This is a genomic window from Kluyvera genomosp. 2 (assembly GCF_036759865.1).
GTDB classification, from domain to species: domain Bacteria; phylum Pseudomonadota; class Gammaproteobacteria; order Enterobacterales; family Enterobacteriaceae; genus Kluyvera; species Kluyvera ascorbata_B.
Genome location: NZ_JAPKIA010000015.1, coordinates 2850 through 118192, shown reverse-complemented (window position 1 = coordinate 118192; position 115343 = coordinate 2850). Strand labels below are relative to the sequence as shown.

Below are 115343 nucleotides of genomic sequence, written 5' to 3'. Positions count from 1 at the left end.
ATCTTCAATCAGCGTGAACCCCAGTTTGTCCGTGTAGTACTCAATCGCGCGGTCGTAGTCGTCAACCACAATGGCGATGTGCCCCAGGCACCTTTTTTGCGTTCTCATTCGCTGCTCCGTTCAGATTCATACGCCGTATACCCTACACGCTTTCAGGCATAAAAAAACCGCCGATAAATCGGCGGTTCTTCACATCATCAGCAGGAACATTACATCAGCGGCATCGCCATCTGCACAATGCTAATCAGCGGCTGCGGATAAATACCCAGCACCAGCACCAGCAGTGCGGAGATCAGCACCACGATACCGCCCGCGCTGTACTGCCAGTTAGACGGCGCATCGCGGCCCGGCTGCTGCGGCGCGCTGAGATACAGGCTGACGGCCACGCGCAGGTAGTAGTAAAGGCCAATCGCGGAACCAACGACTACCGCGCCGACCAGCCACCACAGGTGTGCCTGCACGCCGACGGCCAGTACGTAGAACTTACCGATAAAGCCAAGGGTCATCGGAATACCGGCCAGCGACAGCATCATCACCGTCATCACCGCCGCCAGAATCGGGCGATTCCAGAACAGGCCACGGTAGGAGTACAGCGAGTCAGCATCCGGGCCACGGTACGGGCTGGACATCAGGCTCACCACGCCGAAAGCGCCGAGGCTGCTGAACAGATAACCGGCCAGATACACGCCTACAGTTTCCATCGACATCTCGCCGCTGTGCAGCGCAATCAGCGCCACCAGCAGGTAGCCGAGGTGAGAGATAGACGAGTAGCCGAGCAGACGCTTGATGTTGGTCTGGCTGAGCGCCATCAGGTTACCGAAGATGATGGAAGCGAAGGCAATCAGGCCCAGCACCACGCGTACCGCTTCGCTGTCGCCGACCGGGGCGTACAGGAACAGACGCATCACCACGCCAAAAATGGCAATCTTGCTGGCGGTTGCCAGGAAGGTTGACACCGGCGCAGGGGCACCCTGATAGACGTCCGGCGTCCACAGGTGGAACGGCACCAGCGAGAGCTTGAAGCCCAGGCCCACGATCATCATGCCCAGCCCCGCCAGCAGCAGCGGTTCGTGCAGCATGTTATCACTGAGGCTCTTGCCGAGCGCCAGGAAGGAGAGATCGCCAGACTGCGCGTACAGCAGCGCCATACCGAACAGCAGGAAGGACGAAGCCGCCGCTGACAGAATGGTGTACTTGATGCTCGCTTCCAGAGAACGCTTCTGTCGGAAGGCATAGCCAATCAGGCCGAACAGCGGCAGTGAAATCAGCTCAATACCGAGGAACAGCGCCGCCAGGTGGTTGGCGTTCGCCAGCAGAATGCCGCCGAGCGCGGCAATCAGCACCAGCAGGTAGAACTCTTCCTTGTTATCGGTATAGCCCTCAAGCCACGGATAAGCGAACGTACAGGTGGCAAGGCTCGCCAGCAGCACCAGCCCGGTGTAGAGCATTGCGTAACCGTCAACGCGCATCAGCGGCGTGACGTCCATGGCGCCCGCCTGGCCAACAAACCAGAGCGAAACCAGCGCGGCGTTAAGCCCAATGACCGACAGCGTGGCATTGAGGAAGTGATTGCGTCGCCACGCAATGGAGAGCATCACAACCACCACCGTCAAGCCGACGATCAGCAGCGGTAACAGCGCGATCAGTTGTTGTGGAGTTATTGTCATGGCGAATTACGGCCTTGTAGTTGAAACAGAATTAACAAACCACTGCTGGATGTTGCTCATCGCAGAATGTGACGTGTCCAGAATAGGCTGCGGGTAGAAGCCCAGCAGAACCAGAAGCACGACCAGTAACAGAACGATAAACAGCTCGCGCAGCGACATCCCTGGCAGCTCTTTTGCCGCGATTTCGCTCTTCGCTTTGCCGAAGTATGCCCGGTGCAGCATCGCCAGCGAGTACACGGAGGCAAACACCAGACCGAAGGTAGAAATCACCGTAATCACCGGCACGACATGGTAGCTGCCGAACAGGATCATAAATTCACCGACGAAGTTACCGGTACCCGGCATCCCCAGCGTCGCCACCGCGAAGAACATCGACAGCGCCGGCAGCCACTTAATTTTGCCCCACAGGCCGCCCATCTGGCGCATGTCGCGGGTATGCAGACGTTCGTACAGCTGGCCGCACAGAATGAACAGACCGGCCGCAGACAGCCCGTGCGCGATCATCTGAATCACCGCCCCCTGGTACGCCAGCTGGCTACCGGTATAGATAGCAATCAGTACGAAGCCCATGTGGGAAACGGAGGTGTAGGCAATCAGGCGTTTAATGTCGTACTGGGTAAACGCCATCCACGCGCCGTAGAAGATACCGATCACACCCAGCCACATCGCGATAGGCGCGAACTCGGCGGAGGCGTTCGGGAACAGCGGCAGCGCAAAGCGCAGCAGACCGTAGGCCGCGGTTTTCAGCAGAATCCCCGCCAGGTCAACGGAACCCGCGGTCGGTGCCTGAGAATGCGCGTCCGGCAGCCAGCCGTGCAGCGGCACAACCGGCATTTTCACCGCGAAGGCGATGAAGAAGCCGAGCATCAGCAGGTATTCCACGCCGTGCGACATTGGGGTTTTCAGCAGGTCCTGATAGTTGAAGGTCCACACGCCGGTCGCGTTATGGTGCACGAACACCAGCGCCAGGATGGCAATCAGCATCACCAGACCGCTCGCCTGGGTATAGATGAAGAACTTGGTGGCCGCCGTGATACGCGTTTTACCGTCAGAGGCTTTATGCCCCCACAGCGCGATCAGGAAGTACATCGGCACCAGCATCATCTCCCAGAAGAAGAAGAACAGGAACATGTCGATGGCGAGGAACACGCCGATTACGCCGCCCAGGATCCACATCAGGTTGAGGTGGAAGAAGCCCTGGTATTTTTCGATTTCGCGCCAGGAACAGAGCACCGCCAGCACGCCGAGCAGGCCGGTCAGCACCACCATCAGCAGCGACAGACCGTCGATAGCCAGATGGATAGTAATGCCAAAGCGCGGGATCCACGGCAGAATAAACTCAGACTGCCACTGCGGCAGACCGGCGGATTGCGTGAGTGAGTAGCCGCCCTGCAGCCACAGCTGCAGGCCAAGCGCGAGCGTCAGTCCCATGGTGACCAGCGCAATCCAGCGCGGCATCTTCACGCCGAAGCGTTCGGTCTGCCAGCAGAGAAAACCGCCGATAAAGGGAATCAGTATTAGCCAGGGTAATAACATGGCAGTTCATTTCCTTATTCATCTATCCGGTAGCGCATCGCCCGCCGGAACAGGAAAACAGCACGACATTTTCATGGGGAGGAAAATCCTCCCCAACGAATTAACGCAACACCATCAACAGCGCCAGCACCACGACGGCACCAATGCTCATTGACGCGACATACCAGCGCAGATAGCCGTTCGCACTCAGCACCAGACCTTTACCCGCCAGGCGAGAAAGGATGGCCGGAATGTTCATCAGCGCATTCAGCGGGTCACTCTTCAGCAGCCAGGCGATGCCCAGGAACGGTTTCACAAACACTTTGTCGTACAACCAGTCAAAGCCCCAGGCGTTGTACCACCAGGTGCCCAACAGACGGCCCGGCGCGCTGTTGGCAATCGCGGTGACCAGGCTACGTTGGCCCAGCCACAGCCATGCGGCAATCAGGATACCGGCAATCGCCACCACGCCGGAGGTGATTTCCAGCGTCAGCACGCGGCCATGTTCCAGCTCGGTCGTGGCCGGCAATACGCCGTGCAGCGGCGGCACAATCAGTGCGCCAATAAAGGTCGACAGGATCATCAGCACAATCAGCGGCAGATGATGGGTAATCCCCTTCCCTGCGTGCGCGTGGATCTGCTCTTTACCGTGGAAGACGATGAAGATCATACGGAAGGTATAGAGCGAGGTCATGAATGCACCGACCAGGCCCGCAACCATCAGATTGATATGACCGTTGGCCATCGCACCGGCGAGGATTTCGTCTTTACTGAAGAAGCCCGCGGTAATCAGCGGCAGCGCGGAGAGCGCGGCACCACCGACCAGGAAGCAGGCATACACCAGCGGAATCGACTTACGCAGGCCACCCATCTTGAAGATGTTCTGTTCGTGATGGCAGGCCAGAATCACCGAGCCGGACGCCAGGAACAGTAGCGCTTTGAAGAACGCGTGAGTCATCAGATGGAAAATCGCCGCATCCCACGCCTGTACGCCAAGCGCCAGGAACATGTAGCCAATCTGGCTCATGGTGGAGTAGGCCAGCACGCGTTTGATATCGGTCTGCACCAGCGCGGCAAAGCCCGCCAGCACCAGGGTAATCGCCCCGACAATCCCGACCAGATGCAGCACTTCCGGCGTCAGCAGGAACAGACCGTGAGTACGGGCAATCAGGTACACGCCCGCGGTCACCATGGTCGCTGCGTGGATCAGCGCAGAAACCGGCGTTGGGCCCGCCATCGCATCCGCAAGCCAGGTCTGCAGCGGCAGCTGCGCGGATTTACCGACCGCACCGCCCAGCAGCATCAGGGTTGCCCACATCAGCATGTCGTTGCCTGCGGCAAAGTGCGCCGGCGCCAGTTCAACCATTTCGCGGAAGTTCAGCGTGCCCAGCTCGTTGTAGAGAATGAACAGCGCGAACGCCAGGAAGACGTCACCGACGCGGGTGACAACGAAGGCTTTCATCGCCGCAGCGCCGTTCTTCGGATCGGTGTAGTAGAAACCGATCAGCAGATAGGAGCACAGGCCCACGCCTTCCCAGCCTAAGTACATCAGCAGCAGGTTATCGGACAGCACCAGGACAACCATGCTGGCGATAAACAGGTTGGTGTAGGCGAAGAAGCGGGAGTAGCCCTCTTCACCGCGCATATACCAGGAGGCGAACATGTGGATCAGGAAGCCCACGCCGGTAACCACGGAAAGCATGGTCAGCGACAGGCCGTCCAGCACCAGGCTGAAGCCAATGTTAAAGTCGCCGACGGACATCCACGTCCACAGCGGCAGGCTGAACGCCTGCTTGCCGTTGGCAAAGAAGTCTACCCCGACAAAGGCGGTCACCAGCGCGGCCAGGCCAATCGACCCGACGCCAACGGTAGCGGAGAGGTTTTCCGACCAGCGCCCGTGGGAGAAAGCCAGCAGCACAAAGCCAATCAATGGCAAAATAATGGTTAAGGCAAGCATGTTCATCCGCGCAACTCACTTACTGAATCGATGTTCAGGTTCTGGCGGCGACGATGGAGCTGCAGCAGCAGCGCCAGGCCAATACTCGCTTCCGCAGCCGCGAGGGTAATGGCGAGGATATACATCACCTGACCGTCGGTCTGGCCCCAGTAGCTGCCGGCGACCACGAAGGCCAGCGCGGCGGCGTTAATCATGATTTCCAGCCCAATCAGCATAAACAGCAGGTTGCGACGGATAACCAGACCGGTTAAACCCAGCACGAATAAAATCGCCGCGAGGATCAGCCCATGTTGTAAAGGAATCATGCGTGTTCCTCCGTTTTCCTTTTCGCGCTATCGTTCGAACGATTGCTCAGCACTTCGCCTGCGCGATCTTCACGACCGATATGGAAGGCCACAACCAGGCCCGCCAGCAGCAGCATCGACGCCAGTTCCACCGCCAGTACGTACGGCCCGAACAGCGCAATACCGACGTCTTTCGCGCTGATGGCGTTGCCATCAATGCCCTGGTCATTCAGGCCGAGGATGGCGTACACCATCACAGCCAGCAGCACGGCGGAAAGAATCGCCGGGCCAATCCAGATTTGCGGCTTCAGCCACTGACGTTCCTGAGCGATTTCCGCACCGCCCAGGTTCAGCATCATCACCACGAAGACGAACAGCACCATGATGGCGCCCGCGTAAACGATGATCTCCAGCGCACCGGCGAAATACGCCCCCAGCGAGAAGAACACCCCGGCAATCGCCAGCAGCGAGATAATCAGATACAGCAGCGCGTGTACCGGGTTAGTGTGCGTAATCACTCGCAGCGTCGCGAGGACAGCAACAAGGCCACAGATATAAAAAGCGAATTCCATTGCCCCTCTCCTTACGGTAACAGGCTCTTGACGTCGATAGGCTTGGCTTCGTTCTCTGCTTCGCCTTTATCTTTGCCGTCGATTGCCATACCCGCCATCCGGTAGAAGTTATATTCCGGGTATTTGCCCGGACCGGAAATCAGCAGATCCTCTTTTTCGTACACCAGATCCTGACGCTTGTATTCGCCCAGTTCAAAATCCGGGGTCAACTGAATCGCCGTGGTCGGGCACGCTTCTTCGCACAGGCCGCAGAAAATGCAGCGTGAGAAGTTGATGCGGAAAAACTCCGGATACCAGCGACCGTCTTTGGTCTCCGCTTTTTGCAGAGAGATACAGCCTACCGGGCAGGCTACCGCACACAGGTTACAGGCAACGCAGCGCTCTTCGCCGTCCGGATCGCGCGTCAGCACGATACGGCCACGGTAGCGCGGCGGCAGGTAGACCGGCTCTTCCGGGTACATTTGCGTTTCGCGTTTGGCGAACGCATGCAGGCCGATCATCCAGATACTGCGTACCTGGGTGCCGAAGCCTACGATTAATTCTTTTAAGGTCATGGTCTATAGCCCCTTATGGCTGCTGCCAGAGAATGACAGCCGCCGTTACCAGCAAGTTGATGAGCGTCAGCGGCAGGCACACTTTCCAGCCGAAGGACATTACCTGGTCATAACGAGGACGCGGTAACGACGCACGAATCAAAATGAACATCATCATAAAGAACGCGGTTTTCAGCGCGAACCAGATGAATGGCGGTAAGAACGGGCCTTGCCAGCCACCGAAGAACAGCGTCACGATCAGCGCTGACACGGTGACGATACCGATGTATTCGCCTACGAAGAACAGACCGAATTTCATACCGGAATATTCAATGTGATAGCCATCGGCCAGCTCCTGCTCGGCTTCCGGTTGGTCAAACGGGTGACGGTGACACACCGCCACGCCCGCAATCGCAAAGGTAATGAAGCCGAAGAACTGAGGAATGACGTTCCACAGGTGCGCCTGGTTATTGACGATGTCGGTCATGTTGAATGAACCGGCCTGCGCCACTACGCCCATCAGAGACAGGCCCAGGAACACTTCGTAGCTCAGGGTCTGCGCAGACGCACGCATCGCACCCAGCAGGGAGTATTTGTTGTTGCTCGACCAACCGGCGAACAGCACCGCGTAGACCGCCAGACCCGCCATCATCAGGAAGAACAGAATCCCGATGTTCAGGTCGGCGACCACCCAGCTTGGGCTGACCGGCACAATGGCGAAGGCCAGCAGCAGCGAGGTGAAGGCGATAACCGGTGCCAGCGTAAAGATCATACGGTCCGTAAATTTCGGGACCCAGTCCTCTTTAAAGAACATTTTGATCATATCGGCAACGAGCTGGAGCGAACCGCCCCAGCCTACGCGGTTTGGCCCGTAGCGGTTCTGGAACAGGCCCAGAAGGCGACGTTCGCCAAAGCTCATGAACGCCCCGCAGGTGACAACCACCAGCAGAATCACCACGGCTTTAACGATGCTGAGGAGGATCTCAATCAGATCCGGCGTTAACCAACTCATGCTTTTGCCTCCTGCAGATTATCAAGGCGCCCGCCCGCCATCACCGGCGCAATGCCCGGCATACCCATCGGCAGACCGACCTGCCCCGCCGCCAGACCTTCAGAAATAATCAGCGGCAGGCTGATTGTCTGTCCGTCATAGCTAAAGGCAATGCGTGCGCCCGCGTTGACGCCAAGCTTCGCGGCGTCCGCCGGGTTAAGCTTGATGTACGGCTGCGGCATGCGGCTCTGGAAGACCGGAGAACGCTGGGACATTTCGTCACTACCGAACAGATGGTAGTAAGGTGCAATACGCCAGCTGCCTTCCTGCGCCTGGAAACTTTCCGGCACGGCGCTGAAGAACGCCAGACCGCTTTCGGAAGCTTCAATCAGACGTACGCCCGGGTCGCCGTGGCGCAGTTTACCGCCCACTTCAGCCTGGAACTTGTTCCATGCCTGCGGGGAGTTCCAGCCCGGTGCCCATGCGAATGGGATCTGCGAGCGCGGCGCGCCCGGCTGGTTGTTCCCTTCCATCGAGAAGGCGAACATGGTGTCTTTATCCTGCGGCTGACGCGGTTCGTGCACGCTGATGTTTGCGCGCATTGCCGTACGACCGCTGTAGCGGTGCGGTTCACGCGCCAGCTTCTGACCGCGAATACGGAAGCTTGCGTCCGGCGCGGCGTCTTTAATACCCGCCAGCTGAGGCAGCTTTTCCACCACCGCATCGATCACGTGGTCGAGCTGCGTCCAGTCCACTTCGCGGCTCTGCACGGTGCTGTGCAGCGAGTGCAGCCAGCGCCAGCTTTCCAGCATCACGGTTTTGCTGTCGTAGTACGCCGGGTCATACACCTCGAAGAAGCGCTGCGCGCGGCCTTCGTTGTTGATGACCGTACCGTCGCTTTCCGCGAAGCTTGCTGCGGAGAGCACCAGGTGCGCTTTATCCATAATCGCGGTGCGCTGATGGTCAATGACCATCACCAGCGGCGCTTTAGAAAGCGCAGCGTCAACGCGCGCAGCGGAAGCATGGCGGTGCAGATCGTTCTCCAGCACCACTACCGCATCGGCTGCGCCGGACTCCAGCTCGCTCAACGCCGCTTCCAGAGAACCGCCGCCAATCATGCCCAGACCGATGCTGTTCACCGCGCGGGCAATCATGGTAACCCCCACGTCGGCGCCGCGGCCTTTCAGCGCTTTAGCCACGTTGGCTGCGGCCTGAATAATTTCCGCGCTTCCGGCGTTGGTACCGGAAATAATCAGCGGTTTCTTCGCTCCCGCCAGCGCCTGCACGATCACGTCGATCTTGCCCTGCAGATCGCGATCCAGACCTTCAACGGCCGGGGCGCTGTTATCCAGCGCGTGCGCGATAGCAAAGCCCAGGCGCGCCTGGTCTTCCACCGGTGCGCGATAGGTCCACGCCGCAATGTCATCCAGACGAGTATCGTCAACGTTGGTCACAAACAGCGGATGTTTTGCGCGCTGGCCAATGTTGAGGATGGCCGCAATCTGCCAGTCAGCCACTTTTTGCGCTGCCGCCATTTCACGCGCTTTACCTTTGACCGCCTGGCGAACCGCCAGCGCTGCGCGCGCGCCGGTCTGGGTTAAATCTTCACCCAACACCAGCACCGCATCATACGTTTCAATTTCGCGCAGCGCCGGGGTATGAATACCGCCTTCGCGCAGCACTTTCAGTACCAGCTGCAGACGTTCCTGCTCGCTCTGGGCAATACCGGTATAGAAGTTTTCCGCTCCGACCAGCTCGCGCAGCGCGAAGTTGCTTTCGATGCTGGCGCGTGGGGAGCCGATACCGATAACCTTTTTCGACTGGCGCAGAATATCCGCCGCACCCTGCATCGCCTGTTCGGCGTTGAGCGTAATCAGGTCATCGCCACGGCGCTGAACCGGCTGACGCGGACGGTCTTTCAGGTTCACATAGCCATAGCCGAAACGACCGCGATCGCACAGGAAGTAGTGGTTCACGGTGCCGTTGTAGCGGTTTTCGATACGACGCAGTTCGCCGTAGCGTTCGCCCGGGCTGGTGTTACAGCCCAACGAGCACTGCTGGCAGATGCTTGGCGCAAACTGCATGTCCCACTTACGGTTGTAGCGCTCGGAGTGGGTTTTATCGGTAAATACGCCGGTCGGGCAAATTTCGACCAGGTTACCGGAGAATTCGCTCTCCAGGGTGCCGTCTTCCGGACGCCCGAAGTAGACGTTGTCGTGCGCGCCGTAGACGCCCAGATCGGTGCCGTCAGCGTAGTCTTTGTAGTAACGCACGCAGCGGTAACAGGCGATGCAGCGGTTCATTTCGTGAGAGATGAACGGCCCCAGGTCCTGGTTACGGTGGGTACGTTTCGTAAAGCGATAGCGACGGAAGCTATGGCCGGTCATCACGGTCATATCCTGGAGGTGGCAGTTGCCGCCCTCTTCACAGACCGGACAGTCGTGCGGGTGGTTGGTCATCAGCCACTCCACCACGCTCTCGCGGAACTGCTTCGCTTCTGCGTCGTCGATAGAAATAAAGGTGCCGTCAGATGCCGGCGTCATGCAGGACATCACCAGGCGACCACGCGTGTCTTCCGCGTTTTGATATTGCTTCACCGCACACTGGCGGCAAGCACCGACGCTGCCCAGCGCCGGGTGCCAGCAAAAGTATGGAATATCAAGGCCCAGAGAGAGACATGCCTGTAACAGGTTGTCCGCTCCGTTAACCTCGTATTCTTTGCCGTCTACATGAATCGTAGCCATTAGCGTGCTTCCAAAATAAATAAATCTTTAGATTACCAGCGCGTCTTAAGCAGGTTCGGCTGAATCCCGTTGATTGCATGGGTATTGCTGAACTGCTGCTTAATGCCTGCCTCGAATTCGTCGCGGAAATACTTAATGGCGCTCTGCAGCGGCTCAACCGCACCAGGCGCATGCGCACAGAAGGTTTTACCCGGCCCTAAGAATCGACACAGTTGCTCAAGCGTCTCGATATCGCCAGGCTGGCCTTCACCCTTTTCAAGGGCGCGCAGAATTTTCACGCTCCACGGCAGGCCGTCGCGGCACGGCGTACACCAACCGCAGGACTCACGGGCGAAGAACTCTTCCAGGTTACGCACCAGCGACACCATGCCAATCTCGTGGTCGACGGCCATCGCCAGCGCCGTCCCCAGACGGCTGCCCGCTTTACCGATGCTTTCGAATTCCATCGGCAGGTCAAGGTGCGCTTCGGTCAGGAAGTCGGTCCCCGCGCCACCTGGCTGCCAGGCTTTGAACTTCAGGCCATCGCGCATGCCGCCCGCGTAGTCTTCGAGAATTTCACGCGCCGTCGTGCCGAACGGCAGCTCCCACAGCCCCGGGTTTTTCACGCGGCCGGAGAAGCCCATCAGCTTGGTACCTGCATCTTTGCTTTTCGAGATGTTCTGGTACCACTCGACGCCGTTAGCCAGAATCGCCGGAACGTTGCACAGCGTTTCGACGTTGTTGACGCAGGTCGGTTTGCCCCATACGCCGGAGCTTGCCGGGAACGGCGGCTTGGAGCGCGGGTTGGCGCGGCGGCCTTCGAGGGAGTTAATCAGCGCGGTTTCTTCACCGCAGATATAACGCCCGGCGCCGGTGTGCACGAACAGCTCGAAGTCAAAGCCGGTGCCGAGAATGTTCTTCCCGAGCAGGCCCGCTTCGGTGGCTTCCGCAATGGCACGACGCAGATGCTGCGCCGCTTCAATATATTCCCCACGCAGGAAGATATAGCCGCGGTACGCCTTCAGGGCAAACGCGGAGATCAGCATGCCTTCCACCAGCAGGTGCGGCAGCTGTTCCATCAGCAGGCGGTCTTTGTAGGTACCCGGCTCCATTTCATCGGCGTTACACAGCAGGTAACGGATGTTCATGGATTCGTCTTTCGGCATCAGGCTCCACTTCAGACCGGTGGAAAAGCCCGCGCCGCCGCGCCCTTTCAGGCCAGCGTCTTTTACCTGGTTGACGATCTCGTCCGGCGCCATCCCGGTGAGCGCTTTTCGCGCCCCGGCATAGCCGTTTTTCGCCTGATACTCTTCCAGCCACACCGGCTGCTTGTCGTCACGAAGACGCCAGGTCAGCGGATGGGTTTCGGGAGTCAGAATAATATTCTTCATTATTTATACTGCTCCAGCAGGTCAGGAATGGCTTCCGGCGTCAGATGGCTGTGAGTGTCCTCATCAATCATCATGGTCGGCCCCTTGTCGCAGTTGCCCAGGCAGCAGGTCGGCAGCAGCGTGAAGCGACCATCAAAGGTGGTTTGACCCGGTTTGATGTTCAGCTTCTTCTCGATTGCCGCCTGAATACCCTGGTAACCGGTAATGTGGCACACCACGCTGTCGCAGTAGCGAATCACGTGACGACCGACCGGCTGGCGGAAAATCTGGCTGTAGAACGTCGCCACGCCTTCGACGTCGCTCGCCGGAATACCCAGCACGTCGGCAATAGCGTAAATGGCGCCGTCCGGTACCCAGCCGCGCTGTTTCTGAACGATTTTCAGCGCTTCAATGGACGCCGCACGCGGGTCTTCGTAGTGGTGCTTCTCGTGCTCAATGGCTTCACGCTCTGCCGCACTCAGCTCAAAAGCCTCGGTTTGTGGTTGTTGATTCTCGTGCATAATTAGCGGTCCACGTCTGACATAACAAAATCAATACTACCCAGGTAGACGATAAGGTCTGATACCAGGCTGCCACGGATCGCCGACGGAATCTGCTGCAAGTGCGCATAGCTCGGCGTACGGATACGGGTGCGGTAGCTCATGGTGCTGCCGTCGCTGGTCAGGTAGTAACTGTTAATACCCTTGGTCGCTTCCACCATCTGGAAGGACTCCTGCGCCGGCATAACCGGGCCCCAGGAAACCTGCAGGAAGTGGGTGATCAGGGTTTCAATGTGCTGCAGCGTGCGCTCTTTCGGCGGCGGCGTGGTCAGCGGGTGATCCGCTTTGAACGGGCCTTCCGGCATGTTGTCGAGGCACTGCTGAAGAATGCGCAGACTCTGGCGCAGCTCTTCCACTTTCAGCATCACGCGGGTGTAGCAGTCAGAAACGCCACCGCCGCTCGGGATTTCAAAGTCGAAGTTTTCATAGCCAGAATACGGACGCCATTTACGCACGTCGAAGCCGATACCGGTGGCGCGCAGGCCAGCACCGGTGGTGCCCCACTCCAGCGCTTCTTTTGCGGTATAAGCCGCAACGCCGACGGAGCGGCCTTTCAGAATGGTGTTACGCAGCGCGGCTTTCTCGTAGGAGTCCAGACGCTTCGGCATCCACTCGAGGAATTCACGCAGCAGACGATCCCAGCCGCGCGGCAGGTCGTGCGCCACGCCGCCGATACGGAACCAGGCCGGGTGCATACGGAAACCGGTAATCGCTTCGACCAGATCATAGATTTTCTGACGGTCGGTAAAGGCGAAGAAGACCGGCGTCATCGCGCCGACGTCCTGAATAAACGTCGAAATGTACAGCAGGTGGCTGTTGATGCGGAACAGTTCGGAGAGCATCACGCGAATAACGTTTACGCGGTCCGGCACGGTGATCCCGGCCAGTTTTTCTACCGCCAGCACGTACGGCATTTCGTTCACGCAGCCGCCGAGGTACTCGATACGGTCGGTGTACGGAATGTAGCTGTGCCAGGACTGACGCTCGCCCATCTTCTCGGCACCACGGTGGTGATAGCCGATGTCCGGTACGCAGTCGACAATCTCTTCGCCATCAAGCTGCAGAATAATACGGAATGCACCGTGCGCAGACGGGTGGTTCGGGCCGAGGTTGAGGAACATGAAGTCCTCGTTTTCGGTCCCGCGCTTCATGCCCCACTCTTCCGGTTTGAAGGTCAGCGCTTCCATTTCCAGATCCTGCTTGGCTTTGGTCAGCTCAAACGGGTCGAATTCGGTGGCGCGCGCCGGGTAGTCTTTACGCAGCGGGTGGCCTTCCCAGGTCGACGGCATCATGATGCGGCGCAGGTTAGGGTGGCCGTTGAAGGTAATGCCGAACATTTCCCAGGTTTCACGCTCGTACCAGTTGGCGTTCGGGAAAAGTTTGGTCAGCGTTGGCACGTTCAGGTCGTTTTCAGACAAAGCCACCTTGAGCATGATATCGCGATTGCGGTCTATTGAGATCAGGTGGTAGAAAACGGAAAAGTCCGCGGCCGGTAAACCGTCGCGGTGGGTACGTAAGCGTTCATCCATGCCGTGCAGGTCAAACAGCATCACATAAGGCTTCGGCAACTTCTTGAGGAAGTCGACGATCTCCAGCAGCTGCTCGCGCTTAACCCAAACGACAGGAACCCCGGTGCGGGTGGCCTGAACGGTAAATGCATCCGGCCCAAAACGGTTGCGCAGTTCGCCGATGACCGGATCATCAAGGTGATCGCGGGTTTGCCATGCGGCCGCTTCTTGCGCGGTTAAATCGGTCATATTGTTCACCATTGCAAAAGGTCCGTGGTGACTGCCGGAGGTGGCCTTCGCGCTGTTGTATGTTGATTTGCGAAGTCAAAAGATGCCACCGCCCGCAGGCGCAAATTAAATCTCGTCTGGCGTGCGCAGATTCGTCACTGCAATGCGTTCGCCGCGTTTACGCTCGCGTTCCGACTGCATATTGGCGCGGTACACGCCCTGATCGCCAACGACCCATGACAGCGGGCGACGTTCTTTACCGATGGACTCCTGCAACAGCATCAGCGCCTGCATATAGGCTTCTGGACGCGGCGGGCAGCCCGGAATATACACGTCAACCGGGATAAACTTATCGACGCCTTGCACCACGGAATAGATATCGTACATGCCGCCGGAGTTGGCGCAGGCACCCATCGAGATAACCCACTTCGGTTCCAGCATCTGGTCATACAGGCGCTGAATGACCGGGGCCATTTTGGTAAAGCAGGTACCGGCCACCACCATCAGGTCAGCCTGACGCGGGGAAGCGCGCAGTACTTCCGCACCAAAACGCGCAACGTCATGCACCGCAGTGAATGACGTCACCATTTCTACGTAGCAGCAAGAAAGGCCGAAGTTGTAGGGCCAGATTGAGTTCTTACGACCCCAGTTGACCATGTCGTGCAGCGCGTGTTCGAGTTTCCCCATGTACACGCTTTTGTTCACCTCTTGCTCCAGGGGGTCGGTCACGATCTCCTGCTTTTGCAGAGGGTAACGGTCGTTCTCACCGTTAGGATCTATGCGGGTGAGCGTATAATCCATCTTATTGCCTCGCTTTTACTGCGTATTACGGTTAGTGACGCTGTCGTTTTCCGGGTTTACCAGCGTGCGGCGAGAACGCGCAGGCGTCCAATCGAGCGCGCCAATGCGAACGAGGTAAACCAGACCGGCCAGCAGCACAAATATGAAAATGGCGGCTTCGATAAAGCCAACCCAACCGCTCTCGCGAATGGACGTTGACCAGGCGTACAGGTAAAGCGCTTCGACGTCGAAGATGACGAAGAACATGGCGACCAGATAGAACTTGGCCGACAGGCGCAGTCGTGCGGAGCCAACGGAGTCGATGCCCGATTCAAACGGGGTGTTTTTGCTACGCGCGCGCGCGCGACCGCCAAGGTACCAGCCGCCGATGAGCATCAGGCAGCAGAGGCCAATGGCAATGATCAGAAAGATAGCGAATGCCCAGTGATGAGCGATGATTTCAGTGGATGTTGACATACGCAAAGCTTACCAAATTAGTAGCTTACCCTGCTCTGCTCTTACCGGCAGATGGACGCTACATCGATTCATGGGGAGGATTAAAAAACCTACAAACAGCCCAATTGGAACGCCAGACCGCAAAATGTTGAGGTTTTTTACTCCTTTCTATAACCTTTTGTCAACTTTAACAAAAGTTTCCTCACATTAATTTACATCAAAGTCATTTCATTAACATTACGTGCCCTTTGATTCTATTCACCTCAGTAGACCTTAAGGTTTATCGGTTGGTGAATCGTGTCCGTTTTGTAGCAATGACAGGAATTACCCCTCTATTTTGACAGGAATTACTAACGATTCCTCCCCCCCATGAGGGGTATTTTCTTGATCTAAGACACGCTTTTGTTAATTCGCCCTGTAAAACGGCAACAATCTATCCGTTTTTTTAACATTAGCAGGAGATATGGCATTGCGTTTGCCATGGGTAGGTATGAATAGAAAAATAATTCTAATTACATGATTATTATCACATTAATAAATTTATTTTTTCGGTCCTGGCGAAAAAACGCAAAAAAAGAACCGCAAACTGGTTTTTTATCGTCTACGATTCTTTTTTGCACTTACATTTTGTTACTACTTTTCAACCGGAATGTTAATCAATGTCCCTTTCAAATATAAGGGGATTATCTCCCTCTTCCGGCGTATACACACCCGTCTGTGGCCAGGCGTCGTGCCGCGGTTCTTGCGACTCAAAAATCATCTGCGCTAGCTCGTTGCCGCTTTCCGCGTTATAGCTCAGCATGTATTCGGTTTCCGGCAGATCCGGCATCCCTTCCCCTTTCCCCAACGCGCGCAGATCGGGGCTCATCATTTCTACCGGGCGCGCCGTCACGCCAAGCCCAGCCTTCACCGCCGCGCGAACGGCCGAGAGCGACGACGCAACGTAGGCTAAACGCCACGGCATTCCGGCGGCATCAAGCGTCTTGAGGATGGTGTCGCGGAACGGGCTTGGATCGTCGAGCAGCACCAGAGGCATCGGCTCTTCGGGGCGCAGCGTAAACTCCGCAGCACAGTACCAAAGCGTAGGCGAGGTCCGCAGTACCGTCGAGGCAAAACCTTCCAGCGGGTGCGACGTTAACGCCAGGTCCACTTCTTGATTCTTGAGCATATCGGCCATCACGCAGTGACGTTTTACCCGCACGTCAAGCGCCAGCTTAGGATACGCCGAGCTAATGCGGTTTAATAAAAACGGCAGAATGGTGTCCGCAGATTCGTCGGATGACCCCAGCGTCAGTTGACCCTGTAGCGGGTTAAACATTAGCGACGTGCATGCTTCATCGTTAAATCGCAGAATTTTTCGCGCATAGCCCAGCAGTTGAATACCGTGCTCCGTTAACAGCTTATTTCGCCCATGACGGGCAAAAAGCTCCTTTCCTACCAGCTGCTCCAGGCGCTGCATCTGCTGGCTTACGGCGGATTGGGTACGGCACACCGCGGCAGCAGCGGCGGCAAAGGTGCTCAGATCGGCAACAGCAACAAAGGTTCTCAGCAGATCGAGGTCGAGATTCAGTATCGGACGATTAGCATTTATCATATTAATCCACTTACAGGTGCGGAAACCGACCTGCCTTATTGATGCTGCACTCAAAAAATTCAGGCTAATCCTTTAAACATCTTTCACCAATCTCTGACGAATGACTGCCCGACGAGTGTCAGTATTAAAATTGTCTGCGACGGCAATGCGCGCAGTTCCTTTTTACAATATGTCCGTAAACATGTCGCTATTTATCGGGTTCTCCCTGGGTGAGGCCTCGCGTAAGAAGTTGTAGGAAGCGACTTCGCGATTATGCTTCAGAGGGATTGCTGTACGTTTTAAAAGAAGCTAATAAATATGATGAATAACATTGAGTTATAAAACCTATAATGATAATCATCAGTGAAACTAACTCATAGGGCTCTTACTGACCTCAACATATTAACCGAAATCCATAAGATTTATAAGCCTTAATAAGCCGTATCTCAAACTGAAAAAGGTTTAGAATCAAAACAATTTAAGAAATCTAACAAATCACATTCATTACTTTTCAAAATATAAAAAAATATTAATCTTTGCGAAGAGTCACCATTAACATCAGCTTCACAAAAATGGGTATCATGCCTAATCCTTATTTGCTGAGATTTTATTTAAAATTAAAATCGTTGAAGGATGATTAAAGTATATCCAGGCAAATGAATCTTAAGCTAAATCATTTCTTTTTTATCAGACGTAAACACCACACCTAGACCCAATAGCGGTAGATTGAACTGCAAAGCAATAAATTAACAAAAGATCGCACAAAGAGACACGTCATTCCTTAGTAAAAAACATTGTCCCGGCATCAAGGAATGAACAAAATCTTCTACTGCTAACCCTTCAAAACGACGGGGATGGGGAGTACATTGTTCGGTGCTGACTTCCACGGCAGGGAGTGGCGATAACAGCTAAAAAGGTCAAAGATTCATGTCCCCCATCGAAAAATCCAGCAAGTTAGACAACGTTTGTTACGACATTCGTGGCCCGGTTCTTAAAGAGGCCAAACGCCTTGAAGAAGAAGGCAACAAGGTTCTTAAACTGAATATCGGCAACCCGGCTCCTTTCGGGTTTGACGCGCCGGATGAAATTCTGGTCGACGTGATCCGCAACCTGCCGACGGCGCAGGGCTACTGCGACTCCAAAGGCCTTTACTCCGCGCGTAAAGCGATCATGCAGCACTACCAGGCGCGCGGCATGCGCGACGTGACGGTAGAAGATATTTACATTGGCAACGGCGTTTCCGAGCTTATCGTGCAGGCCATGCAGGCGCTGCTCAACAGCGGTGATGAAATGCTGGTGCCGGCTCCCGACTACCCGCTGTGGACAGCGGCGGTGTCGTTATCCAGCGGTAAAGCGGTGCACTATCTGTGCGACGAGTCCGCCGACTGGTTCCCGGATCTCGACGATATCCGGGCCAAAATCACGCCGCGCACCCGCGGTATCGTGATCATCAACCCGAACAACCCGACTGGCGCGGTGTACTCGAAAGAGCTGCTGATGAAGATCGTGGAAATTGCCCGCGAGCACAACCTGATCATCTTTGCCGACGAGATCTACGACAAGATCCTGTATGACGCCGCGCAGCACCATTCGATCGCCGCGCTGGCGCCGGATCTGCTGACCGTGACCTTTAACGGCCTGTCCAAAACCTACCGCGTCGCTGGCTTCCGTCAGGGCTGGATGGTGCTGAACGGGCCAAAGAAACACGCCAAAGGCTATATTGAAGGGCTGGAAATGTTGGCTTCAATGCGCCTGTGCGCCAACGTTCCGGCGCAGCACGCCATCCAGACCGCGCTCGGTGGCTATCAAAGCATCAGCGAGTTTATTACGCCCGGCGGGCGTCTGTACGAACAGCGCAACCGCGCATGGGAGCTGATCAACGAGATCCCGGGCGTTTCCTGCGTCAAACCGCAGGGCGCGCTGTATATGTTCCCGAAAATAGACGCGAAACGTTTTAATATCCACGACGATCAGCGCATGGTGCTGGACTTCCTGCTCCAGGAGAAAGTGCTGCTGGTTCAGGGCACCGCCTTCAACTGGCCGTGGCCGGATCACGTGCGTATCGTTACCCTGCCGCGTGAAGACGATCTGGAAATGGCCATCACCCGCTTTGGCCGCTTCCTGTCGGGTTATCACCAGCTGTAATCGTGTCCAGGCCGTCGGCATTTGCATCCGACGGCCATCTCTGCGCACAATGCCTTTACCACAGTTACTGCGTAAGGGTCGCTATGAATCAGAGTCATTTTTTTGCCCACCTTTCCCGCCTGAAGTTAATTAATCGCTGGCCGCTGATGCGCAACGTGCGCACCGAAAACGTCTCTGAACACAGCCTCCAGGTCGCAATGGTCGCCCATGCGCTTGCCGCCATTAAAAATCGCAAATTTAACGGCCAGGTCAACGCAGAACGTATTGCCCTGCTGGCGATGTACCACGACGCTTCTGAAGTGTTGACCGGCGATCTTCCTACGCCGGTGAAGTACTTCAATTCGCAGATTGCCCAGGAGTACAAGGCGATAGAAAAAATTGCCCAGCAGAAGCTGATTGAAATGGTGCCGGAGGAGCTGCGCGATATTTTTGCGCCGCTGATCGATGAGCATCAAAGCAGCGACGAAGAGAAAGCAATCGTCAAGCAGGCCGATGCGCTGTGCGCTTATCTGAAGTGTCTGGAAGAGCTGTCGGCCGGCAACAATGAATTTCTGCTGGCCAAAGGTCGTCTGGAGAAAACGCTGGCTTCACGGCGCAGCGAAGAGATGGACTACTTTATGGCGGTGTTCGTGCCAAGCTTCCATCTTTCGCTGGATGAAATAAGTCAGGATTCACCGCTGTAACGCCTCCGGATGGCGCTGCGCTTATCCGGCCTACAGGAAGTGAACCGTAGGCCGGATAAGGCGTTTACGCCGCCATCCGGCATTGCGCGCCTGCCCCTGCGAAAATCGTCAGAACGGGAACAGAATCGGCACCAGCACGACGCAGATAATCATCACCAGCACGGTAAACGGCACGCCTATTTTGACGAAGTCGCTGAAGCTGTATTTCCCCGGTCCCAGAACCAGCGTATTCACCGGCGATGAAACCGGCGTCATAAAGGCCGCCGAAGCGGCCATGGCGACGATCATCGCAAACGGATACGGCGAGACGCCCATCGATTTCGCCGTTGCCAGCGCAATCGGCGCCATCAGGACCGCGGTCGCGGTGTTAGAGATAAACAGGCCAATCGCGGCGCACATCACAAACAGACAGCCCAGCATCAGGTAAGGCCCCTGCCCGCCGCCGATATCCATCAGCCCTTTCACCACCAGATCAACGCCGCCGGTTTTTTGCAGCGCCAGCGCAAACGGCATCATGCCGACGATCAAAATGATGCTCGGCCAGTGAATCGATTTATAGGCGCTTTGAGCATCAATGCAGCGGAATTTGCCCATCAGCAGGCAGGCAATAATCGCCGCAATCGGGTTAGGTATTTCGTCGGTCAGCATCAGCGCCACCATCAACACCAGGCAGAAAATCGCGTGCGGGGCCTGGCTGTGGGCGGGTGAAGCATCGCTGACTTCAACCGGCAGGTTAAGCACGACGAAGTCACGACCGTTTTGCGCCAGATGGCTTATCTGCTTCCAGTTTCCCACCACCAGAACGATATCGCCCAGCTGCAGGGATTCATCGACCACCGAGCCGTCCAGCGCCTCGCCGTCGCGCTTCATGCCTACCACGTTGAGGCCGTAGCGGGTACGGAAGCCCATCTCACGAATGGTTTTGCCAATCAGCTCAGACTCCGGGATAAGCGAGACTTCTGCCATCCCCACGTCCAGCGCCTGATCGGAGAAATACTCGCCGCGCAGCACCATCGGCTCCAGCATTTGCTCGGAACAGAACTGACGCAGGTCGATTTCGGCGGCGGACATGTCAATCAACAGCACGTCGCGTGCGCGGAATTCCGATACCCCGTTAACATTGACGATCACCCGGCGGAAACGCCGCCAGCGCTCGACCCCGATAATGTTAGCGCCGTAGCGCTCGCGTAGCTTCATATCGTCCAGACGCTGGCCGATCATCGGCGAGCCGGGGCGAATGGCCAGCCGACGGGCGCGACCGGTTAACCGGTATTCTTTGATTAAATCACGGAAGGTGCTGCGCTTGCGCCCATCGCGCGGCTGGCTGTTGTCGTCCCCCTTGAGCATAAAGCGCATCACCAGCATATAGAGGATACCGAACACCAGCACCACCAGGCCTATCGGCGTGACGCTGAAGAAGCCAAAGCCCTCCAGCCCTTCGCGAATAAGCTCACTGTTGATAACCAGGTTTGGCGGCGTGGCCACCAGCGTCATCATGCCGCTGATAAGACCGGCAAAACTCAGCGGCATCATCAGCCGCGAGGGCGAGATATTCATGCGCGCCGAAACGCTTAGCACCACCGGAATAAAGATAGCGACAACGCCGGTCGAACTCATAAATGCCCCGAGTCCGGCGACGGTCAGCATCAGAAATACCAGCATTTTGGTTTCGCTGTTGCCCGCCACCTGCACCAGCCAGGAGCCCATCTTGGTGGCAACCCCGGTGCGGACCAGGCCGTCGCCGATAATAAACAGCGCGGCAATCAAAATAACGTTAGGGTCGCTAAAACCAGAAAAGGCTTCGCTAAGGCTAAGCGTGCCGCTGAGCACGAAAGCCACGATAATGCCCAGCGCGATCGCATCCATGCGCACCTTGCCGGTAGCAAAAAGCACCACCGCAATCGCCAGCAGACAGAGCACCCAAATCAGTTCACCGTTCACAGCACATCCTTGTCATCAAATAAGCGGTAAGTTGTTCAAGTAAAAAGCCGTTAACCATAGTGACAGAAAAAAGCCCCAGCAATGTGGGGCTAAATCATAAGATCATGCATTCTGCGAGACGTTGACCAACCCGCTCGGCAGTTTTTCCACACGAAGCGACGCCAGCGTCGATAGCACAAAGTCAACCTGCCGCAGTTCCGGCGTTCCGGCGGGTACGTTCACCGCCGCCACGCGGCAGCCTGCTGCCAGGCCAGACTGTACCCCCGCAGGCGCATCTTCAACCACCAGACAGCTCTGCGGCGCCAGCCCCAGTCGCTCGGCACCCAGCAGGTAGGCATCGGGCTGCGGCTTACCCCGCTTCACCTGCTCGGCGGTGACAAACACCGCCGGCATCGGCAGACCGGCCGCACGATGGCGCGCATGTGCCACCGGAATCGATCCGGAAGTGACAATCGCCCATGCAATATGCTGCGCATCGAGCTGGTTCAGCAGCGTCAGCGCGCCGGGCAGCGCGCTGATACCGTCAAGATCGGTGGCTTCTATCTGCTCAAGACGCAGGAATTCCGCCTGAATTTCCGCTTCCGATTTACCCGGCATAAAGTGACGTAGCGTGGTGATGGCCTGCTTGCCATGGATAAAATCCAGCACCGCGTCAGGACTGACGCCGTAGCTTTCGGCCCAGAAACGCCAGGAACGTTCCACCACCGCCAGTGAATCTACCAGCGTACCGTCTAAATCAAACAGGAACCCCTTACACTGCACGGCGGCCTCCATCAGGCATTGATGATCTGATTAATTTCGTTGCTGCTCAGGTGATACTGGCGCGGGCAACCGTGCCAGACGTTCAGCATACGCTGGTATTTGTCCCACATCGGCGTCTGGGCGTTGAAACCGTGGGTGCCGGCATCAAAGTGGGTATAGCGGCCTTCCACGTTCACCATAAAGCGCACGTAGCCAAGGAAACGCGCTTCGGTCGCGGCGTCAAAGCCCAGGAAGGTCACGCGGCGTTCATCAATGGTGTCGGCATCTTTCAGGTTGGTCCAGGAAACGTGCAGCGCGTGGTACATTTCCATAATGTCGATAACGATGCGGCAGGTCTCTTCTTTGAGCTCCCCGAATTCCCTGTCCAGTTCACGCATCTGCAATCCATAACCACGTTCAATAATGGTTTGCAGGCGGCGGTAGCGCTCAGCGTTGTCGGGATCAAGCATAGTCATCATTTTGTACTGATTAGACAAAATCAGACGTTGAGCATGGGTCATTTCCATTTTTCGACTCCTGTTGCGCGTTGCGGCAAAAAAAAAGACACAAAGTTTGTGTCTTCTTTTATATGCGTTTTTCGCTATCAATTACAAATCATCGAGGAAAGTTTTATCCAGTTGTTTGAAGGCGCGCTTAAGCGTGTCAGCCAGCGCCTGGTAATCAGGCTTACCTTCGACCGGCGACAGCGCCTGCCCGGCTTCCTGTAATTTGCCGCGCACTTCGTAGAACCACTGCAGCGTTGACGGCGGCAGCGGCGTCACGGAACGCTTGCCTAACCACCACAAACCCTGCATCGGCAGGCTGAGGGCGAACAGCGCGGTCGCTACCGCCGGGCCGAGCTGACCGCCGAGCGCGATTTGCCAGCAGAGCGTAAATATGGCCAGCGGCGGCATGAAACGGATCGCATGGCGCGTCGCGCGAATCACACGGTTCTCAACAAACACCGGCGCAAGACGTTTTTCCAGCGGCCACGTCTTTGCATAGTGCTGCCCCCGGCTAAACAAACTGAAAAAACTGACCGGGCGTTGCTCGGGAGTCGACATGGCTTACCTCAACTTCACGTATAAAATTTAAAATATTTTTTAAAACAACAACTGCGTATGACATCGTTCAAAAAATTTTGGCATCCACCCGACGATCGGGTATCCTGTGCCAGCCTGAGATAGCCAGATTCTATCCCCTCCGGCATATCAAATTATCGCATATTCTGCCATTGGCTGAAAATTATGCAAAATGGCTTAGAATCAATATGTATTTCTTAGATCATGCCTGAAAACTGTTCCGGGCATGATGTTAATCATAAATGTCGGTGTCATCCTGCGCTACGCTTTATGACTCATTGACGTTTTTTTAGCCACGTATCATAAATAGGTACTTCCATGTCGAGTAAGTTAGTACTGGTTCTGAACTGCGGTAGCTCCTCACTGAAATTTGCCATCATCGATGCAGTCAACGGTGAAGAGTACCTCTCTGGTTTAGCCGAATGTTTCCATCTTCCAGAAGCACGTATCAAGTGGAAAATGGACGGCGGTAAACAAGAAGCGGCTTTAGGTGCAGGCGCCGCTCACAGTGAAGCGCTGAACTTCATCGTTAATACAATTCTGGCACAAAAACCAGAACTGTCTGCTCAGCTGACCGCGATCGGCCACCGTATCGTACACGGCGGCGAGAAGTACACCAGCTCCGTTGTGATCGACGAATCCGTTATCCAGGGCATCAAAGACTCTGCCTCTTTCGCGCCGCTGCACAACCCGGCTCACCTGATCGGTATCGCCGAAGCGCTGAAATCCTTCCCGCAGCTGAAAGACAAGAACGTTGCCGTATTCGATACCGCGTTCCACCAGACCATGCCGGAAGAATCCTACCTGTACGCTCTGCCGTACAGCCTGTACAAAGAACACGGCATCCGTCGCTATGGCGCGCACGGCACCAGCCACTTCTATGTTACTCAGGAAGCCGCTAAGGTTCTGAACAAGCCGGTTGAAGAACTGAACATCATCACCTGCCATCTGGGCAACGGTGGTTCTGTTTCTGCTATCCGCAATGGCGTATGCGTCGATACCTCTATGGGTCTGACCCCGCTGGAAGGTCTGGTGATGGGTACCCGCTCTGGTGACATCGACCCGGCTATCATCTTCCACCTGCACGACACGCTGGGTATGAGCATCGACCAGATCAACAAGATGCTGACCAAAGAGTCCGGTCTGCTGGGTCTGACCGAAGTCACCAGCGACTGCCGTTATGTAGAAGATAACTACAAAGAAAAAGCGGACGCTAAACGTGCAATGGACGTTTACTGCCACCGTCTGGCGAAATACATCGGCTCTTACACTGCGCTGATGGAAGGTCGTCTGGACGCCGTTATCTTCACCGGCGGCATCGGTGAAAACGCTGCAATGGTGCGCGAACTGTCCCTGGGTAAACTGGGCGTTCTGGGCTTCGAAGTTGATCACGAACGTAACCTGGCTGCGCGTTTCGGCAAGTCTGGCTTCATCAACAAAGAAGGCACCCGTCCTGCCATCGTTATCCCGACCAACGAAGAGCTGGTCATTGCACAAGACGCCAACCGTCTGACTGCCTGATATCACACCGCCAGCCTAGCTGGCGGTGCTGTTTTGTATCCCGCCCAAAACCGGCGGTAAACGAAAGAGGATAAACCGTGTCCCGTATTATTATGCTGATCCCTACCGGAACCAGCGTCGGCCTGACCAGCGTCAGCCTTGGCGTTATCCGTGCTATGGAACGCAAAGGCGTTCGTCTGAGCGTCTTTAAGCCAATCGCTCAGCCGCGCACCGGTGGCGATGCACCTGACCAGACGACCACTATCGTTCGCGCTAACTCATCTACCACCACGGCAGCTGAACCGCTGAAGATGAGCCACGTAGAAGCCCTGCTCTCCAGCAATCAGAAAGATGTGCTGATGGAAGAGATCATCGCTAACTACCACGCGAACACCAAAGATGCAGAAGTGGTTCTGGTTGAGGGCCTGGTCCCGACCCGTAAGCACCAGTTCGCGCAGTCTCTGAACTACGAAATTGCCAAAACGCTGAATGCAGAAATCGTCTTCGTGATGTCTCAGGGTACCGACACCCCAGAGCAACTGAACGAGCGCATTGAACTGACTCGCAACAGCTTCGGCGGCGCGAAAAACACCAACATCACCGGCGTCATCGTTAACAAACTGAACGCACCGGTTGATGAACAGGGCCGTACTCGTCCGGATCTGTCTGAAATTTTTGACGACTCTTCCAAAGCGCAGGTCGTTAAAATCGACGCTGAACAGCTGAAAAGCACCAGCGCAATGCCAATCCTGGGCGCGGTACCGTGGAGCTTCGATCTGATCGCCACCCGCGCTATCGACATGGCACGCCACCTGAACGCGACCGTGATTAACGAAGGCGACATCAACACCCGCCGCGTGAAATCCGTCACCTTCTGTGCACGTAGCATTCCGCACATGCTGGAACACTTCCGTGCAGGTTCCCTGCTGGTGACCTCCGCAGACCGTCCGGACGTGCTGGTTGCCGCCTGCCTGGCCGCCATGAACGGCGTAGAAATCGGTGCCCTGCTGCTGACCGGCGGCTACGACATGGATCCGCGCATCAGCAAGCTGTGCGAACGTGCATTCGCTACCGGCCTGCCGGTATTCATGGTGAACACCAACACCTGGCAGACCTCTCTGAGCCTGCAGAGCTTCAACCTGGAAGTGCCGGTTGATGACCGCGAGCGCATCGAGAAAGTTCAGGAATACGTGGCTAACTTTATCAACCCAGAATGGATTGATTCCCTGACCGCGACCTCTGAACACAGCCGTCGTCTGTCTCCGCCGGCATTCCGCTACCAGCTGACCGAGCTGGCGCGTAAAGCAGGCAAACGCGTTGTTCTGCCGGAAGGCGACGAACCGCGTACCGTTAAAGCCGCTGCCATCTGTGCCGAACGTGGTATCGCCACCTGCGTACTGCTGGGTAACCCGGATGAAATCAACCGCGTTGCGGCGTCTCAGGGCGTTGAACTGGGCGCTGGCGTTGAAATCGTTGACCCGGAAGTGGTTCGCGAAAGCTACGTGGCTCGCTTGGTCGAACTGCGTAAGAACAAAGGCATGACCGAAACCGTTGCCCGCGAACAGCTGGAAGACAACGTGGTTCTCGGTACCCTGATGCTGGAACAGGACGACGTTGACGGTCTGGTTTCCGGTGCCGTTCACACTACGGCGAACACCATTCGTCCGCCGCTGCAGCTGATCAAAACCGCGCCGGGCAGCTCTCTGGTGTCCTCCGTGTTCTTCATGCTGCTGCCGGAACAGGTTTACGTTTACGGTGACTGCGCGATCAACCCGGATCCAACTGCAGAGCAGCTGGCAGAAATCGCTATTCAGTCCGCTGAATCCGCGATTGCTTTCGGTATCGAACCGCGCGTGGCGATGCTGTCCTACTCCACCGGCACCTCTGGTGCAGGTAGCGACGTAGAGAAAGTACGTGAAGCGACTCGTCTGGCACAGGAAAAACGTCCTGACCTGATGATCGACGGCCCGCTGCAGTACGATGCTGCCGTTATGGCTGACGTTGCGAAATCCAAAGCGCCGAACTCTCCGGTTGCCGGTCGCGCTACCGTGTTCATCTTCCCGGATCTGAACACCGGTAACACCACCTACAAAGCGGTACAGCGTTCTGCCGACCTGATCTCCATCGGGCCGATGCTGCAGGGTATGCGCAAGCCGGTGAACGACCTGTCCCGTGGCGCGCTGGTAGACGATATCGTCTACACCATCGCTCTGACCGCGATTCAGTCTTCACAGCAGGGCTAATCCTTCTGCCGCCCGTTCGCGGGCGGTTTAGGGCAAAAAAAAATCCGGAAGCGGGAAACCGTTCCGGATTTTTTATATCTGTAGCAGAGCGACATTATTCGTCGTCTGCGTCTTCCTCTGCATGGGTTTCGTTGTTTGCGTTGCGGGTCATCCACAGCGCCAGCGCCTTCAGCGAGTCATCGGTAAACTCATCGCAACGCGCGGTGATCTCTTCCGGCGTCATCCAGCGTACGCCGCTGACTTCTTCTTCCTGCAGGGCAAACGGCCCGTGGGAGACGCAGCTAAACAGGCTTCCCCAGACGCGACAGTTTTTATCTTCAAAGTAGAACTGCCCGTGATCGGCGAACGGTACGCCAGCAATGCCTAATTCTTCTTCTGCCTCGCGGCGGGCTGAGTCCAGCAGCGTTTCATCAGCCTGAACAACACCCCCAGCGGTGGCGTCCAGCATACCCGGCTGGTAGTCTTTTGTTTCGGTGCGGCGTTGCACCAGAATTTTGCCCATACCATCATGCACGACGATATAGGTTGCCCGGTGACGCAGGCACTGCGCGCGCATCTGTTCACGGCTCGCCTGCGCGATGACCTCATTGTCCTCGTTGACAATATCGACCCATTCCGTGCTTGCCAAATGATTCTGCTCGACCATCCGAAAACCTTACCTTGAAAGCGCTCTTTATGGCGCGTTTTATGATTGATGGGTAACTTACGGGTTAATAGCAACCTCTGCAATAACCTGTTGATCATTGAGTGTCAAAACGTGCAATTTATGACCATCAAGCAGCCCATAGCTGGCAGCGAAACCGCCCTTGGGAATGCTAACCGAACCGGGGTTAAATAAGAATATCTGTTCATGCTTTTCTGCCACCGGCAGATGCGTATGTCCAAAAACAAACACATCACCGGCTGCCAGCGGCGGCAGGTTACCGGGGTGATAAAGATGCCCGTGGGTCAAAAACAGACGCTGATGTTCGGTAAGGACCTGCTGCCACGGCGCGCTAAGGGGAAACTGCAGCAGCATCTGATCAACTTCGCTATCGCAGTTACCGCGCACGGCAATAATCCGCTCCGCAACGCTATTGAGCCGCTCGGCAACCTGCGCGGGCGCATAGCCATCGGGTAAGGCGTTGCGCGGCCCGTGATTGAGTACATCGCCCAAAATAACCAACCAGCGTGCACCGCTCTCGTGAAAGCGGGCCAGCACTTTCTCAGCGGCCGGTAGCGAGCCGTGAATATCCGATGCAAACATCAGCTTCATTAATCAAATCTCCCACGATGATAACCCTGTTATCATAATGGATTCTCTCGTTTTTTTCAGCCTGCGCGTTTGGCCGAGAGCGCAACATAGCGCTGTACCGACGCCCTCTGCCACTGGAAGGCAGCGTAATCCGCCAGCGCCTCCGGCACATCGTCGCCGTTGAACACCAGACGGTTGAGCATCAGCGCCAGGTCAGTATCGGCCAGACACCACTCGCCAAACAGATTAGGACGCCCGTGGGCAAGCAGCGCACTGGCGGTGTCAAACAGTTTAGCTGCGCTTTTGCGTCCTGCGTCCGTCAGCGGCGCTTTTTTCTCACCGGCAAAGATAACCGACGTCGGACGTTCTTCGCGTATCGGCATCAGGTCGCTGCGTAACCACGCCTGGATCTGTCGTGCACGGGCGCGTTTTTGCAGATCGTGAGGGTACAAACGCTCCCACTGCGGCGGCGCGAAGCGTTCATCAAGGAATTCGGTAATGGCGGAGGACTCGCTGAGCTCAAACCCTTCAAGCTCAAGCAGCGGCACGCGGCGGGTCGCCGAATAGCCGCGCCAGCCCGGCTGGAGGTGCTCGCCGAGGTCAAGGTTAACGGTCTTTAGCGTAAACGCCAGCCCCTTCTCCTGCAGGGCAACGTAGACGGACATCACGTAGGGTGAGAAAAAATCGGAATCAGACCAAAGCGTTATCACAGGCTGGCTCATAGCGTCCTCAATCACGGGCAGGAGATGCACGAACGATGGACGCAGAACGCGTCCATCCAACATAGCTGTCAACATAGCCTGTCTGGCAGGTGATGTCACTTGTCCGCAACATGAGGATTTTGCAATCAGCCGACCACCAGCGTTTTCGGCTCAAGATAGGCCTGCATGCCCCATTTTCCCATCTCGCGGCCCAGCCCTGACTGCTTCATGCCGCCAAACGGCGCCAGCGGTTCATGCTCAAGGGTATTGACCATCACGCGGCCGGATTCAATCCGCAGCGCCAGCGCCTCGCCTCGTTCCCGTGAGCCGCTTAATACCATCGCGTTCAGGCCATACTCGGTATCGTTGGCAATCGTCAGCGCTTGTGCCTCGTCGCGATAAGGGATCAGTACCAGCACCGGCCCAAAGATCTCTTCGCGGGCAATACGCATCTGGTTGTTCACATCGGTGAAAATGGTCGGCTTCACGTACCAGCCTTTTTGCTGTCCCGCGACGCGCCCTTCGCCACCAACCAGAATCCGCGCTCCCTCCTGCTGACCTAACTGAATATAGCCCTGCACCCGCAGCCACTGTTTCTGGCTGACCATCGGGCCAATCACGGTCTTACTATCACGCGGGTCGCCGGTGGTGAACCCGGTCATCGCCTCGATAAATGCCTGCTCAAACTCAGCCTGACGGGAGGCGGGAACCAAAATACGCGTCCCGGCGATGCACGCCTGCCCGCTATTCATAAACCCAGCTTCCAGCGCCCGATGTACCGCCACCTTCACATCCACATCATCGAGGATCACGGTCGGCGATTTGCCGCCCAGTTCCAGCGTGACGCGCTTAAGCGTGCGGGCACCGCTTTCCACAATGTGTTTGCCCACCGCCGTCGAGCCGGTAAAGGAGATTTTGGCGATGTCCGGATGGTGATTGATCGTTTCCCCCACCACGTCTCCCCGCCCGGTGACAATGTTAAACACGCCCGCTGGAATATGCGCGGCGTGCAGAGCCTCAGTCACAATCTGCGTCTGCCAGGCGCTCATTTCGCTCGGTTTGATAACCGCGGTACAGCCGGAAGCCATCGCGGTCGCCAGCTTATTGCAGATAAAACCGGCATCGCTGTTCCACGGCGTAATCAGCCCAGCGACACCGACCGGCGTCATCACTACTTTGGCGCGGCCAACCTGTTCTTCGAAGCTAAATTGCTTAAGCGCATCGATGGCGCAGCGAATCGTCTGAGCCGGCCAGGACGCCATCCAGTGTGCGCGTACCGATGGCGCACCGTACTCGGTGACCAGCGCTTCCAGCAGATCGGCTTCTCGCGCCTGTACGGCCAGGTACATTCTCTCCAGCACCACAATACGCTCTTCACGGGTCGTCTGCGACCAGGCCGGGAACGCGGCTTTCGCAGCGGCAATAGCGCGCAGGGTGTCCTCTTCATCCGCCAGTCGCACCTCGCCAATCACGGTTTCGGTTGCAGGGTTAAACAGCTCAAAAAGCTCACTACCGTGTGGGGTAACAAACTCGCCGTTGATGTAAATCTGGTTGATGTGCAGCATGATTCGGTCCTCTCATCGTGGGATGCCGTGGAGTATAGGAGCCGCGCATCGTAACGATAAGAGGGTATAATATGGACAACCTGTCACGAAAATCGGAACAATCATGCACCGCAGCGGCCTTACCGAACTTGAAATCGTCCTTGCCGTCACCCGCCAGCAGAGCTTTCGCGCCGCGGCGCGCGAGTTAGGGATGTCGGCGACCGCCGTCAGCAATGCCGTTGCCGGGCTGGAATCGCGGCTTAACGTCCGGCTTTTTAACCGCACCACCCGCAGCGTGGCGCTCACGGAACAGGGCCAGCGCTACGTGGCGCGCGTCGCTCCGGCCCTGGCGGAAATACAACGCGCCGCCGAGGAGATTGCCGCCGAACCGGGAAACCCGACGGGGACGCTGCGCATCAACGCGCCGCGCGAATGCGTTTCACTGCTGTTCCAACTGTTTGATACTTATCTGCAACGCTACCCGCAGATGCGCCTGGATATCACCACCGAGTCACGGCTTATCGACATCGTGTCAGAGGGATTTGACGCGGGTATCCGCCTTGCCGAGTCCGTCCCGCAGGATATGATTGCCGTCGCACTGACGCCGGATGCGCGAATGCTGATTGTCGGCTCACCGGACTACTTCAAACGCCACGGTACGCCCGTCTCGCCAGACGATCTCCAGCAGCATCAGAGCATCGGTATGCGCATGTCCCACGGCGGCGTTTACCACTGGGAACTGAAGCGCCATCAGCAGAAATTTACCGTCAATATTCCAGCGCGAATTATCGTCAGCGAAATGCAGGCCATTCACCGTGCCGCGCTGGCTGGACTGGGGCTGGCGTTTATTTCAGAATGGTTTATTCAGGACGAACTCCGCAGCGGCAAACTTATCAGCGTTTTGGATGAGTGGTGCCCAACCTTTGGCGGCCTGCGCCTTTATTATCCGGGGCACCGACATGTGCTACCGGCGCTACGCGCGTTTGTTGAACTGGCGCACGAACTGAACGCGCGCCAGACCCTGCCGCGATAAAGATGCTTTAGTGTATGATGCACTGGAAAACAAAAATTAAGGAGAACACCTGCAATGTCTCAATCCGACGCTGTCATTCGCATCAAAAACCTGCGCCTGCGTACCTTCATCGGCATTAAGGAAGAAGAGATCGCCAACCGCCAGGACATCGTTATCAACGTGGAAATTCGCTACCCGGCGGACAAGTCGCGCAGCAGCGAAGATATCAACGATGCGCTGAACTACCGCACCATTACCAAAAACATCATTCGCCACGTTGAAAATAACCGTTTCTCTTTACTGGAAAAATTAACGCAGGATGTGCTCGATATCGCACGCGAACATCACTGGGTCACTTATGCTGAAGTGGAGATCGATAAACTTCACGCGCTGCGTTACGCCGATTCAGTATCCATCACCCTGAGCTGGCAACGCTAAGCGCTCCCTGTGGGAGGTGGCATGAAAATTCTGCTAACCGGCGGCACCGGGCTGATCGGCCGCCATTTAATTCCGCGTTTACTGGCGCTCGGCCACGCAGTTTGCGTGGTGACCCGCTCTGCGGATAAAGCCCGGCAAATGCTTGATGCCCGCGTTGAGATCTGGCCAGGGCTTGAGAAGCCGTCCAGCCTCGACGGCATTGACGCGGTGATTAACCTCGCCGGTGAGCCCATTGCCGACAAACGCTGGACCGCGGCACAAAAGCAGAAATTATGCGATAGCCGTTGGGCCATCACCCAGCGCATCAGCGATCTCATTCAGGCTAGCCAGACGCCACCCTCGGTGCTGATTTCCGGTTCAGCAACCGGCTACTACGGCGATCTTGGCGAAGTGGTGGTCACCGAAGAAGAGCCGCCGCACAACGAATTCACCCACAAGCTGTGCGCCCGCTGGGAACAAATTGCCAGCAGCGCGCAGAGCGAGCGTACCCGCGTATGCCTGCTGCGCACCGGCGTTGTTCTGGCCCCAAAAGGCGGTATTCTTGGCAAAATGGTGCCGCCATTTAAGCTCGGCCTCGGCGGCCCGATAGGTAGCGGCAGGCAATATCTGGCGTGGATCCATATCGACGATATGGTCAACGGTATTCTCTGGCTGCTGGATAACGATTTACGCGGACCTTTCAACATGGTTTCACCTTACCCGGTGCGCAACGAGCAATTTTCTCATGCCCTTGGTCAGGCACTGAATCGCCCGGCAATTCTTCGCGTTCCCGCTACCGTTATACGCCTGCTGATGGGCGAATCCTCGGTGCTGGTGCTGGGCGGTCAGCGCGCGCTCCCCAAACGGCTGGAGGCCGCCGGGTTCGCGTTTCGCTGGTACGATTTGGACGAAGCGCTGGGCGATATTCTCGCCCATTAAGTTTTCATACGACGGTGATGGCGCCCGGCTATCACCGCCCTTCCCCCACTTCTGGAATTCGCCACGCATTTCGGCCATCGAACGCATCTCCCTCTGATACAAACGTGAAGCCGATTCCAACGCGTTACCTCTGGCTTTGTCATAACAGGCCAATGCGCATTTTTGCATCAGCTTACCGTTGACATTCGTCAACAAAATATCAATACTCTGCGGGAACCACTGATGAAGGAACATCCAGATAAACATATCAGGGCGGCCATTGATTACGCGCTAAAGCACGGCTGGTTGTTTATCGCTGGCGGTAAAAGTGCCCACTGTTTTGGCCGTTTGCAGTGCGGTACGGCCGAGCACCGCGATCATATGATGAGCATATGGTCGACACCTGCCGTTCCGCTACATCACGCGCGGCAAATCATGCGCATGGTCGAGAGCTGTCAGCCCAGAAATTCGTAGAACAAGGGAGAAACAAAATGCCATTATTTAACTTCACGCTGACGCTTTCAGGCGTCAGCCGCAGCACGCCAAATCTTGAAGATGCGCTTTATCATGCGCATTGCGATGATGCCCTGATCTGCTTTTACGGGACGGCGGTCTATCTTGATTTCGACCGGGAAAGTGACACATTAGAGCAGGCTATTCTTTCTGCTATTCGAGATATTGAATCCGCCCCCTTGCTCAATGCGCGGGTCGAATCGGTTGATTCAACCCTGGTTGGGCTTAGCGACATTGCCGAACTCACCGGCGTTTCCCGGCAGGCAATTTCACTGCTTAAAGACGGGGCTCGCGGTGGTGGTCAGTTTCCTGCGCCCATTCAGCGCGTAAAGGGTAACTCCCCACTCTGGCGCTGGCAGACAGTCGTGCAATGGCTGGTAACAGAGGGCCGCATCGCTGAGACTTCGCCGATGGTTGCCCATGCCCGCACGCTGGATAGCCTCAACCTGGCACTACAGCTTCGCGCCTCTCAGGAGAGCAAAACGGTGCTGCACTATTTCCAGCATCTGGAACACAAGACCGCCTTCAGTGGCTAATTCCGTGCCAATCCCTCTCTTCCGGTGCTAGAGTACAGCCTCAGATTTGGCTTAATGGCATAGGAAAATGGCAATCCTCACCACCCGGCGACTACGACTTTCTCCGTTTAATAAAAGCGACTGGCCCTTCTTTCTTCAGCTGCGACAAAACCATGAGGTCATGCAGTTTATGGGGGAAGTACTGGACGAAGCGGCGATAGGTGCAATTTTTTCCCGACGCTGCAATTCCCCCGCGATCTTTGTTATCCGCGATGAAAACGGTACGCCGCTTGGCGATATAGGGCTGCAAATCAGCAGTAAAAACCCCCATGAGGCGGATGTTGGCTATGCGCTGCTGCCGGAAGCTCAGGGTCAGGGTTTTGCCAGCGAGGCGCTCTGTGCAATATGCGATTTTGGCTTCCAACGGCTTGGGCTGTGGGCGATTAACGCCTGGGTATTGGGCGATAATCACGCGTCGGCGCGGCTGCTGGAAAAGCACGGTTTTATCCGCACGCAGGTGCTGACAAAAGCCTATCGGCTGAACGGCAAAGATTACGATGATTGGGTATATCGGCTGGAGGAACAGACCTGGATGATACTGTCCAGGCCCGAAAACATGGGTTACTCAACGTAGCGTGTCCCAAAACGACTCCATCTTGCCAAAAACGCATACATCAGCGCCAGCGCAAAACAGCTCAAATTAAAAAATGTCCACGGAAGATAGTCCAGCGTCGCCACGCCCAACGTTTTTGCCATAAACATGCCGGAAATCGTCCACGGGAAAAGACCTTCCAGCAAGGTCGCCCCCGACTCCATAGCCCGTGACATGTTGACCCGATGCAGCTTGTGCCGATCATAGCAGGGGTCATACATACTTTTGACCAGAAAAAAGCTAATCACCGCGTTGCCCGTACAAGCCACTAGCAGTGTGCTTGAGAAGAGCGTTGCCAGGATGACGCGCGTAACGGAACTTAACTTCTTCACAAGTCGCTGTAGTACCACATTAAGCCCTCCTGATGCCTCCAGCGCGGAGGCGAACAAAAATGCGCATAACATGACCACAATGGGGCTGACCATGGAATAAATGCCGCCACGGTTGAGTAAAACAGTAAGATTTGTTGCAACGTCGGGATCGCGGGCAATCGTGGAAAATGGCGTAAGCATGCTGTTTTTAAATCCATTAATGGCCGCTTGCACCATATCAGGCCAACTCACTGGCTGGAAAATGCCCCCCAGGAGAAGTGCAAAAAATGAAGAAGCGACCAGAACCACCGTGGTGTCCCACTTCCGCAATGCCCCCACGAAGACCAACAAAGCCGGCAGCAAGCAGAGGGGATTAAGCCAGAACAGTTGCTGCAATGCCTCTCGCATCACGCTGATATTGTCGATCTGTTCGTTCAACGGCGCTAAATCCTGCCCCACCCACCAGAAGCCTGCGCAGGCAAAAATAAACGCCGGCAGCGACGTATACATCATATTGCGAATGCTTTGCCACAGTTCTACGCCTGCCGCCATTGCGGCCATATTGGTGGTATCCGATAACGGCGAGAGCTTATCGCCAAAATAGGAACCGGAGATAATGGCCCCCGCGGTTACCGCCAGGGAAACGTTCATCGCAGACGAAACCGCAATCAGCGCCACACCGATCGTCCCCGCCGTTCCCCAGGAGGTGCCGGTAAACAGGGAAATGCATACCGTTACCAGAAAAGCCGTCAAATAGAGATAATGGGGACTCACCATGTCCAGCCCGTACAGCACCATCAGCGGAATGGTGCCTGATACAATCCAGCAGCCAATCAGCATACCAATTGACAACAGAATCAGCATAGCTGGAACGGCATCTTTAATTTTCTCCATAAACAGTGAAACAATATCCTTCCAACGCGCACCATAAAAATACGCGTAGCCAGCGGTCGTAAGCGTCACCATTATTAATACAAACTCAACCGGATAACCCAAAATACCAACGCCGGCGAGAAAAAATATAAAAATGATGAATAAAATAATTAATGCCGAAGGAAACGAAGGCTGCCGAATAGTCATATTGGCATCCTTAATGCCTTAAAAGCATTATCGAGATCGTTAATTAATATCGACATCGGCTCCTGACCGATGGAAAGACGAATAAGCCCCCGAGAGATACCCGACTCATCCAGCGCAGCCTGGTTATATCCACGATTGGGCGAAATAATCAGACTTTCATAGCCACCCCAGCTACACCCCACTTTAAATACCCTGCAGGCATCAATAAAGCGCTTCACATCATGAAAATCCGCGTGTTTTAACTCGAAGCTAAAGAGCCCGGAAAATCCGCTCATCTGACGCCGAATAATCTCTTTTTCCTGCGGCGATGCCAGCCATGGATGGCGAATATTTTCCACATCATCACGACGGTTCAGCCACTCGAGCACGGCAATGGCATTTTGCTGATGCGCCTGCATGCGGATCGGTAAAGTTCGTAATCCCCGCAATAACAGCCACGCGCTGAATGGCGCCAACACGCCGCCTAATAGCTGATGGGAAAAATCACGGATCGGTTCCATCAACTCAGCGCAAGTAATCACCGCCCCGGCCAGAATATCGCTGTGCCCGGCAAGGTATTTGGTACAGGAATGAATCACAATATCAAAGCCAAGGCTCAACGGCTTCTGGTACAGCGGCGTCGGCCAGGTGTTATCAATAGCCGTGATAATGCCATGGTGAGACGCCAGGCTGGCTATCGCACGTAAATCTACCACCTTCATGGTCATGGTGCCCGGCGACTCCGTGTAAATCATGCGCGTGTTGGGCTTAATTTTTTGCGCAATAAGCGCCACGTCACCATCCGGTACAACATCAAACTGAATACCGTATTTATGCGCTAGCGCTTTCACCAGCTCCACGGCAGGCCCATAGACTTGATTGACCAGTAAAATGTGATCGCCATGATTTAAATGGCCGATAATCACCGCGCTAATGGCCCCCATTCCAGATGCAAAACAGCGTGCGCTTTCTCCACCTTCCAGCCGAGCCAGCTTTTCCTCTGCCATCTGCACGGTGGGATTCAGACCTCGGCTATAAATATAACGCCGGGTTTCTTGCTGCATATCATCGCAATACTGCTGATAGTTAGCCTGCACAAATAGGCTGGTCTGGATGATTGGCGGTGCTACCGCGCCAAAATAAGCTTCATGATTTTCATTAATACCGGAACAAGTTACATAATCTTCTGGCGAAACATTTCCATTATTCAGTAACAAACTTTCGTAACGTGTCATCGTTATTTCCCTTTACTGTGCGTATTTCGGGAAATACTAATCCTCGCAACCATTAAAACCTTTATCTTATTGCCATTAATAATTTAAGTACGGCATACACAAAAAGAATCGCCTCTTGGCGATCACACAAAATCCATATTAAATATGATTAAATTAAATAAGTACAATTAAAAATAAAGCCGGGGTTAACCGGCTTTATTTTTATTTCAGCGCGCCGCTGAGAAACTGCTGCAAACGCGGACTCTGCGGGTTACCGAATACGGCTTCCGGATTGCCCTCTTCCTCAATTTTGCCCTGATGCAGGAAAATCACGTGCGATGAAACGTGGCGGGCAAAGCCCATTTCGTGCGTCACCACCACCATCGTTTTCCCTTCTTCAGCCAGCTGCTGCATAATGCGCAGCACCTCACCCACCAGCTCCGGGTCAAGCGCTGAAGTCGGTTCATCAAACAGCAGCACTTCCGGCTCCATCGCCAGGGCGCGAGCAATGGACACGCGCTGCTGTTGGCCGCCGGACAGGTGTACCGGGTATTTCTCCTGCTGACGTTCGTCGATGCCCACCTTCGCCAGGTATTTCACCGCGCGATCGCGCGCTTCCTGCTTGCTGAGGCCCAGCACCTGGATCGGCGCTTCCATGACGTTCTCCAGCACCGTCATATGGCTCCACAGATTGAAATGCTGGAATACCATGGTCAGGCGAGTACGCAGGAGGCGCAGCTGGTTTTTATCCGCGACCTTGAGCTGACCGTCGCTATCGCGGACCAGGCCAATATTCTGCCCGTTAACGATAATCGTGCCTTCGCTCGGCTTTTCGAGAAAGTTAATGCAGCGCAGGAACGTACTTTTGCCCGAGCCCGACGAACCGATAATGCTAATGACGTCGCCAGCGTTAGCTTTCAGCGAAACGCCTTTCAGCACCTCATGCTCGCCGTAGCGTTTATGCAGATCGATTACGTTTAGTTTTTTATCAGCCATCATGTTCTCAGTGCGTAGAAGTCGGTTTCATATGTTTTAGCCAGCGCTTTTCCGCTTTACGGAACAGGCGAATCAGCACATACGAGATAATCAAATAGAGCACGGCGGCAATGCCAAAAGCGGTAAACGGCTGATAGGTTGCCGAGTTGATATCGCGGGCGATCTTCAGCAGGTCAGGAACGGTGGCGGTAAACGCCAGCGCCGTCGAGTGCAGCATCAGGATCACTTCGTTGCTGTAAGCCGGTAGCGCAATACGCAGCGCCGACGGCAGAATAATGCAGCGGTAAAGCTTAAACGACGAGAAACCATAGGCTCGCGCCGCCTCAACCTCCCCCGCGGGCACAGAACGAATCGCCCCGGCGAAAATCTCGGTAGTATAGGCACAGGTATTGAGCGTGAGCGCCAGCACCGTACAGTTCAGGCCGCTGCGGAAAAAGGCGTTTAGCAGCTCAGTACCTTTCACGATTTCCAGCGTATACATCCCGGAATAGAACACCAGCAGCTGCACATACAGCGGCGTCCCGCGGAAAATATAGGTAAACAACCACACCGGAAACTTAATATATTTATTGCTGGAAACCCGGGCAATCGCGAGGAACAGCGCCATAATGCCGCCCATCACGACCGACAGCACCAGCAGCCATAGAGTGATAGCCACGCCGGTGAAACGATAGCCGTCGCTCCACAGCAGCGCTTTCCAGTACTCCTGAATAATCTCAATCACAGATCGGCCCTCTTCACGCCTACGGAGTAGCGGCGTTCGAGCAGCAGCAGTACGCCATTGGAAACGGTGGTAAACAACAGATATATCACCCCGCAAACAATGGCGAAGTAGAACGGCTCCCAGGTGCTTTTACCGGCAAGCTGGGTCGCCTTGACCACATCTTCCAGCCCCAGCAGCGACACCAGCGCGGTCGCCTTGAGGATCACCTGCCAGTTATTGCCAATCCCCGGCAGCGCGTAACGCATCATGGCCGGAAATAAAATGCGCCGAAAAGTTTGCCCGCTGGTAAATCCAAAGGCGGTCGCAGCTTCGATGTGCCCTTTCGGCACCGCCATAAAGGCACCGCGAAAAGTTTCGGTGAAATAAGCGCCGTAGATAAAACCGAGCGTAATGATACCGGCGATCATCGGGTCGATATCAAACTGATCGACGCCGAGTGAATCGGTGATCACGTTCAGCACCATCTGCAGCCCGTAGAAAATCAGCAGCATCAGCACTAAATCGGGCACCCCACGAATCAGCGTGGTGTAACCCTCAAAAATTAACGCCAGCACGCGATTTCGGGAGAGCTTAGCTCCCGCGCCAACCAACCCAATAAGCACGGCCAGAACCACCGAGCTGACGGCCAGCTCAAGGGTGACAAGAGCGCCCTGAAAAATTACCTGTGAAAACCCGTACAGCATGCTGCCAGTCCTGTCTTGACGCCCGTCGCTCTGTGCGTGCAAAGCGACGGGTTACTCGTGATGATTACTCGCCGTAAACGTTAAAATCGAAGTATTTCTTCGCCAGCTTGTCGTAGGTGCCGTCGGCACGCATTTCAGCAAACGCCTTGTTCAGCGCGTTCAGCAGTTCAGTGTCGCCTTTACGCAGGCCCATACCGGTACCGACGCCGAACAGCTTCTCGTCTTTAATCGACGGGCCGCCGAACTGGTAGTCTTTACCGATAGGCTGCTTCAGGAAGCCTTCACTCGCCGCCACTTCGTCCTGGAACGCGGCATCGATACGGCCAGCGGTCAGGTCAGAGTAGATGTTGTCCTGGCCCTGGTAGGAGACAATTTCGATACCTTTTGGCGCCCAGTGCTCGTTACCGTAGGTTTCCTGGGTCGTTCCCTGCAATACGCCAACGCGCTTACCTTTCAGCGTGGCGATATCCGGCGTAATCGGAGAACCTTTTTTCACCACCAGGCGCGAATCGGCCGCATAAAGTTTGTCGGTAAAGGCGATTTCCTGCTGACGTTTTTCAGTGATCGACAGCGATGACATGATGGCATCGATTTTCTTCGCTTTCAGCGAGGGGATCAGGGCATCCAGCGGGTTCTCAACGAAGGTACATTGTGCCTGGATGCGCTTACACAGCTCTTTGGCCAGATCAATGTCAAAACCCACTAATTCGCCCTGGGCATTTTTTGACTCGAACGGTGCGTACGTTGGGTCAGTACCAATGCGCACTTTTTGCGGAATTGCTGCAAATGCGCTCGATGCAGAAGCAAGCGCCAGAACCAGAGAAAGAGACAACGCCAGTTTTTTCATAATCATCCTCAACAGACAGTAATTCTTGTGGGTTTTTTAGAAATTATCTGAGCGGTTATCGTGCCATCTTTCGGCCCATCAAGGCAAAGCATTCTGCCCTTTCGGCTGGCATTTTTCTCATTAAAAATGCTTAATTATGCAACTGCGCGCAACTTTCGAGCAAAAAATGCACCACCGTGGTGCATGGCGATTTATCTGCACCACGATGACACATCCGGCGGATTAATCGCCGTAGACGTTAAAGTTGAAGTACTTCTTCGCCATTTTGTCGTAGGTGCCGTCGGCGCGCAGTTCGGCCAACGCCTTATCCAGCGCGGCCTTCAGCTCTACGTCATCTTTACGCAGGCCAACGCCCGTCCCGTCGCCAAAGAATTTTTTGTCCTTCACCGATGGGCCCGCAAAGTCAAACGTTTTGCCCGCTGGCTGCTTGAGGAAGCCTTCGCTGGCGGCCACCTCATCCTGGAACGCGGCGTCAAGACGCCCGGCGGCCAGATCGGAGTAAATCAGATCCTGGTTCTGGTAGGCCACCACGTCGACGCCTTTACTGCGCCAGTTTTCATTGGCGTAGGCTTCCTGGGTAGAACCCTGAAGAACGCCGATGTGTTTACCCTTCAGCGCGTCCAGCGTGGGTTTAATTGCCGAACCTTTGGCGGCAATCAGGCGTGAGTCAGCGGCATACAGTTTGTTAGAGAAGGCTATCTCCTGCTGACGTTTTTCCGTGATGGACAATGAAGAAATGATGGCATCGATTTTCTTCGCTTTCAGCGAAGGGATCAGCGCATCGAAATCGCTTCCCACCCACGTACACTTGATGCTTGCACGTTTGCACATTTCGTTGCCCAGATCGATATCAAAGCCGATAAAATCGCCTTTGGCATCTTTCGATGAGAACGGTGCGTAGGTGGTGTCGGTACCGATGCGAATGCTCTGCGGCAGTGCGGCAAAGACGCTGGCAGCGCTGCTGAGACCCAGCAGCAGAGAGAGAGCAAGAACCGTCTTCTTCATACGTTCCCCTATTAAATCGTGATGTTGTTAACTGCGATATCGTTATGTTGTGTTGTGTCTGCAAACCTGACTCTGCATCTTTTGTGCCAAACCTTTCGCCGAAGAGCTAAATGGCGTTAAATTTGTTAACAAAAGGATAAGAAAAGGTAAACACAGACGAAGATATCAGCCGCTGCGTATAAATCGAGCACAAAAATGCAATCGGGATGATTTAATCGCGAGGATTTGATCGGCGTTGCAGAATTGCCCTGAAACAGGGCAAAAGAGACATCATGAGCGCATCAGGCGCCCGACCAGCGGGTAAACAGATCGTCCGGTAGGGTGATATCAAACTGATCGAGCACCCGGTTCACGGTCTGATTGATGACGTCATCCAGCGTTTGCGGGCGATGATAGAACGCGGGCACCGGCGGCATAATTATCGCCCCCATTTCCGCAGCCTGCGTCATCAGCCGCAGATGGCCGAGATGCAGCGGCGTTTCGCGCACGCACAGCACCAGCGGCCTACGCTCTTTGAGCACCACATCGGCAGCGCGCGTCAGCAGACCATCGGTATAGCTGTTCACAATCCCGGAAAGGCTTTTAATAGAGCACGGCAAAATCGCCATCCCTGCCGTTTTGAAGGAACCAGAAGAAATACTGGCGGCAATATCGCGGGAATCGTGTACGACATCGGCCAATGTTTGAACGTCGCGCAGGGAAAGCGATGTTTCCAGCGCCAGCGTCTGGCGGGCCGCCTGGCTCATCACCAGATGCGTTTCGACGTCAGGCAGGGCGCGTAGCACCTCAAGCAGGCGTACGCCGTAAATGGCGCCGCTGGCGCCGGAGATTCCAATGATGAGTCGCTTCACGTTGACCGCCCTTTTTCTCTACTGGCGCCAACTTTGCCGGATTATGGTGCCAGACGCAACTGTGACGCACTGGCGTGAGTTACCGAACTTTCGCGCTCTATCAGCCGAACCGGCAGCAACAGGTTTCGTTCGCTCTCATCGCTGAGCAGAAGCTGGAAAGCATCGCGCCCCAGTTCGCGTTTATCGACCGCCACCGTCGAGAGCGGCGGATGCGCCCAGGCGGCAGCGTCAATATCGTCAAAACCCACAATCGCCACGTCTTGCGGTACGCGGATACCCCGGCGCGCGCACTCACGCATCGCCACCAGCGCCGCCACGTCGTTATAGGCGAAAATGGCATCCGGCGGCTGCGCTAGCCCCAACAGCTGCGACATCCCTTCCACCAGCGCCTGTTCGATATCTTTTACCGGCGGCACCTCGATACGGTACGCCGATGGCAGCGCCAGACCGGCGTCAAATAACGCCTGCTGGTAGCCCTCAACGCGCTGGCGAATACTGTAATGGCGTTGCGAAGTCCCCAGAAAGGCGATACGCGTTCTCCCTTGCGCCAGAAGATGGCGCGTCGCGACAAAGCCCCCGTGGAAGTTATCCGGATTCACGCAGGGAAAATCGGCCGCCCACAGGTCGACCAGCGCCACCGGCAGCGCGGCCTGCCGCAGCTCGGCCAGCACTTCAGGTTCGAGATACCCGGCACAGATTAGCGCATCTGGCTGATGCAGATGAATAAGATCCGCCACCCTGTCCTGCGGGCCAATCGGCTGGAAGCTCATGGCGACCTCATTCTCACGGCAGGCGTCTGCCACGCCGAGCATAACCGTGGAATAAAACGGCAGCGCGCTGGCAATGTTGTGCTCGCGGTGCAGCAAAAAAAGCAGCCGCTTAATACGCCCGTTGCGTAGACGGCTGAAGTCATACCCTGCTTCCTGCGCCATCGTCAGGATACGCTGGCGTGTCTCATCGCTCAGCCCTGGCTGCCCTTTCAGCGCCCGAGAAACCGCCGCAATCGAGACGCCGCAGGCGCTGGCAATGTCTTTAATTCGGGTCTTCTTCGTCATGCTTTTGCTTACCTTCTTCACCGCCAGACCGAACAAAGAGTATCCCCTACCACCAACGAGCTGACAATCCTAAGTTTTATTTTTACTAAACATATTAAAAAGAACACTGATAACGAATGCTACACGCTCCAATACCTCCTGCATTACAGCCAGTAAACGAGATCAAAATCACCATTTATAATTAATTTATAGTAAAAATAAGATCAATTTCACTCTTTAAAAATCACATTGTATACAAAAAACGCGCTCAAGTCCTATCCTCATCGCCGTTAGTTATTTACTAAAAATTCGTCAGAGATACGCCGTAATGACTTTTTGAATCATCCCCCTGATCGAGGATTGGTTATGACCGTTGCTGATAACCTGAATACCGATGTACAGAACGTTGATGCGGGAGAGACGCTGTCTACCCGCGAAAAGATAGGCTATGGATTAGGCGATGCCGGCGGGCATTGCATCTCGGATTTAATCAGCGGATTTCTCCTTTTTTTCTACACCGATGTCTTTGGCCTCAGTCCGGCCATCGTTGGTGCGATGTTTTTTGTCCTGCGTATTTTCGACGCCGTTTCCGACCCGGTAATGGGCGTGATCGCCGACCGCACGCGCAGCCGCTGGGGGCGTTTTCGCCCCTGGCAGCTGTGGACGGCGGTTCCGCTCGCCGTCATTGGTATCCTGACATTTACCGTACCGGATATGGGGCCTAACGCGAAAATAGCCTGGGCTTTCGGTACCTACTTTCTGATATCGATTGGCTATACCGCGAACAACGTCCCTTACTGTGCGCTGATTAACGCGATCACCAATCGCCACGATCAGGTGATGTCCTGCCAGTCCTGGCGCTTTGTGCTCAGCGGCGTAGCCGGTTTTCTCGTCTCTGTTGGCCTGCCGTGGATGGTTGAGTTTTTCGGTAACGGTAACCTGGCCAAGGGCTACCAGTACGGCGTCACCGTGCTGTGCACGATAGGCATGATCATGTTCCTGCTGTGCTTCTTCTGGGTAAAAGAGCGGGTGCCGCTGTCGCTAGCAGGCAATTTCACCCTGCGCGAACACCTGAAAGGGCTGCGCAAAAACGATCAGTTACTGATGATGCTGGTGATGTCGTTCCTGCTGGTGAACATTCTGTGCATCCGCGGCGGCGGCTATATGTACTTTATTTCCTACGTGCTCCAGGGTGGCGCCGGCTACATGTCGCTCTTCTTCGGCATTCTGACGCTTTCCGGGATTGCCGGCGCGGTGATCGTCAACCCGCTCTCCCGTCGCATGGATATGGTGCGCCTCTACTACTGGACGAACCTTGTTCTGGTCGCTTTTGGCGTGGGCATGTACTTCCTCCCTACGGGGCCGCACTATCAGACGCTATGGCTGGTTTGCATAGCCGTAAATAGCGTCATTCAAGGCTTCACCCTGCCGCTGCACTTCTCGATTATGGCCTTCGCCGACGACTACGGCTAATGGAAAACCGGCGTGCGTTCATCAGGGATGAACTTCGCCTTTAACCTCTTTTTCATCAAGCTCTCCTGGGCCTCTTCCGGCGGCATCATCAGTCTGATCCTGATCATGGTAGCCTACCAGCCAGGGCTGGAAAGCCAGACCGCAGCGTCCATTCAGGGTATCACCCTGCTGCAAAGCATCGTACCGGCGCTGTTCCACCTCGCGCTGGCGCTGTGCCTGCTGAAGTGCCGACTTAACGGCCCAATGATGCAACGTATTTCTACCGACCTTCGCCAAAGACATTCACACATTTCCTGAGGTAAACATGATGCAGTCTGATGTGATTGAAGCCGATCTGAACCGTATTACCATCACCGACCCGTTTCTGGGCGAATACCAGCGGTTGATTCGCGACGTGGTGATCCCTTACCAGTGGGAAGCGCTGAACGATAACATTCCCGAAGCCGAACCCAGCCACGCGCTGGCTAACTATCGCATTGCCGCCGGGCTGGAGCCCGGCGAATTTTACGGGATGGTGTTCCAGGACAGCGACGTCACCAAATGGCTGGAGGCCGTCGCCTGGTCGTTGAGCCAGAAGCCGGATAGCGAACTTGAGCAAACCGCCGATGCCGTGATTGAACTGCTGGCACAGGCGCAGTGCGAAGACGGCTATCTCAACACCTGGTATACCGTGAAAGAACCGGGGCTACGCTGGACCAACGTGGCCGAATGCCACGAAATGTACTGTGCAGGGCACCTGTTCGAAGCGGCGGTGGCGTTCTTCAACGCCACCGGTAAGCGCCGCCTGCTGGAGATAGCCTGCCGTTTTGCCGATCATATTGATACCGTTTTTGGCCCGAACGATGGCCAGCTGCGCGGCTATCCCGGGCATCCTGAAATCGAGCTGGCGTTGATGCGTTTGTATGAAGTCACCCGGGAGCCTCGTTACCAGGCGCTGGCGCGCTTTTTCCTCGAAGAACGCGGCCAGCAGCCGTACTACTACGATATTGAGTTTGAAAAGCGTGGCGGCACCTGGCACTGGGACAACTGGGGCGAGGCATGGATGGTGAAGGATAAAGCCTACACCCACGCGCACAAACCGCTCGCAGAGCAGAACGAAGCGGTCGGCCACGCGGTACGCTCGGTATACCTGATGACCGGCCTGGCGCACCTCGCCCGCCTGACTCATGATGAAGAAAAGCGCCAGACCTGTCTGCGCATCTGGAACAATATGGTACAACGTCGGATGTACATCACCGGCGGTATCGGTTCACAGGGCATCGGCGAAGCCTTCACCAGCGACTACGATCTGCCAAACGACACCGCCTACGGCGAGAGCTGCGCCTCCATCGGTCTGATGATGTTCGCCCGACGCATGCTGGAGATGGAGGGAGACGCCCACTACGCCGAGGTCATGGAGCGCGCGTTTTACAATACGGTGCTTGGCGGCATGGCGCTGGACGGCAAACACTTTTTCTACGTGAACCCGTTAGAGACTCACCCGAAGAGCATTCCACACAACCATATTTACGACCACATTAAGCCGGTACGCCAGCGCTGGTTCGGCTGCGCCTGCTGCCCGCCGAATATCGCCCGCACGCTCGTCGCTATCGGCCACTACCTCTTTACCCCGCGCCAGGACGCGCTGTTTATCAACTTCTATGCCGGAAGCGAAGCACAGTTTACGGTTAATGGCCGGACGCTGGCGCTGAAAATAGAGGGCAACTACCCGTGGGATGAGCAGGTCACGATTCGCTTCAGCCAACCGCAGGCGGTCGAGCATACGCTCGCGCTACGCCTGCCGGAATGGTGTGAAGCGCCGCAGGTGCGGGTGAACGGAAACGCCGCGCAGGGTAACATCATCAAAGGCTATCTGCATCTGCATCGTCAATGGCAGGAAGGCGACGTGGTAACGCTGCATCTGCCGATGACCATCCGCCGCGTCTATGCTAACTCGCGGGTGCGTCACGCTGCCGGTAAAGTGGCGATTCAGCGCGGGCCGTTGGTTTACTGCCTGGAAGAAGCGGATAACGGCGCGGAGTTGCACAACCTGTCGCTGCCGAAAACGGCGACCTTTCGCGAGATTCAGGGCGTCGGCGTGCTGAAAGGCAAAGTGCTGCTACAGGCGGAAGGGCTACGCGTGTTGACGGCTCAGGAGAATAAGCCGCTGTACAACTTTGATAATCGTCAGACGGCGGTTGAGAAGCAGATGCTGACCTTTATTCCGTGGTTTAGCTGGGCCAACCGTGGCGAGGGCGAAATGCGGATTTGGGTCGACGAGGCATAACCATAAAAAAAGCCGGATGGCGGCTATGCCTTATCCGGCCTACAACGATGGTGGACTGTAGGCCGGATAAGACGCGATGCGTCGCCATCCGGCATGTCCTGATTTACCCTTCGTTATGCATCTCTAAATTCTCAACTTCATTCTGCAGCTGGACGGCTTTCGCATCGTCGTTGCGCAGTGAATCGAGGAAGTCGAGATAGGTCTGGTCAACGTCTTTGGTCACATAGACACCGTTGAACACCGAGCATTCGAACTGCTGGATATCCGGGTTCTCTGCGCGTACCGCGTCGATAAGATCGTTCAGATCCTGGAAGATAAGGCCGTCCGCGCCGATGATCTGGCGAATTTCATCCACTTCACGCCCGTGGGCGATCAGCTCATTGGCCGTCGGCATATCAATACCGTAGACGTTCGGGAAACGAATTTCCGGCGCCGCAGAGGCCAGATAGACCTTCTTCGCACCGGCTTCACGCGCCATCTCGATAATCTGCTCGGACGTGGTGCCACGCACGATAGAGTCATCAACCAGCAGCACGTTCTTATCACGGAACTCAGCGCGGTTGGCGTTCAGCTTGCGGCGCACGGACTTACGACGCAGCTGCTGCCCCGGCATAATAAAGGTACGGCCAACGTAGCGATTCTTCACGAAGCCCTGACGGTACGGTTTGCCCAGGATACGAGCAATTTCCAGCGCGATGTCGCAGGACGTTTCCGGAATAGGGATCACGACGTCAATATCCAGATCTTCCCACTCGCGCGCAATCTTCTCGCCAAGCTTGGTGCCCATATTCACGCGGGCGCTGTAGACGGAGATTTTATCGATGAAGGAATCCGGACGCGCGAAGTAAACGTATTCGAACAGGCACGGGTTGCTGACCGGGTTGTCGGCGCACTGGCGGGTAAACAGCTGCCCCTTCTCGGTGATGTAAATCGCTTCCCCTGGCGCAACGTCGCGCAGGAATTCAAAGCCGAGGGTATCCAGCGCCACGCTTTCGGAGGCCACCATATACTCGGTACGGCCATCGCCCACATCGCGTTTGCCCAGCACCAGCGGACGGATGCCGTTCGGGTCGCGGAAGGCAACCATGCCGTGGCCGATAATCATCGCCACGCAGGCGTAGGCGCCGCGGATCTGGCGGTTCGTCGCGGCGATAGCGGCGAAAATGTTATCAGCTTCCAGCGGATAATGGCGGAAGTTATCCAGCTCGCTGGCAAAGATATTGAGCAGGATTTCAGAATCGGAGGTGGTGTTGATGTGACGGCGTTTTTCTTCAAACAGCTTCTGACGTAACTCGTGCGCATTGGTCAGATTACCGTTGTGCGCCAGCGTAATGCCGTACGGCGAGTTCACGTAGAAAGGCTGAGCCTCAGAGGCGCTGGAGCTGCCCGCCGTTGGGTAACGCACGTGGCCAATACCCATATTGCCCTGCATACGCTGCATGTGGCGGGCTTCAAAGACATCGCTCACCAGACCGTTCGCCTTACGCAGGCGGAAGCAGTTGTTGGCATCAATGGTGATGATGCCAGCGGCATCCTGTCCACGGTGCTGCAGCACCGTTAGCGCATCATAAATCGACTGGTTTACCGGCATAACACCGGCGATACCGACAATACCGCACATACGTCTTTTCCTCGTTCAGCAACGACCCAAAGCTTATACTTTGGGCAAGAAACTTGACGAGCTTTGAAGGTATTCAAAAAACCATCTGATAACCGGTGAAAAATAGGGAATAAACTGCGACTGCTGCCAGTCTTCGCTCTTTGCCATGCCGGTAAAGGTGTCGAGGAAGAACAGGATAGCGGCAATAATCAGCACCCCGCGCAGCGCGCCGAAGCAGATCCCCAATACCCTGTCGGTACCCGATAAACCGGTCTTCTCCACCAGTTGGCCTATCACGTAGTTGACGATAGCGCCGACGATGAGCGTCGCGATAAACAGCGCCGCAATAGCAATCCCATTTCGAACCCGTTCGTCTTCAAAGCCCGTAAACCAGATAGACAGATCGTTGTAGTAATGGCTGGCTACGTAAAATGCACAGCCCCACGTCACCAACGATAGCGCTTCGCGAACGAAGCCACGGATAAGACTCACCAGGCAAGAAAAGCCCAGTACCGCGATAATGGCGTAATCAATCCAGACCATATATGTCCCACGATTCTACGCCCTGTCATCCAGTTCGGGCGCATTCTAACAGAAAAAGAAAACGTTTGCGTAGGGATTTCCTTCCCAGGCATAAATAAAAAATGGCGCTGAAAAAACATTCAACGCCATCGTTTTTCTGGTCGTTTTCGGCGTTGTCCGGCCCCTCACCCCGCCCCTCTCCCCAAAGGGGCGAGAGAGAAAATGGGTGCGAAACCTACCAACGATGCCCTAAGGTCCCTTCTCCCAAAGGAGAGAGAGTGAGGGAAAAAGCCCCACGTCTTAGTTCGGCGTATACCCCATCACCACCCCACTCAGCCCCGACAGCTGCTTCAGCTCACCGAGCGAACCTTTCAGCTTATCTTTCGAGGCGTCCGGGCCAACCAGAATGCGGGTAATTTTACCCTGAACTGGCGTCGAAGGCGACGTATAGGCGTGATAACCTGCGCCGCGCAGGCTGGCCACAATTTCGTTCACCTTATCGGCGTTCTTCAACGCGCCAAGCTGCACCACGTAAGCCTTGCCCACCGGCGCAGCCTTCTCTTCAGGTGCCGCTTTCGGCGGCGCGGTAACAGCCACCTGTTCCGTTACCGGCTGCGGTTTCGGCTTCGGTTTTTCGACCGGCTTCGGTTTCGGCAGTTCGGCGGCCGGCGGGATCTGCTCGAGATCGCCGTTACCGTTCACCGCCAGACGGCTGGAATCAAGCGACGGTGCCGCCGCATCGCCCGCGCGTACCTCTTCCGCGGCGCCTTCCGGCGGCTGAGCAGGCAGCGCCTGCGTTGCCGTCGGCAGCATATCCGGCTCATCGCGATCGCCGGGCTTAGGCACCAGCGGAATGGCCGCAAATTCATCCTGATAATGCTTTTTTTGCCCGTCAAGCAGCCCTGGCAGCACAATGACCCCCAGCGCGACCAACACTATCGTCCCGACAAGACGGTTTTGAAACTTACTTGCCACCGGCTCTCCCCGCGTCCAATACTTCCATCACGTGCGCTACCGTGTGGAACGAACCACACACCAGCACCGTATCTTCCGGCATGGCATCGGCCATCGCCGCATGCCACGCCTGCGCCACGCTGCCATACACGGCACCCGCGCGCAAATGCGCGCGCAGCTGTTCCGCCGTCGCGCCGCGCGGCCCTTCCAGCGGCGCACAGTACCAGCTGTCGACCACGCTTTCCAGACACGCCAGCGTTCCGGCAATGTCCTTATCATGCAGCATACCAATAACCGCCAGCACTCGCCCGGTTTTCGGCAGGGATTTGAGACGCCCGGCAAGGTAGCCTGCGGCATGCGGGTTATGCGCAACGTCGAGAATCACCCGCGGCGCGTACTGGATAGTCTGAAAACGCCCCGGCAGGATCGCGCTAGCGATGCCTTCACGAATCGCCTGCTCGCTCACCGCAAGCCCGCTGGCGCGCAGCGCAGCCAGCGCGGTGGCGGCATTCGGCTGCGGCACGTTAGGCAGCGGCAGATTGCGCAGTTCGCCCTGTGCGTCGCTAAAGGTCCAGCTTTCCGCCTCTACGCTATAGCGCCAGTCCACGTCACGCTGCAGCAGCAATGCACCCTTTTCGCGCGCCACGTCAGCAATCGTCTGCGGCATCTCCGGCTCGCCGACGACCGCCGGCCGCCCACCGCGGAACACCCCCGCTTTCTCACGGCCGATGCTTTCACGGTCCGGTCCCAGCCAGTCGGTGTGGTCCAGCGCAATGCTGGTCACTACGGCAACGTTAGCATCGACGATGTTAGTCGCATCCAGTCGCCCGCCCAGGCCGACTTCCAGAATGGCCACATCAACCTGTTGCTGCTTGAACAGCCACAGCGCAGACAGCGTGCCGTATTCAAAATAGGTGAGCGATGTTTCGCCGCGCGCCGCTTCAATCGCGGCGAATGATGCCGTATGCGCGCTTTCCGCCAGCTCTTCCCCCTGCACGCGCACGCGCTCGGTATAGCGTACCAGGTGCGGCGAACTGTACACGCCCACTTTATAGCCGGCGGCCATCAGGATGGTTTCCAGCGTCCGGCAGGTGGTGCCTTTGCCGTTGGTGCCCGCGACGGTAAAGACGAACGGCGCCGGTTGCAGCACGTCGAGCGACCCTGCGACCTTGCTGACGCGCGCCAGTCCGAGGTCGATGGTTTTTGAATGGAGGTTTTCCAGATAAGAAAGCCACGTAGCCAGGGGCGACGTGGCCTGAGGAATAGAATGTTTTTCCATGATGCCCGCAACTTTCAACGGTGAATAATAGCAAAAAGGGCAGCGCCACCCGGCCCTGCCCTTTACATCATCAGGCCTCTGGTGCCTGATCCGGTACCGGCGGCACCACCACGCTTTCGCGCGGCGCGTCCGGGTTCGGCGCCGGGAGATTCATCAGCTTCGCCAGAATGCTGGCCAGCTTCAGTCGCATTTCCGGGCGACGCACGATCATGTCGATCGCGCCCTTCTCGATGAGAAACTCACTGCGCTGGAAACCCGGCGGCAGTTTTTCACGCACGGTCTGTTCGATAACACGCGGACCGGCAAAACCGATCAGTGCTTTCGGTTCAGCAATGTTCAGATCGCCCAGCATCGCAAAACTTGCGGAAACGCCGCCCATGGTCGGGTCGGTCAGCACGGAAATATACGGCAAGCCGCGTTCCTGCATTTTCGCCAGCGCAGCGGAGGTTTTCGCCATCTGCATCAGGGACATCAGCGCTTCCTGCATGCGCGCACCGCCGGAGGCAGAGAAGCAGATCAGCGGACAGTTGTCTTCCAGCGCCTGCTCAACGGCACGCACAAAGCGCGCGCCCACGACAGAACCCATTGAACCGCCCATAAAGGAAAATTCAAAGGCCGCGGCGACAACCGGCATATCATGCAGGGTACCCTTCATGACCACCAGCGCGTCTTTCTCACCCGTCTCTTTCTGCGCGGATGCCAGACGGTCTTTATACTTTTTAGAGTCACGGAACTTCAGCACGTCTTTCGGCTCAAGTTCACTGCCCAGTTCTACCAGGGACCCTTCATCCAACAAGCTATGCAGGCGATTACGCGCTGACATACGCATGTGGTGATCGCACTTCGGGCAAACCTCGAGGTTACGCTCCAGCTCGGCGCGATACAAAACCTGACCACAGCTATCGCACTTGGTCCATACCCCTTCCGGGATGCTCGCCTTGCGGGTAGGTGTGATGTTGCTTTTAATTCGTTCAATCCAGCTCATTGATAACCTTTCTGCCTGAACCTGGTCGATGCCAGTTTTGCCATTAAGGGGGCGCGCATAATGCCACTTTTCCCCTTCATAGACCATGAATGTTGCACATTAAAACATAACAGCCCGAAACTTGGCATAAAAAAGTGGTCGAACCGCGAAACATGTCGTAACAGGGCACGGCTGAATCGTGCCCCGCTTGCGCGCGTTATTTTGCCCGTTTTGCCGCTGCGCGGCGGTGGCGAATCACTTCAATAACGCCCGGTAATACGGACAGCACGATGATAGCGACAATCAGCAGCTTCAGGTTTTCCTGAACTACCGGCAGGTCGCCGAACAGATAGCCCGCGTAGGTAAACAGCAGCACCCACAGCAGCGCGCCCGCCACGTTATAGAGCGCAAAATGACGATAGGACATGTGGCCCATTCCCGCCACAAAAGGCGCAAATGTTCTGACGATCGGCACAAATCGCGCCAGAATGATGGTTTTCCCACCATGTTTATCGTAGAAAGCATGGGTCTTATCCAGGTAGCTACGGCGAAAGATCTTCGAGTTCGGGTTGCTGAAGAGCTTCTCACCGAACAAGCGTCCAATGGTGTAGTTTACCGCATCGCCGACAATCGCAGCGATCACCATCAGTACCACCATGACGTGTACGTTGATGTCGTTGGTCGGCAGCGCGGAGAGCGCCCCAGCAACGAACAGCAGCGAATCGCCGGGCAGGAAAGGCGTCACTACCAGCCCCGTTTCGCAGAACAGAATCAGGAACAGAATAGCGTAAACCCAGACGCCGTACTGCGCGACCAGCTCCGCCAGGTGCACATCAATGTGCAGGATAAAATCAATCAAAAAACGGATGAGATCCATATTGTTTAGCCCCAAATGACTACGTTAGTCCGCCAGGAATAGCGGGCCCATCGGCACGGAAGGGAGCGCAAAGTGTGCGGGGTAATCCACCGCCACCAGATACAGCCCTTCCGCTTTCGCCGTTGCTGCGGCAAGCGTCCTGTCTTTTGCCGCCAGCAGTTCTGCAATCCAGCTCTCCGGCTGGTTTCCTGCGCCAACTTCCATCAGGCTTCCAACAATATTCCTTACCATGTGGTGCACAAAGGCGTTCGCTTTGATGTCCACAACAATATAAGCGCCGTAGCGGGTCACGTTGATATGCATGACGTTACGCCACGGCGTGCGCGACTGGCACTGCACCGCCCGAAATGAGGTGAAGTCATTCTCGCCCAGCAGGCTTTGCGCCGCGCGGTGCATCCGCTCAGCATCCAGGGGTTGGTGATAATGCGTCACCCCCTGACCCAGCACCGCCGGACGCAGACGGTGGTTATAAATCACATAGCGGTAGCGGCGCGCCGTCGCGCTGAAACGCGCATGAAAATCGTCGGGCACAGCTTTCACCCAACGCACCGCAATGTCACCAGGTAAATTCGCATTTACGCCCAGCGTCCACGCCGCGTCTTTACGCACGGCGTGAGTTTCAAAGTGCACCACCTGCCCGGTACCGTGAACGCCCGCGTCGGTACGCCCGGCGCAGAAGACGTTTATCGGCTCATTGGCCACCTGCGAGAGGGCTTTTTCAAGTTTTTCCTGCACGCTGCGCACTTCGTTTTGCCGCTGCCAGCCGTAATATTTGCTGCCGTCGTACTCAATGCCCAGCGCAATTCGATAGACCGGCAGTTGCTCCATTTCAGACATCAGTACAGATACTCCAGCACCAGCTTCTCGGCCGTTTTCACCGCCATCAACGCGCCGCCAAAGCGGACGTTATCGGCCACCGACCAGAACTGTACCTGCTCAGGCATACCGTAATCGTTGCGCACACAGCCTACCGACAGATGCGCGCTGCCGGTCGCGTCGCCAACCTGCGTCGGGAATTCCCCCGCTTCCGACAGCACAATATCTTCGCCGCGCGCAAAGGCGTCTCGCGCCTCTTCCGCCGACAGCGGACGCATGGCTTCAAATGTCACCATCTGCGCGTGGCCGTAGAACACCGGCGACTGAATGCAACTGGCGGAAATCATCAGCCCTTCATCCTGCATAATCTTACGCACCTGATCGACAATACGGCGTTCATCACGCACGTTGCCCTCGCGGTCCGGCAGCATCGGCAGCATGTTGAAGGCCAGCTGACGACCGAAGAAATCATCTTCGTCGATAGGAATGCCGTTCAGCAGCTTAGCGCTCTGCCCGGCCAGCGCGTCGACGGCTTTTTTACCGTGCGCAGAGGCGGAAATCAGGCTGGTCACGTTGATGCGCGACAGGCCACCGTCATCAATCAGCGGCTTCAGCGCCGCCAGCAGTTGGCTGGTCTGGCTGTCTGCCACGGCGATGACGTTACGGTTACGATAGTCAGCCAGCACAAACGGGTTCACTTCCGGTACCACCAGCGGCACGTCCGGTTCCAGGGCAAACAGACCGCTAAGGTCGATAACCAGACAACCGGAATTAGTCGCTTCTTCTATATAGGTGGCACTCGCCTCCATACCGGCGACAAAGAACGCCAGCTGCGCCTGCGTCCAGTCAAATTCCGCCGCATCCTGCACTCTGACCGATTTACCGTTGAAACGCAGATGTTCGCCCGCGCTGTCGGCGCGCGCCAGCGCATAGATATCACCCACCGGGAACTGACGTTCAGCAAGGGTTTCAAGCAGGGCTTCGCCTACGGCGCCGGTTGCGCCCAGGATGGCAATATTCCAGCCTTCAGACATGGTGATTTACTCCAGAAAAAAAGCGACCCTGCCGGAGTATCCGGCAGAGGTATTAAGAAGACATTAACAATGTACGGCGTTAACAATGTACGGCGTTAAACCCGAGTTTTTGCAGCAGCTCGGCCGCCTCGGCATCATCACACTCCACGGTTAATGATGACCATTCGCGACGCTCAAGGTAATTTTTGCGCAGCTTGTCAAACTCACCCGGGATCCCCGCGACTTTTCGCAGCGGCGCGTCATCGCGGCGCACATCATACACCAAATGCACCAGTCTTTTCAGCGTAGGCTGATCGAGCGGACCGTGCAGGCTGATGTGGCCAAATTCCGGCGCCGGCAGCAGCGATGAGAGCGCCACTTCCTGCGGTTGGCCGATAAACTGGCTGTAGGCTTCGAACACCTGGGTCGTACCGCGCGCTTTGCCCTCGAGCGTGTAGCCCGCAATGTGCGATGTCCCCAGATCGACTTTGTCCAGCAGCGCCAGGTTGAGGTCCGGCTCGGGCTCCCAAACGTCGAGCACTACGCTCAGCTTCTGCCCCTCTTCAAGACATTTCAGCAGCGCGGCGTTATCCACCACCGGGCCACGGCAGGCGTTGATCAAAATCGCGCCCGGCTTCAGGCGACGAATCAGCGCCTCGTCGGCCAGATGCAACGATTTATACGGGCCGTCTTTATACAGCGGCGTGTGGAAGGTCAGTACGTCAGCCTGCGCCACCAGTTCCTCCAGCGGGAGGAAATCGCCCGCGTCGCCGTTATCGGCGCGCGGCGGATCGCAGAGCAGCGTTTTGATACCCAGCGCCGCAAGACGTTTTTGCAGACGGCCGCCGACATTCCCCACGCCGACAATGCCCACGGTACGGTCAGTCAGCGCAAACCCATCGCGCTCGGCCAGCATCAGTAGCGCCGAGAAGACATATTCTACGACCGCGATGGCATTACAGCCCGGCGCGGCGGAGAAACCGATCCCTGCCTGTTTCAACCATGCCTGATCGACATGGTCGGTGCCCGCCGTCGCGGTGCCGACAAATTTGATCGCTTTGTCGCCCAGCAGCGCTTCGTTCACCTTCGTCACGGAACGCACCATCAGGGCATCGGCATCGGTTAACGCCTCGGTCGGGATCGGTCGACCGGGAACGGCGGTAACGTCGCCCAGACGGCTAAAAAGTTCGCGGGCGTAGGGCATATTTTCATCAACAAGGATTTTCACGGTTCAGTACCTGTCTGAGAACGAGAGTAAACCGGGGAAGTGTGCCATAATCTCGCCGCCAGGCATACTTACGCCGGGCATCAGTACTGCAATTGGAAAGGATGAATCATGACGCAACCCATTTCAGGTATGCCCGCGCGCCCTCCGGGGGCCGGCACAACGCCCCTCTCCCCTGCGGGAGAACAGCCGTTGAGTACCCAACAGCGTACGGTGCTGGAACGACTGATCACGCGCTTAATCGCAATGACCTCACAGCAGAATGCCGAGGTTTGGGCGGGCGTGAAGCACGATCTGGGGCTGAAAAACGATACCCCGCTGCAGGCGCGCCACTTTCCCGCCGCCGAGCAGAATCTTAATCAGCGAATCGGCGCTGCCGAACAAAAGCTGAGCACGCGCCAGACGCTATCGCAGCTGACCGAGCTGCTAGGCCAGGGGAATAATCGTCAGGCCGTCAGCGACTACATCCGCCAGCAGTATGGGCAAACCGCCCTTAGCCAACTGACCCCGCAGCAGTTAAAAAACGTGCTGCAGCTGTTACAGCAAAATCAGCTGTCGATTCCGCAGCCGCAGCAGCGGCCGGCCACTGACAGACCGCTCCTGCCGGCCGAGCACAACACGCTGAACCAGCTGGTCACCAAGCTCTCCGCCGCCACAGGGGATTCCAACAAGCTCATCTGGCAATCACTACTGGAACTTTCCGGCGTGAAATCCGGTGACCCGCTGCCGGCGAAACATTTCAACGCGCTGGTCACTCTGCTGCAGGCGAGGCTGACGCTGAGTACGCATCCCGCGCCCACGCTTAACGTCCTGCAGGCTGCGCTCAAGCAGCCGCTGGAGCCACAGGAAGGGCAGCTGCTGCGCGATGTCGCCCAGCAAAACTGGAACGCAACGCCGCAAACGGTGCTAACGCCGGTACAGGTGCAGGAACTGCTGAACCTATTGTTCCTCAAACGCATCGAGCGCGAGCGCGTAGCCCATGCGTACACGCTGGAAGCGCGCGACCTTCAGCCTATTTACGCGCCGTTTGCCCCGGTCATGACTACGCTCAAATCGCTGTCGGCACGCCCGGGTCTGGCAGCCGTCGTGCTGGTGGTTGTCGCCCTGCTACTGTGGCTGCTGCTGTAGATTGAGTATCTGCGCAATGGTTGTCATCACCGCGTCTTCTTCATTGCTGCCGGTGATATATCGCGCGGCCTGTTTGGTTTCGTCAAAGGCGTTACGCATGGCGAAACTCCAGGCGGCGCGCGTCATCAGCTCGATATCATTCAGGCCATCGCCGAACACCATCGTCTCGTCTTTGCTTACCCCCAGCATGCGCTGCAACATCTCCACCGTGTGCCCCTTGTGAACGCCGGCGTCGGCAATATCAATCCACGCGTCTTCCGAAACCACGATATAGGCTTTATCAAAGAACTCAGCCAGGTGCGGTTTGATCTGCGGGCAGCGACCTTTGATATCAAACAGCGAGATTTTAACAAAATCATGCTCCACCGCGTTAAAGTCGTCTATCAGCACCACGTGCGCATAAGACATTTTGACTTTTGCCAGCATTTCCGGCGCAATCGATGCTTTAACATAGGCGCCGTTGGACGTACAGGCGATGATGACGGCTTCGCTGTTCACCGCTTCAAGCGTGGCAATCATCTCCCGACCCAGCGCGTTTTTAATCGGTGATTGATAGACATACTCACCGCCGTACTTAATGCGCGTGGCGCTATCGCCAAGGATCCAGAAATCCCTCACCTGTTCGCCAAACAGCTCCTCCACCCGCTCACACTGCTTACCGGTGCACAGCGCAAAGGCCACGCCCTGCTGCTGCATCAGTGATTTAATCTGCGTAAAACGTTGGCGGTTGTAATCGCCGCTGCGGTTTAAGAAGGTCCCGTCGAGATCGGTAATAATCAGCTTAATCATGCATTCTCCTTGAAGAGGATAGCCCGCGTTCGCCGAACGCGGGCCGGGGACAAGCAGAACGGCGTGGGCAAAGGCGTTACGCGCTTTCTTCCGCAGCCGCAGACATATTCACTTTGTTCGCGGCAATCACGAACGGCAGGTAGATAAGCGTCGCAACCGCCAGACACAGCACGCCAACAAACAGCGCCATCCAGTTACCGCCGGTGCCGAAGAAGGCTATCAGCGGGCCCGGCGTCGTCCACGGTACCGCGTAGGCAATCGGCGGGATAATCTCCAGCGTGATAAAGAAGTAGCCAATCAGCGCGTTCACAAACGGCACCAGGATAAACGGAATTACCAGAATCGGGTTCAGCACGATCGGCAGACCAAACATGACCGGCTCGTTGATATTGAACAGCCCCGGCACAAAGGCCATTTTCGCCTGGTCACGGTAATCTTTACGGCGAGAGGCTATAAAAATGGCCAGCAGCAGGCCCAGCGTCATCCCCGAACCACCGCAGTTAGCGAAAGCATCGTTGATGCCGGTCCAGGTGATCGGGTACGGCGCACCCCAGGTCGAGCCGTGAGAGACGGCGTATGACAGATTTTCCAGATTCGCTTCCGAGAAAATCGTTTCGCGAATCGCGGCTACGGTATTTGGCCCGTGAATACCCAGAATCCACAGGAAGTTGGCCACCAGCCCCAGAATCAGCACGGTGAAGATGTTAGTTCCCATATCCTTCAGCGGTGCCTGGATCAGGGTGTAGATCAGATCGTTCAGCCCGTTCGGCGAAATTTTGGACAGCAGGAAGTTCAGCACCGAGAAGAAGATCATCACGAAGAAGATCGGCAGCAGCACCTTGAAAGAGCGCGCAACCGCCGGCGGCACCGCCGCTGGCATGTTGATCGTCACCTTCGGATTGCGCGCCAGTCGACAGAAAATTTCGCTCGACAGCAGCGCCACGATCACCGCCACAAACAGCCCCTGCGGCCCCAGATATTTGGTGGTCAGGTAGGCCTGGCCATCGATAATCACATAGGGGGTATACACCACAAAGAATGCGCCAATCGCCGTCAGGCCGCACAGCAGGTCGTCCTGCTGATAGCTGATCGCCATATTGCGCGCCACAAGGAAGGTAATCAGCACAGCCATAATATTGACCGAACCATTCATCACTGGCGTAAATATTTGCTGGGCATCGGCAAGATTAGGAAACAGCGTGCCAAGGTGTAATATACTGGCAATAAAACCGTCCGGCGACAGGATGGCAAAGTTGATAAGAATAATCAGCGAACTGGCCATCACAATCGGGAATGATAAAATAAATGCATCGCGAATGGCCGAAACGTGTATCTGAGAATTCAATTTAATCGCTACAGGAACGAGGATTTTTTCCATCCCTCGTTCAAATGAATTCATAAACCCCATAATGGTCCCTTAATTTTTTGGAAAAGTTAATTTGAATTATTAATGGAATAACCGTAGCGCCTGTTCTAAAACGGCCTTACCGTCCATCTGGCCGTAGCTTTTCATATCAATAACCGCAACCGGCATTTTCCCCTGAGCAATCGCTTCGATTTCCCGCTGTTGAAAACGGACCTGCGGGCCTAATAAAACCACGTCAACTTCCTGCTTTTTTATCTGCTCTTTGGCTTCGGAAATCGCCAGCGCATAAATCGTCGCGGTAATATTTTCCGCCTCCGCATGTTCACGCATTTTTTTTACCAGCATACTGGTCGACATCCCTGCTGCGCATACCAATAATATATTCTTCATCCAACGTCCTTTTTTAAAACCAAGCCTTAATTGACGATCACTTTAATAATTGTTAATTTCCGTAACCTGTATTCCGATCACAGTTACCTACGCCCAAGATGTTCAATAATCGTGAGATACATGAACGTGTTTAGCAAAAATCATGGAAATAGATTGATAACTATTTGTTTAAAAAGGATTTAAGGAGGTTCAAAAGTGGTATACCAGAACGTCATCAACCTGCTAAAAAACAGATTAAATAGCGCGAGCTACAATATTGGCGATCTTCTGCCGTCGGAAAAAGAGCTGGCAGAATTATATGGTGTATCGCGTAATACCTTACGCAAGGCGCTCAAAGCGCTGGAAGAGGAAGGGATGATTGAGCGACGACACGGCTCGGGCACCTATTTACGTAACAAGCACTTTCAGGCCTCAGTAACCCATCTCGACAGCTTTACCGAAATCGCCCGCAACGAAGGCAAAACCCCGACCAGCCAGATTCTCAAATTCGAGCTCCAGCGCGCCTCTGACGACATCGCGACCCACCTGCGGGTCGGCCACGGTGAGCCGGTGTATTATGCCAGGCGGCTACGTTTTATCGACAATATTGCCATGCAGATGGAAGAGACCTGGCTGTCCGCCAGCCGTTTCCCGGACCTGACGATTGCCCATATGAAAAACTCGAAATTCTCGTACCTCGAGAATGAATGCGGCGTGAAGATCCTCGGCTGCTATGAATCTATCCAGCCGATACTGCCATCAGCCGAGGTGGCAAAGCTGTTGCACATCAGCACACTAGACCCGATTATTCGCATGCAAACCCAGGCAGTAGACGAGCAGCAACACCCTATTGATTACTCGATTCTCTACACTAATATGTTCGAATTTCAGGTGAAGTATTTTCTGCCGCGTAAAGCGGCGACCGGCCCACGGGAAATGCGGGCCGATCAATAACCGCTATTTACGGAACGACCAAAGCGTCACGACAATCCCCAGCACGGCGGAAATAGCCCCGCCGAGGAACACCGACGGATAGCCGAACGAGGTGGCCAGCATCCCCGCCAGCGGCCCGGAAACGCCGAGCGCAATATCCTGGAAAGCCGCATAGCCGCCGAGCGCCGTTCCACGCACCTGCTGCGGCACGCGCTTGACCACTTCCACGCCCAGCGCCGGGAAAATAAGCGAACAGCCCGCACCGGTCAGCGCCGCGCCGGCCAGCGCAAACCACGCATCGGGCGCCTGCCACAGCAGCAGCAGTCCCACGGCCTCCACCAGCAGCGAGCCAACGGCGACCTTTACGCCGCCCAGGCGATCGGGCATCCAGCCAAACAGAATACGCACCAGCACGAACGTGCCGCCGAATGCCGTCAGCGTGAAACCTGCCATCGACCAGCCTTTGCTCATAAAGTAGAGCGACACGAAGGTACCAATCACCGCGAAGCCCACGCCCTGCAGCGCCAGCCCCACACCGGCCTTCCAGATAAGTCCAATAACGCTGAACAGCGACGGACGTTCGCCCGCCAGCGCCGCGACCTTGCGCACCGAGCCGTTAAACGCCCAGGCCAACAGCGGCAGCATCATCGTCACCCCAGCCAACACCGCAAAACCGTAGCGGTTGTTGATATACAGCCCAAGTGGTGCCCCTGCGGCCAGCGCGCCAAATATCGCCATTCCGTTCCAGGACATCACCTTACCGGACTGCTTTGGCCCCACCAGCCCCATCCCCCATGTCAGGGTACCGGTTAACAACTGGCTTTCACCAAAACCCAGGATCAAGCGCCCGACGATCAGCAGGCCAAATTTGACCATCGCATCCACCGGCAGCAGCGCCGCACCAAGCCAGGCGGCCCCGGCAAACGCGCAGGCGGCCATCCCCTGCAGCGCCGAGCGTTTACCGCCATACTGATCAGCCAATCGTCCGGCGTAGCCACGCGTCAGAACGGTAGCAAAGAACTGAATGCCCACGGCAATGCCCACCATCGTGTTGCCGTAGCCCAATTCCTGATGCACAAATAGCGGAATGACCGGCAGCGGAATGCCGACGGTGAGATAGGTCAGAAACACCGCAAACGCGATGCGAAATAACGACCCGTTCGAAGAAGATGTTGGTTCACTTTGAGTTACTGCTGTCATGCTTTACTCCAGAATGCTGAGTAAGGCGAGGTGCTGTAGCCACGCCCCCTCTACCTGATCATCAGGATTAAGGTGCGTTGGTTGACGTTGAACGCTTACGCATTATCGTGATGATAATGTTGAGCCGCGAGTTTGCCTGTTCTTTCCGTCCGTTGTCAACGCATAAAAAAAAGGAGCCCCGGGGGCTCCTTTTTCCATTCAATGTGAAATTACAGCTTACGCATCACCAGGGTGGCGTTGGTGCCGCCGAAGCCAAAGCTGTTGGACATGACGGTAGTCAGTTCACGCTCGGTCGGTTCGGTCACGATGTTCAGACCAGCGGCCTGCTCGTCCATCTCATCGATGTTAATGCTTGGCGCGATAAAGCCGTGTTCCAGCATCAGCAGAGAGTAGATAGCTTCCTGTACGCCAGCGGCGCCCAGAGAGTGGCCGGTCATGGCTTTGGTTGCAGAAATTGCCGGGCTGTTGTCGCCAAACACTTCCTGAATAGCGCCCAGTTCTTTCACGTCACCTACCGGGGTAGAAGTGCCGTGGGAGTTCAGGTAGTCGATTGGGGTATCAACGCCGTGCATTGCCATCTTCATGCAGCGCACTGCACCTTCACCGGATGGAGCAACCATATCTGCGCCATCGGAGGTTGCACCGTAGCCAACGATTTCTGCATAGATATGCGCACCGCGCGCCAGCGCGTGTTCCAGTTCTTCAACCACAACCATACCGCCGCCGCCAGCGATGATGAAACCATCACGGTGTGCGTCATAGGTACGGGATGCTTTTTCTGGCGTGTCGTTGTATTTGGTGGACAGTGCGCCCATCGCGTCGAACTCACAGGCCATTTCCCAGCCCAGCTCTTCGCCGCCGCCAGCAAAAACGATGTCCTGTTTGCCCAGCTGAATCTGTTCAACCGCGTTGCCGATGCAGTGTGCGGAGGTTGCACACGCGGAGCTGATGGAGTAGTTCACACCGTGAATTTTGAACGGCGTTGCCAGGCACGCGGAAACCGCAGAGCCCATCGCTTTGGTTACCACATACGGGCCAACCGCTTTCAGGCCACGCGGGCTACGCATGGCGTCTGCACCGAATACCTGCGCTTTCGAAGAGCCGCCGGAACCGGCAATCAGGCCCACACGCGGGTTGTTCTGGTAATCTTCTGCCTTCAGGCCGGAGTCTTCAACCGCCTGCTGCATAGAGAGATAAGCGTAGATAGAGGCATCGTTCATGAAACGGACCACTTTGCGATCGATAAGACCCGTGGTGTCCAGTTTGACGTTACCCCATACGTGGCTACGCATACCAGAATCTTTGAACTCTTGAGAGAAAGTGATCCCCGAGCGTCCTTCACGCAGGGATGCCAGGACTTCCTGCTGGTTGCTACCGATGCTGGAAACGATACCCAGGCCAGTAATCACTGCACGTTTCATTCAATACCTCTGTAAGTCATCACTATTTTAAAGTTTCGAGTCGCAAGATAGCGTACACTTGTACGCCGAACAAGTCCGATCAGCAATTTTATGCAGAAATTTGCGCCTGCGGGCACGCATCGTTAAGATCGGCAGACTCCTTGCCGCGCGAGTAACTTACGTGAAACATAACGCCATACAATCCGCCAACCTCGAATTTAACAGTGAGGGTACACCTGTTTCCCGAGATTTTGACGACGTCTATTTCTCCAACGACAACGGTCTGGAAGAGACCCGCTACGTTTTCCTCGGCGGTAACCAGATAGAGGTACGTTTCCCCCAACATCCGCATCCGCTTTTTGTGGTAGCGGAAAGCGGCTTTGGCACCGGCCTCAATTTCCTGACGCTGTGGCAGGCCTTCGACGCATTCCGCCGTCAGCATCCCGATGCTACGCTACAAAGATTACATTTCGTCAGTTTTGAAAAGTACCCACTGAAAGCCGAAGACCTGCGTCTGGCCCACCAGCACTGGCCAGAACTGGCAACCTGGGCCGAGCAGCTTCAGGCGCAGTGGCCTCTGCCGCTGGCGGGCTGTCACCGCCTGTTGCTTGATGACGGTCGCGTGACGCTGGATCTGTGGTTCGGCGACATCAATGCGCTCACGGATACCCTCGACGACAGCTTTAACCAGCAGGTTGACGCTTGGTTCCTCGACGGCTTTGCGCCATCGAAAAACCCGGACATGTGGACGCCGACGCTGTTTGCCGCCATGGCGCGTACCGCGCGGCCGGGCGGCACGCTCGCGACCTTTACCTCCGCAGGCTTTGTGCGTCGCGGGCTACAGGAAGCGGGCTTTACTATGCGTAAAAGCAAAGGCTTTGGGCGCAAGCGTGAAATGCTGATCGGTGAAATGCGTGAGCCGCTGCCGAATGCTGCGCGCGCGCCGTGGTTTGCCCGCACCGGCAGCCAAGTACGCGAAGCCACTATTATCGGCGGCGGCATCGCCAGCGCCCTGCTCTCGCTGGCGCTGTTGCGCCGCGGCTGGTCGGTCACGCTGTATTGCGCAGACGATGAGCCGGCTCAGGGAGCCTCCGGCAATCGCCAGGGCGCGCTTTATCCACTGCTGAGCGCGCATGATGCCGCGCTGGCGCAGTTCTTCCCGGCGGCGTTTCTGTATGCTCGCCGGCTGTACGATGCGCTGCCAGTGGCTTTCGATCATCAGTGGTGCGGCGTCACGCAACTGGGGTGGGATGAAAAAAGCGCGCAGAAAATTGCCCAAATGCTGACGCTCGACCTTCCCGCCGATATCGCGCGAGCGGTCAGCGCGCAGGCCGTGCGGGACAGCATCGGCCTGGAGACCGGCTGCGGAGGCATTCAGTATCCGCTCGGCGGCTGGCTTTGCCCGGCTCAGCTCACCGCTGGCGCTTTGGCGCTGGCCCGCCAGCAGGGGCTTAACGCCCACTTTGGCAAAACGCTCAGCGCATTGGCCCGTGAGGAATCCGGCTGGCAGCTGACGTTTAGCGACGGACAAACGGCCACCGCCCCCTGCGTGGTGCTGGCAAACGGTCACAATATCAATCAATTTACGCAAACCGAGACGCTTCCGGTGTACGCCGTCGGCGGCCAAGTGAGCCATATCCCAACCAGCGACAGCCTGGCGAAACTGAACCAGGTCTTGTGCTATGACGGCTACCTGACCCCGCAGAACCCGCAGAATCAGCAGCACTGCATTGGCGCCAGCTATCATCGCGGAGCGCGAGAAATGGCATTTAATGCTGAAGACCAGCAGCATAATCGTCAGCGCTTGATTGACTGCTTCCCGCAGGAAACATGGCCGCTGGAGGTCGACGTTAGCGCTAACGACGCCCGCTGTGGCGTTCGCTGTGCCACGCGCGATCATCTGCCGATGGTCGGTAACGTGCCGGACTACGCCGCCACGCTCGCTGAATATGCCACGCTGCACGAAAGTCCGGAAACGGCGATTTCGGCCCCGGTGTATCCTGAGCTGTTTATGCTGGGGGGGCTGGGGTCGCGCGGGCTGTGTACTGCGCCGTTAAGCGCCGAAGTGCTGGCAGCACAGATGAGCAATGAACCGCTGCCGCTTGACGCGACTACGCTGGCGGGGCTCAATCCAAACCGATTATGGGTGCGAAAACTGCTGAAGGGAAAAGCGGTAAAATAACGCAGAACGTTTGCCCGGCAGCGATACCGGGCAAATGCGCTTAGCGGGCGGCCTGCTGGTACAGGTTGTCCCACATGGCTTTGACCAGCGCCTGGTCGCGCGGCGTCAGTTCACCGGCACCAATCGCCGTTTCCAGGCTCTGCGTCACGTTGCGATACAGGGCATCGGCAGAATGCGCTTCGCTTTCTTCAAGCTCGGCAACCGCCAGCGTCAGGTGGCCGCGCAGATAACCGCTGGCAAACAGCTCATCATCGCTGGCGTGCTCCACCATCTCATCAATTAACGCCAGAATGCGTGCTTCAAACTCCGCGATCATCTTCTTTCCTCTTTCTGTAACATGGCTTAGAGATCCTCAGGCCATGGGAAGTGTTCCGCCGTTAGGGTCGGCGTCTGATAATAATCTTGTAATGCCTTGATAAATTTTGCCGGACGCGGCGGGATGCCCTCTTTCAGATAGGTCATGACCTGCGCATGCACGCGTCGCTGAAACACGATGCGGTCCGGCTCGAAATCGCCTTCCAGGTTGTCGCAGCTGACGTTAAACCGAAAGCCCGCCGCCACGCAAAACAGCCAGTCAAACGCCTGCGGTTTCACTTCGACGTCTTCAAACTGCCCTTGAGTCTCGGCGTCGCGCCCGTCCGGACAGTACCAGTAGCCAAAATCGACCTGCTCGCGGCGCGCCTTCCCGGCGATGCACCAGTGGGAAATTTCGTGCAGCGCGCTGGCAAAAAAGCCGTGGGCGAAAACGATACGGTTGTAAGGAACCTCGTCGTCTGCCGGAAGATAGATGGGTTCATCATCGCCTTTAATCAGACGAGTATTAAACTCATCGGCGAAGCAGCTATCAAAGAGCGTTACCAGCTGCTGGTAATCATGCGTTTTGGTCATTAATGCATCCCTAACCACTGAAGGATTTCCTGTCCATGGCTGTCATAGAGCAGCTTGGCGCTCATCACCGCGGAGACCACGACGATCATCGGGCGGATCAGCGCTTGCCCCTTACTCAACACTAAGCGCGAGCCCATGCGCGCGCCAAAAAACTGGCCAATCATCATCACAAAGCCGGTCGCCCAGATAACTTTGCCGCCAATGATAAACAGCAAAAGACCACCGACGTTCGAGGTCGCGTTCAACACCTTGGCGTGCGCGGTGGATTTGGCAAGGTTAAAGCCCATCAACGTCACAAACGCCAGCGCATAAAACGAACCCGCACCGGGGCCGAAGAAGCCATCGTAAAAGCCTACGCAGCCGCCAGCAACCAGCGCAAACGGCAGGCCGTACAGACGGCGCTGACGATCGGCTTCACCCAGCTTTGGCATCAGCAGAAAGTAAAGACCAATGCTGATAACCAGAATGGGCAGGATCTGGCGCAGAATATCGGACTGCACGTGCTGCACCAGCAGCGCACCGGTCATTGAGCCAATGAAGGTCATCAGGATATTCAGCTTCTGATCGGCCAGATTCACCACTTTGCGGCGCACAAAATAGAGCGATGCGGAGAGTGAGCCGCCGCAGGCCTGTAATTTGTTGGTTGCCAGCGCCTGCGCGGGCGGCATGCCCGCTGCCATCAGCGCCGGGACGGTCAGCAAACCGCCGCCGCCGGCCAGTGAATCAATAAAGCCAGCCAGAATGGCAATAAAGAACAGCGCCACCAGCATGAGCGGCTCGACCATAAATAACGCGGAAAAACTGTCCATCAGAGTACGTGTTCATCCAGTAGCGCCTGGCAGGAAGGCGGCAACGGTGGAGGCGTCTTCTTCACAGGTTTGGTGGTGCCAGGTTTTGGCGGTTCGAACCAGCTTTGCAGCTCAGCGCCGCAGCCGTCACCCGCAGGCGGCGGCGCCTGCTCTTCACATTCTAAGCTGTTAGCCGGGCACTTCAGCCGCACGTGCATATGCGCACGGTGCTGGAACCACGGGCGCACTTTATGCAACCAGTCGCGATCGTTGCCCGCTTCCAGGCACAGCTGCTGCTTGATGGCCGGGTTGACGAAAATTCGCGTCACGTCGCGGTCTTCCGCCGCCAGCTTAATCAGTTGGCCAATTTCCGGTTTCCACAGCGTCGGCACGACGCGCTTGCCGTCGGCGCTCACCAAATCCAGCGCCTGCGGTTTCAGCAGCTGTGCTGAACTCCAGCGCGTCTTCGGGAGCTGCAGGAAAATATCGACATCCAGACCACTCTGGTGGCTGGCGTGTCCGCCGTTAAAGCGCCCGCCTGCGGGCATACCCATATCGCCAATCAGCATCGTGCCCATACCCAGCTGCTGCACCTGGCCGCCAAGCCGCTGGATAAACTGCACCAGATCCGGGTGGCCAAAATAACGGCGCTGATCGGTACGCATCACCTGGTAGGTGTCAGACTGGAGCGGCAGCGCCTGCGCGCCGACGATACAGCCGTTGGCAAATGCCCCGATAGACTGGGCGCTGCCGGCGATAGGCTGAGTGATTTTCTGCCACGGCGTTGCCGCCAGCGAGGTGCCGCTGGCAAGCAGAGCCAGCAGCGCTATAACGGTTTTTTTCATGTTTACCAGCGTGGAATTGACGTTGTCACATCGGCGTTCTGCGCCCGTTGGCGCATAAAATGATCCATCAGGACAATAGCCAGCATCGCTTCGGCGATCGGCACAGCGCGGATGCCAACACAAGGATCGTGGCGACCTTTGGTGATCATCTCAACTTCCTCGCCAAAGCGGTCGATCGTCTTACCCGGCACGGTGATACTTGATGTCGGTTTCAGCGCAATATTGGCCACAATCTGTTGGCCGCTGCTGATGCCGCCCAAAATACCGCCCGCGTGGTTGCTCTGGAAACCGGCTTTGGTGATTTCATCGCGGTTTTCACTGCCGCGCAGTTTCACCACCTCAAAGCCATCGCCAATCTCTACGCCTTTTACCGCGTTGATGCTCATCAGCGCATGGGCAATATCGGCGTCCAGGCGATCGAATACCGGTTCACCGAGACCCGGCGGGACGCCATCAGCCACGACGGTGACTTTAGCGCCAATTGAGTCGCCTTCTTTTTTGAGGCCGCGCATCAGCTCATCTAAGGCCTCAATTTTGTCCGGATCCGGGCAGAAGAACGGGTTTTGTTCAACCTGATCCCAGTCCTTAATCGCCAGCGGAATGTCGCCCATCTGAGTCAGACAGCCGCGAATAACGATACCAAACTTCTCGGCAAGGAATTTCTTGGCGATCGCCCCGGCGGCCACGCGCATCGCCGTTTCACGCGCAGAAGAACGCCCACCGCCGCGATAGTCGCGCAGCCCATATTTCTGCTCGTAGGTGTAGTCGGCATGCCCCGGGCGGAAAACGTCTTTAATCGCGCCGTAATCCTGAGAGCGCTGATCGGTGTTTTCAATCAGCAGGCCAATACTGGTGCCGGTGGTCACGCCTTCAAAGACACCGGAGAGGATTTTCACCTGATCCGGCTCGCGGCGTTGCGTGGTGTAGCGCGATGTCCCCGGGCGACGACGATCGAGGTCGTGCTGAAGATCGGCTTCGGTTAACGGAATGCCGGGCGGCACGCCGTCAACGATGCAGCCCAGCGCCAGGCCGTGCGACTCGCCAAAGGTGGTTACGCGAAAGAGTTGTCCAATTGTATTTCCTGCCATCACGACTCCGTTATCGTTGTTCTGCGTTATTGCGTGCTGGATAAATCAGTCTTTGTACTGCGCGAAATGATGCTGCGCGGCTTCAAGCTGCGCTTTAGTCAGCATAAAGACGCCGTCACCGCCGTTGTCAAACTCGAGCCAGGTGAACGGGACATCCGGATATTGGTCCATCAGATGTACCATGCTGTTACCCACTTCACAAATCAGAATGCCGTCGTCGGTGAGATAATCCGGCGCGCAGCCTAAGATACGACGGGTCAGGTGCAGGCCGTCCGAGCCGGAAGCCAGGCCCAGCTCCGGTTCATGGCGATACTCCGACGGCAGGTCAGACATATCTTCTTCATCAACGTAAGGCGGGTTGGTCACGATCAGATCGTATTGCAGCTGCGGCGCGTCACGGAACAGATCGGAGCGAATCGGCGTGACATGATGAATCATACCGTGCTCTTCGATGTTGTATTCGGTGACGGCCAGCGCGTCCACCGAAACATCAATCGCGTCGACTTCCGCTTCCGGGAAGGCATAGGCGCAGGCGATAGCAATGCAGCCGCTGCCGGTGCACATATCGAGAATATGCTGTGGACGATGATTAATCAGGCCGGCGAAGCGATTGTTAATCAGCTCACCAATCGGCGAACGCGGCACCAGAACGCGATCGTCAACGTAGAATTCGTGACCGCAGAACCAGGCTTTGTTCGTCAGGTAGGCGACCGGGATACGCTCGTTGACGCGGCGAATAACGCGCTCAACGATCAGCTGTTTTTCGCTGGTGGTCAGACGCGCATTGCGCATATCTTCCGGAATATCCAGCGGTAAATACAGGGTCGGCAGAACCAGTTGAACGGCCTCGTCCCACGGGTTGTCGGTGCCGTGCCCGTACCAGATTTCGGCCGCGCTAAAGCGGCTTACCGCCCAGCGCAGCATGTCCTGAATGGTGTGCAGCTCATTGACTGCTTCTTCAACAAAAATCTTATCCACGTTGTCCTCCAGGGCATGCGTCGGGGTAAATTCGGCGGCTAGTTTGCCATGAAGACGGCGATAAATCAGCATTCTTGCGTAGGGCGCGGGGAAAAAAGCGTTTTCGCTGCAGGAAGCACGCTGAAAAGGTAAACTAGGGGAAAAGGCGAATTTGAGAAGAATTGATGAAAAACAAAAACTCACTGAGCGAGGAGGATCAGGCACTCTTCCAGCAGCTGATGACCGGCACGCGTAAAATCAAGCAGGATACGATCGTTCATCGCCCGCAGCGTAAGAAAATCAGCGAAGTGCCACCAAAGCGGCTATTGCAGGAACAGGCGGACAATAGCCACTACTTTTCCGATGAGTTCCAGCCGTTGCTCAACACCAACGGTCCGGTGAAATACGTGCGCCAGGACGTCAGTCATTTTGAGCTGAAGAAGCTGCGCCGCGGCGACTACTCGCCGGAGCTGTTCCTCGATCTGCATGGGTTAACCCAAACGCAGGCCAAACAAGAGCTGGGCGCGCTGATTGCCGCCTGCCGCCGGGAGCATGTGTTCTGCGCCTGCGTCATGCACGGCCACGGTAAGCACATTCTCAAACAGCAAACGCCGCTCTGGCTGGCGCAGCACCCGCACGTTATGGCGTTCCATCAGGCATCGAAAGAGTACGGCGGTGACGCCGCGCTGCTGGTGCTGATTGAAGTGGAAGAGTGGCTGCCGCCGGAGCTGCCGTAAGACGCGATGTCGGCCGGATAAAGCAACGTCGCTATGCGGCGTTCTGCGCCCGGTTGCCTGATGGCGCTACGCTTATAAGGCCTACAGGCATCAGACCAACGGGGAGTCAGGCATTACCCGGCCAGTTAGCCGGGTAATCAGCGGTTAGATCGCTTTCGCCATTTTCAGATTGCACGGGCTCATTTGCCAGTTCAGGACGCCCTGTCCGTTTGCGTCGAGGGTGACGCAGGCAATGGCTGAGGTCGTGAACATCGGCGGGACTTCGCCAGGACACAGTTCGGCGACCAGATAACCGACCAGCGGCAGGTGGGAAATCACCAGTACCGATGATGTGCCTTCGTTCGCCAGAGCCTGGAGATAGGCGCTAACCAGACCGATATCACCGCACGGCGTTAGCTCGGGCAGAACATCCACTTCTTTTGGTAGGTTCATGCACTCCCCTACCACTTCCAGCGTCTGCTCCGCACGCAGATAAGGGCTCACCAGAACGCGACCGATATCCACTTTTTGGTCTTTCAACCAGGTTGCCATCTGACGAGATTCATCACAACCACAGCCGGTGAGAGGACGAACCGAGTCACTGGCTGCATCGAGGGCAGCGTCGCCGTGACGCATAATAAACACTTGCATATTGCACCGCTTTTGTTAACCAGAAGCACCAGCGTCACCCCGAAGGTGACGCGGTAGCCGGGCATTGTGCCTTATCCATTCACTGAATGAAACGCTGATTTTTACCTTACTGGCGTAAGTATAGTCAACATCTGTTTACAAAATAGCCAGAAACCTTGCGATTCATCAGGGTTCACTGACTTTGACATCAGCGCGTGGAATCCGTTTCATCACCAGGCCAAAAGGTCTCCCCGCGTTCCGCACGCTGCATCAGCGCATCGCACGGCATAAAGCGTGGGCCATACTGGCTGGCCAATCGTTGCAGTCGGGCAACCACTTCACCCGCCCCCAGTGAATCCATATAGCGGAGCGGGCCACCGAGGAACGGTGGGAAACCAATGCCAAATACTGCCCCAATGTCGCCGTCGCGCGCGCTGCGGACAATGTTCTCATCCACGCAGCGTGCCGCTTCGTTGAGCATCAGCATCACGCAGCGTTCGGCAATGTGTTCGGCCGAGCAGCGGGCGTTACGCGCCGACATGCCCGGCAAAGCGTAAACGGCAGTATCAACTTGTTTCTTGCTTGTACGCCCTTTTGCGGCATAAAGATAGAAACCCCGGCCATTTTTTCTGCCTTTGCGATCGTCATTCAAAATTGCCTGAATCAGCGTTGCAGGCGCGCTAAAACGTTCCCCGTAGGCCGCTTCCAGCACCGGAAGAATTTTGGTGCCGGTATCAATGCCTACTTCATCCAGCAACTGAATCGGCCCGACCGGGAATCCAAATTTAACCAACGCATTATCAATATGTTCCACGCGCTCGCCGTCGACCAGCATGCGCATGGCTTCGGCAATGTACGGCGCCAGAATGCGGTTAACGTAAAAACCGGCTTTATCCGCGACCACAATCGGCGTTTTTCCCTGTTTCTTCGCGAGCTTCACGGTAGTGGCAATCGTCTGCTCTGACGTGCCCACATGGGGGATAACCTCCACCAGCGGCATTTTTTCAACCGGGCTGAAAAAATGCAGACCGATCACCTGCTCAGGCCGCTGCGCATGGGCAGCAATATCGCCAATGGGCAAAGAAGAGGTATTAGACGCAAAAATGGTGTGCGGCGCGCAGTACTGTTCAATTTCGCCAACCATTTTTTGTTTGAGCGCAAGATCTTCAAATACCGCTTCAATCACCAGATCGCGATGAGCAAACCCTCGGTAGTCGGTACTGCCGGAAATCAACGCCAGCTGCGCATCTCGCTCGGCGGGTTTCATGTGACGACGGCGCACCTTTTGCTCCAGCTGATCCCAGCTGTACTTCAGCGCATGGTTAATACCGTTGGCGTTAATATCTTTGATTCGCACCGGTAGCTTACCTTTAATCGCCGTCACATAGGCAATACCACCGCCCATCAGGCCGCCGCCTAATACGCCGACCGAACGCAGCGGGCCTGCCTCAACGCGAGCGCCGGGATCCTTTTTAATATCGGTGCTGGCAAAGAAAATGCTGCGCAGTGCGCGCGACTGCGGCGTCATCGCCAGTTCGCCAAAGGCACGGGCTTCGGCTTCGTAGCCGCTGCTGGCGCCATGGGCCAGACCGGTTTCAATAACCTGCAAAATTTTATCCGCCGCCGGATAGTTGCCCTGCGTTTTCTGTGCCGTTTTCTTTGCCGCCATGCTGAACAGCAGGTGACGACCCAGTGGCCCCGCCAGAATACGCTCGCGCACCGGCAGGCGGCGATGTTCATGGCGCGCTTTACGCACATATTCAGCGGCGGCGTCCAGCAGAATCGAGTGCGGAACCACTTCATCCACCAGCCCTGCTTTCAAGGCCTGACGGGCGCGCAGCTGTTTTCCGGTCAGGATCATGTCCAGCGCAGTACTGACGCCAATCAGGCGCGGCAAACGCTGAGTACCGCCCGATCCCGGCAGCAGGCCGAGCTGAACTTCCGGCAGGCCGAGCACCGTACGGCTGTCGTCGGAGCAGATGCGCGCATGGCAGGCCAGCGCCAGCTCCAGGCCGCCGCCAAGGCAGGCACCGTGGATGGCCGCGACCACCGGGACTGATAGCCCCTGAATTTCCGCCATCACCTGTTGCCCCTGACGCGCCAGCGATTCGGCTTCCTGCGCGCTTTTGCAGCGACCAATCATGTTAATGTCGGCCCCGGCGATAAAGTTATCGGGCTTCGCAGAGATAAACACCACGCCCTGCAGCGCTTTGTTATCGCGAATTTGCCGGAGGATAGCGCGCACCTGGCCGCCAAACTCGGCTTTCAGGGTGTTCATCTTTTCATCAGGCACATCAATCGTCACCACCGCCACGTTGTCCGGGCGCACGGTAAAGGTAAATGCGGATTTCATCGCTTCCATTATTCAGCCTCCAGTACCATCGCTGCACCTAATCCTCCCGCCGCACAGGCGGTCACCAGCCCAAAGCCGCCGCCGCGACGGCGCAGTTCATGGAGCGTTTGGGTTATCATGCGCGCACCGGTTGCGGCAAACGGATGGCCGTAGGCGATAGATCCCCCCAGCACGTTGAATTTGCTCTCCTCCACTTCGCCGGTGGCCTGGCTGCGGCCCAGCACCTCGCGAGCGAATTTATCGCTCGCCAGACATTGAATATTGGCCAGCGTCTGCGCGGCAAATGCTTCATGCATATCGATAAGCGTCAGGTCGGCGAACGTTAGCCCGGCGCGATCGAGCGCCAGCGGCGTTGACCAGGCCGGGCCCAGCAGCATGTCCTGCCAGACGTCAATGGCGGTAAAGGCGTAGCTACGCAGATAGCCCAGCGGCGTCAGCCCCAGTTCTTTGGCGCGGGATTCGGTCATCAAGATAACCGCCGCTGCACCGTCGGTCAGCGGCGTACTGTTAGCCGCCGTAACGGTGCCGTGCTGACGGTCAAATGCCGGACGCAGTTTGGCGTAGTCCGCCAGCGTAGAGTTCGCGCGGATATTGTTGTCCTGCTCAAGTGGATTACGGTACGGCGGCGCGTAGGCCGTCATCACCTCGTCGTTCAATTTGCCCGCCGCCCAGGCCTGAGCCGCCAGCAGATGCGAGCGGTTTGCCAGCGCATCCTGCTGTTCGCGCGTAATACCGTAGGTTTTTGCCATCTGCTCGGCGGTGTCCCCCATGCGCAGCCCAGTAGAATACTCGGCTACCGCTGGCGGCACCGGCATCAGGTCGCGCAGACGCAGACGGGAAAAGAGCTTCAGCTTTTGCCCCAGCGTGCGGGCTTTGTTGGCATCCACCAGGGTACGCGCCAGCTTTTTGCTGACGCCAATCGGCAGTACGGAAGAGGAGTCGGCGCCGCCGGCGATGCCCGCACGAATCGTGCCTGCCATCAGACTTTCGGCGACGTTAGCAACGGCCTGGAAACTGGTGGCGCAGGCGCGGCTGACGCTGTACGCGTCAGTATGCACGTTCATGCCAGTACCCAGCACAATTTCACGGGCAATGTTGGGGGCGGCCGGCATCTGGACCACCTGACCGAACACCAGTTGTTCAATTAACTCGGGGGGAATTTCGCTACGTGCCAGCATTTCGCCCACCACCATTTTACCTAAATCAACGGCGGGAACGCCGTGATAGGCGGTAGCCTGACGGGCAAACGGGGTACGTAACCCACTGACAATAGCAATGCGATCGCCCTGGCGGGTGATAAGCGGTAACGCCTGACTCATAACTCTCCCCTGTTATCGGAAATCGACCAAGTGGTCTGACCTGATAACATTCTTAACTAATTTTTTACACTTAGCCAATCGGAGAGAGGAAAAATTGCGAGCTAAAACACACTGAGCGATAAAGAAAACGCCCCCGCAGCGTGAGCAACGAGGGCGTGAGCAGAAAGGTCATTCGCCTGGGGCGATTAACGCAGGCCCAGCTGGAAAATCAGGGTTTCGGCTTCACAAGCGAAGACAAAGTCGATATCCAGCTGCACGCCGCCTTCAACGTCTTTGAAGTTTGCGGTAATTTTGCACGGCTCGGACTCAACGCCGCGCGCTTTTTCCGTCAGCGCTGCCAGGGTTTCTTCTGCATCAGCGCGGTTAGCAAAAACGCGGCTGTAAGATGCGGTGCAGTCGGAGTTGTCCATGATGGTACCAACGTCCATGCAGCAGCAAACCGGGGTTTCATCAGCACTACATTTACTCATTGTAGATTTCCTCTGTTTTGCGCACTCAAGGTGCCAGATAAACGATGTGCTTATTTTACGCCCGCCCGTTGCACGCCTCCAGTCGATAATGTGACGAAAGCCGATAAGTGACCGAAATCACAATTAAAAATGATCTAAAACAAATTTCTCACTTCTCCGCCTTTGACCATCCCCGCATTTTTGCCAACCAGATCTCGTTTCAAACAACATCTTAGAAAAAATTAATAAACAATATTGCAACATACCAGCTGGTCAGACCTATACTCTCGTCACTGGTCTGATTTCTCTGTCGTAGTCCAGCCCCTACACTTCGCGCTTCTGTTACTACATGTAACATTGTTTGTATAAAAATAACTCAATGAGGTTATGGTCATGAGCCAGAAAACCCGTTACACGAAGTCTGCTCTTGCTGTCGCAGTGGCACTTGTTTCAACCCAAGCCTGGTCAGCGGGCTTCCAGCTTAATGAATTTTCGTCTTCTGGTCTGGGCCGTGCCTATTCTGGTGAAGGCGCTATCGCCGACGATGCGGGCAACGCCAGCCGTAACCCGGCGCTGATTATGATGTTCGATCGCCCTGCATTTTCTGCCGGTGCGGTTTACATCGATCCTGACGTCAATATTACCGGCAAGTCTCCGGCCACCGGCCGCAGTACCGATGCCGATAACATTGCACCGACCGCGTGGGTTCCTAACGCGCACTTTGTCATGCCGATTAACGAACAGTTTGGTTGGGGTGCGTCTGTTACCTCCAACTACGGCCTGGCAACGGAATTCAACAATAACTACGCGGCCGGCATGTACGGCGGTAAAACCGACCTGCAGACCGTTAACCTGAACCTGAGCGGCGCATACCGTCTGAGCAGCAACTGGAGCTTCGGCCTGGGCTTTGACGCCGTCTATGCGAAAGCCAAAATTGAGCGTTATGCTGGCGAAACCAGCCTGATGTTCCCTGGCGCGACCGGGAAAGCGGTCGGCATTACCGGCGCTGACTCGCAGGTTGCGCATCTGAAAGGCGATGAGTGGGGCTATGGCTGGAACGCGGGTATCCTGTACGAACTGGATAAAAACAACCGTTGGGGCCTGACCTACCGCTCTGAAGTCAAAATTGACTTCGACGGCGACTACAAGAGCTCCATCACCACCCGCGGTAACCAGCTCTTCGCCGCTCGCGGCATTACCGGTCTGCCTTACGGCACCGACGGCAGAACCATCGGCGGTTCTCTGACGCTGAACCTGCCAGAAATGTGGGAAATTTCCGGTTATAACCGCATCGCGCCACAGTGGGCTATCCACTACAGCATGGCTTACACCAGCTGGAGTCAATTCCAGGAGCTGAAAGCCACCGGTTCTAACGGTCAGGAACTGTTCTATAAAGACGAGAGCTTTAAAGACGCCTACCGTATCGCACTGGGTACGACCTATTACTACGACAAGAACTGGACCTTCCGTACCGGTATTGCGTTTGATGATAGCCCGGTTCCGGCCAACCATCGCTCAATCTCCATTCCGGACCAGGACCGTTTCTGGCTGAGCGCCGGTACCACCTATGCGTTTAACGACGATGCTTCCATCGACGTGGGCGCTTCTTACATGCACGGCCAGAGCGTTACCGTGCAGGAAGGCAACTACACCTTCAAATCTGAAGGTAAAGCCTGGCTGTTCGGTACCAACTTCAACTATCGCTTCTGATAGCTTGTCGGCAATAAAAAGGGGGGAACATCGGTTCCCCCCTTTTTATTGCCATCGATTCGTTACTCAGAATCGATATCTTTTAAATCGTCCTGAATCGCCTGCGCGTTCGGGTTTTCCGCTGGCTTCAGCTTGCCGCCGTTGGCGATAAAGTCGTGCTGCTGGAAGTAGGCTTCACGCACCATAATGTACGGATCGGAAGACTGACGCAGCAGGCCATCGGAGTCGAGGAGCTGCGCGCGCGTTTCCACCCCTTCGACCATCCACTTGCCGATAGACATCGGCCAGGTCAGCCATGAGAGCACTGGATAGGTCGTATCGACCATATCGCCGCCGTCGTCACGCAGCGTAAAGCTGCCGTAGAACGGAAGCTGCAGATACGGGCCATAGCCTACGCCGTAGCTCCCCAGCGTACTGCCGAAACGGTGCGGTTGAACACGCTGCAGTTTCGGGTTTGCAATACCGGCAACATCAATAAAGCCGCCCATACCGAGAAGGGTGTTCAGGAAGAATCGGGTGAAGTGGACCATCCCCTGGTACGGGTCGCCCTGCAGGAAGGAGTTGACCATGATGGCAGGCTCTTCCAGGTTACTGGTGAAGTTACCCAGGCCATTACGCGCCGGCTGCGGAACATAGTCGCGCCACGCCACGGCCACCGGACGCACAACGTACGGATCCAGCACATTAAAGTTGAAGCTGTACATGGTACGGTTAAAACCTTCAAACGGGTCAGAGCGCCCCTGCTGTTCAGTACTGGAACTTGCACAGCCCACCAGCAGTGTTGTTCCGAGCGCAAGCGCCGACAGGCGAAGCTTCATAAATATCTCCCTGGTGATTATGGCCATCACTGATTGCCATCCATGACGGAACCTGGTCGTGTCCGCCTGTTTAGGTGTAAGTGATTGTAACAGCACGCCGACAATGTCTGTATAGCCAATTTCGTTGATCTGATCATAGCCTGGTAAACACCACACTGCGGCGCCTATATTCTAACGGCCCCAAAAAAACAAATATTACCATTTTTGCACTTTCAGAATATATCTACCTCACCGCCTACCGATAGCCGCTACGCTTTAGCGATACCCTTCTTTTTCAGGATCGCCATGATGGATGACCTCAAAGTAGAAAGCGAAGAAAAGCTGAGCGGAGAAAAAATCGAAGTGGATGAGGAACGCCTTCCCTCCCGCGCCATGGCGATTCATGAGCACATTCGTCAGGAAGGCGAAAAAGAGCTGGAGCGTGATGCCATGGCGCTGCTGTGGTCGGCCATTGCCGCCGGTTTGTCGATGGGCGCATCGCTGCTGGCAAAGGGGATTTTCCACGTTGAACTGACGGGCGTGCCGGGCGGTTTTTTACTCGAGAACCTCGGCTATACCTTCGGCTTTATTATCGTAATTATGGCGCGCCAGCAGTTGTTTACCGAAAACACTGTTACCGCCGTATTGCCGGTGATGCAAAACCTGACAATGGGCAATATCGGCCTGCTGCTGCGCCTTTGGGGCGTGGTGCTGCTCGGCAACCTTATTGGTACCGCCGTCGCCGCGTGGGCATTTGAATATATGCCCATATTTAATGAAGAGACGCGCGATGCTTTTATCAAGATTGGCCTGGATGTCATGAAAAACAGCCCGACGGAAATGTTTGCTAATGCGATTATTTCCGGCTGGCTCATTGCCACAATGGTATGGATGTTCCCGGCCGCCGGCGCGGCTAAAATCGTGGTGATTATCCTGATGACCTGGCTTATCGCGCTCGGCGATACCACCCACATAGTGGTCGGTTCCGTAGAAATACTCTATCTGGTATTCAACGGTACACTGCACTGGAGCGACTTTTTCTGGCCTTTCGCCCTCCCCACGCTGGCGGGCAATATCGTTGGCGGCACGTTTATCTTTGCTCTCATGAGCCACGCGCAAATTCGCAACGACATGAGCACCAAACGCAAGCAAGAGGCGCGGTTACGGTCGATGCATGACGCCAAAGAACACAAACATGAGGAAAAACAGCACTAAATGGCGACTGTTTAACCAGTCAGGCGGCACCGCACTTACCCCAGCGGGCAAAAAACGCTATACTCGTGCCGCTTCGTCCCCTTAGTTAAATGGATATAACGAGCCCCTCCTAAGGGCTAGTTGCAGGTTCGATTCCTGCAGGGGACACCATCGCCCCTCTTCAAAAATCCGCCGATCTGCGCAATGAATATCCAACTCAATCCACAAAAGCGCCGATTCGCCTTTGTGCCTGAACGCTGTTAGCGATGTGCGATTACCCAATCTCAGGCAAACAGCGTTCCACGCCATAGCATATATAGAGAAAAAGAAGGAAGGATGGCGGGACGTGGGAGAGATCGGCGGCAACACGGTTAATCGCTGCGCAATGCGGTATGACGATGAGGCCGGTATGCCCTAAAAATGAGAGATTACCGCCAGTGCCTGGCCAATACGTTCGGCAGCACGGAAATGCCCAGGCTCTGCGCGGTTATCCAGCCCATCCGCCAACGTCAGGCGGCGGTCAGGACACCGATGAGCAATCTGAACAATAGATAAAAATATCCTCATTAATATCATCAACCCTTCCGGTATCGGCACTTAATATCTGGTCAATATGAAATCGGTCGCTATTGTGAGAGGCTTTATGTCGGGAGCTTATCAGGGCAAATTCTTTATACTTGTTGATGATGATAAAGCTTCGTTTGCCTTTGTGGCTTTCAGGGAAAATTTCCCCATCAACCCCATTTTTTAAAAGATATGCAACATTATTAGCGCCAACGGGCAACGGCGTGATATCGCATTGAATTTTATCATTATCGTTGCCAATCAACCGTCTCGTTTTTTCCGCGAGAATAAAATCAATTGTTATTTTTGTTACACGATTTAATGAAAGATGATGAATAGCCATATGTCAAACCCTCTCCAGTGAGGCACCGTAAGAGTATATACCTGTTGATATAAAATACCTATTTCTCGTCAGATATCACCGGCCAACAAGGCACTACCTGAAATTAATAGGCACTAATTAAGACATAGTGAAAACGAATTTCCTGTATGTCGTAAAATGTGGCCGCATCTATTTAACACGTCTCAAACAAGTATTTATATTTTCATACAAAAGCGTTGCCATAAAAACGCAGGACCAGGGATCAACGCCTATCCCATCGCCTTTACCCGCTGCCGGAGCCTCACCTCAATGGCACTCTCCGGCAGCCGTATTGTTACAGCGAATCAAACTGATAGCTGACCGATAGCCCAACGCCATAGTTACGGCCCGGTGCCGGTTCATAATAGCGTCCGTTGCTCTCGTTGACGATAACAGAGCCGACGTAGCGCTTATCAAACAGGTTATCAACGCGCGTATAGAGGTCAACGGTCCAGTTATCTAGCACATATTTATAGCCGGTATTCAGTGCCGTCACCGTATAGGCTGGCGCCTGCTCGCTATTGGCATCGTTGACCTGAATATCGCTCATATAGCGGACTTCAGCGCCAGCGTACCATCCCTCTTCCGGCACCCAGCCAAAGGAGGCATAGGCGCTATTACGTGCAATCCCCGGGATCCGATTGCCGCTCTGAATAGCATCGCCGGCGTTTTCACGGTAGGTCGCATCCAGCAGCGTCCACGCCAGTTTGGCGCGCCAGGCGGGCGCAAATTGCTGATCCCATCCCAGTTCGACCCCGCGGCGGCGCGTCTTGCCCGCGTTCTGATAGGACGTACGGCCATTGTCGCTGGCGGCAACGACAATTTCATTTTTCGTGTCCGTATTGAAGACGCTCAGGCTCGCCATCCCGGTGCCCACCTGCCATTTACTGCCTGCTTCAACGGTGGTGTTAGTGGCCGGTTGCAGAGCAAAGTTAAGCCCGGACTGACCATCGGGACGATAGGACAGCTCGTTAATGGTCGGCGTTTCAAACCCCCTCCCGGCAGAGAGGTAAACGTTCCACTGCGGCGTCATGGCATACTTCAGCGCTGCCGCCGGAAGCCACTTGTGATAGCTCGCTTCGCCGCTATCATCACCATTTTTACCTACGACATAACGATCGTTGGAATCAAACCATACCGAGCTATAGCGCGCCCCGGCGTCCAGCCCCAGGGCTGAGGTGAGCTGCCAGTGCGTTTGAATGTAGGGATCGAGGTTCCACATCAGGTTACGTTCGTTACGTCGCATATCACCTTTGGTGCCGAGATCGTAAACGCCGTTCTGATAAACAAAGTTCTCATAGCCTTTGCGCTGTTCGGTCATCGTCTCGTAATCAAGGCCGGTGGTGATGGCGTAAGGGATAAAACCGCTGTCATCGTGGTGTGTCCAGCGCGTATCAATCCCCTGATACCGACGCGTCAGGTCGATGACCCCGCCGGGGTGAGATTCGCTGCGCTGCTGAACGAAATAGGGAATAGACTGATACTGGACCGTTTCACGGATGCCAGCCCAGGTCATCACGCTAAGATCGTCGCGATCGCTGAGCCCCTGCTGATAGCGCAGGCCAGCCTGAGTCTGTTTGACCGTTTTGCGCGTACGGTACTGCTCACCACGCGGCGCCTGGGCTGGGTTGTCCTTCCATTCTGCGCGGGTTAATCCGCCCGGGTCGTCGGCGGTGATATCAACGCTGTTGAGTTGCAGCGTCAGGTTGCCGGTGTCGTTCAGCTTGACGCCCAGTTTCGCATTCAGCAAATTTTTATGCGCGGCGCTATTATCGCGAAAACCATGGGTCGAGAAGCGGCTGCTGGAAACCGTATAATTGACGTCGCCCGCCCGGGTACCATCGCCAGACGCGCCGCTCGCCTTAAGCCCGGTTCGCCAGCTACCAAAACTGCCGTAATAATTGCTGCTTTCAAGGGTCGTCGGCTGGCGGCCGGTTTCGGTTTCGACATTCACCACCCCGCCAGATGCGTTGCCATACAGCGCCGAAAACGGCCCTCGAAGTACGTCAACGTGTTCAATGGAGCCGATATCGATGTTGGATAATTGCCCTTGCCCGTCAGGCATGGTTGCCGGAATACCATCAACGTAGAGCCGCAGACCGCGAATACCGAAAGTCGAACGCGCGCCGAAGCCGCGGATGGACATCTGTAAATCCTGAGCAAAATTCTGTCGGTTTTGGATCTGCAGGCCGGGCACGTCGGCCAAACCCTCCGACAGGTTTATGCGCGGTGCGGCATGGCGCATATCATCACCGTAATCAACGGCGACGGCCGCCGGCGTATCCAGCGCGGACAGCCCTCCATCGGCTGCCGCACTGACGATCATGGTTTGTTCTCCAGCAGAGCTGGCGTCTGAAGAGGCCGTTTGCGCGTAGGCGCAGGAAACCGGGGCCAGGGCGACGGCGGTCGCCAGCCGGGAAAGCTGCAGAGTTAATTTCATGTAGACGTATTGCTATCGAAGGGAAAGGAAATCTGGCGAATACCCGCAGGGTATTCGCCAGTGAGTCGGTTACTTGCCGGTATATTCGAAGACGATAATCGAACCTGGATTGCTAAGGTTATGCGTCGGATGGTTAGACTCATCCATCACGTTACCGAAGTTATCGGTCGCCACGAAGAGCTTACGCGTATCCGGGCTGACGACGACCATGCGGTAGCGGTTAGCGGTGTGGAAGTATTTTGCCACATCACCCTGCACGTTTTTCTTATCGGCATTCAGCAGCACGCGATACAGCGAGCCATTTTTCATTGAGCTCACGATAAGCGAGTTGCGCCAGCTTTTAATCACGCCGTCCGCCGGGTAGTAAGTGACGCTGGACGGTGCGATAGTCGGCCAGCAAATATAGGCTGAATCGCCGCTGCAGCTGGCATCGCTGTAGCTGTAGCCCTGACGGACCGTGAAGAAAGTTTTGATCGGCGCTTTAAAGTCGTCGGCTTTCCATTCGGTTTCTTTCTGTACAGGAACCCCGGCTGGAATATGGTTCGGATCCCATTTCAGCGACGGGCAATTTTCTGCTTTGGAATAGTTCGCATAGACGTAAGCCTGATCGTCCTGGAAACCTGCAACTTGCGGCCAACCGTAGTTGCCGCCGGGCTCAAGGATATTCAGCTCATCATCCGATGAAGGCCCCTGCTCGGAGGAATAAAGCGTATTGCCAACGAAGACCAGTCCCTGCGGGTTACGGTGACCATAGGTAAACAGGTGACTTTTAATGCCGTGGATCACCGGGTTATCTTCCGGAATTGAGCCGTCAATATTCAGGCGCAACACTTTACCGGCATAAGCGGAATAGTCTTTATTTTTCAGCTCGGCTTCAGTCGGAATACGCTGGGCATCGATCGGTTTGCAGAAATTAGCGCCCTGATTATGTCCTTGTTCACCAATGGTGTAATAAAGTTTACCGTCAGGTCCAAAACGCAGGCGCCCACCGTTGTGATCGTTTCCTGCCGGGAAGCCGGCAAGAATTTCTTTTTCATTCCCCAGTTTTTGGGTTTTTTCGTCATATTCCAGACGGACAATTTTGGCGTGTTCCTGATCCCCGTCCATATAGGTATAAGCGGTATAGACGTAATTATTGCCGCCGGCTTTCATAAATTCAGGCGATAACGCCAGGCCGAGTACGCCTTCATGCTGCGGGCCAATATGCACACCGCTCAGCGTAATCGCGACTTTTTTCTCACCGGTTTTGGGGTTAATACGATCGATAGCAGCGGCTTTACGTTCAGTGACCCACAGGTAGCCATCCGGGCCCCATACCATATCCCACGGCGCATCAAGACCGCTGACCAGCACGTGTGCAGAGAAAGGTTCTGCCGTCTGGACTTCAGGATGTTTAGCTGAGTCGGCGTGCGTCGTTTTCGCTGCATAGGAAACGCCACACAGGGCAATGGATAACGCGACAGCCTGGCTAATGCGTTTTGTTCGAGTATTAAACATTATTCACTCCATACCATATGAAATAATCTCATCATTTCTGAGATTACCGGGATAGAACAACTATTGTCGTCTCGAAATATTTTGTCAAATTATGAAAAGTTTTCTTAAAAGTTATCGTAAGTAACATACTATGGGTAAAATTTAATTTAGCAAAAAACACTGTCAATAAACCCAGTGCTTTATCAATAAACTTAAGGCAAATTAAACCCTCTCACACAAAACCATAGATATTACCTATCATCATTTTATTCCACTCGATTTTTTTAATGAAGTTGTTTAATTTTTTTTGTGCTTCTTTCACGCATAAAAAATACCCAAAAATGAATATACTTACCACCAGGCAAAAAATCGGTGCTATTGTTTTACCTTTGTTTTAATCATTAACATTTTATCAATCTGTCATCTGATACTGAATCATAGCGGCCAACAGCCCTCCCCGCTCTTCTTTTGGCTAAAATTGCATCAGCCCCATCGAATAGTACTCAGCCTATTTCAAAATGCTCTGCCGTTTTGTTGAACAATATAATGACCGATGTAACTATTTTCAGTTTAATGCTAATCACGATAATTAATTGAAGATGATGTCTTCGTTTATGGTGTAACAAATAATTACCCAAAATCCTATAAATCACATAATAAAACCATGTTACTCTTACTCGCGTTAAAAACTTGCTGATATAAGTTTCCCCATCGGAGTTTTATTAAATGGATTTTGCCGTTAAAAGGATGTACATGCCGTTAATTGTTGCATGCTGCATTTTCACATTTTTAGTTTGCATGCTATTTATTCAGGCAGGCCATATTGTCAGCATAGAAAAAAAGCGTAAGGCGGAGTCCGTTCTGGATTATGCTGAAAGCATCCTGGATGAGGCCCGGTTGGCGGCACAAGAAATGTCCGGACTTGTAGAAAGTACTTGTACTGAGTTAATCAAAAATGAACTGGATAATATTGTTGCAGGCTACCCACATTTGCACTCGATGGTTATTACCGGCCCAAAAGGGATAAGGTGTTCCTCCCTGAGCGGTGAATTTCTACCCGACGCCGCCCACAGAAATACGGCAACTCAAGCCCTTGCTCTGCATACTTTCCATGATCCTGGAAATCGCCATACTCAACCCCTTCTGGTTAAAACATTCCACGGTCACAACGGCATGATATTAGATATCGCCATCAGCGGTATTTTTTTGAAAAATAATCTGAAAACGGATGCTTCAGGATATCCTCTGTATCTTCAGATTGGCGACATGCAGCTTAGCGCCAGCGGCGAGATTTTGCCGGTAAAATCCGTTGGCCACAGCCTGCATCACAGCTCCAGTAAAGAAAGCTCACTATCAATATTCTACAGTTCCGCGCTGGGGCTATCGCTGCTCAGCGCATTATTGATGTTTCCGTTTACGCTATCGGCATCTTTAATACTATCAATACTGTCGGGTTTGGCTTATTACCTGATTATAAAAAAGACAAATACTCCCGGAAATGACCTATTAGCCGCCATTAAAAATGGTGACATAAAAACGTTCTATCAGCCGATAGTCAATGCTGCTGACGGTGAGATTGTGGGTTTTGAAGCACTGTGCCGCTGGTATCACCCGTCAGAAGGTATTATTTCACCGAACCTCTTCATTCCCATGGCCGAAAAAAGCGGGCTGATCGTACGTTTAACGCAATATCAACTCAACCAGATTAGCCGCGATCTCATCACACTTTCGCCGGGCATGAACCGTCCTTTTCATATCAGCGTGAATTTTAGCCAACGCCACTGTGCCGCAGGTACCTTTATTCATGACTGTAAGGCTTTTATACGTAAGATCGCCACCTTCAAAGTAACGCTGATTATTGAAATTACCGAGCGCCATCCCATGCTATTCACCGATGTACAAATGAAAAAATTTGCATGGTTAAAACAAAATGGGGTCCAACTATCGCTGGATGATTTCGGCACCGGTTACTCTAATCTTGAGTATATTTCAGAATTGATACCCGATTATCTGAAAATAGACCGAATGTTCGTAAATTCTATCGGCAGCGGCAATACTGTTCTATTGGACTGCGTGACGGAAATGGTCGACAAGCTCGGTATTAAAGCGATTGCCGAAGGTGTAGAGAATATCAGTCAGGCAAGATATCTCCAGGACCGTGGCGTACAGTATCAGCAAGGTTATTATTGGTATCATCCGATGGATTTTACGACTTTATTGCAAACGCTCTCAGGAAAAACACGTCAACGGTAGACGCCTTCTCTGTGGTGACCCACCGCTGCCATCTTGCCGCCCTATCGGGCGGCAAGGCTGACCGCTTATTTTTGGATCAAATAGCGGATCGTCGGACCATCTTGCTGGATATCCAGCACGGTATAGCCATGGTTGCGAGCATCTAGCGGAATATTATTGATCGACTGCGGGCAGTCGCTGACAACTTCCAGAATCTCCCCTTTTTTCAACTGTGGCATCGCTTCCAGCGTTGCCACTGCCGGATACGGGCAGGGCTCACCCACCATATCAAGACGGTAATCCGGTACGATAGTACTCATGCATTCTCCTTCGTTACAACGCCCGTCGCCGTGCGCGTTAACTCACGCCGGAAGAAACGTTTCTCCCAGCCAATAATCAGCAGCAGAGCGGCCAGCAGCAGCGCGTAGGTGACCAGCAGACCGCCCAACGGGCCAAAGGTCGTCAGCAGGTTCACTTTATCCCAATGGGTGGCCAGCGATGGCGCAAGATCGTCCCAGAAATAGGCCAGAATTGTCGACCCGAGGACGTTGCCAAGCCCAACCCACCAGTAGTGCACCTGCCCTTCTACGGCCCGATACATCCAGCCGGTTTCACAGCCACCGGCCAGCACGATGCCGAAACCGAACAGCAGCCCGCCGATGACCGCATTCGGGCCCGCCCACATAATTTTCGGCGCAACGCCGAGCTGGACATAGCTAAAGATACCAATGACACTCGCCGCCATACCAAAGATGATCGCTTTTGCCATTTGGGTGCGGCCGGTGATCCACAGATCGCGGAAAGCAGAGGTAAAGCAAATTTGCGCACGTTCAATCAGCAGGCCAAACCCCACGCCAAACAGCATGGCCAGCCCAAGCTTCGGATGATCGAACGCGGTCAGCAGCGCCCAGCCCAACATGCCGATAAACACCAGCATTCCCAGACGAAAGCGGCGACGCGCGCGGTCAGGCTGCTGAGTGAGCGGTGAAGCCGCTGAGACTTTCTGAATATTGACCGGAATACGGAATAGCGGCAGCAGGGTAAAGCGCGCGCCGAACCACGAGCCAAGCGCGGTCGCCAGCGCAAAGAACCAGGCATGAAGCGAGAACTGCGGGATCCCGGTGAAGAAGGCTGCCAGATTACAGCCCATCGCCAGTCGCGCGCCAAAGCCGGCAATCATACCGCCAACAATGGCCTGAAAAATGCGAATACGGCTACGCGGCAAACGCAGCTTGACGTTATTGGCCCACAGCGCCGCCGCAAAACAGCCGCCGAACATGCCCATAATCATCATACCGTCAACGCGGGTTAACGGTGTTCCTTCAAGACCAATCAGCTTGTAATAACCCCAGGTTTCACTGTGAACGCCAACCAGCTGTAATAGCTGCCCGCCCCAACGCGTAAATTCGCCGGTGACGGCCCAGAATGTGCCGGTAATACCAAAATAGTAGGTTGAGAGAATCCCTGCGGCGATAACCGCCGGGACAGGCGACCAGAATTTGATCAGATATGCCTGTTTAAAGTGTTGCCATGTCATGAATGTGAGCCTCTGAACTCAGAAGGTATATTGTGCGCAGGTGGCGGCACAGAAGCGCTGAATTATAGCGGCTGTCGATGACAGAATAATTGAAAAAACAAGAAAAGGTCGATTCGATCAATTTGAAGAGATACGGGTGAAATAAGCCTTTATTTAAAAGGGTTTTTCACCCGTGCTGATGCGTATCGCCAGGGGCGTTTTTACGCGTACGCGCTACGGCTGGCCGCCTGCCATAATTCAACGCAGTTACGGCCACGTTTTTTAGCCTGATACAGCGCCTGATCGGCCTGTTGAATCAGACGTTCATAGTCAGGGTGGCCGGTAAACATCGCCGCACCGATCGACAAAGAGAGCGGAATATCATTGCCGTCGGGGGCAGCAATTTTTGTTTTTTCAACACGGCTACGAATACGCTCTGCGGTACGTAAAGTGTCAATCTGGGTCGCTTCCGTCAGCACGATAACAAACTCATCGCCGCCATAGCGGAAAACGTAATCGTTGCTGCGTACGTTGTCATAAAAGACCTGCGATACTTTGCGTAAAATCTCATCCCCCGTACTGTGCCCCCACGTATCATTGATTTGTTTAAACTTATCAACATCAATAACCAGTACCGACAGCGGAGTGCTAACGCGATTGGCGTGAGAGATTTCGCGCTTAAAAATAGTCGGCATAAAGCGCCGGTTCAGCAGCTTAGTTAATACGTCCACGCCAACTTCATGACGCGAGACTTCTTCAAACAGTTCGCGCAGCAGCGCGATGATTTGCGACACCGAGCTGCGCAGCTGCAATAAGAACTTATTGCGCTGGGCTTTATCATCGATAGGGGGGGTGGCGGCGTTAATCGCATGAATCACACCGTCAAAATCCTGCATCAGGCGCGCAATATGCCCGACTTCCGCAATACCGCTAAAATAGTGGCGGCCTTTATGATTAAACCACAGACCAAAATCCGACTGGTTCAACGGCAGGCTGTTCCCCAGGTCGGCATCCAGCACCACCTTGTAGATAATGTCGATTTCCCAGGCCAGCAGCGTCGCAATCTGCCGCTCTTTTTCTTCTTCGGCATTTTCCAGCAATGAGAACATGCGGTAATTCTCATCCTCTTTGGCCTGGCTGTTTTCGCTGAAGGAAAAGGTCCGCGACATGACTTCCATCGCCAGGTCGATGCTGTGAATCGAGAAATGATAAATCTGCAGCTTATCTGCCGAAGGCTGTGAACCGTGAATAATGACCGGATAGAGAATTTTCTTTAATACCCGAAAACCCATTTCAACTACTTCCACCGGAATACCAATGCGGGCATGCACTTCTGCCACCGCGTGCTGCATCTTCAGCAGGCGATCGATATCCGCCACTTCGCAGGACAGAACATCCACAATCCATTTTTCCAGCGCGCGTTTTAGCTGCCGCTCTACCTGCTCGTTACTCAGAAACTCTTCAGCATGAGGGTCGATCAGCACCGTTTTATAGAATTCGTCGCTCAGCGCCTGCGCGCTGTCTGCCGCGATCTCTGCCGCCTGCTGTCGAATGTGAGGTTCAGTTTGCTCAAGCAGCAATAGCCACTCGCTTTTCATTCTTTGTAGATACATCTGCACGGGCAACATCCTCACAATATAAAATCATTAACAATCGAATAACTTGTTCAACAACTATGACCTGAGTTGCGATAAGACACAAGATGCTACGCCGCAGACTCCCCCTTCACTTGCTCGCCGCGTTCTGGCAATCTGGCCGCCTTGCGACTTCGCAGATTCATCAATAAGGCCACGCCGAATGAAACAGATTACCCGCGACGATATGCACCAACAAAGCGCCGCCGCCGCACAGTCACCTCGCCTGCGTGCGCATCGCAATTTCCACCCGCAGCTGAGCGACCCCGTACAACGGCTGGCCATCGCCATGGAGCCAGGAACCTACGTACGCCCGCACCGCCATCCGCATACCTTTGAACTGCTGCTGCCACTGAGCGGACGGTTCGTGGTGCTTAATTTTGATGACCAGGGTACGGTGACTGAGCGCGCGGTGCTGGGCGAATCCTGTACGGTGCTGGAAATGGCGCCCGGCACCTGGCATGCGGTGCTGTCGCTGGATAACGGTGGGATCATTTTTGAAGTCAAACAAGGGGCTTATCAGCCCGTCGCCGAAGAAGACTACGCGCCATGGGCTCCGGCGGAAGGAGAAGCCGGTACGGCAGAGCTGATGGCGTGGTATGCGCAGGCGCAAATTGGCGATCGCCGCGCGGCGAGCTAACCGTCGGCAAAAAAAGCCCGCGAGCGCTCGCGGGCTAATCATTCAGTCAACCTCGTTCAGCGCAGACCCAGATGTTCTCTATTTCTTTGCTGAATATACTCTTCCGTAGCGGCCAAGCCATTAATGCGGCCAAACGCAGCCAGTAGATAGACCACCGCCGATTGCTGTAACGTCATTTTGTCCCGCTCGTCTACCACACCGCTCGCCAGGCTCCACGTGCTGGCCGCCTGCTGGCAAAGCGTGCTGACGGACTCCGGAGACAAATATTTTCGTTCATCAATCTCTTGTAATAACCTGCGAAATGCCGCGTCACGCTGGGCCTCCTCGCCGTGGTCGAAAATGATATCCATAATAGCATCCATCATGATGCGCAACTCTTCAGCGTAAATAGTCATAGCGTTCTCGATACGGCAGCACAGTCAACCTTTATAGAAACCGGCGAAGTGGTTTCAATGGTGGTGGGGCCATTGAGAGTGATGGTAGCGACCTCATTAGCATTATTTACCGGAGCGTTCGCACGCCCCCTATTCCTGCTGCTTTGATATTGGTCTGATGGTTTACCATCACGTTATTATCTCTGCCGGCACGTTCCCGACCAGGGTTAATACCATCGGCTAACCAGCCTGAAGTATTAACGCTCAGATCGTTAAATTTATCGTTTTCGCCAATCAAATACAGACTCCCGTTTTTCAGCCCACCTGAAGCTCCCCCTGTCGCCCTGGTGGTAATAATTGCCTTATCGTACGTAGCGGGTAAAATCCTGACCGTTACCGTTTACAGAGTCGTAGTAATAAACTGTATAGTTCGCATTGAACGTATTCTCTTGCACGGGGCAGCAAACGCTAAAATCCGGCAACATGCGTATTCAACCGCTTTATGTATTAATATTTAACTGTAGGCCCTTCTCACGGCAAAGTGATAACAATGAAAAGGGCCATCAATCAGTTTAAAATCGCTTATAACGAATGTGAGAATCGGAAAAGGGTATTGATATCGGCCCCCATTTTCTTTTCCGCACGGCGCTTTGCAGCATAGATAGTACGAATATCGACATTGAGTTCATCAGCCAGTTGCAGACAACCGTCTCCGGAAATCAATGCGCTTAAGACAGCAAACTCCAGTTCAGAGAGTGACTCTCCGCCAAAGAAGGCGTCGCGCTGATAGATAAATCTCTTTTTTAACTTTTCACAAGCCAGCGTCAGCCGATCTTGCTGATAGATAACAAGAAAAATATCTTTAGAATGCTTAAACCAGTAATTAGCCAATGGTTTAAGGTATTTATCACAAACGATAACAATTTTTAATTTCGTTTCAATTAAATAATCTATCCAACGTTCGTTAGTAAAAAAACGCAAATGGCTGATAGAAAAATCGACAAAAATACAGCCTAAATATAGATTATTATAATTTTGTTTGAGGAGCCCCTCCATAATCCCCAGAGAAAAATAGCCACTCCCTTCTGGCCAGGTACAAAAACAATAGTCCTGGCAAAACGAAACGCGCAGTGAGGCATTTGGTTTTAATTCACATTGAGAAGGGCAACTCATACAGTTGATTCTTCCGTAATCATAAATTAGTGACTTCATTGTCCCCCTCCTTATCCATGATCGAATAATTTCACTGCCATAAAATGATGTCAATATTCTTTTGGAGGCCCAATAACTCTATTGGCCGGATTAAAACAATATTCTTACAAGCCATCCAAAGGGTGGAAAAACAACCATGCGGAAATAAAGAGGAAAAACAGCGGAAGAATAACTTCCGGCGGAAACAATGAGAAAACTGCAAATGTAAATCAGATAATTACAATAAAAAGAATGAGTCATGTGACTAATCACAATGAAGACTATTCAAAATAAAATAATTTACTTCCATTACTTTGCGGATTTGTTTTTTGGGGGAGGTAATACTTTTGACTTAAAAAGGTCTTAAGGCCATCGAAAAGGATGATACTAATAATCATACAAAAAGCTGAAGATGTATATCAAGAAAAGCTTTTACGGATATATAAATAGAAAGTGGGGGCACCGTAGCGCCCCATTATGGAGAGTTACAGCCCTTCGGCGATGATTCTCGCCGCTGAAGCCAGCACATCGCGGCGGCTCTCTGCGTTCTGTTGCGGCTGGGTAAAATAGGTCACCAGAACCAGCGGCGCACGACCCTGCGGCCAGATCACCGCAATATCATTGGTGGTGCCGTAGTCGCCGCTGCCGGTCTTATCACCCACAGTCCAAGACGTCGGTAAGCCGGCCCGAATGCTGGCTGCGCCGGTCGTATTGCCTTTGAGCCACGTCACCAACTGCGCCCGCTGGGTTTCGCCCAGCGCATGACCCAGCGTAAGCTGACGCAACGTCTGTGCCATCGCCCGCGGCGTGGTGGTGTCTCTCGGGTCGCCGGGAATGGCGGTATTCAGCGTAGGTTCAGTGCGATAAAGACGAAACGTCTCATCGCCGATCTCGCGGGCAAAAGCCGTCACGCCTCCCGGGCCACCGAGCTGGGCAATCAATTTGTTCATGGCGGTATTGTCGCTGTACTGCAACGCGGCCGCGCTCAGCTCTGCCAGCGTCATTGTGCCGTTGACGTGTTTTTCGGCAATCGGATTGTAGTTAACCAGATCGGCAGGCTTGATCTCGACAGGCTGATTAAGCAGCTGCTTTTGCGTTTCACTCTGCTTAAGCACCGCCGCGGCCGCCATAACTTTACTGGTACTGCACATTGGAAAGCGTTCATCACCGCGATAAAGCACCTGCGTATTATCTTCGGTATCGATGAGCGCGACGCCCAGCCGCCCTCCGCTGCTTTTCTCCAGCGCCGCCAGCTTTTGCTGCACCGCACTCGTCTGCGCATAAAGCGGCGCGCTGCCCAGCAGCAGCGGAATGCACGCCGCCGCCGCGAACATCATCCGTTGCATTCCCTTTGTCACCATCTCAAACTCCCAATACGGTCAATCCGTGTTACATCAGTATTCATTAAAAGGTCGAACTGAAAAGCAAAACGCCGCGATTTTTCTGTCGCGCCTCGCCGTGAATCACTCGGGCACGCGAGATGACAGCTAAAACGACAAGCGCAGGATGATAACCCACCGTTAAGGAAACAGCAGAAACGTATTTTCGGATTATCGGATTATCGGATTATCGGATTATCGGATTATCGGATTATCGCCAGAAAAATAGACGTAAAATCAATGGGGTTAAAGACCCAAAAGACGCGTCGCCAGAACGAAATTTATTACCGTATGAAATTAAAGTGTCGTCGAATCACGACAGTCGTAAATAACTAAAAATTAATAAAAAAATCCCTCTTGTTTCCCTCATTTTTTAGGCGTACATTAGCGCCATCTGGAGCACAACAGCACAGAATTCTGAGGTGATGCCAACCGCGAAAGACGTCCGTTTTTTTCGTCGGTTGTTACCAACTCGCAGTAACACCACCGTTCATGAATGCGTAGAAACCGAATACGCGGAGAGATGAGTCGTGAAATATTTCTTTATGGGCATTTCCTTTATGGTCATCGTTTTTGCCGGTACATTTGCCCTGATGATCTAGCTAATAAAAATGCAAAAAAAAACAGGAGCCATTCGGCTCCTGTTTGCATTTCTACGCACGGGAAATTACCCGGCAGACTTATGCTCTGACGGCAGCAGGCCGTCGGCGCGGAACATGGCTTTAATCCCACGAACGGCCTGTCGAATACGGTCGCGATTCTCTATCAAGGCAAAGCGCACGTGAGTGTCACCGTAGTCGCCAAAACCGATACCCGGCGAAACGCACACTTTGGCCTCTTGCAGCAGCTTCTTCGCAAACTCCAGCGATCCCATCGCCGCATACTGATCGGGAATTTTAGCCCAAACGTACATCGACGCCTTCGGCATCTCCACCATCCAGCCCGCTTCATGTAGCCCTTTCACCAGCACGTCACGGCGACGCTTATACTGTGCGGCAATATCGCGCACGCACTGCTGCTCCCCTTCTAACGCGGCAATTGCCGCCACCTGCAGCGGGGTAAAGGTACCGTAGTCGTGATAGCTCTTAATCCGCGCCAGCGCGTTGACCAGCGTTTTATTACCCACCATAAAGCCGATGCGCCAGCCCGCCATGTTATAGCTTTTCGACAGCGTAAAGAACTCGACCGCAACGTCGCGTGCGCCCGGTACCTGCATGATTGACGGTGCCTTCCAGCCGTCGTAAACGATATCAGCGTAGGCCAGGTCGTGAACGACCAGCACATCGTAACGCTTCGCCAGCGCCACAACCTTCTCAAAAAACTCGAGCTCAACGCACTGGGCGGTAGGATTGGACGGGAAGCCCAGGATCATCATCTTTGGCTTCGGATAGCTTTCACGAATTGCGCGCTCAAGCTCGTTGAAAAAGTCGACGCCTTCCACCAGCGGCACGGAGCGCACCTGAGCGCCGGCGATCACCGCGCCGTAAATATGAATCGGGTAGCTGGGATTCGGGACCAGAACCGTATCGCCATGATCGAGGGTTGCCAGCATCAGGTGCGCCAGCCCCTCTTTTGAACCAATGGTGACGATCGCTTCACTTTCCGGGTCAATCTCCACGTCATAGCGTTCCTGGTACCAGCGTGAAATAGCGCGACGCAGGCGCGGGATGCCGCGTGAAGTGGAATAGCCGTGCGTATCAGGGCGCTGGGCCACGGTGCACAGCTTTTCGACAATGTGCGGCGGCGTGGCGCCGTCCGGGTTCCCCATGCTGAAATCGATAATATCTTCGCCGCGCCGACGCGCAGCCATCTTCAGTTCAGCGGTAATGTTAAAAACGTACGGGGGTAAGCGATCGATACGCGTGAAACGGCGTTCAGGACTGGATTCAGCCATAGGTTCCTCAGGATTACGTTAGCGCCCGAACCGTTCGAGCGACGCTGCCACCGATGTGGCATGAACAGAAAATAACCTGAATAAAATGGCCCTGTCGAGGGGGTAAGTAAAAAAATGTTACGCGATATAAAAGGGGAACGCTTTGAAACAGAATACTTTCAATCGCGGCGGGCATAGCTCAAAACAGAACAAAATAATAACAATATGTTTTCCATTGTTTTTCTTTTCTCGCTCGTAACGCAGGCAAAATTTCGCGATCTCTTCTCGTTGAATGCCTTTGTCTATCAATCCCCTTTTAAAATTAAGGTTTATCCCTATTCTGCGTACCGCTGGTCATCTGCCGCCGGGTTACTTATCATAAGATTTTACTGAAATCATTCGGCGCCCCCATGCACGAAATATTCGATATGCTGCTCGCGGTCTACGATCGGGCCGCGTTAATGCTGATTTGCCTTTTTTTCCTGATCCGCATCCGTCTGTTCCGCGAACTGCTGCACAAAACCGCCCACACGCCGAAAGAGCTGCTGGCGGTCACGGTCATTTTCTCGCTGTTCGCTATTTTCAGCACCTGGTCCGGCGTGCCGGTGGAGGGCTCGCTGGTTAACGTGCGCATCATCGCGGTCATGTCGGGCGGGATCCTTTTCGGCCCGTGGGTTGGCGCTATCGTGGGGGTGATTGCCGGGATCCACCGCTACATGATTGACGCCGGCGGCGTCACCGCCGTGCCGTGTTTTATCACCAGTATTATTGCCGGGATCCTGTCGGGGCTGATTAACCGCCGGGTGCCAAAAGAGCTGCACTGGAAGGTGGGGATTCTGGGCGGTATGCTGTGCGAAACGCTGACCATGATTCTGGTTATCGTATGGGCTCCGAGCATCGCGCTCGGCGTCGATATTGTGTCGAAAATCGGCATTCCGATGATCGCCGGCAGCGTCTGTATCGGCTTTATCGTCCTGCTGGTGCAGAGCGTTGAGGGTGAAAAAGAAGCCAGCGCCGCACGCCAGGCCAAGCTAGCGCTGGATATTGCGAACAAAACGCTGCCGCTGTTTCGCCAGATCAACAGCGATACCCTGCGACAGATTTGCGACATCATTCGCCAGGATATCCACGCCGATGCGGTGGCCATCACCAATACCGAACGGGTGCTGGCCTACGTGGGCGTGGGGGAAGATAACTACCACAACAACGACGACTCCATCAGCCCGACCACCCGCCAGGCGATTAACAGCGGTGAAATCGTGATTAAAAACAACGATGAAGCCTACCGCACGCCGGAAATTCACTCGATGCTGGTGATTCCGCTATCGGAGAAAGGCGTCATCACCGGGACGCTCAAAATCTACTACTGCCACGCGCACCAGATCACTTCGTCGTTACAGGAGATGGCCATCGGCCTGTCGCAAATTATTTCCACCCAGCTTGAAGTGTCGCGCGCCGAGCAGCTGCGCGAAATGGCAAATAAGGCAGAGCTGCGCGCGCTGCAAAGCAAGATTAATCCTCATTTCCTGTTTAACGCGCTGAACGCCATTTCGTCATCTATCCGCCTCAATCCGGACACCGCAAGGCAGCTGATTTTTAATCTGTCGCGCTATCTGCGCTATAACATTGAATTAAAAGACGATGAGCAGATTGATATTCGCCGCGAGCTGTACCAGATAAAGGACTATATCGCCATTGAGCAGGCCCGCTTCGGCGATAAGCTGACGGTTATCTACGATATTGACGACGAAGTGAACTGTCTGATCCCCAGTCTGCTGATCCAGCCGCTGGTGGAAAATGCCATCGTACACGGTATCCAGCGCAGCAAAGGCAAAGGCGTCGTGACTATCAGCATCACCGAGTCCGGCAACCGCGTGCGTATCAGCGTGCGTGATACCGGCCCGGGTATTGACCCGATGGTCGTGGCGCGCGTGGAAGCCAACGAAATGCCGGGCAACAAAATCGGCCTGCTTAACGTCCATCACCGGGTCAAGCTGCTGTACGGCGAAGGGCTGCACATTCGCCGCCTCGACCCGGGAACAGAAATTGCGTTCTATATTCCTAACCAGCGCACGCCCGTCCCGGCGGCCGCCACATTACTGCCCTAACGCGGAGGACATATGAAAGTCATCATTGTGGAAGATGAATTCCTGGCGCAACAGGAGCTGACCTGGCTGATTCAACAGCACAGCCAGATGGAGATAGTCGGGACCTTTGACGACGGCCTGGACGTGCTGAAGTTCTTGCAGCACAACAAAGTGGACGCCATTTTTCTCGACATCAACATTCCCTCTCTGGACGGCGTGCTGCTGGCGCAGAACATCAACCAGTTTGCCCACAAGCCGTTTATTGTGTTTATTACCGCGTGGAAGGAACACGCGGTAGAGGCCTTCGAGCTGGAGGCATTCGACTATATTCTCAAACCGTATCAGGAGTCGCGCATCGTTAGCATGCTGCAAAAGCTGGAATCGGCCTGGCAGCAGCAGGCGGGCAGCAGTCTCAACACCGGCAGCGCGGCGCGCGAAAATGACACCATCAACCTGATTAAAGATGAGCGCATCATCGTGACGCCGATTAACGATATTTATTACGCCGAAGCGCACGAGAAAATGACCTTTGTCTACACCAAGCGCGAGTCATACGTGATGCCGATGAACATCACCGAATTTTGCAGCAAGTTGCCGGGCAGCCATTTCTTTCGCTGCCACCGCTCATTCTGCGTGAATCTGAATAAAATTCGCGAAATAGAGCCGTGGTTTAATAACACCTACATTCTGCGCCTGCGCGATCTGGAGTTCCAGGTGCCGGTCAGCCGCAGCAAGGTGAAAGAGTTCCGGCAGATAATGCATCTGTAGTGCCCAGGTTGCCGCTAAAGCAGGGGTAGGCGCGTCAAAAATTCAGGAGCGAACGAATGAAAATCTCACTTAAACTTGAGGATGGCAGCACGCAGGCACTGGATGTCGCCACCGTGACGATAACCCTCAGCAACGGCGAAACGTTGGAAATCAGCGCCGAAAATAGCCGACGCCCGGCGCATCTTTGCGAGGGGATTACCGTCTGGGGAGGAAAAATGCCAACAGAGCAGGATTCGCTTGAGGAGCTGAAAGCATCAACGCGCGCGCTGGGTATTTACCCGCTGGCCGCCAACACGCTGCACCTGTTTCCGCTCAAAAAATAGCGCCGGCTGGCGCACGCGTATCACCCCGCGTGCGCCGCACGGCGGCGGGATTACAGCACCTGGCCCAGGGTCTGGCGCAGATGCGCGCCGGAACCCAGCAGGCCCGGATTATCATGCACAATCAGGTATACCGGGATCGGATGCACATAATCTTTGAAACGACCTTTGTCCTCAAACCCGCCGCGGAAACCGGAGGCTTTAAAGAACTCCAGGAAACGCGGCACGATACCGCCCGCGATGTATACGCCGCCAAAGGTGCCCAGCGTTAACGCCAGGTTACCGCCGAAGCGCCCCATGATGACGCAGAACAGCGACAGCGCGCGACGGCAGTCGGTGCAGCTATCGGCGAGCGCGCGTTCGGTAATGTCTTTCGGCTGATAGTTTTCCGGCAGTCGGTTATCAGACTTCACGATGGCCCGGTACAGATTCACCAGCCCCGGTCCAGAGAGCACGCGCTCGGCGGAGACGTGGCCAATTTCTTCGCGCAGCACTTCGAGGATAATCCCCTCTTCTTCGCTGTTTGGCGAAAAATCAACGTGCCCACCTTCACCCGGCAGGCTCACCCAGCGCTTATCGACATGCACCAGATGCGCAACGCCAAGCCCGGTGCCCGCGCCGTACACGGCAATAGGCTTACCTTCTACCGGCTCGCTGCCGCCGAACTGGATCAGATGCTCTTTTTTCAGCATCGGGATTGCCATCGACACTGCGGTGAAATCATTGATGATTTCCAGATGCGCAAACCCGAGGTTCTTTTTCATCTCGGCGATAGAGAATTGCCAGGTATGGTTGGTCATCGCCACCCAGTCACCGGTGATAGGGCAGGCAATCGCGATACAGCCGTCTTCGACCGACACGTTATGCTCGTCGAGATAGACGCGGACAACGGCTTCCAGGCTGGGGTAATCCAGGCCGGAATAGGTCTTCGCCTGAGAAATCTCTCCGCTGGCAACATCGCACAATGCCAGACGCGCATTGGTGCCCCCCACATCCCCCACTAAAGCAAACTTTGTCATTCCGTTACGGCTCCGCTAAAGTCAGAATAAATCTTTGCCACACTGTAAATTCAAGGCGCGTTAACAACAACGACGTTTGCGTGAGCGCCCCTGGATTATCGATCCAGGTCACATTTTTTGCGTATTTTTTAGCAGGTATAGAACGGGATAATCTGTAGGGCCGTATCGTTTCAGCCTCATTTACACTGAACGTCAACGGCGGACAATGCAAAGTCGTCCCAGCATTTAGCCAAAAGGATATAAACATGCTCCACCCGCGAGCCCGAACGATGTTGCTGCTCTCCATCCCTGCGGTCTTGATTGGCATCGCCTCCAGCCTGATTCTGATAGTGGTGATGAAAATCGCTGCACTGCTCCAGCAGGTGCTGTGGAGCAGCCTGCCCACCGCCTTCGGCATGGACATAACCTCGCCGCTATGGATTATCCTGATGCTAACGCTCACCGGCGTCGCCGTGGGGCTGGTCATTCGCTATAGTCCGGGCCATGCCGGTCCGGATCCGGCCTGCGAGCCGCTGATCGGCGCTGCCGTACCCGCAGCGCACCTGCCCGGGCTGCTGATCGCCCTGATCCTCGGCCTGGCCGGCGGCGTGAGCCTGGGGCCAGAGCATCCGATTATGTCAGTCAATATTGCGCTGGCCGTGACGCTGGGAGCGCGCTTTTTCCCACGGGTCAGCTCGCTCGACTGGACGATTCTCGCCGCCGCCGGAACCATCGGCGCGCTGTTCGGCACGCCGGTCGCCGCAGCTCTGATCTTCTCTCAGACCCTCACCAGCAGCAACGATGCTCCGCTATGGGATCGCCTTTTTGCCCCACTGCTGGCCGCGGCCGCCGGGGCATTGACCACCGGCCTGTTTTTCCAACCGCATTTTTCGCTCGCCATTGAGCACTATCAGACGATGCGCATCGTCGATATCTTCAGCGGCGCGATTGTCACCCTCTTTGCTATCGCCATCGGTATGGTCGCGGTCTGGTGTCTGCCGCATCTCCACGCCCTGATGCATCGCCTGAAGCATCCGGTGCTCATCCTCGGGGCGGGCGGTTTACTTTTGGGGGTCATTGGCACTCTCGGCGGCCCTATCACGTTGTTTAAAGGGCTGGATGAAATGCAGCGCCTGACGGGCGGGCTGGACTTTGACGCGGGCGACTACCTGCTGTTCGCCCTGTGTAAACTGGCTGCGCTGGTGGTGGCTGCCGCCTGTGGCTTCCGCGGCGGGCGTATCTTTCCGGCGGTCTTTGTTGCCGTCGCGCTGGGCTTGATGCTGCACGCGCACGTTGAAGCCGTACCGGCGGCCATTACCGTCTCGTGCGCCATTCTTGGGCTGGTGCTGGTAGTGACGCGCGATGCCTGGCTCAGCCTGTTTATGGCCGCCGTGGTGGTACCGGACACCACCCTGCTGCCGCTGCTGTGTATCGTGATGCTCCCCGCCTGGCTGCTGCTGGCGGGGAAACCCACAATGATGGTACCGCGCAGACGCAAAGATTAACGGCCGCTGTTGCGCGCTTCCAGCGCGTCGGTGACCGCTTTGAGCAGCGGCGGGATGTCCATTTTAGGCAGCATCACCTCCAGCAGCGTCAGCCTGTCGCCGTGTGCAGCGCGCGTCAGCGCATCATTTAGCTGCGTCACGTTGCTCACCTTCGCGCATTCGGCCTGGCAGTCGAGGTTAAGCGCCTGCGGCAGCTGGGTCCAGTTCCACAGGCTGATATCGTTATACCGCTGTTCCGGCCCGTGGATCGCCCGCTCGACGGTGTAGCCTTCGTTATTCAACAGCAGAATCAGCGGCCGCTGGTCGTCGCGCAGCATGGAGCTCAGCTCCTGGACGGTGAGCTGCGCCGCGCCGTCGCCCACCACCAGCACCACGCGCCTTTTCGGCCGCGCCGTTTGCGCGCCAAATGCGGCGGGCAGCGTAAACCCAATCGATCCCCACAGCGGCTGCACAATGACGCTAGCGCCCACCGGCAACGTCAGCGCAGCGATGCCAAAGGCCGCCGTTCCTTGGTCACCCAACAGAATATCGTGCGGCTGAAGGTGTTTTTGCAGCGTTTGCCAGAAACGGCGCTGGGTTAAGGCGCCGCTCTCCTGCGCCACGGGCGCTGATGCCCGCAACGGAGAGGTTTGCCATGGCACGAGCGTATCGCTCAACGTCATCAGCGCCTTCATCGCCGACAGCATCCCGATACCGCTAAACCAGCGCTGGCCCACTCGTGCGGCAAACGGCTGTATTTCAATCGATTTTTCGACTGCAATTCGGTGAGTAAACCCGGCGGTAATGGTGTCGGTAAAACAGGTGCCGATGCAAAGAATCGCCTCCGCATCCTCAATCGCTTCACGGGTCTGCGGCAGGCTTGCTCCGCCGCTATACGTTCCCACAAATCCCGGTTGCTGTTCGTTAAACAGCCCCTTCCCCATCAGCAACGTAGCGTGCGGAATCGGCCGCGCGGCCATCCACTGGTTGAGCATCGGCTGAAGCCCAAAGCGCAGCGCCAGCACATCCGCCAGTAACGAAACCCGCTGACGCCCTTCCAGCAGCTTGCGTGCGCAATCGACAAACGCGCTTAACTGCGCCGGATCCGGCTCCGCCACCGCCGCGCTGAGAGCGTTTACAGGACGCGATGTCGTCAGCGCGGCCACATCGGCAGGCAACAGCAGGTAACCCGGTCGACGCTGCTGAATGACGGCCTGCAGCACGCGGTCGATCTCCTGGCAAGCGTTGCGGGCAGTCAGTACGCCCTGCGCCACGGAAATCGGCGCACTCATCTGGCGGAAGTGGTCAAAATCGCCATCGCCCAGCGTATGGTGCAGGCACTCGCGGCGCTGCTGCGCACCGGTACAGGGTGCCCCCACGATATGCAGCAACGGCACATATTCGGCAAAGCTGCCCGCCACGCCGTTCAGCGCGCTGATTTCCCCTACGCCGTAGGTCGTGAGCAACGCACCGCAGCCCTGCATCCGCGCATAGCCATCGGCGGCGTAGGCGGCATTCAGTTCATTAGTACAGCCCACCCAGCGAAGGGTACGGTGGGCAATGACATGGTCGAGAAACTGGAGATTATAGTCCCCCGGAACGCCAAACAGGTGGTCGACGCCGCAGTCGGCAAGGCGGTCAAGCAGATAATCTGCCACGGTATAGGACGCTGTCATCGTACAACTCCTTCAGCCGGTGATTTCTTTTGAGTATTGAAGAAGTGTTAACCCTGTCCAGTATTGATAAGAAAGTCGTCTGGAAAGCAAATTTTACAGATTTCAGCAGTGTACGAGCTAATGGACATTCGCTAGTGTAAGCGTATACACAAACGGAAATTCCGGAGGACACAATGGTTTATCAGGCAAATCCCGCGCGTTATGAAACCATGACGTTTCAGCGCTGCGGTAACAGCGGCCTCAAGCTTCCCGCCGTTTCGCTGGGGCTGTGGCACAATTTCGGCGATGAAACGCGGGTAGAAAACAGCCGTCAGCTACTGCGCCACGCGTTCGATCTTGGCATCACCCATTTTGATCTCGCCAACAACTACGGGCCGCCTCCCGGCTCGGCAGAGAGCAACTTCGGCCGTATTCTGCGCGAAGACTTTCTCCCCTATCGCGATGAGCTGATTATTTCCAGCAAAGCGGGCTACACCATGTGGGAAGGCCCCTACGGTGATTGGGGCTCGCGTAAGTATCTGATTTCAAGCCTCGACCAGAGCCTTAAGCGGATGGGACTTGAGTATGTTGATATTTTCTATCACCACCGCCCGGACCCGGAGACGCCGCTTGTGGAAACCATGCGCGCGCTGGATCATCTCGTTCGCCAGGGGAAAGCGCTGTACGTTGGGCTTTCCAACTACCCAGCGGAACTTGCGCGTCAGGCCATTGCGATCCTGAACGATCTGGGCACGCCGTGCCTTATCCACCAGCCCAAATATTCCATGCTGGAACGCGGCGCGGAAAACGGGCTGCTGACGGTGCTGGAGCAAGAGGGCGTCGGTTGCATTGCGTTCTCACCGCTGGCCGGTGGACAGTTAACCGACCGCTATCTGCACGGCATCCCGGCTGATTCTCGTGCCGCCAGCGGCAGCGTATTCCTTAAGCCAGAACAGCTAACCGACAGCAAGCTCGACGCCGTGCGTCGCCTGAACGCACTGGCGGAAAAACGCGGGCAGAAACTGTCGCAGATGGCGCTGGCATGGGTGCTGCGCCAGCAGGCGGTGACCTCGGTATTGATTGGCGCGAGCAAGGTGGCGCAGCTGGAGGATGCAGTGAATATGCTGGCAAACCGCCATTTCAGCGCCGAAGAGTGCGCAGAAATTGACGCCATTTTGCACAGTATAAAATAACATCGATTTTAGCAAAAAATGCTCTCTCCTGGCGGTTTAAGAGTTAACCCAATAATTCTGGTGTTTACCGAATTGTAATATTGCGTTAACAGGCCTTTCTGGCCACGATCGTATAGGAGAGAAGTATGTTCAGGTCACTGATTCTGGCGGCAGTGTTGTTAGCATCGGCCCCGATGTTTGCTAATGCTGGTGAAATCACCCTGCTGCCATCCATAAAATTACAAATTGGCGATCGCGATAATTACGGTAACTACTGGGATGGCGGCCGCTGGCGCGATCGTGATTACTGGCATAAGCACTGGTATCGCCACGATAACGGCTGGCACCGCGGCTGGGACAACCGTAAAGCGTACGATCGCGGCTATCGTGACGGCTGGGGCGATCGCGATGACCGTCGCGGCCCGGGGCGCGGACATGGTCACGGCCATGGCCACGGGCACCGTTAATCTGGCAGCCAATCCATGATATCAATGCCGGCGCGGCCCTTCGAGCTGCGTCGGCTTCTCCTCCTCGTCATCGTTACCGTAATGAAATAAACGCCCTTCGGCTCTTTTATGGGCAAATCCTGCGCTTCTTATTTCTCAGCATTTGCCCTTGAGCAAAAAAATCCTGCCAGTATCTTATCGTCAAGATATTTCACGTCAGGATTAACATCATGAATGCTAATTTTAAAAATGAAATTCAGACATTCGGTCGTTCACTTCTGTTACCTATCGCCGTACTCGCGCCCGTTGGAATGATCATGGGAATTAGTTCGGCGCTTGGCCAGAGCTATATGATCGAGAAACTGCCCTTCTTAGGTAATGATATTTTCAAGGCCGTTTTATCCTCGCTGGGTTTAATCAGCAGCGTCGTTTTTAATAATATCCCATTATTATTTGCGATGGGCGTGGCCTACGGCATGTCAAAAAAAGAAAAGGGAATTGCAGTATTTGCCTCGGTGGTCGCTTATCTGACCCTGCTTATTGCCATGCACGTGCATCTGAAGCTGGCGGGGACGCTGGCGAAAAGCGATCTTTCGTTAGTCGGACAGGGGATGGTGCTGGGAGTACAAACGCTGAAGATCGAAGCGCTGGGCGGCATTATCGCCGGTTTGCTGGCGGCAAAAATTACCGACCGCTTCTACCGTCTGCAGCTTCCGCTCGCGTTTGCCTTCTTCAGCGGTAAAAAATCGGTGGCTATCCTGGCGATCGCCTTCGCGATCCCGGTCGGTCTGATCATTCCGTTTATCTGGGATCTGTTTACCGCAGGTATGCGCGCCGTATCGACCATCATGATGGCCCCGGATATTGGCGCAGGCATCTACATGACGCTAAACCGCCTGCTGATTCCGTTCGGTCTGCATCATGTGCTGAGCTCGACGGTGCGCTTCACCGCGGCCGGTGGCACTTATCTGATTGACGGTCAAACCTACGTTGGCATTTTGCCCGCGATGAATAAGATCCTCTTTGAGCTTGGGCCATCGCATCCAGCCTGGAAAGAGTACATGCCCACCCTCACCAGCTATCTCGCCTCCTCCCAGATGCTGACCACGCTATTCCGCGTGCCGGCTATTGGCCTGGCGATGTATCACATGGCTTATTTTAAGAATAAGAAATTTGCCAAAGGGATGATTCTGACGGTTGTGCTCACGGCCATGCTTGGAAATATCACCGAGCCGCTGGAATTCTCCTTCCTGTTTATTGCACCAAAGCTGTTTATTGTCTATGCGGTGCTGTGCGGTCTACTCACTATTCCGCTGCAAATGCTGGACGTTTCCATCGGCTATATTCGCGGTACCATTTTTGACTTTGGCATTTTCGGCCTGATGTACGAGAACACACATTGGGTTAGTTTAATTCTCCTGGGCATTGTGAACTTCGTTGTCTTTTATTTCGTGTTCCGCTTTGCGATTAGTAAGTTTGATATTAAAACGCCGGGACGCGAAAGTGAAATTGCTGACAGCACCCTGCTGAATAATAAGGAATACGATAAGGTCGCCGCCATGGTCATTGATGGACTCGGCGGGCGGGACAATATCAAGCGCGTCGAAAACTGCGTTTCTCGTCTGCGTATCGATTTGCAGGATCAAAAGAAAATCAACATGGACGTGCTCAAAGAATCCGGTTCTCTGGGGACCTTTATCCCCTCAAGTAACCATGTCCATGTGGTCTTTGGCCCACACGTTGAATTTGTTCGCAATGCGGTCGACGACCGTCTTGTCGGCGCCAAATAAGCAACCAGGAGGCGAAAATGCGCGCACTGTATGACTCCAAAAGTAAAACGATTGATGACCGTGGAATGAAAACCCTGCTCGGCCAGCAGGCGCGGGTGCAGTCCTGGCTGGACGTCGAAGCCGCGCTGGCGCTGGCGCAGGCCGAGCATGGAATGATTCCCGCCCAGGCGGCGGAGAATATTGCCGCAAACTGTCGTGTCGAGAATATCGACCTGGTCGAAATGGAGCGCCTGCTGCGCGAAATTGGCCACGGCTTCGTGCCGGTGATTAAAGTGCTCGTCAAAGCCTGCGACAGCGAAAGCGGTAAGTATGTCCATTACGGCGTGACCACGCAGAATATTCAGCAAACCGCCCAGCTGTATCTGGCGAAGCAATTTAATGCCGTGCTGCAATGCTTTCTCAACGATATTCTGCACAACCTGGCCAGCATGGCCCGCGAACATCACGCCACGCTGATGGCCGGGCGCACCCATGGAAAGCACGCACTGCCCATCACCTGGGGATACAAGGCCGCCGTGTGGATTGACGAGCTGCTGAGCGCGCGGGAGCGGATGCAGGAGGCCGAAAAACGCGTCTTTACCGTGATGATGGGCGGCGCCGTTGGCGCTTTCCATGCGACGGGCGAAACCGGCCGCCGGGTGCAGGAAAGCGTTGCACAAAAGCTCGGAATGCGGGCCATGGCAATCCCTTCTCGCAACTCACGCGTGTATCGCACCGAGTACATCAGCAATCTTTGCCTGCTCGCCACGACCCTGCACAAAATTGCCGAAGAGGTTTATCAGACCTCCAGCGAAGAGTTTGGTGAAGTGTCTGAAGCCTTCACCAAAGGCACCGTGGGCAGCAGCACGATGCCGCAGAAGGTTAATCCGAAGCTGGCAAAAGGGATCATCGCCAACGCGCAAAAGCTCTACTCCGTGCATACCTCCTGCCTGTACGTCAGCCCGCGGCCGTTTGAAGCGGACAGTTCGGCCTATTTTATTTTCGACGGAAATATTCAGGAGAGCATGGAATGCATCGCCGAGATAGTAATGCGCGCCGAAGAGCTCACCCGAACGCTGGTCATCAACGCCGATCGTATGCAACAGAACGTACAGCTGACGCACGGCCTGATTAACAGCGAAAAAATCATGATGCATCTGGTCGAAAAGCTGGGTAAAGACGCCGCTCACGAACGCGTATACCAGTTGGCGATGCGCAGCACGCATGAAGGTATCCCCTACGGTGAAGTCCTGCGTCACGATCCGGTCATTCGTCAGAACTTCAGCGATGCGGAGATCGATGCGCTTATTGACCCCGCGCACTACATTGGGCTGTGCTCAGAGATGGCGCTTGAAACCGCCGCGCGCGTACTGGAGGCCAAAGGTGACTGACCCCCTGCTGTCGTTTGCCAGCGAACGCATCGTCACCCCGGATGGGATCCGCGCCGGCTATCTGCACGTCAGCGGCGGAAAAATTGTCGGTATGGATGACGTGCCGCGTGGAGACGTCATCGATTACCGTGACGCTATGCTGATGCCAGGCTTTGTCGATATTCACGTACACGGCTGGGGCCGAGGCTCCTTTGCCTGGAAAGGCGAGACTCGCTCGCTGCGCGCCATGAGCCAGGACCTGGTGCACGCGGGGGTGACCGCCTGGCTTGCCACATCCGCCACCCAGCCGGAAGACTTTTTGCTGACCAGCCTGGCCAACGCCGCGGCCTGGATAGCACAGGCAACGCCCGTTGACGGCGCGGAGGCGGTGGGCATCCACATGGAAGGCCCCTACATTAACCCTAAATTTATCGGTATGCAGCGTCTGGACTGCGTTCAGCCTCCGAGCATTGCCGGTTTTGAACGCTATCAGCAGGCGGCAGGCGGCCATGTGCGCCTGATGACGCTGGCGCCTGAATTGCCCGGAGCGCTGGATCTGATTCGCCATTTGCACCAGGCCGGTGTCACCATCTCAGCAGGCCACACCGACGCGACTTTTGACGAAATTGGCCTGGCCATCGACGCGGGGCTGAATCATTTTACCCATGCATTCAGCGCCATGCGTGGGTTACACCACCGTGAGCCCGGCGTGGTCGGCGCGCTGATGTATTACGAAGACACCTTTGCCGAAGTTGCCAAGCAGAGCGGTATTACCCTACGTCCGGAGGTGTTCGATATTCTCTACCGGCTGAAAAAGGATCGTCGGCTGGTCATGATGAGTGACTGTCTGGGCTACGTCGATTTTCCGGAAGGCTTCGAGTTTCACCACTATTTACGCCAGGAAACCTTTCGCATCCGCCAGCACGCGCTGGAGATCACCAACGGCCACGGCTGTACGCGCACGATTCATGCCGAGGACTGGCCGGCCGTTTGTACGCTGGAGATGAGTTTCCTTGATTCGGTGAAGAACGTGGTCAAACGACTGGAGCACGGCTGGGTATCAGCGGCACAGGTTGCCTGCCTCAACCCGGCAATCCTGGCCGGCGTAGCCGACAGAAAGGGCAGCCTTAGCGTCGGTAAGGATGCCGATATTCTGGTGCTGGATGCCGAGGAAACGCTGCGTGAAGTGTGGTGCCGGGGCGTTCGTCAGCCGCAGGTTAAATAAATACATCACCGTACTGTTGCTCGAGAAAGCGCTTCAAAGCCTGCGGGCTCATTCCCTGTACCTGCTGCACGAACGCGTCAGCAGGTATTTTTTTGCGTGCCGGGCTTAATCCCTGCTCACGCAACAGCTGGAAATCATCCTGCGTCAGGTAGAAATTCACTTTCACATACGCCAGCTGAGCATGACGCAAATGGCTGGCAATTTTATTGGTAAACGCAATCAGCAGGTCGAACGGCTGCTGCTGCAGTTGAGCAAGTTCATTGATATTGACGCAGCCGAGAATATCAATGTGAAACCGGGAAAGCAGCACTTCTTTGAAATAGCCGACTTTGCTTTCCGAGGAGTTAGTCACAATGATCACCCGCTTTTTAGCGTCACTAACGACCCGATTCTTTAACTCATGTTTTTTAATGATCAGGACCAGCGTCGCCAGATGAATCGGTGAGAATGACGTCTGCCAGCCGCGCTCAATCTTCTCCAGCGACCGCTGCACGAGGTGCCACAGATCAGGGTAACGACGCTGAACATCATGCAGTTTTTTATCATCAAACCAGAGGTGCAGTTTGTTCTGGATAATGGCCGCGTAGAGAAAATGGTAAATTTCTTCAAACCAGGCATCGTGGTTATATATCGCTGCGTTCAGCCCGCGAGACATGACTTCACAGGCCTGTTTCACATGAGGAATCAGCCGGGAGTCGTACAGCGTAAAGGGCCGCCAGGTAAAGGTTAGCGAGGCAATAAGCATATCCAGCGCGGTATTTTCATCGCGATCGACCAGCACTCCGTAGGCATAGGTCGTCAAAAAGGTGGTGGCTGAACTATCGGTCATGCGCAGCCCGCGCTTCATTCGCTGCAGCGCGAGGCTAAGGTAAACCAACAAATACTTTCGCCCGTTGTAGCCAAGCCGCGTCATCGGGCTGACCAGCCGCTCATAGTACTCAGCCGCCAGGGTAATTTCATGCGCGCAGCCGTGGAGAAATTGTTCAGCAATGGAGCGGTTGATCGGTTCGTTAGCCTGATGCGCGATCAGCCGGTTTCCCTCACCTATCTCAACGGTTTTGAGAATCGACATGCAGGCAGCCAGGCGCAGGCGAAATTCGTCGCCCACCAGCTGTGACCCTTTGCGCGGAATGCTCAGCAGCGTTAGCCCGCTCTCCTGTACCCGGCTGAGCATCAGCGGGTTATCGTTTTTCACCGTCCCTGCGCTAACGTTGAATTTTTTATAGTACTCGTTTTTATTGACGACATCGTTCAGACACAGCGCAACGAAAAGATCCTGGACTCGCTCCTCGCCGGTGGTGAGATAGCGGTTAAAACGTACGCGCTGTAAAAACTGAATATACTCGCTGTAACCAATACGGGTGGTAATGAATGGATTATCAAGGTGAATCTGAACCTCTTCCGGCAGCAGTTCATTCAGCTCTTTCATGGTGCGTTTGAGCGTGGAGAGGGTTTTGCCAAAGCGCAGCACCGCGCGATCGACCGCCAGCGGGCTGTTATCCTGCAGATATTTTAAAAAGGAGAGATCAAAAGAGTTCATTAGCGTTCGCTGCTGTTTGGCGCAAAGCCCAGCTTAGCGAAAAAACCGCTGGCAAACCGTGACCTGTAGCGGGTCACGGTAAGCGGAACGTTAATTAAACAGTGTGCCTATCAGCAGCCAGCCGTTGAGCGCCACCACGACGGCCACAATGGCCCAGCCAATGCGCTTAATCCAGCGGGTATTCACCAGTTCCCCCATCAGCTTGCCGTCGCTGGTAAAAATCAGCAGCGGCACCAGTGCCAGCGCAATACCGAAACTGAGCAGTACCTGACTCATCACCAGAATTCGCGTCGGGTCCAGCCCCATCAGGATGACGATAAACGAAGGTAACATGGTGATAGTCCGTCGGAACCACAGGGGGATGTGGAAGCGAATAAAGCCCTGCATGACAACCTGTCCGGCCAGCGTGCCCACGACCGTAGACGATAAGCCGGCGGCAATCAGGCTAAGACCAAAAATCGTTGCCGCCGCGTGACTCAGCAGGGGTTCCAGCGTTAAATAGGCCTGATCGAGATCGGTAATACCGGTATGCCCGTGGAAGTGGAACGCCGCCGCAGCGGTGGCCATCATCGCCAGATTGACGAAACCAGCGATGGTCATAGCGATGGCAACATCCCAGCGCGTGGCCTGGTAGCGCTCTTTGGCGGTGCCGCCGTGCAGATGCTGAGTCAGCGAGGAATGCAAATAAATCACGTGCGGCATGATGGTCGCCCCCAGCACGCCCGCCGCCAGGTAGACCGCCTCGCCGTTCGGCAGCGATGGCAGAATCATGCCTTTGGCCAGCGGCGCCAGCGCGGGCTGAGAGAAAATCAGCTCCACAATATACGCCGCTGCGACGAACAGCAGCAGACCACCAATCACTTTTTCCAGCGGTTTTTGCCCGCGACGCTGCAGCATCAGAATCAGGAAGGTGGCGATACCGGTCAATACCGCGCCTTGTAAAAGAGAAATGCCGAGGATCAGCTTAAAGCCGATCGCCGCGCCGATAAATTCGGCCAGATCGGTCGCCATGGCGATAATTTCCGCCTGTACCCAGTAAAACCACACGACCGGACGCGGATAATGGTCACGAATCTGCTCTGCGAGGTTTTTGCCGGTCGCAATGCCAAGCTTCGCTGACAGCACCTGAATCAGCATCGCCATCAGGTTTGCCCAGACCACCACCCACAGCAGCTGGTAGCCGAAGCTGGCGCCCGCCTGAATATTGGTCGCAAAATTACCCGGATCGATATAGCCGATCGCGGCAATAAATGCCGGCCCCATCAGCGCGAGTCGCATACGGCGCGCGGTGCGACAACGATTTGTTTCAATCCGACTGTTTGTCATTCTCTGCCTCAAAAACATAGCCTTTGCTATGTTTTAAGCTAACACAATGAGAATGATTATCAAGTTCATTTGGGAAGGTGATAATGATTACTCTGATAGCCGGAACCAATAGCCAGACTGGAGGTTAGGAAGGTTTGGTATACGCTTTACAAGAGAGTAGTACAACATGGAAACTTTTCATACATTTACTTAACATCACAAAAATGCATGGTTGATCACTAATTTTGAGTTTGCTCACAGGTTCTGAATATAGTGAGAGACAGATCTCGTTTTATTTAACTGTGTTACATAGAATGTGCACGAAAATTTAACCCGCCTCATGTTTGGAGCAAATATGGACCGCGTCTTGCATTTTATTCTCGCGCTCGTGGTGGTTGGGATTCTGGCCCTGCTGGTCAGTTCCAACCGCAAACAGATTCGCATTCGTTACGTTATCCAGCTACTGGTCATTGAAGTGCTGCTGGCATGGTTCTTCCTGAACTCCGATATCGGTCTGGGTTTTGTAAGAGGCTTCTCCGAGATGTTCGAAAAACTTCTCGGCTTTGCTAACGAAGGGACCAACTTCGTCTTTGGTAGCATGAACGACAAAGGTCTGGCGTTCTTCTTCCTGAAGGTCCTGTGCCCTATCGTCTTCATCTCCGCGCTGATCGGTATTCTGCAGCATATCCGCATCCTGCCGATTATCATTCGCGCCATTGGTACCGTGCTGTCTAAAGTCAACGGTATGGGCAAACTGGAGTCGTTCAACGCCGTCAGCTCTCTGATTCTGGGCCAGTCTGAAAACTTCATCGCCTATAAAGACATCCTGGGTAAAATGTCCCGCAACCGCATGTACACCATGGCGGCCACGGCGATGTCTACCGTTTCCATGTCTATCGTTGGCGCCTACATGACCATGCTGGAGCCGAAGTATGTTGTTGCGGCGCTGGTACTGAACATGTTCAGCACCTTTATCGTACTGTCGCTGATCAACCCGTACCGCGTGGATGCCAGCGAAGAAAACATTCAGATGTCCAACCTGCACGAAGGCCAGAGCTTCTTCGAAATGCTGGGTGAATACATTCTGGCAGGCTTCAAAGTTGCGATTATCGTTGCTGCTATGCTGATCGGCTTCATCGCCCTGATCGCCGCCCTGAACGCCCTGTTCGCGACCGTCACCGGTTGGTTCGGCTACAGCATCTCCTTCCAGGGTATTCTGGGCTACATCTTCTATCCGGTTGCCTGGATCATGGGTGTACCGGCTAGCGAATCCCTGCAGGTCGGCAGCATCATGGCCACCAAGCTGGTATCCAACGAATTCGTTGCGATGATGGATCTGCAGAAAATTGCCGCAGACCTTTCTCCGCGCGCGGTGGGCATCATCTCCGTCTTCCTGGTGTCCTTCGCCAACTTCTCTTCCATCGGTATCATTGCGGGTGCGATTAAAGGCCTGAACGAAGAGCAGGGCAACGTGGTGTCCCGCTTCGGCCTGAAGCTGGTTTACGGTTCTACGCTGGTGAGCGTGCTGTCTGCTTCTATCGCCGCGCTGGTGCTGTAACGCGACGCTTGAGCATCACAGGGCCTGTAACGTTGTTACAGGCCCTTTTTTTTGTTTTCAAGCTGCCACAGCGGGCGAGGTTTATCAATCAGGTACCCCTGCATGTAGTGCACGCCAAGGCGCGACAGCAGCGCTTGCTGCTCTTCTGTTTCCACATACTCTGCCACCACCGACAGATTGCGCACCTTCGCCAGCTCGCAAATAGAACGGATGATCATTGCGTCCATCGGGTTATTCAGAACATCACGCACGAAGCAGCCGTCAATCTTGATGATATCGGCTTCCAGACGCTTCAGGCGTTCATAGTTGGCGTAGCCGGTGCCGAAGTCATCAATCGCAATCAGGCAACCAAACTGGCGCAGCTGCTGGATGTTGGCCACGCTAACGTCAGAATTAGAGAAAGCCTGCTCTTCGGTAATCTCAATAATGATGCGCTTCACGTCGACGCGATAGCGGCGGAACAGCGCGATGATTTCAGCCGCGCTGCCCTTCTGCATAAGCGTGTAGGGCATCAAATTTACCGAGAAGCTCATTCCCGGAAGATCGTCGAGCGAGCTGAACAAATACTCGAGCACCTGCATATCGAAGCGCTTGCTGAGGTTGAACTGGGCCAGCACGGGAATAAACTTATCCGGCGTCACAACCCCGCTGGCGTCGACGAGACGGCTTAAAATTTCGTAATACCCTTCCCCCGACGGCTTTCTGATCGGCTGGGCGTAGAGGACAAAGCCGCCCCAGTCCAGCGCGTTTTTAACCCGATTCAACAACACCACCCGTTCGCTATTCTGATCGAAGGCTTCAACGTGGCCGTTATCCAGCTTCAGTATTTGGTTTCCCTCATCGGCCTGCTCCACCAGCCAGCTCAGCTGGCCCAGCAGATGGTGCAAGTTTTTATCCCGGGGATGCACCGGCGACCAGGAAATGGCGTACTCAAGGTTCAGCACCGCATTGTTCCAATGGATTTCCTTGTTACTCAGAAAATCAATCAGATGATTCAGTCGCGCTTTGGTATCCGGGCCGTTCAGCACCAGAAGCAGCTCATTGCCCGGCAGCTGGAACAGCTTTTCTTCATGGCATAAGAGCGGCTGTAAAACCTGAGTAATGCTGCGTTTGCACTGAATACGCATAGTCATGCCATAGTGGCGGCTGAGAAAATCCAGGTTGCCGATATGCAAGCAACAGATGCTGACGGAACCCGCTCGCGGTTTCATCATGTATTCTTCCAGCGCGCGCAGGTTCGGCAGGCCGGTTATCGGATCCTGCATGGCCTGAGCCTGCCACATTGACTGCAGCCTCTGGCTGCGGTGGTATACCTGTAGCAGATAGAGCAGACATACCGTAAAGGAGATCAGCGATGAGAGTATGAAGGCCAGAGAGTACTGGGTCTGTATGCCGTGAAGGAAGTTTTTGTTGTACATCACCAACAGGAAGGCGGACACCGTCCAGGTCAACACAACCAGGGGATAGGCCAACTGGCTGATGCCAAAAGAGAAAAAGATAAATATGGCCGGTACCAGATAACCCGCAAAATAATAGTCGCCGAACGGCGCACACAGGAATACCAACATTCCGACCAGGCTAATAAACCAGCAAGTAATAAATATCCTATTCCTGAGATCGGTATAGCAAACAATATTCCTGCGCCAGAATGATCTGGCATAGCGCGGGTTGAGGCACATTCTGAATGGATAATAAAAAAGGCGTGTAAAAATCAGCGATGCGCAAACCAGCCCTTGTATATCAACGATAGTATAAATAACTGATGTTATATTAAAATAACTGTACATTAATTCCGGGATAAAAATTATCTCGCCGGTAACATACATCAAAATCTTGGCCATTATCGGGGCAGAAAAGCCTAACAAAAATACATTCAAGCCGATGTTTTTTATAGGAATTCCATGTCTCCACCGACGACCTAGAGAATAGCGTAAAATAAGGCAACAAAGGCAAACTGCGGCCAACTGACAGAATAGCAATGTTAATGAATAAAAAGGGGATAAATGCAGTTGCCAATAGTTAGTAACGGTAAAGCCAAGCGCTAGTGGCGCAATAGCATGGCGACCAAAAAGCATAATCAGGGCAATCATTACGCCTAGTGGTAGCCAGGCCAGATATACAGAATGCCCGTCATAAAATGCGGTTGGGGAGATATATCTGGATAATGGAATAGCCACCAGGCTCATTATCAGAGCCAGGCAGAATTTCCTAAGTGGGGTACTCCTGATGACCGTCATGCGTATCTGCCGATATCCTTTATCGTACGTAGTTTGACTCTTTGAATATTAGGGGCGCGAATTTATTGGCGCAAGCGTAAGCGATGAAATCCTGATCTGTACCGGTCTTTTAAAAGAGGAACGCTGTATTTTTGTACATACAGGAGATAAAAAAAACCCTCGCCATCAGGCGAGGGTTTCAAATTTTGGTGGAGCTAAGCGGGATCGAACCGCTGACCTCTTGCATGCCATGCAAGCGCTCTCCCAGCTGAGCTATAGCCCCACAATGCCTTTACGTTCCAAAACCTGATGGGAGCAGGATTTGGTGGAGCTAAGCGGGATCGAACCGCTGACCTCTTGCATGCCATGCAAGCGCTC

102 protein-coding genes, 3 tRNA genes and 1 pseudogene (2 of these 106 cut by a window edge) are annotated in these 115343 nt (G+C 55.1%); 32 read left to right on the top strand and 74 right to left on the bottom strand.

The features are described 5' to 3' along the window. From V6942_RS16940 to lrhA, 15 genes are all read right to left on the bottom strand, one after another. Positions 1–108, bottom strand: the 5' end (the start) of a protein-coding gene (locus tag V6942_RS16940) for a VOC family protein (protein ID WP_333501526.1). 288 nt of this gene lie to the left of the window's left edge; 108 of the gene's 396 nt are visible here — the first part of the coding sequence; the start codon lies at positions 106–108; the stop codon falls past the left edge of the window. Between the two features lie 101 nt (positions 109–209). Further along, positions 210–1667, bottom strand: a complete 1458-nt coding sequence (nuoN, locus tag V6942_RS16935; RefSeq protein ID WP_106924282.1) for an NADH-quinone oxidoreductase subunit NuoN — start codon at positions 1665–1667, stop codon at positions 210–212. Between the two features lie 6 nt (positions 1668–1673). Further along, positions 1674–3203 (bottom strand): NADH-quinone oxidoreductase subunit M, encoded by a 1530-nt coding sequence (gene nuoM / locus V6942_RS16930; RefSeq protein WP_182928566.1) that lies wholly within the window; start codon positions 3201–3203, stop codon positions 1674–1676. Positions 3204–3303: 100 nt separating this feature from the next. Then, on the bottom strand, positions 3304–5145 hold the full coding sequence (gene nuoL, locus V6942_RS16925) for an NADH-quinone oxidoreductase subunit L (RefSeq protein ID WP_333501525.1): 1842 nt from the start codon (positions 5143–5145) through the stop codon (positions 3304–3306). Then, complete coding sequence (gene nuoK / locus V6942_RS16920; RefSeq protein ID WP_035892477.1) at positions 5142–5444, bottom strand: NADH-quinone oxidoreductase subunit NuoK; 303 nt, start codon at positions 5442–5444, stop codon at positions 5142–5144. Before nuoK ends, nuoL begins: the two co-directional genes overlap by 4 nt. After that, complete coding sequence (nuoJ, locus tag V6942_RS16915; protein ID WP_106924279.1) at positions 5441–5995, bottom strand: NADH-quinone oxidoreductase subunit J; 555 nt, start codon at positions 5993–5995, stop codon at positions 5441–5443. The genes nuoK and nuoJ overlap by 4 nt, the downstream gene beginning before the upstream one ends. An 11-nt stretch (positions 5996–6006) precedes the next feature. Next, positions 6007–6549 carry an NADH-quinone oxidoreductase subunit NuoI gene (nuoI, locus tag V6942_RS16910; RefSeq protein ID WP_106924278.1) on the bottom strand — a complete coding sequence of 181 codons (543 nt, stop codon included), beginning with the start codon at positions 6547–6549 and terminating at the stop codon, positions 6007–6009. A 13-nt stretch (positions 6550–6562) separates the two neighbouring features. Beyond that, positions 6563–7540 (bottom strand): NADH-quinone oxidoreductase subunit NuoH, encoded by a 978-nt coding sequence (gene nuoH, locus V6942_RS16905; protein ID WP_035892479.1) that lies wholly within the window; start codon positions 7538–7540, stop codon positions 6563–6565. Continuing rightward, the gene (gene nuoG / locus V6942_RS16900) at positions 7537–10263 is read right to left on the bottom strand and encodes an NADH-quinone oxidoreductase subunit NuoG (RefSeq protein WP_333501524.1); all 2727 of its coding nucleotides are present in this window, start codon (positions 10261–10263) and stop codon (positions 7537–7539) included. The genes nuoH and nuoG overlap by 4 nt, the downstream gene beginning before the upstream one ends. 32 nt (positions 10264–10295) lie before the next feature. Beyond that, positions 10296–11633, bottom strand: coding sequence for an NADH-quinone oxidoreductase subunit NuoF (nuoF, locus tag V6942_RS16895; RefSeq protein ID WP_106924276.1), 1338 nt, complete (start codon positions 11631–11633; stop codon positions 10296–10298). Then, a complete protein-coding gene (nuoE, locus tag V6942_RS16890; protein ID WP_002913160.1) occupies positions 11633–12133 on the bottom strand; it encodes an NADH-quinone oxidoreductase subunit NuoE in 501 nt (166 codons plus the stop codon). The genes nuoF and nuoE overlap by 1 nt, the downstream gene beginning before the upstream one ends. Before the next feature lie 2 nt (positions 12134–12135). Further along, the gene (gene nuoC / locus V6942_RS16885) at positions 12136–13941 is read right to left on the bottom strand and encodes an NADH-quinone oxidoreductase subunit C/D (protein ID WP_333501523.1); all 1806 of its coding nucleotides are present in this window, start codon (positions 13939–13941) and stop codon (positions 12136–12138) included. 93 nt (positions 13942–14034) lie between these two features. Continuing rightward, positions 14035–14709 carry an NADH-quinone oxidoreductase subunit NuoB gene (nuoB, locus tag V6942_RS16880; protein WP_002913178.1) on the bottom strand — a complete coding sequence of 225 codons (675 nt, stop codon included), beginning with the start codon at positions 14707–14709 and terminating at the stop codon, positions 14035–14037. A gap of 15 nt (positions 14710–14724) precedes the next feature. Further along, the gene (gene nuoA / locus V6942_RS16875; protein ID WP_106924274.1) at positions 14725–15171 is read right to left on the bottom strand and encodes an NADH-quinone oxidoreductase subunit NuoA; all 447 of its coding nucleotides are present in this window, start codon (positions 15169–15171) and stop codon (positions 14725–14727) included. A gap of 625 nt (positions 15172–15796) precedes the next feature. Further along, positions 15797–16738: a transcriptional regulator LrhA gene (gene lrhA / locus V6942_RS16870; protein WP_106924273.1), complete on the bottom strand. Its 942-nt coding sequence runs from the start codon at positions 16736–16738 to the stop codon at positions 15797–15799. Positions 16739–17644: 906 nt separating this feature from the next. On the opposite strand from lrhA, the gene alaA reads away from it, so the two are divergent. Beyond that, positions 17645–18862 carry an alanine transaminase AlaA gene (alaA, locus tag V6942_RS16865; RefSeq protein WP_333501522.1) on the top strand — a complete coding sequence of 406 codons (1218 nt, stop codon included), beginning with the start codon at positions 17645–17647 and terminating at the stop codon, positions 18860–18862. Between the two features lie 83 nt (positions 18863–18945). Beyond that, positions 18946–19545, top strand: a complete 600-nt coding sequence (yfbR, locus tag V6942_RS16860) for a 5'-deoxynucleotidase (protein ID WP_106924271.1) — start codon at positions 18946–18948, stop codon at positions 19543–19545. A 108-nt stretch (positions 19546–19653) separates the two neighbouring features. Here the strand turns inward: yfbR and V6942_RS16855 are convergent, their stop codons facing one another. The 4 genes from V6942_RS16855 to yfbV all read right to left on the bottom strand — a co-directional run bounded on the left by V6942_RS16855 (position 19654) and on the right by yfbV (position 23291). Beyond that, positions 19654–21486 (bottom strand): SLC13 family permease, encoded by a 1833-nt coding sequence (locus V6942_RS16855; RefSeq protein WP_333501521.1) that lies wholly within the window; start codon positions 21484–21486, stop codon positions 19654–19656. Positions 21487–21588: 102 nt separating this feature from the next. Then, entirely contained in the window at positions 21589–22248 is a 660-nt protein-coding gene (locus tag V6942_RS16850; protein WP_333501520.1) for a sugar phosphatase, read from the bottom strand. A gap of 11 nt (positions 22249–22259) precedes the next feature. Further along, positions 22260–22754 carry a YfbU family protein gene (locus V6942_RS16845; RefSeq protein WP_035892491.1) on the bottom strand — a complete coding sequence of 165 codons (495 nt, stop codon included), beginning with the start codon at positions 22752–22754 and terminating at the stop codon, positions 22260–22262. An 81-nt stretch (positions 22755–22835) separates the two neighbouring features. Further along, positions 22836–23291, bottom strand: a complete 456-nt coding sequence (yfbV, locus tag V6942_RS16840) for a terminus macrodomain insulation protein YfbV (protein WP_106924269.1) — start codon at positions 23289–23291, stop codon at positions 22836–22838. Between the two features lie 336 nt (positions 23292–23627). Between yfbV and ackA the strand changes: the two genes are divergently transcribed. Together ackA and pta are read left to right on the top strand one after the other, a co-directional pair. Beyond that, positions 23628–24830 (top strand): acetate kinase, encoded by a 1203-nt coding sequence (ackA, locus tag V6942_RS16835; protein ID WP_182930252.1) that lies wholly within the window; start codon positions 23628–23630, stop codon positions 24828–24830. Between the two features lie 77 nt (positions 24831–24907). Beyond that, positions 24908–27052, top strand: a complete 2145-nt coding sequence (gene pta, locus V6942_RS16830) for a phosphate acetyltransferase (protein ID WP_106924267.1) — start codon at positions 24908–24910, stop codon at positions 27050–27052. A gap of 94 nt (positions 27053–27146) precedes the next feature. Here pta and yfcD read toward each other — a convergent pair whose 3' ends face one another. The 4 genes from yfcD to V6942_RS16810 all read right to left on the bottom strand — a co-directional run bounded on the left by yfcD (position 27147) and on the right by V6942_RS16810 (position 30552). Further along, positions 27147–27698 (bottom strand): NUDIX hydrolase YfcD, encoded by a 552-nt coding sequence (gene yfcD / locus V6942_RS16825; RefSeq protein ID WP_106924266.1) that lies wholly within the window; start codon positions 27696–27698, stop codon positions 27147–27149. A 57-nt stretch (positions 27699–27755) separates the two neighbouring features. Beyond that, positions 27756–28307 carry a phosphodiesterase gene (yfcE, locus tag V6942_RS16820; RefSeq protein WP_106924265.1) on the bottom strand — a complete coding sequence of 184 codons (552 nt, stop codon included), beginning with the start codon at positions 28305–28307 and terminating at the stop codon, positions 27756–27758. A gap of 56 nt (positions 28308–28363) precedes the next feature. Next, on the bottom strand, positions 28364–29008 hold the full coding sequence (yfcF, locus tag V6942_RS16815) for a glutathione transferase (RefSeq protein WP_106924264.1): 645 nt from the start codon (positions 29006–29008) through the stop codon (positions 28364–28366). A 125-nt stretch (positions 29009–29133) separates the two neighbouring features. Beyond that, entirely contained in the window at positions 29134–30552 is a 1419-nt protein-coding gene (locus V6942_RS16810) for an aldehyde dehydrogenase family protein (protein ID WP_333501519.1), read from the bottom strand. A 103-nt stretch (positions 30553–30655) separates the two neighbouring features. Here V6942_RS16810 and V6942_RS16805 point away from each other — a divergent pair, with 103 nt between their 5' ends. From V6942_RS16805 to V6942_RS16780, 6 genes are all read left to right on the top strand, one after another. Beyond that, positions 30656–31564 carry a LysR family transcriptional regulator gene (locus V6942_RS16805; protein WP_333501518.1) on the top strand — a complete coding sequence of 303 codons (909 nt, stop codon included), beginning with the start codon at positions 30656–30658 and terminating at the stop codon, positions 31562–31564. 54 nt (positions 31565–31618) lie between these two features. Continuing rightward, positions 31619–31981, top strand: coding sequence for a dihydroneopterin triphosphate 2'-epimerase (gene folX / locus V6942_RS16800; protein WP_106924262.1), 363 nt, complete (start codon positions 31619–31621; stop codon positions 31979–31981). Between the two features lie 21 nt (positions 31982–32002). After that, on the top strand, positions 32003–32899 hold the full coding sequence (locus V6942_RS16795) for a TIGR01777 family oxidoreductase (protein WP_106924261.1): 897 nt from the start codon (positions 32003–32005) through the stop codon (positions 32897–32899). Between the two features lie 222 nt (positions 32900–33121). Beyond that, complete coding sequence (locus tag V6942_RS16790) at positions 33122–33352, top strand: hypothetical protein (protein WP_106924260.1); 231 nt, start codon at positions 33122–33124, stop codon at positions 33350–33352. A gap of 17 nt (positions 33353–33369) precedes the next feature. Further along, positions 33370–33927 (top strand): helix-turn-helix transcriptional regulator, encoded by a 558-nt coding sequence (locus tag V6942_RS16785; protein ID WP_182967389.1) that lies wholly within the window; start codon positions 33370–33372, stop codon positions 33925–33927. A gap of 67 nt (positions 33928–33994) precedes the next feature. Next, positions 33995–34540 carry a GNAT family N-acetyltransferase gene (locus V6942_RS16780; RefSeq protein WP_106924258.1) on the top strand — a complete coding sequence of 182 codons (546 nt, stop codon included), beginning with the start codon at positions 33995–33997 and terminating at the stop codon, positions 34538–34540. Here the strand turns inward: V6942_RS16780 and nhaC are convergent. The 9 genes from nhaC to V6942_RS16735 form a co-directional block, all read right to left on the bottom strand. Beyond that, the gene (gene nhaC / locus V6942_RS16775) at positions 34528–35949 is read right to left on the bottom strand and encodes a Na+/H+ antiporter NhaC (protein ID WP_333501517.1); all 1422 of its coding nucleotides are present in this window, start codon (positions 35947–35949) and stop codon (positions 34528–34530) included. The two genes, V6942_RS16780 and nhaC, sit on opposite strands and share 13 nt — an antisense overlap. Beyond that, positions 35946–37163, bottom strand: a complete 1218-nt coding sequence (locus V6942_RS16770; protein ID WP_333501516.1) for a PLP-dependent aspartate aminotransferase family protein — start codon at positions 37161–37163, stop codon at positions 35946–35948. Before V6942_RS16770 ends, nhaC begins: the two co-directional genes overlap by 4 nt. A 201-nt stretch (positions 37164–37364) precedes the next feature. Beyond that, positions 37365–38138 carry a histidine ABC transporter ATP-binding protein HisP gene (gene hisP, locus V6942_RS16765; protein ID WP_106924255.1) on the bottom strand — a complete coding sequence of 258 codons (774 nt, stop codon included), beginning with the start codon at positions 38136–38138 and terminating at the stop codon, positions 37365–37367. 7 nt (positions 38139–38145) lie between these two features. Next, a complete protein-coding gene (locus V6942_RS16760) occupies positions 38146–38862 on the bottom strand; it encodes an ABC transporter permease (RefSeq protein WP_106924254.1) in 717 nt (238 codons plus the stop codon). After that, a complete protein-coding gene (locus tag V6942_RS16755) occupies positions 38859–39545 on the bottom strand; it encodes a histidine ABC transporter permease HisQ (protein WP_106924253.1) in 687 nt (228 codons plus the stop codon). The genes V6942_RS16760 and V6942_RS16755 overlap by 4 nt, the downstream gene beginning before the upstream one ends. A 64-nt stretch (positions 39546–39609) precedes the next feature. Further along, positions 39610–40392 carry a histidine ABC transporter substrate-binding protein HisJ gene (gene hisJ, locus V6942_RS16750; RefSeq protein WP_106924252.1) on the bottom strand — a complete coding sequence of 261 codons (783 nt, stop codon included), beginning with the start codon at positions 40390–40392 and terminating at the stop codon, positions 39610–39612. Between the two features lie 222 nt (positions 40393–40614). Continuing rightward, positions 40615–41397, bottom strand: coding sequence for a lysine/arginine/ornithine ABC transporter substrate-binding protein ArgT (argT, locus tag V6942_RS16745; RefSeq protein WP_106924251.1), 783 nt, complete (start codon positions 41395–41397; stop codon positions 40615–40617). Positions 41398–41678: 281 nt separating this feature from the next. Further along, positions 41679–42248, bottom strand: a complete 570-nt coding sequence (locus V6942_RS16740) for a UbiX family flavin prenyltransferase (RefSeq protein ID WP_182930243.1) — start codon at positions 42246–42248, stop codon at positions 41679–41681. Between the two features lie 41 nt (positions 42249–42289). After that, positions 42290–43303 carry a LacI family DNA-binding transcriptional regulator gene (locus V6942_RS16735; RefSeq protein ID WP_182928563.1) on the bottom strand — a complete coding sequence of 338 codons (1014 nt, stop codon included), beginning with the start codon at positions 43301–43303 and terminating at the stop codon, positions 42290–42292. Positions 43304–43648: 345 nt separating this feature from the next. Here V6942_RS16735 and V6942_RS16730 point away from each other — a divergent pair. Both V6942_RS16730 and V6942_RS16725 read left to right on the top strand, forming a co-directional pair. Continuing rightward, a pseudogene (locus V6942_RS16730) lies at positions 43649–45052 on the top strand (MFS transporter). A 7-nt stretch (positions 45053–45059) separates the two neighbouring features. Continuing rightward, on the top strand, positions 45060–47021 hold the full coding sequence (locus tag V6942_RS16725; RefSeq protein ID WP_333501515.1) for a glycoside hydrolase family 127 protein: 1962 nt from the start codon (positions 45060–45062) through the stop codon (positions 47019–47021). A gap of 103 nt (positions 47022–47124) precedes the next feature. Here the strand turns inward: V6942_RS16725 and purF are convergent, their stop codons facing one another. The 9 genes from purF to pdxB all read right to left on the bottom strand — a co-directional run bounded on the left by purF (position 47125) and on the right by pdxB (position 56274). Beyond that, a complete protein-coding gene (gene purF / locus V6942_RS16720) occupies positions 47125–48642 on the bottom strand; it encodes an amidophosphoribosyltransferase (protein ID WP_106924247.1) in 1518 nt (505 codons plus the stop codon). A 33-nt stretch (positions 48643–48675) separates the two neighbouring features. Further along, entirely contained in the window at positions 48676–49164 is a 489-nt protein-coding gene (gene cvpA / locus V6942_RS16715; protein ID WP_106924246.1) for a colicin V production protein, read from the bottom strand. Between the two features lie 279 nt (positions 49165–49443). Continuing rightward, positions 49444–50118, bottom strand: coding sequence for a cell division protein DedD (dedD, locus tag V6942_RS16710; protein WP_182930240.1), 675 nt, complete (start codon positions 50116–50118; stop codon positions 49444–49446). Then, on the bottom strand, positions 50108–51376 hold the full coding sequence (gene folC / locus V6942_RS16705) for a bifunctional tetrahydrofolate synthase/dihydrofolate synthase (protein WP_106924244.1): 1269 nt from the start codon (positions 51374–51376) through the stop codon (positions 50108–50110). The genes dedD and folC overlap by 11 nt, the downstream gene beginning before the upstream one ends. A 70-nt stretch (positions 51377–51446) precedes the next feature. Continuing rightward, positions 51447–52361: an acetyl-CoA carboxylase, carboxyltransferase subunit beta gene (gene accD / locus V6942_RS16700; protein ID WP_106924243.1), complete on the bottom strand. Its 915-nt coding sequence runs from the start codon at positions 52359–52361 to the stop codon at positions 51447–51449. Positions 52362–52557: 196 nt separating this feature from the next. Further along, on the bottom strand, positions 52558–53217 hold the full coding sequence (locus V6942_RS16695; protein WP_106924242.1) for a DedA family protein: 660 nt from the start codon (positions 53215–53217) through the stop codon (positions 52558–52560). Positions 53218–53241: 24 nt separating this feature from the next. Continuing rightward, positions 53242–54054: a tRNA pseudouridine(38-40) synthase TruA gene (gene truA, locus V6942_RS16690; protein ID WP_106924241.1), complete on the bottom strand. Its 813-nt coding sequence runs from the start codon at positions 54052–54054 to the stop codon at positions 53242–53244. Next, positions 54054–55067, bottom strand: a complete 1014-nt coding sequence (locus tag V6942_RS16685; protein ID WP_106924240.1) for an aspartate-semialdehyde dehydrogenase — start codon at positions 55065–55067, stop codon at positions 54054–54056. Before V6942_RS16685 ends, truA begins: the two co-directional genes overlap by 1 nt. 79 nt (positions 55068–55146) lie before the next feature. After that, positions 55147–56274, bottom strand: coding sequence for a 4-phosphoerythronate dehydrogenase PdxB (gene pdxB, locus V6942_RS16680; RefSeq protein ID WP_333501514.1), 1128 nt, complete (start codon positions 56272–56274; stop codon positions 55147–55149). A 108-nt stretch (positions 56275–56382) separates the two neighbouring features. Here pdxB and flk point away from each other — a divergent pair, with 108 nt between their 5' ends. Continuing rightward, entirely contained in the window at positions 56383–57399 is a 1017-nt protein-coding gene (gene flk / locus V6942_RS16675) for a flagella biosynthesis regulator Flk (RefSeq protein WP_106924238.1), read from the top strand. On the opposite strand, the gene V6942_RS16670 is transcribed toward flk, so the two are convergent. From V6942_RS16670 to V6942_RS16660, 3 genes are all read right to left on the bottom strand, one after another. Then, entirely contained in the window at positions 57379–58188 is an 810-nt protein-coding gene (locus V6942_RS16670) for a Cof-type HAD-IIB family hydrolase (RefSeq protein WP_333501513.1), read from the bottom strand. The genes flk and V6942_RS16670 overlap by 21 nt on opposite strands. Positions 58189–58264: 76 nt before the next feature. Next, on the bottom strand, positions 58265–59596 hold the full coding sequence (locus tag V6942_RS16665) for a PTS sugar transporter subunit IIC (protein ID WP_333501512.1): 1332 nt from the start codon (positions 59594–59596) through the stop codon (positions 58265–58267). A 39-nt stretch (positions 59597–59635) separates the two neighbouring features. Then, positions 59636–59944, bottom strand: coding sequence for a PTS sugar transporter subunit IIB (locus V6942_RS16660; RefSeq protein ID WP_106924235.1), 309 nt, complete (start codon positions 59942–59944; stop codon positions 59636–59638). Positions 59945–60139: 195 nt separating this feature from the next. On the opposite strand from V6942_RS16660, the gene V6942_RS16655 reads away from it, so the two are divergent. Beyond that, the gene (locus tag V6942_RS16655) at positions 60140–60877 is read left to right on the top strand and encodes a GntR family transcriptional regulator (RefSeq protein WP_106924234.1); all 738 of its coding nucleotides are present in this window, start codon (positions 60140–60142) and stop codon (positions 60875–60877) included. Positions 60878–60880: 3 nt separating this feature from the next. On the opposite strand, the gene V6942_RS16650 is transcribed toward V6942_RS16655, so the two are convergent. Both V6942_RS16650 and fabB read right to left on the bottom strand, forming a co-directional pair. Continuing rightward, positions 60881–62056 carry an MFS transporter gene (locus tag V6942_RS16650; protein ID WP_106924233.1) on the bottom strand — a complete coding sequence of 392 codons (1176 nt, stop codon included), beginning with the start codon at positions 62054–62056 and terminating at the stop codon, positions 60881–60883. 209 nt (positions 62057–62265) lie between these two features. Then, positions 62266–63477 carry a beta-ketoacyl-ACP synthase I gene (gene fabB / locus V6942_RS16645; protein ID WP_035895077.1) on the bottom strand — a complete coding sequence of 404 codons (1212 nt, stop codon included), beginning with the start codon at positions 63475–63477 and terminating at the stop codon, positions 62266–62268. 160 nt (positions 63478–63637) lie between these two features. On the opposite strand from fabB, the gene mnmC reads away from it, so the two are divergent. Next, entirely contained in the window at positions 63638–65638 is a 2001-nt protein-coding gene (gene mnmC / locus V6942_RS16640; RefSeq protein ID WP_333501511.1) for a bifunctional tRNA (5-methylaminomethyl-2-thiouridine)(34)-methyltransferase MnmD/FAD-dependent 5-carboxymethylaminomethyl-2-thiouridine(34) oxidoreductase MnmC, read from the top strand. A 40-nt stretch (positions 65639–65678) separates the two neighbouring features. On the opposite strand, the gene V6942_RS16635 is transcribed toward mnmC, so the two are convergent. The 6 genes from V6942_RS16635 to prmB are packed head-to-tail and all read right to left on the bottom strand — an operon-like array spanning position 65679 to position 70225. Beyond that, positions 65679–65954 (bottom strand): YfcL family protein, encoded by a 276-nt coding sequence (locus V6942_RS16635; RefSeq protein WP_106924231.1) that lies wholly within the window; start codon positions 65952–65954, stop codon positions 65679–65681. Between the two features lie 26 nt (positions 65955–65980). Next, on the bottom strand, positions 65981–66526 hold the full coding sequence (locus V6942_RS16630) for an elongation factor P hydroxylase (RefSeq protein ID WP_333501510.1): 546 nt from the start codon (positions 66524–66526) through the stop codon (positions 65981–65983). Further along, entirely contained in the window at positions 66526–67335 is an 810-nt protein-coding gene (locus tag V6942_RS16625) for a sulfite exporter TauE/SafE family protein (protein WP_106924229.1), read from the bottom strand. Before V6942_RS16625 ends, V6942_RS16630 begins: the two co-directional genes overlap by 1 nt. Beyond that, positions 67335–68159 (bottom strand): penicillin-insensitive murein endopeptidase, encoded by an 825-nt coding sequence (gene mepA / locus V6942_RS16620; protein ID WP_106924228.1) that lies wholly within the window; start codon positions 68157–68159, stop codon positions 67335–67337. Before mepA ends, V6942_RS16625 begins: the two co-directional genes overlap by 1 nt. A 2-nt stretch (positions 68160–68161) precedes the next feature. Beyond that, entirely contained in the window at positions 68162–69247 is a 1086-nt protein-coding gene (gene aroC / locus V6942_RS16615) for a chorismate synthase (RefSeq protein ID WP_106924227.1), read from the bottom strand. 45 nt (positions 69248–69292) lie between these two features. Then, positions 69293–70225, bottom strand: a complete 933-nt coding sequence (gene prmB, locus V6942_RS16610) for a 50S ribosomal protein L3 N(5)-glutamine methyltransferase (protein ID WP_106924437.1) — start codon at positions 70223–70225, stop codon at positions 69293–69295. Positions 70226–70389: 164 nt separating this feature from the next. Between prmB and smrB the strand changes: the two genes are divergently transcribed. Next, on the top strand, positions 70390–70941 hold the full coding sequence (gene smrB, locus V6942_RS16605; RefSeq protein ID WP_106924226.1) for an endonuclease SmrB: 552 nt from the start codon (positions 70390–70392) through the stop codon (positions 70939–70941). Between the two features lie 144 nt (positions 70942–71085). Here the strand turns inward: smrB and sixA are convergent, their stop codons facing one another. From sixA to V6942_RS16585, 4 genes are all read right to left on the bottom strand, one after another. Next, positions 71086–71571, bottom strand: coding sequence for a phosphohistidine phosphatase SixA (gene sixA, locus V6942_RS16600; RefSeq protein WP_106924225.1), 486 nt, complete (start codon positions 71569–71571; stop codon positions 71086–71088). A 187-nt stretch (positions 71572–71758) separates the two neighbouring features. Then, positions 71759–73903, bottom strand: a complete 2145-nt coding sequence (gene fadJ / locus V6942_RS16595; RefSeq protein WP_420107853.1) for a fatty acid oxidation complex subunit alpha FadJ — start codon at positions 73901–73903, stop codon at positions 71759–71761. Positions 73904–73911: 8 nt separating this feature from the next. Beyond that, the gene (gene fadI / locus V6942_RS16590) at positions 73912–75222 is read right to left on the bottom strand and encodes an acetyl-CoA C-acyltransferase FadI (protein ID WP_333501508.1); all 1311 of its coding nucleotides are present in this window, start codon (positions 75220–75222) and stop codon (positions 73912–73914) included. 185 nt (positions 75223–75407) lie between these two features. After that, entirely contained in the window at positions 75408–75692 is a 285-nt protein-coding gene (locus V6942_RS16585) for a YfcZ/YiiS family protein (RefSeq protein WP_106924222.1), read from the bottom strand. Positions 75693–76064: 372 nt separating this feature from the next. On the opposite strand from V6942_RS16585, the gene fadL reads away from it, so the two are divergent. Beyond that, the gene (gene fadL / locus V6942_RS16580) at positions 76065–77381 is read left to right on the top strand and encodes a long-chain fatty acid transporter FadL (protein ID WP_181357947.1); all 1317 of its coding nucleotides are present in this window, start codon (positions 76065–76067) and stop codon (positions 77379–77381) included. Positions 77382–77443: 62 nt separating this feature from the next. Here fadL and mlaA read toward each other — a convergent pair whose 3' ends face one another. Beyond that, positions 77444–78199, bottom strand: a complete 756-nt coding sequence (gene mlaA / locus V6942_RS16575; protein WP_106924220.1) for a phospholipid-binding lipoprotein MlaA — start codon at positions 78197–78199, stop codon at positions 77444–77446. Positions 78200–78484: 285 nt separating this feature from the next. Between mlaA and V6942_RS16570 the strand changes: the two genes are divergently transcribed. Together V6942_RS16570 and V6942_RS16565 are read left to right on the top strand one after the other, a co-directional pair. After that, complete coding sequence (locus V6942_RS16570) at positions 78485–79393, top strand: formate/nitrite transporter family protein (protein WP_333501507.1); 909 nt, start codon at positions 78485–78487, stop codon at positions 79391–79393. 75 nt (positions 79394–79468) lie between these two features. After that, a tRNA-Arg gene (locus tag V6942_RS16565) sits at positions 79469–79543 on the top strand. A gap of 349 nt (positions 79544–79892) precedes the next feature. Here V6942_RS16565 and V6942_RS16560 read toward each other — a convergent pair. From V6942_RS16560 to V6942_RS16550, 3 genes are all read right to left on the bottom strand, one after another. Then, positions 79893–80279 (bottom strand): hypothetical protein, encoded by a 387-nt coding sequence (locus V6942_RS16560; RefSeq protein WP_106924218.1) that lies wholly within the window; start codon positions 80277–80279, stop codon positions 79893–79895. Between the two features lie 313 nt (positions 80280–80592). After that, on the bottom strand, positions 80593–82737 hold the full coding sequence (gene pqqU / locus V6942_RS16555; RefSeq protein ID WP_333501506.1) for a TonB-dependent receptor PqqU: 2145 nt from the start codon (positions 82735–82737) through the stop codon (positions 80593–80595). A 69-nt stretch (positions 82738–82806) separates the two neighbouring features. Beyond that, entirely contained in the window at positions 82807–84234 is a 1428-nt protein-coding gene (locus V6942_RS16550; protein ID WP_333501505.1) for a glucose/sorbosone family PQQ-dependent dehydrogenase, read from the bottom strand. A gap of 732 nt (positions 84235–84966) precedes the next feature. On the opposite strand from V6942_RS16550, the gene V6942_RS16545 reads away from it, so the two are divergent. Continuing rightward, a complete protein-coding gene (locus tag V6942_RS16545) occupies positions 84967–86466 on the top strand; it encodes an EAL domain-containing protein (protein ID WP_333501504.1) in 1500 nt (499 codons plus the stop codon). A 65-nt stretch (positions 86467–86531) separates the two neighbouring features. On the opposite strand, the gene yedF is transcribed toward V6942_RS16545, so the two are convergent. The 3 genes from yedF to V6942_RS16530 all read right to left on the bottom strand — a co-directional run bounded on the left by yedF (position 86532) and on the right by V6942_RS16530 (position 89580). Next, a complete protein-coding gene (gene yedF / locus V6942_RS16540) occupies positions 86532–86765 on the bottom strand; it encodes a sulfurtransferase-like selenium metabolism protein YedF (protein ID WP_106924214.1) in 234 nt (77 codons plus the stop codon). Next, positions 86762–87982 (bottom strand): selenium metabolism membrane protein YedE/FdhT, encoded by a 1221-nt coding sequence (gene yedE / locus V6942_RS16535; protein WP_333501503.1) that lies wholly within the window; start codon positions 87980–87982, stop codon positions 86762–86764. Before yedE ends, yedF begins: the two co-directional genes overlap by 4 nt. A gap of 200 nt (positions 87983–88182) precedes the next feature. Then, entirely contained in the window at positions 88183–89580 is a 1398-nt protein-coding gene (locus tag V6942_RS16530; RefSeq protein ID WP_333501502.1) for a diguanylate cyclase, read from the bottom strand. A gap of 178 nt (positions 89581–89758) precedes the next feature. Between V6942_RS16530 and V6942_RS16525 the strand changes: the two genes are divergently transcribed. Further along, a complete protein-coding gene (locus V6942_RS16525) occupies positions 89759–90235 on the top strand; it encodes a WbuC family cupin fold metalloprotein (protein ID WP_106924211.1) in 477 nt (158 codons plus the stop codon). Between the two features lie 56 nt (positions 90236–90291). On the opposite strand, the gene V6942_RS16520 is transcribed toward V6942_RS16525, so the two are convergent. From V6942_RS16520 to blaCTX-M, 3 genes are all read right to left on the bottom strand, one after another. Next, positions 90292–90630: a hypothetical protein gene (locus V6942_RS16520; protein ID WP_106924210.1), complete on the bottom strand. Its 339-nt coding sequence runs from the start codon at positions 90628–90630 to the stop codon at positions 90292–90294. A gap of 561 nt (positions 90631–91191) precedes the next feature. Then, the gene (locus tag V6942_RS16515) at positions 91192–91821 is read right to left on the bottom strand and encodes a helix-turn-helix transcriptional regulator (protein ID WP_024266332.1); all 630 of its coding nucleotides are present in this window, start codon (positions 91819–91821) and stop codon (positions 91192–91194) included. A gap of 464 nt (positions 91822–92285) precedes the next feature. Continuing rightward, entirely contained in the window at positions 92286–93161 is an 876-nt protein-coding gene (gene blaCTX-M / locus V6942_RS16510) for a CTX-M family extended-spectrum class A beta-lactamase (RefSeq protein ID WP_333501501.1), read from the bottom strand. A 548-nt stretch (positions 93162–93709) separates the two neighbouring features. Between blaCTX-M and ypdK the strand changes: the two genes are divergently transcribed. Next, on the top strand, positions 93710–93781 hold the full coding sequence (gene ypdK / locus V6942_RS16505) for a membrane protein YpdK (RefSeq protein ID WP_100249902.1): 72 nt from the start codon (positions 93710–93712) through the stop codon (positions 93779–93781). A 65-nt stretch (positions 93782–93846) separates the two neighbouring features. Here the strand turns inward: ypdK and alaC are convergent, their stop codons facing one another. After that, entirely contained in the window at positions 93847–95073 is a 1227-nt protein-coding gene (gene alaC / locus V6942_RS16500) for an alanine transaminase (RefSeq protein WP_333501500.1), read from the bottom strand. Between the two features lie 389 nt (positions 95074–95462). Between alaC and V6942_RS16495 the strand changes: the two genes are divergently transcribed. The 3 genes from V6942_RS16495 to V6942_RS16485 are packed head-to-tail and all read left to right on the top strand — an operon-like array spanning position 95463 to position 98230. Then, on the top strand, positions 95463–97160 hold the full coding sequence (locus V6942_RS16495; RefSeq protein ID WP_182930230.1) for a sensor histidine kinase: 1698 nt from the start codon (positions 95463–95465) through the stop codon (positions 97158–97160). 12 nt (positions 97161–97172) lie between these two features. After that, complete coding sequence (locus V6942_RS16490; RefSeq protein WP_106924206.1) at positions 97173–97907, top strand: LytR/AlgR family response regulator transcription factor; 735 nt, start codon at positions 97173–97175, stop codon at positions 97905–97907. A gap of 56 nt (positions 97908–97963) precedes the next feature. Beyond that, the gene (locus V6942_RS16485; protein WP_106924205.1) at positions 97964–98230 is read left to right on the top strand and encodes a hypothetical protein; all 267 of its coding nucleotides are present in this window, start codon (positions 97964–97966) and stop codon (positions 98228–98230) included. A gap of 50 nt (positions 98231–98280) precedes the next feature. Here V6942_RS16485 and glk read toward each other — a convergent pair whose 3' ends face one another. After that, a complete protein-coding gene (gene glk, locus V6942_RS16480) occupies positions 98281–99246 on the bottom strand; it encodes a glucokinase (protein ID WP_106924204.1) in 966 nt (321 codons plus the stop codon). A gap of 245 nt (positions 99247–99491) precedes the next feature. On the opposite strand from glk, the gene V6942_RS16475 reads away from it, so the two are divergent. Further along, a complete protein-coding gene (locus V6942_RS16475) occupies positions 99492–100730 on the top strand; it encodes an ion channel protein (protein WP_106924203.1) in 1239 nt (412 codons plus the stop codon). Here the strand turns inward: V6942_RS16475 and V6942_RS16470 are convergent. Continuing rightward, the gene (locus V6942_RS16470; protein ID WP_106924202.1) at positions 100727–102385 is read right to left on the bottom strand and encodes an alpha-keto acid decarboxylase family protein; all 1659 of its coding nucleotides are present in this window, start codon (positions 102383–102385) and stop codon (positions 100727–100729) included. The genes V6942_RS16475 and V6942_RS16470 overlap by 4 nt on opposite strands. A gap of 173 nt (positions 102386–102558) precedes the next feature. Between V6942_RS16470 and mgrA the strand changes: the two genes are divergently transcribed. From mgrA to V6942_RS16445, 5 genes are all read left to right on the top strand, one after another. Continuing rightward, entirely contained in the window at positions 102559–103557 is a 999-nt protein-coding gene (gene mgrA, locus V6942_RS16465) for an L-glyceraldehyde 3-phosphate reductase (protein ID WP_106924201.1), read from the top strand. A gap of 125 nt (positions 103558–103682) precedes the next feature. Next, entirely contained in the window at positions 103683–104003 is a 321-nt protein-coding gene (locus tag V6942_RS16460; RefSeq protein ID WP_106924200.1) for a DUF2502 domain-containing protein, read from the top strand. A 209-nt stretch (positions 104004–104212) separates the two neighbouring features. Next, positions 104213–105772: a PTS transporter subunit EIIC gene (locus V6942_RS16455; protein ID WP_106924199.1), complete on the top strand. Its 1560-nt coding sequence runs from the start codon at positions 104213–104215 to the stop codon at positions 105770–105772. Between the two features lie 17 nt (positions 105773–105789). Next, positions 105790–107142, top strand: a complete 1353-nt coding sequence (locus V6942_RS16450) for a class-II fumarase/aspartase family protein (RefSeq protein ID WP_182930224.1) — start codon at positions 105790–105792, stop codon at positions 107140–107142. Beyond that, complete coding sequence (locus V6942_RS16445) at positions 107135–108346, top strand: N-acetylglucosamine-6-phosphate deacetylase (RefSeq protein ID WP_333501499.1); 1212 nt, start codon at positions 107135–107137, stop codon at positions 108344–108346. The genes V6942_RS16450 and V6942_RS16445 overlap by 8 nt, the downstream gene beginning before the upstream one ends. Here V6942_RS16445 and V6942_RS16440 read toward each other — a convergent pair. Continuing rightward, complete coding sequence (locus tag V6942_RS16440) at positions 108339–109886, bottom strand: hypothetical protein (RefSeq protein WP_333501498.1); 1548 nt, start codon at positions 109884–109886, stop codon at positions 108339–108341. The genes V6942_RS16445 and V6942_RS16440 overlap by 8 nt on opposite strands. Positions 109887–109976: 90 nt before the next feature. After that, a complete protein-coding gene (locus V6942_RS16435; RefSeq protein ID WP_182967350.1) occupies positions 109977–111212 on the bottom strand; it encodes an Nramp family divalent metal transporter in 1236 nt (411 codons plus the stop codon). A 334-nt stretch (positions 111213–111546) separates the two neighbouring features. Between V6942_RS16435 and nupC the strand changes: the two genes are divergently transcribed. Beyond that, positions 111547–112749: a nucleoside permease NupC gene (gene nupC / locus V6942_RS16430; RefSeq protein ID WP_106924194.1), complete on the top strand. Its 1203-nt coding sequence runs from the start codon at positions 111547–111549 to the stop codon at positions 112747–112749. Positions 112750–112784: 35 nt separating this feature from the next. Here the strand turns inward: nupC and V6942_RS16425 are convergent, their stop codons facing one another. From V6942_RS16425 to V6942_RS16415, 3 genes are all read right to left on the bottom strand, one after another. After that, entirely contained in the window at positions 112785–114986 is a 2202-nt protein-coding gene (locus V6942_RS16425) for an EAL domain-containing protein (RefSeq protein ID WP_106924193.1), read from the bottom strand. Between the two features lie 186 nt (positions 114987–115172). Then, positions 115173–115248 (bottom strand) — tRNA-Ala (locus V6942_RS16420). Between the two features lie 40 nt (positions 115249–115288). Further along, a tRNA-Ala gene (locus V6942_RS16415) sits at positions 115289–115343 on the bottom strand (it continues 121 nt past the right edge of the window).

Coding starts and splice junctions, on each gene's coding strand:
- nuoN (WP_106924282.1), bottom strand. CDS start 1,667: ATGACAATAACTCCACAACAACTGATCGCGCTGTTACCGCTGCTGATC.
- nuoM (WP_182928566.1), bottom strand. CDS start 3,203: ATGTTATTACCCTGGCTAATACTGATTCCCTTTATCGGCGGTTTTCTC.
- nuoL (WP_333501525.1), bottom strand. CDS start 5,145: ATGAACATGCTTGCCTTAACCATTATTTTGCCATTGATTGGCTTTGTG.
- nuoK (WP_035892477.1), bottom strand. CDS start 5,444: ATGATTCCTTTACAACATGGGCTGATCCTCGCGGCGATTTTATTCGTG.
- nuoJ (WP_106924279.1), bottom strand. CDS start 5,995: ATGGAATTCGCTTTTTATATCTGTGGCCTTGTTGCTGTCCTCGCGACG.
- nuoI (WP_106924278.1), bottom strand. CDS start 6,549: ATGACCTTAAAAGAATTAATCGTAGGCTTCGGCACCCAGGTACGCAGT.
- nuoH (WP_035892479.1), bottom strand. CDS start 7,540: ATGAGTTGGTTAACGCCGGATCTGATTGAGATCCTCCTCAGCATCGTT.
- nuoG (WP_333501524.1), bottom strand. CDS start 10,263: ATGGCTACGATTCATGTAGACGGCAAAGAATACGAGGTTAACGGAGCG.
- nuoF (WP_106924276.1), bottom strand. CDS start 11,633: ATGAAGAATATTATTCTGACTCCCGAAACCCATCCGCTGACCTGGCGT.
- nuoE (WP_002913160.1), bottom strand. CDS start 12,133: ATGCACGAGAATCAACAACCACAAACCGAGGCTTTTGAGCTGAGTGCG.
- nuoC (WP_333501523.1), bottom strand. CDS start 13,941: ATGGTGAACAATATGACCGATTTAACCGCGCAAGAAGCGGCCGCATGG.
- nuoB (WP_002913178.1), bottom strand. CDS start 14,709: ATGGATTATACGCTCACCCGCATAGATCCTAACGGTGAGAACGACCGT.
- lrhA (WP_106924273.1), bottom strand. CDS start 16,738: ATGATAAATGCTAATCGTCCGATACTGAATCTCGACCTCGATCTGCTG.
- alaA (WP_333501522.1), top strand. CDS start 17,645: ATGTCCCCCATCGAAAAATCCAGCAAGTTAGACAACGTTTGTTACGAC.
- yfbR (WP_106924271.1), top strand. CDS start 18,946: ATGAATCAGAGTCATTTTTTTGCCCACCTTTCCCGCCTGAAGTTAATT.
- V6942_RS16845 (WP_035892491.1), bottom strand. CDS start 22,754: ATGGAAATGACCCATGCTCAACGTCTGATTTTGTCTAATCAGTACAAA.
- yfbV (WP_106924269.1), bottom strand. CDS start 23,291: ATGTCGACTCCCGAGCAACGCCCGGTCAGTTTTTTCAGTTTGTTTAGC.
- ackA (WP_182930252.1), top strand. CDS start 23,628: ATGTCGAGTAAGTTAGTACTGGTTCTGAACTGCGGTAGCTCCTCACTG.
- yfcD (WP_106924266.1), bottom strand. CDS start 27,698: ATGGTCGAGCAGAATCATTTGGCAAGCACGGAATGGGTCGATATTGTC.
- yfcE (WP_106924265.1), bottom strand. CDS start 28,307: ATGAAGCTGATGTTTGCATCGGATATTCACGGCTCGCTACCGGCCGCT.
- yfcF (WP_106924264.1), bottom strand. CDS start 29,008: ATGAGCCAGCCTGTGATAACGCTTTGGTCTGATTCCGATTTTTTCTCA.
- V6942_RS16810 (WP_333501519.1), bottom strand. CDS start 30,552: ATGCTGCACATCAACCAGATTTACATCAACGGCGAGTTTGTTACCCCA.
- V6942_RS16805 (WP_333501518.1), top strand. CDS start 30,656: ATGCACCGCAGCGGCCTTACCGAACTTGAAATCGTCCTTGCCGTCACC.
- folX (WP_106924262.1), top strand. CDS start 31,619: ATGTCTCAATCCGACGCTGTCATTCGCATCAAAAACCTGCGCCTGCGT.
- V6942_RS16795 (WP_106924261.1), top strand. CDS start 32,003: ATGAAAATTCTGCTAACCGGCGGCACCGGGCTGATCGGCCGCCATTTA.
- V6942_RS16790 (WP_106924260.1), top strand. CDS start 33,122: ATGAAGGAACATCCAGATAAACATATCAGGGCGGCCATTGATTACGCG.
- V6942_RS16785 (WP_182967389.1), top strand. CDS start 33,370: ATGCCATTATTTAACTTCACGCTGACGCTTTCAGGCGTCAGCCGCAGC.
- V6942_RS16780 (WP_106924258.1), top strand. CDS start 33,995: ATGGCAATCCTCACCACCCGGCGACTACGACTTTCTCCGTTTAATAAA.
- nhaC (WP_333501517.1), bottom strand. CDS start 35,949: ATGACTATTCGGCAGCCTTCGTTTCCTTCGGCATTAATTATTTTATTC.
- V6942_RS16770 (WP_333501516.1), bottom strand. CDS start 37,163: ATGACACGTTACGAAAGTTTGTTACTGAATAATGGAAATGTTTCGCCA.
- hisP (WP_106924255.1), bottom strand. CDS start 38,138: ATGGCTGATAAAAAACTAAACGTAATCGATCTGCATAAACGCTACGGC.
- V6942_RS16755 (WP_106924253.1), bottom strand. CDS start 39,545: ATGCTGTACGGGTTTTCACAGGTAATTTTTCAGGGCGCTCTTGTCACC.
- hisJ (WP_106924252.1), bottom strand. CDS start 40,392: ATGAAAAAACTGGCGTTGTCTCTTTCTCTGGTTCTGGCGCTTGCTTCT.
- argT (WP_106924251.1), bottom strand. CDS start 41,397: ATGAAGAAGACGGTTCTTGCTCTCTCTCTGCTGCTGGGTCTCAGCAGC.
- V6942_RS16735 (WP_182928563.1), bottom strand. CDS start 43,303: ATGACGAAGAAGACCCGAATTAAAGACATTGCCAGCGCCTGCGGCGTC.
- V6942_RS16725 (WP_333501515.1), top strand. CDS start 45,060: ATGATGCAGTCTGATGTGATTGAAGCCGATCTGAACCGTATTACCATC.
- purF (WP_106924247.1), bottom strand. CDS start 48,642: ATGTGCGGTATTGTCGGTATCGCCGGTGTTATGCCGGTAAACCAGTCG.
- cvpA (WP_106924246.1), bottom strand. CDS start 49,164: ATGGTCTGGATTGATTACGCCATTATCGCGGTACTGGGCTTTTCTTGC.
- folC (WP_106924244.1), bottom strand. CDS start 51,376: ATGGAAAAACATTCTATTCCTCAGGCCACGTCGCCCCTGGCTACGTGG.
- accD (WP_106924243.1), bottom strand. CDS start 52,361: ATGAGCTGGATTGAACGAATTAAAAGCAACATCACACCTACCCGCAAG.
- V6942_RS16695 (WP_106924242.1), bottom strand. CDS start 53,217: ATGGATCTCATCCGTTTTTTGATTGATTTTATCCTGCACATTGATGTG.
- truA (WP_106924241.1), bottom strand. CDS start 54,054: ATGTCTGAAATGGAGCAACTGCCGGTCTATCGAATTGCGCTGGGCATT.
- V6942_RS16685 (WP_106924240.1), bottom strand. CDS start 55,067: ATGTCTGAAGGCTGGAATATTGCCATCCTGGGCGCAACCGGCGCCGTA.
- flk (WP_106924238.1), top strand. CDS start 56,383: ATGACGCAACCCATTTCAGGTATGCCCGCGCGCCCTCCGGGGGCCGGC.
- V6942_RS16670 (WP_333501513.1), bottom strand. CDS start 58,188: ATGATTAAGCTGATTATTACCGATCTCGACGGGACCTTCTTAAACCGC.
- V6942_RS16665 (WP_333501512.1), bottom strand. CDS start 59,596: ATGGGGTTTATGAATTCATTTGAACGAGGGATGGAAAAAATCCTCGTT.
- V6942_RS16660 (WP_106924235.1), bottom strand. CDS start 59,944: ATGAAGAATATATTATTGGTATGCGCAGCAGGGATGTCGACCAGTATG.
- V6942_RS16650 (WP_106924233.1), bottom strand. CDS start 62,056: ATGACAGCAGTAACTCAAAGTGAACCAACATCTTCTTCGAACGGGTCG.
- fabB (WP_035895077.1), bottom strand. CDS start 63,477: ATGAAACGTGCAGTGATTACTGGCCTGGGTATCGTTTCCAGCATCGGT.
- V6942_RS16635 (WP_106924231.1), bottom strand. CDS start 65,954: ATGATCGCGGAGTTTGAAGCACGCATTCTGGCGTTAATTGATGAGATG.
- V6942_RS16630 (WP_333501510.1), bottom strand. CDS start 66,526: ATGACCAAAACGCATGATTACCAGCAGCTGGTAACGCTCTTTGATAGC.
- V6942_RS16625 (WP_106924229.1), bottom strand. CDS start 67,335: ATGGACAGTTTTTCCGCGTTATTTATGGTCGAGCCGCTCATGCTGGTG.
- mepA (WP_106924228.1), bottom strand. CDS start 68,159: ATGAAAAAAACCGTTATAGCGCTGCTGGCTCTGCTTGCCAGCGGCACC.
- aroC (WP_106924227.1), bottom strand. CDS start 69,247: ATGGCAGGAAATACAATTGGACAACTCTTTCGCGTAACCACCTTTGGC.
- smrB (WP_106924226.1), top strand. CDS start 70,390: ATGAAAAACAAAAACTCACTGAGCGAGGAGGATCAGGCACTCTTCCAG.
- sixA (WP_106924225.1), bottom strand. CDS start 71,571: ATGCAAGTGTTTATTATGCGTCACGGCGACGCTGCCCTCGATGCAGCC.
- fadJ (WP_420107853.1), bottom strand. CDS start 73,903: ATGAAATCCGCATTTACCTTTACCGTGCGCCCGGACAACGTGGCGGTG.
- fadI (WP_333501508.1), bottom strand. CDS start 75,222: ATGAGTCAGGCGTTACCGCTTATCACCCGCCAGGGCGATCGCATTGCT.
- V6942_RS16585 (WP_106924222.1), bottom strand. CDS start 75,692: ATGAGTAAATGTAGTGCTGATGAAACCCCGGTTTGCTGCTGCATGGAC.
- fadL (WP_181357947.1), top strand. CDS start 76,065: ATGAGCCAGAAAACCCGTTACACGAAGTCTGCTCTTGCTGTCGCAGTG.
- mlaA (WP_106924220.1), bottom strand. CDS start 78,199: ATGAAGCTTCGCCTGTCGGCGCTTGCGCTCGGAACAACACTGCTGGTG.
- V6942_RS16570 (WP_333501507.1), top strand. CDS start 78,485: ATGATGGATGACCTCAAAGTAGAAAGCGAAGAAAAGCTGAGCGGAGAA.
- V6942_RS16560 (WP_106924218.1), bottom strand. CDS start 80,279: ATGGCTATTCATCATCTTTCATTAAATCGTGTAACAAAAATAACAATT.
- pqqU (WP_333501506.1), bottom strand. CDS start 82,737: ATGAAATTAACTCTGCAGCTTTCCCGGCTGGCGACCGCCGTCGCCCTG.
- V6942_RS16550 (WP_333501505.1), bottom strand. CDS start 84,234: ATGTTTAATACTCGAACAAAACGCATTAGCCAGGCTGTCGCGTTATCC.
- V6942_RS16545 (WP_333501504.1), top strand. CDS start 84,967: ATGCCGTTAATTGTTGCATGCTGCATTTTCACATTTTTAGTTTGCATG.
- yedF (WP_106924214.1), bottom strand. CDS start 86,765: ATGAGTACTATCGTACCGGATTACCGTCTTGATATGGTGGGTGAGCCC.
- yedE (WP_333501503.1), bottom strand. CDS start 87,982: ATGACATGGCAACACTTTAAACAGGCATATCTGATCAAATTCTGGTCG.
- V6942_RS16525 (WP_106924211.1), top strand. CDS start 89,759: ATGAAACAGATTACCCGCGACGATATGCACCAACAAAGCGCCGCCGCC.
- V6942_RS16520 (WP_106924210.1), bottom strand. CDS start 90,630: ATGACTATTTACGCTGAAGAGTTGCGCATCATGATGGATGCTATTATG.
- V6942_RS16515 (WP_024266332.1), bottom strand. CDS start 91,821: ATGAAGTCACTAATTTATGATTACGGAAGAATCAACTGTATGAGTTGC.
- blaCTX-M (WP_333501501.1), bottom strand. CDS start 93,161: ATGGTGACAAAGGGAATGCAACGGATGATGTTCGCGGCGGCGGCGTGC.
- alaC (WP_333501500.1), bottom strand. CDS start 95,073: ATGGCTGAATCCAGTCCTGAACGCCGTTTCACGCGTATCGATCGCTTA.
- V6942_RS16495 (WP_182930230.1), top strand. CDS start 95,463: ATGCACGAAATATTCGATATGCTGCTCGCGGTCTACGATCGGGCCGCG.
- V6942_RS16490 (WP_106924206.1), top strand. CDS start 97,173: ATGAAAGTCATCATTGTGGAAGATGAATTCCTGGCGCAACAGGAGCTG.
- V6942_RS16485 (WP_106924205.1), top strand. CDS start 97,964: ATGAAAATCTCACTTAAACTTGAGGATGGCAGCACGCAGGCACTGGAT.
- glk (WP_106924204.1), bottom strand. CDS start 99,246: ATGACAAAGTTTGCTTTAGTGGGGGATGTGGGGGGCACCAATGCGCGT.
- V6942_RS16475 (WP_106924203.1), top strand. CDS start 99,492: ATGCTCCACCCGCGAGCCCGAACGATGTTGCTGCTCTCCATCCCTGCG.
- V6942_RS16470 (WP_106924202.1), bottom strand. CDS start 102,385: ATGACAGCGTCCTATACCGTGGCAGATTATCTGCTTGACCGCCTTGCC.
- mgrA (WP_106924201.1), top strand. CDS start 102,559: ATGGTTTATCAGGCAAATCCCGCGCGTTATGAAACCATGACGTTTCAG.
- V6942_RS16460 (WP_106924200.1), top strand. CDS start 103,683: ATGTTCAGGTCACTGATTCTGGCGGCAGTGTTGTTAGCATCGGCCCCG.
- V6942_RS16455 (WP_106924199.1), top strand. CDS start 104,213: ATGAATGCTAATTTTAAAAATGAAATTCAGACATTCGGTCGTTCACTT.
- V6942_RS16450 (WP_182930224.1), top strand. CDS start 105,790: ATGCGCGCACTGTATGACTCCAAAAGTAAAACGATTGATGACCGTGGA.
- V6942_RS16440 (WP_333501498.1), bottom strand. CDS start 109,886: ATGAACTCTTTTGATCTCTCCTTTTTAAAATATCTGCAGGATAACAGC.
- V6942_RS16435 (WP_182967350.1), bottom strand. CDS start 111,212: ATGACAAACAGTCGGATTGAAACAAATCGTTGTCGCACCGCGCGCCGT.
- nupC (WP_106924194.1), top strand. CDS start 111,547: ATGGACCGCGTCTTGCATTTTATTCTCGCGCTCGTGGTGGTTGGGATT.
- V6942_RS16425 (WP_106924193.1), bottom strand. CDS start 114,986: ATGACGGTCATCAGGAGTACCCCACTTAGGAAATTCTGCCTGGCTCTG.